The following is a 111,563-nucleotide window of genomic DNA, read 5'->3' on the forward strand; positions in this document are numbered from 1 at the left end:
AAATTCTTTATCAAGGAAAACCTCCCTTTTGTTGACCCTAAGAAAGAACAAGACTATTATAACATTAAGGAAAATAGACTAAAGATATTCGAGCGAGACAAATATTTGTGCTACAAGTGCAATAAGCAACTGACAAGATTTAATGCTACACTAGACCATATTCAACCAGTAAGTGAAGGTGGTGACAACTCGTTTGACAATCTTGTTACTTGTTGTTTTCATGATAATGCAAGCAGACGTGCGACACCAATTTCAGACTTTATTCCTGAATAATAAGAAGGGCAGCAGATAACAGCGGTTTGGCAGAAGGCGGGCTGAGGTGCTTCGTAGAACCATTCGTGTAGGATTCAAGATTTGTGCTCGGCATGAGCTTTAGTGCTAAAAATCCTGCCCTTCGCCGGGCCGTTTAACGCTACCGCACCGCCCGCCCCTTCCAGCGGTAGCCGCCGCGCCAGCCGGCCGCGCCCACGGCCAGCGCGTAGGGCGCGTACAGCAGCTGGAGCGGCAGCAGGCCCCACAGCCACCGCCGGGGCCCCAGAAACCGCAGCACCGGGGCCAGCAGCCACCAATCGGCCCCGAGCTTAAGCCCCCAGGCGGCGGCCACCCAGGGCCCCAGCGCCGGCCACCGCAGCGCCGCCAAGGCCCCGGCGGCCAGGGCTACGTTGGCCCCCAGCACCAGCGGAGCCAGGCGGCGCGAGGCGGGGCTTTGGTAGTGGCGCCACTTGCTGGCCCAGCGCACCCGCTGCCGCAGCAGGGCCCCCAGGGTAGCGGGCGCGGCGGTGCGGACCACGGCGGCGGCATCGGCCAGGAAACGCACGCTGCCGGGGTGGGCGGCGTGGAGCTGGTGCATCAGGAACTCGTCGTCGCCGCTGGCTAGGTGGGCGTGGGCAGCGTAGCCATTGATGGCGTCGAAGGCGGCGCGGCGGTAGGCCAGGTTGGCGCCGTTGCACATGGTGGGGGCCCCGCGCCCAATGCAGGCCCCACCCACGCCCACCAGGCCCGCAAATTCCAGCCCGAGCAGCCGCTGAAAAAACGTACCGGGCCCCGTGAGCAGCACCGGGCCGCTGATGAAATCGGGTTGGGGACCGGCGGCCAGCAGGCGGGCGTAGGCGGCGAGCCAGCCGGGGCCCAGGCGGCAATCGGCGTCGGTGCAGACGAGCCAGGGGGCCCCGGCCCGCGCCAGGGCGGCGGCCAGGGCGGCTTTCTTGCCGGTTTGGGCGGCCGGTAGTTCGACCAGTTGCAGGCGGAACGGCAGGCCCGCGGCCGCCGCCCGTACCAGGGCCCCGGTGCCGTCGGCGGAGTGGTCGTCGGCGATGAGCACCTCGAAGCGGGCGGCAGGCAGGGTTTGGGCGGCGAGGTCGGCCAGTAGCTGGGGCAGCGCGGCGGCCTCGTCGCGGGCGGCGATGAGGACGGAGAAGAGCAGCGGGGCGGCTGCAGGTTCGGCCGGGGCGGCAGTTGCAGAGGTGGCAGGGGCCCCAGCGGTAGTGGCGGCGCTAGCGGCGGCGTTGACGCGGTGGAGTTTCGCGGCAGCAGGGGCCCCGGCGGCGGCTTCGGCAGCGGCAGTTTCAGCTAAGGCGTTGGCAGCTTCGGTGCTTGCCTTAGCAGGAAGCCCGGCGACTATGGGGGCCCCAGCGGCAGTTTCGCCTGGAAACCCCGCAACTGCGGGGGCCCCGGCAGCAGCTTCACCTGGAAACCCAGCGGCTGCGGGCGGCCCGGCAACGGCTTCGCTGGGGCCCCCAGCGCTTGCCTTGGCGATTGTTTCGGCAGCTACTTGCGCGGCTTCGGCGGCGGCGCGGCTGCGTTGCCAACCGCCGCGCAGCCACACCATTACGCCGGCGTAGAGCGCGGGGGCAGCCAGCAGCAGGGGCCCCACCACGGCCGCCCTCACGCGCTGCGGCTGCGCCACACGCGCAGGCCCGGCACCAGCAGCAGGCCGGCGGCGCTGGGCAACGCAATGTTGATGACCCACAGGCTGAGGCTGGCCGAGAGCACGGGCAGCGCCGGCTGCCCCAGCAGACCAAACAAGTGGGTGGCCGACAGCTCGCGCACGCCCACGTCGGCCAGCGCGTTCAGCGAGGGCACCAGCGATTTCAGCAGGAACGTACCCGCCACGGCGGCCAGCCCGGGCCCCAGCCCCGCCCCCACCCCGTAGGCGCGCAGCAGCAGCAGAAACTGCGCGCAAAACACGGCGTAGCGCAGCCCCGAAATGGCCAGCACCGCGTGCAGGGCCCGGGCCGGGTAGGTGGGCATCACGGCCAGCGCCGGCCGGAACCGCCGCAGCGGCCGCCACAGGCCCAGCGCCGCCACCAGCAGCCGCGAGCGATAGAGCGGCACCAGCACCAGCCCGCAAACCGCTGCGGCCGTGGTAATTACCCCCAGCTCCGCCGCCGGGAAATCCGCCAGGTAAAATGTCAGCAAAAAATACAGCAGGCCCGCCACGCCGGCCAGCACGGTGGCCACCAGTTGGCAGTAGCGCCCCAGAAACACGGCCCCCAGGGCTCGCACGCGGCGGCTTTTCAGCTCCAGGATGCGGCCGGCGTAGTCGCCCACGCGGTTGGGGGTGGCAAAGCCCAGGGTGAGGCCCACCAGCACGCCCCGCAGGCTGCGCCCGAAGCTTACCGGCCCCAGGTGCCGGGCCAGGCGGTGCCACTTCCAGGCCTCCAGGCCCCAGTTGACGGGCACCAGGGCCAGGGCCCCCAGCACCGGCCCGCGGCCAGCGCCGCCCAGGGCCGTGGCCAGCAGGGCGCGCCAGGCGGCGGCCGTGTCGGGGGCCGCAAACACGGAATTGTACAGCAAGCCCAGCGTGAGCAGCGTCACGCCTACTTTGCCCAGCGTAATCCAGGGCCCCCACTTGGCGGGGGCGCGGGGCGGGTTTTGGGGCCCCGGGGCGGGGGCCGCGGCCGGGGCGGGTGGCGCCGGGGCAGCGGCGTAACTTTGTAATGAAGGCGTACCTGCCCACTGCTGCTCTTCGCGTCCCGCTTCCGAGCCGCTTCCCGTTTCCCGATTCCCGCTTCCCAACTGCTCCCCGCGCCCACCTTGCCCGCCTTCCTCCACCCCCGCCCCGCCCCGCCGGCCGATTTGCTGCCCAAGGTCATCATGGGCGTCGACCCGGGCACCCAGATCATGGGCTACGCCGTCATCGAGGTGCGCGGGCAGCACGTCACGGTGCTCCGGTACGACGTCATCAATATGAAAGCCCTCGGGTCGAACCATGCGGTAAAATTAAAGCGGATTTTCGACCGGATGATTGAGCTGATCGACGAGTTTCTGCCCGACGAGCTGGCCATCGAGGCGCCGTTTTTTGGGGTGAACGTGCAAAGTATGCTCAAGCTGGGCCGGGCGCAGGGCGTGGCCATCGCCGCCTGCCTCTCCCGCCAGATTCCCTACGTCGAGTACGCCCCCACCAAGGTGAAGCAGTCAGTCACCGGCTCGGGCAGCGCTACCAAGGAACACGTAGCCCACATGCTGCGCCAAACCCTGGCCCTGCCGCCCATCGCCGAGGCTCCCAAGCTGCTCGACGCGACCGACGCCCTGGCCGTAGCCCTGTGCCACCACTACCAAAAAGGTAACAACGCCACCGCCGCCGGCGGCAAAAGCTGGGGCAAGTTCCTGGCCGAAAACCCCGACCGCCTCAACGCCGCCACCACCAAAAAATCTACGCCCCGCGCCGCCAAAAAGGTGGTGTAACGCGGACTTTGTAGTTCGCGGCTCTCGCTTCGTCCTGCCGATTATCGTTGGGTGACCGTTCAGAGCCGCGGACTATAACCGAAGGTCAGCGAAGCTAAAGTTCGCGCTACGGATGCACGGTCACCGGTAGGACGAAGCGAGAGCCGCGGACTACAAAGCCCGCGCTACAAGTGCACGATTACCGGCGGGACGAAGCGAGTGGCGCAGACTCGCAGCGTCCACGCTACAAGCCGGGTAAGTTGTGCAGGGCCCCCACTAAGTAGGTTACGGCATAGCCGCCGATGTCCACCCGGTCGCCGCGCAGGCGGCACCACAGCTCGCCACCGCGGGCCGATTCCTGGCGGGCAAACAGCTCGGTTTTGCCCAGCTTGGCGGCCCAGAACGGGATGAGCGTGCTGTGGGCCGAACCGGTGACGGGGTCTTCGGGCACGCCCACTTCGGGGGCAAAAAAGCGCGACACAAAATCGACGCCGGCGGTACCGGGCGCGGTGGCCACCAAGCCGATGTAACCCAGCGCCACCAGGGCCCCGAAGTCGGGTTGCAGGGCCAGCACCTCGTCGGCGGTGGCAAACTCAACCACCAAATCGCGCGCGGCTAGTACGGCCCGCGGCACGGCCGCGCCGGGGCCCAGCGCCTGCGTAAGCACGGCCGGCACCTCGTCGGGCGCCAGCGGCCGGGGCGGGCGGCTGGGGAAATCGAGTGTGCGGCGGCCGTCGGCTTCGCGGCGCACGCGCAACGGGCCGCTCTGGCTCTGGAACACGATTTCGGACTTGGCGAAGCCGCGCTCGTTCCACAGCACGTGGGCCGTGGCCAGGGTGGCGTGCCCGCACAGGTCAATCTCGAACGTGGGCGTGAACCAGCGCAGGTGGAAATCGGCTTCCTGACCTTGCAAAGGCACGAAAAAGGCGGTTTCGGCCAGGTTGTTTTCGGCGGCAATCTGCTGCATCAGCGCGTCGGGCAGCCACGCATCAAGCGGGCACACGGCGGCGGGGTTACCGGCAAAAGCGCGGCGGGCAAAAGCATCGACCTGGTAGATGGGAATGGACATGGCAAAGGGAAAAGTGGGGCGCACACCGGGCGGCGGCACGGCGCAAAGATGCGCCCGCGCCGCGGGCTGCCGGGGCCCCGCGCCGGCCGCCGCCCCGCTACTGCGCCAGGAACCGGGTAATCCACCCGTTTATTTCCTGCTGCTGGGTGGGCGTGGCGCCGTCCCACATGTCGTTGTGGATGATAGCCGGCAGCCGCACTACGGCACTGCCAAAACGGCGCTGCTCGGCCGGCGAAGGCACTACGCCGCTATCGGCCACCTGGTCGCTCGAACGCAGCGACAGCACCCGGGGCTGGCGCGCGCGCAGAAACGGCATCCGGCGGTTGTCGAGCGACACCACGCGCCGCACCAGCGCCGGGTGCTCCTGGGCGAAGAGCATGGCCGGGTCGCCGCCGTTGGAATGGCCCACCAGCAACAGCTGGCCGAAGTCGACACGGGGGTATTTCTTCCGCAACTTCTGCCGCACAAACAGGATGTTCTGCACCCTGCGCTCCCGGTTGGGGCGGCGCACCACCTGCGGGGGCCCCACGGTGGGGATGGGCACATCGGTGGGCAACTCGTGCTGGATGCTGGCCACGAAGTAGCCGTGCGCCACCAAGCTGCGGGCGATGAACGAATACGCCGTGTTCTGCCCACCGTAGCCGTGGCTGAGGATAGCGGCCTTCAACCGCGTGTTGGGGCCCCAGCCGCCGAGGAATTACAGCGCCACCGGCACGGCCCGCTGGCGGGCACCGTCGAACAGCGCGAGGCTGTCGGTGAGCATTTCGGCCGGGGCGGCGCTGGCCGGCGCGGCGCGATGAGGGCTGGTGGCGCAGCTAGCTGTGAGCAGGGCCAGGAAAACGAGGAATTTCACGCGGCGGTGGGGCTAGCGAGCCGGCAGCTGGGCCGGGTCATGCGGATTAACCACCAGCAACCCCGCGATTCACTGGGAATCCACCGCATTTCGAGTCAGCAGTGGCAGCCCGTGTATTAAGGCCGTGGCGGCAATGATGGCATCGGGCAGCTTGATGCGGTGCTGCTGGCGCAATAGAATGGTTTGCTGGACGACGGGCTCATCGAGGGGTAAAATGATTGTCGCCGCGATGAAATCTTCCAACAATTGCAGGTCTGCCGGACTGCCAAGCCAAGAAAGCAGCTCTATCTACACTACCACAGACATGGCCATGCCGCCCTCATCGAGCGCCTGCTGAAACCAGGCGGTGCTCGCTGCAGGCAGCTTATCGTTCAGAAAGTCAATTCCCGCGTTGGTATCCGCTAAAACGTGCGTTCCCATTCTTGCCGCGCTTGTTCGGTGTGTTCCCGCAACTTACTAGCCGTGGCATCGCTCAGGCTGCCGGCCCATTTACGCTTGGCCGGTGCGGGCGCCTCGGCCGCGGGCACTACCCGCAGAATATGCAGCGCTTCCAACTGCCGCAACAGCTCGTAAGCTTGCTCGCTCAGGGGTTCGATGAGGATAGGGGGCATAGTTACACTCGTCACGAAGTAGGGTGCGGGGCTTGCCCCCGCCCGTCGTGGAACGAAAGCCGACGGAACCGTTCAAGGACGGGCGGGGGCAAGCCCCGCACCCTACTCCGTTTTCGCATTCCACTTCGTGAGCAGTATAAAAACTGATTTTCGTTGCCCTGAGATACCAGCGCAACGGCTGCGGTTCGATACACAACGCCTGAGTAGTTAACGCGGGGCTGGTTGTGAGCGTAAACTACGCGCTCCACCCAAACCCGTATCCGCCGTGCCCACCAATTACCAACCCATTGCCTGCGGCTTCTACGACATACTGAAAGCGGCAGCCACCCGCCAGCAGCCCGTGTACTTACAGTATTTCAACGACTTGCGGCAACTGTGCCAGGAGTCGGTGGCCATTAAAACGTTCGTCACCCGCGACCATGCCGAGTACGCGCAGCTGGCCTCGGGCAGCGAGGTGCGGCTCGACCACATCATCCGCATAGACGACACGGCCGCGCCGGCCTTCGCCGACTACCCCGATTTCCGCTGCGGCTGCTAGGGCCCCGGCGCGGGGGCCCTACGTCCAGTACTGGATGGGCGCGTGAGGGAAACGCCGCTGCCATTCGGCGCAGAACCAAGTCTTTAGCTCCTTCATGGTGGGCGGGTTGTACACATATTTCAGGCCCCCGAACTTGTTGCGCTTCACGGCGCGGTCGGTTTCGCTGAGGTCGAGGGTGGTGCCGGGGTACCAGCCGAGCAGCACCTCCTTGGAGCCGGGCGTGAAGCGGTGCGTGACGAACTCCACGGTGAGGTCGCAGTCGAAATCGAAGGCCGCGCGCACGCGGTCCAGCAGCTCGCCGTAGTGCCGCTGCCAGTCGGGCAGGGGCATGATGGGGGCCAGCAGCACGCCCACCGGGTAGCCGCCGCCGCCCTGCGCCACCGGCAGCGCCAGCTTGCGCAGGGCACGGATGCGGGCCTCGATGCTGGCCGTGCCGCCCTCCAGCTGCCGGGCCAGGGGCTCGGCGTTGAGGGAGGCGCGGGCGCGGGTGTGGCCGCGGTGGGGCAGGCCCAGCAGGCTTTCCACGTGGTCGTACTTGCTCACGAAGCGCAGGCGCCCCCCCTCGCGGCCGGCGAAGTAGCGCACGGTTTCGGCCAGGGCCCCGGTGAGGTGCTCGATGCCCAGCACGTCGGTGTAGCAACTGGCCTCGAAGCTCACGGGGCGGTCGGCGCGCTCATATACCTGGGTGTTGGCCAGCAGTTTGGGCAGGTTGGCGAAGGCGCGTACCACGGGCGGCCCGCTAAGGCTACCGGCCAGGTAGCAGTACTGGCAGTGGGCGGGGCAGCCTTTGGCCAGGTTGAGCTGGAAGTTGGCCGAGGGCGGGGTGGGCTGGAGGCGCAGGGCCCCGGCGGGGGCGTTCACGACGGCCAGCGTGGTTTTGGCGGTGCGGTAGGTGGCGCGCTCGTCGTCGCCCCGCAGGCCGGTGAGGCGGTTGCTTTTCAGCAGCTCAATGTCGAGGTTCAGGGCCGTGGCGCGGGCCAGGATTTGCTGGCCGTAGTCCTCCTGCAAGGCGTCGGGAGTAAAGAGCACACGCTTGGGCAGCTACAGCTTGGCGCCATGCGTGCGCGGAGCCGTAGCATCGGCGGAAACGTCGGCGAGCACCGGCGCGGCCACTGGCATCGGGGCGTTGAGAACGGGCAAAAAGAGGTCGGTCTGCATTGGTTATTAAACACTCCGGGCCGTACAATAGGTCCTTTCAGCGAACACTCTTCTTTTGTTTTATTTGTTGGATATCAGTATATTAAACAAGTATTTATCGGGAAAAAGTAAATAAATCAGGTCGTCATGCTGAGCGCAGCCGAAGCATCTCTCCCGCTGACTAAATCATGGATTACTGCCGCGGGAGAGATGCTTCGACAGGCTCAGCATGACGGCCTTTTGGTCACCGTATAATGGCTCTTAATTAATAAAATTCAGAAAAAATAGGCCGTTATGCTGAGCGTAGCGAAGCATCTTTCCCGCACCAGCAACTATGATTAGTAACACCAGAAAGATGCTTCGCTGCGCTCAGCATGACGGCCTTTGAATACCACCTTAACATTGCTTTTCCCCAAAACTCCCTTCCCCCTCCTCATGTCCCTTCCCGCCCCTGCCCCGCTCATCCTCACCCTGGCCCTCGATGCTGAATCGCAAGCGTATTTCGACGAGCTGCGCCGCCAGCACTTCCCGCCCAAAATCAACTACTTGGCCGCGCACGTTACGCTGTTCCACCACTTACCGGGGGAGGACGAGGCGCGGCTGAAAACCGAGCTGGCCGACGCTTGCCGCGCGCTGGGGGCCCTGCCGATGCAGGTGGCCAGCCTGCGCTCGTTGGGCCGCGGGGTAGCCTTCAACCTGGAAAACGCCGAACTGCGCGCCCTGCACCGCCGCCTGCAAACGGCCTGGGGCCCGCGCCTCACGCCCCAGGACCAGCAGAAGCTCCAGCCCCACATCACCGTGCAAAACAAGGTGGACCCCACCGCGGCCTGCCAGCTGCTGGCCGGCTTGCAGGCCGATTTCCAGCCCTTCGCCGCCACTGGCACCGGCCTGAAGCTGTGGGCCTACCGCGGGGGGCCCTGGGAGCTGCGGGCCGAATTCGCCTTCGCGGGCTGAGTAGCCGTGCAAAAGTGAACGAGCTCTCATTTGTTAGTCAACAACTTATAAATCAGTCAACAAATGATAACTAACGACTGACAACTTAGCGCAGCTTTCCGGTCCGTATATCGTCTGGCCGCTGCCGGTCCGCCGGCTTTTTCAGCCGGCCGGCCGATTCTCGTCAGGGAAAATAAGCGGCGGCTAGCCGACCGGGCCGTACACGAACCTGAAAACTGCGCTAATAGGCCGCTACTGGCCCTGCCAGGCGGCCAGCTCGGCTTGCTGCTCACGGCGCGCCAGGGCCTGTACAGCCGCGTCGGGCCCCCGGCCGACGATGATGAGCGTGCCGTGCTCACGGGCGTAGGGGTTAGTAACTGTACCGGCGCGGTAGTAAGTGGCGAAGTGCGACGCGAGCTCGGGGTGGAATTCGTCATCGATGATGATGGCGGCGCGATACGTTTGCGGGGCGGGCCACCAGAGCAGGAAGCTGCCGTTGGTGCTCTGGGCCGGAGGCATGGGGCGGTGGCGGTTGTAGTAGTTGATGGCGCTGGCCTGGCCGTAGTTGGCGCACTTGATGAGGGTATGGGCGCGCACCGAATCGGGCAGGGACTGGTAGGCGGCCCAGGTTTTGTCGGCCAATTCGCGCCAGCCCAGCATGTCGGCGTAGTCCTGGGGCAGGGCGTGGTCGCGGCCGTCTTCCCAGCGGTAGAAGCCCAGGCCGGCGTAGCGCGGGCGCAGGGCCAGCATCCCGGCGGGCCCCACCACGGGGTAGATGAATGGGAAAATGCGCGCCAGCAGCACCAGCGGCAGGGCCACCAGCGCCGGCCGCAGCACGGCTTTCCAGCGGGAGTTTTGCAGCCGGGCCGCCCACCACACCGCCCCGAAGCTGAACAGCACCGGGTAGTAGCCCAGGGCGTAGTAGTCTTTGCCGTGCAGGGCCGCCAGTAGGCCCACGCCCAGCACCGGTACCCAGCCCAGCGCCCGGTACTCCCGAAACGCGCGCCCCACCAGCAGGGCCCCCAGCCCCGGCACCCACACCCACACGGCTCCCAGGCACATAAGCAGCTGCATTTTCCAGAACGTACCGGCCCCGATGTGCACCAGCTGGCCATCGTGCAGCAGCTGCATGTGGTGGCGCACCGGCAAGCCGTGGGCCAGCTGCCAGGCCAGGTTGGGGCCCCAAAGCAGCAGCGCCAGCCCCAGCGCGCCCCAGAAGTGGCGGTTCCGTAGCAGCCGGCGGGCGGGCGTGAGCAGCAGGGCCCCCACCAGCGCCGCCCCGAAAAACAGCGTCGTGTACTTGTTCAGCATCCCCAGCCCCAGGCCCACGCCCAGCCCGTACAGGGCCCCGGGCCGCTCCGTGTGCAGGTAGCGCGCCAGGCAGTAAAGGCAGAACACGAACCCAAATACCTCGAACGAGTTGGGCTGAAACAGCAAATTGAGCCGGGCGAAGGCCGTGCCCAGGTAGCAGGTGCCGGCCAGGCCCCCCGCAAACCAGCCACCGCCCAGCCGCTGCGCCAGCCGCACCACCAGGTACACGGTGGCCGCGCCCCACAGAAACGGCCAGAACTTCACGGCCCAAAAATCGCCGCCCGCCGCGTTGGTCAGCCAGGCCTGGGCCGCCGTCAGGGGCGGCACTTCGAGGTAGCCCCAGGCCAGGTGCCGGCCGTGGGCCAGGTACAGGTACTCATCGCGCTGCAACTCGTACAACGGGCTGAGCAGCACGTAGCCTGAGATAAACTTGACCAGGGCAAACAGCAGGGGCAGCCAGCGCGTTTTCATGCGGGCAAGGTAGGGGCCCCACGGCTTTTGCAACGGCGTACCGAACGAGCTTTGTTGGTTTGCCCGGTCGCCGGGGTTAATGGCGGCGGGCCCGGACCTAGCGATGCACAAACTGGTGCAGCAGGTTCAGCAGCACCGGGGAGGCAGCCGGGGCGTGGCTGGCTAAGAAGCCGGCACCGGCAGGGTTAAGGTAGCCATCGATGGCCACCTCGCTGGCCGGGGAAGTGTGCAGAAAGCCCATGTGCCAGCCGGGGAAGGTGCGGGCGGTGAGTGGGCCGTCGGCCAGCACGTGCAGGCGGCGGTAGCGTAGGTCGCGGGCAATGGGGCCGTAGTAAAGCTCGTGCACCGTGGCTTCTGCGCCTTCCAGCAGCTACAAAAACAGGCCCTCGCTGTACAGCAGCAGGCCCGTTAGGCCGGTGGCTTGGTTGCGGGGCCAGGCCTACGCCAACAGCGCCCGCAGCACATCATCACTGAAGGGCTGGACGGCGGTGCTGACGTAGATTAATTGATGCAGGCACATACCAAGCGGTAGTGAGTGGCTCAGCCAATACACTAATTTATCGATTCTTTTGATGCTTTTCAACAGAAAACAGGCACTCAGTAGGTGCCAGTCAGGCCGTTATTTTTCTTTAGTTCAGCTTTTCCGGGGCCCCGGCGCTGCCGCCCACGCCAGCAGCGGCCCGGCTAAGTGCAGGAAGTCCGCGCCCACGGCGCTCTAACAGTACCACCAGGCACTGCCTACGCGTTGCGCTGCGCACCCCGTTGGCCGCTGGCCCCAGCGCTGGGGCCCCGCCGCCGATTGGAAATGGGGGTCGCTGGCGCTTTCCTCCATCCCGTAACATATTTATTCCTAGATTCTTCTTTATTTATGGAAACTGGCGCGGATTTGCGCGCCTAACGCCTTTATTTTTACCCTACTAACTTTTTATCTATCGCTGTTCAACTTCTACCCGCATGATTATTTACTGATGTTACGCACCACTTTGACGGATTGCGTAGGAAGGGCATTTGCTGAAGCAGCTGGAGTCCCTTTCTGAAGCGTAGGCGCAATCAGTGCGTAACATCAGTTATTTACGGAACCAACGGCGCGCACCTGCATACGGCACCGCTGCCCGGCATGGCCTGCCCGGCCTGCGCTACCCCCGAAGCGCTGCAACTCAGTTTATTCAGCCAATACGCCCACTCGTATTGGGTGCCGCTGTTTCCGCACAGCAAGCCCGCCGTGACGCAATGCACGCACTGCCAGCGCACGTAGGACGGACGACCTGGCCGTGCCAGCCGCCGTGCGCGGGGCCGTGCGCGGGGCCGTGCGCGGGGCCGTGCGCGGGGCCGTGAAAAGCGCCAAATCTCAACTCCGGGCTCCCATTTGGCACTGGACCGGCGTTTTCCTGCTGGTGCTGGGCGTGGCGTGGGCCAGCATAGCCTGCGCGCGCGACGACAAGAACAACGCCGCCTACCTGGCCGCACCCCGCGTCGGCGACGTTTGCACGGTGCACGAAAAAGCGGGCGACCCCAACTACTCGCTCCTCAAGGTCGTCAGCACCGGGGGCAACCTCGTGGATCTGGTGGCCAACGAGTACCAAGTCAACAACAGCCACCCGATTGACGACCTCAACGCCCCGGCCAAGTACAGCAAGGAATCGTTTTCGCTAACCCTGCTCGACCTGCGCACCATGCAGAACAAGGGCCAGATCACCGACGTGGACCGGCCGGGCCAGCAGGGCCTCTAGGGTCCCGGGGGCTCTAGAGGCCCTGCGGCAGCTGCACCCGGGCCAGGTACTCGCCCAGGCCGGCGGACTTTTGGAACACGTGGATGAAGAGTACCGCGTCGTCGCCGCGGCTGCGCCAGGTTTCGGCGTAGAAATCGCCCACCGCGAACAGCATCAGGTCGAAGCTGTCCTCCTGGCGCTCGGCCAGGCGGTGGCCATGGCGGGCCAGGTGCGCGGTCTGGCGGCGCTGGTGCAGGGCTTTGAAATCGGTGAAGGTCATGCGGGCGGGGAGAGGCAGCGGCCCGGCAAAGATCGGGCAGCGGCGCGGGTTGCCGCCGCCGGGGCTCGCGGATGGCCGGCCCGTTGCTACCTTTCGCCGCGCCGGGGCCCCTTTCGCTTGCCCGGCCCGGCCGCGCAAAGCCCTGGCGGTTTAGCACTTGTTACCCGATCCGCGTTCACTTCCCGTTCACTGCTTATTGCATTCCAGTACCCGTCACCTTGGCTCCTTCTTACACCATTCTCCACCGGCCCGACCTTCACATTTTGTTCCTGCGCTGGCTGCGCGAAACTACCCTGGCCGAAGCCCAGGCCTCTTACCGGGACCTGCTGGCCCAGGCTCAGCAGCACGGCTGCGCGCATTGGCTGCTCGACGCCCGCCGCGGCGGCCCCATCAAAGTCGTGGAAACGGCCTGGCTCGCCGACGAATTTTTCCCCGAAGCCGCGACCCGGCTGGCCCCGTGCCCGCTGCGGCTGGCCGTGTTCAGCTCGCCGGCCCGCATCGAGCAGATGCACACTGACGCCGCCGTGGTTTCGCCCGTGGCCTACGCCCTGGCCCCCGAGCGCCCCTACCAGGCCCGCGTGTTTGCCGACGAAGGCGCGGCCGTGGGCTGGCTGCTGGACCAGCCGGCCTGACCGCCTGCACAGCTTTTAGAGTCGGCGTACCCAGCGTGTATGCTGCTCACGAAGTGGAATGCGAAAATGAAGTAGGGTGCGGGGCTTGCCCCCGCCCGTCCTTGAACGGTTCCGTCGGCTTTCGTGCAACGACGGGCGGGGACAAGCCCCGCATTCCACTTCGTGAGCAGTATAAATAGCTTTATGCTGCTCACGAAGTGGAATGCGAAAACGAGGTAGGGTGCGGGGCTTGCCCCCGCCCGTCCTTGAACGGTTCAGTCGGCTTTCGTGCAACGACGGGCGGGAACAAGCCGCGCGCCCTACTTCGTGACGAGTATAAAACGGGAGGGCGCTCCGTTTGGCATTCGCATGGAAACGGAGCGCCCCTCCGTTCTATGCGCCGGCCTGACTGTACACCGCTTTGAAAATTGCGCCAGGAGCCGCTGCCTGGCCGCGCCCGCGGCCCACAAAAAAGCCCCGCGCTTTGCAACCGGTAACGATTGCAAAGCGCGGGGCCCAAAAACGAGCCGGTGGCGCAGGGGCGCCAGCGGCTCGGCTTACCAGGGGGCCTACCAGAGGCGCGTGTCGCTGATGCCGGCCGGCAGCGGCGGGTGCTCGGCCAGGCCCAGCACGCACCAGCCGGCCTCAATGCCGAAGGCGCCGCCTTGCAGCACGTGGCTGGCCCAGCGCAGGGCAATGCGCCCGCTGTGGGCCCCGGTTTCGGGGTCGAACTCGCGCAGCAGCAGGGCGTCGCCGGCCCGGAAGTTGCGGTCGTTCAGGCGCACGTCAAACGGTTTGGTACCGGCTTCGATGGCGGTGTAGCAGGAAGACCAGATGTCCAGCTCGTGGAGCTGGCAGTCGTCGGGAACCGAGACTTGGATGTGGTTCGAAGGAACAATTCTCATAACAATCACGCATTAATAGATAACAGGCGGAGCGCCTCTTTTTTCGCGCACCGCAGCCGCAATGTACCCAAAAAGCCGTGGGCACGGCACTCGTCAATACAGCCACCCCGGCCCGATTGGCCGGCAGGGAATCCCCGGGAAGTACAAAAAATGGGCCCCAAATGCGGGCTACGCCGGGGGGTTGTGCTGCACCAAATAGTCCGTTTCCACCCCCACGTCGCGCAGCGCTACCCGCGATTCCCAGATCAACAACACGCTGGCGTAGAAGAACATTCCACTACCGGCCAGGGCCAGCAGCACCAGCAGCCAGGCCGCCGTGAGGGCCAGCGCCTCGATGGCCCCGATGACCACGATGCTGCCCACAAAGATACCCAGCGCCCCGTAAAGGCTGGCCAGGGCCCGCTGCAAGGGCCGGGTGCGCCGGGCCGAAAACCCCGGCTGCTGCGTGAAGTAGCCGTGCTCGTCGGCATCGGGCGGGGCCCCGGCGGCGGCGGCGCGCAGGGGCTTCAGGGCGGCGGCCACGGCCCGCACCCGCTCCAGGCTGCGGCTCAGGCGCTGCGAGGTGGTGAGCACCAGGGCCCCGCAGGCCGATACCAGGATGGCGGGCGTGACCATCGCCGAGCGCGCCGCGAGGGCCCCGGGCACGTCGCGCAGACAAACAGTGGGGTGCGGCATGGCGCGAAGTAACGCCCCGGCCGGCCGGGGCCCCTATCTTCCGCGCCCTTTCTGCCCCTCCCCGCGCCCCCCATGCCCCTTTCCCTTTCCGAATTAAAAGACCGCGCCATCCGTTTTGCCCAGGAATGGCAGGATTCGACCGATGAGCGGGCCGATGCCCAGTCGTTCTGGATTGACTTTTTCCACGTCTTCGACGTGAAGCGCCGGCGCGTGGCCTCCTTCGAGGTGCCCATCAAGAAGGCCGACGGCAAGCAGGGCTTCATCGACCTGCTCTGGAAGGGCACCCTGCTGGTGGAGCACAAGAGCCGCGGCCGCGACCTCGACCGCGCCGGGCAGCAGGCCCGCGACTACTTCCCCGGCCTGAAGGACCACGAGCTGCCCAAGTACATCCTCGTGAGCGACTTCGCCCGCTTCCGGCTCTACGACCTCGACGAAGGCACGGAGCACGAATTTGGGCTGGCGCAGCTGCACGAGCACCTGCACTTGTTCGCCTTCCTCACCGGGTACCAGAAGCGCGAGTACCGCCCCGAGGACCCCGCCAACATCAAGGCGGCCGAGCTGATGGGGGCCCTGCACGACGCCCTGCTCGACAACGGCTACCACGGCCACAAGCTGGAGGTGCTTCAGCTACCATAGCTGGGCTTGTATCTTCGCAACAGGCCGCGTGGCCGGCTAATGCCTTTTGTAATGATTAAATCCGTTCGCCTCGTTAATTTCTTCAGTTTCGGCGATTGCACCATTGAATTGGAGCCGGACTTGAATGTGCTGGTCGGTGTTAATGGCAGTGGCAAAAGCAATTTATTACGTGCTTTTCAACTGCTAAAGGCGGGGATAAATGGCCGGCTGCAAGAGCAAGTTGCCCAGTGGGGCGGCCTAAATTCGATACACCCAAAGAATCTGGTTCGACCAATCATTCACCGCCAGATAGAAGTGGCTTTCACATTATCGGTCGATGTCATAGGGCCTTGGAAAGACGGTTACGAAGACGATATCGTTTACCGCATCGTCCTCTTAGGAAACGCTAACGATTTTACGGTGGACGAGGTAGTGGAACGGCCGGACGGACAGCGGTATTTTGATTCCCTCGGTGGCAGCATATTCGCATCGGCAATAGCAATAGTAGAACGCACTGGCATAACCCGTCGTAAACTGGGCAATGGTAAAGAGTTGCTGGTGCCGACGCTAGCTTTTGAAGAAGCGTTCGGAGAGTCATCGTTTATTCGCTTTCACTTGGGCGGCTTAGACGTTTACAAAGCATTCAACACCATTGAAGAGGCTCCTATGCGCACGGCCGTTCGGGCCACGGGCATCGACAAGCTGCTTCCTAACGGAGACAATGTATTCCAGGTACTCAACGTCACAAGCCTTAAATCGGCGCCAGATTACGACGCCATCGAAGCCGGGCTTCAGGACGTAAACGAGCAATTCCAGCGCTTTCGGATGAATGTGTATGGACAAGGCAGCGTGGAATTCTACTTGCAGGAAAAGGGATTGGATACGCCCATCCACGCCGCGCAGGTGTCGGACGGCACGCTGTGCTACCTCTGTCTGCTGGTGGCGCTGTACCAGCCAGAACGAGGCCGTGTCACCGTTTTTGACGAACCCGAACGCAACCTCCACCCGGACATGCTGGTGGAATTGGGGAAACAATTAGAGAAAGCAAGCAAAAGGAGACAAATAATTCTGACCACGCACGCCCCGGGCTTACTTAACCAATTCCCACTACGGGCGGTGCGCGTCTTTGAAAAAGACGAATACAACCAAACGCAGGTGCGGCAATTCACCGAAGCCGATTTTGCAGGATGGTACGAGGAATTTGCGCCGGGCCAAATGTGGCGCGATGGGGCCCTGGGCGGTAACCGCTATTAACCAATGGCAAAGTGCGTACTTTTTGTGGAAGGCAGCCAGAATACCAACAACGGTGACCTGCGCAACGGCTTTGGCAAACTGCTGGCGCAAGCCGGCCGCCCCATGCCGCAAATTATTATGTCAGACGACACGGCCGGGGCCGTTCGGAAGTTTCGGTTGGAGGTTAACAAGGCCAATTCCCTCTTCCAACGTGTATTGCTGCTGGTTGATTTGGATGGCCCGGAAGAAGCCCGCGAAGCGTGGCTAGCAGCGCAAGAGCTGGTACGATACCGCGAGCAGGTGTTTTTCATGGTGCAGAAAATGGAGGCTTGGTTTTTGGCGCAGCCCGGTGTGCTGCACGAGTTTTATGCCCCCAAGTTGCCCCATGCCCTACCCGGGGCACCGCCTACCCGCGTGTCGCACCCCGACCGTGAGTTGGCCCGCTGCACGCGGGACCATCCAAAAAAAGGGACGTACCACAAAACTGCGCACGGGGCCCGGCTATTGGCACTGCTGCGCCTGCCAGACTTGCAGCGTGCTTTCCCCGACGTAGCGCGCCTCGCAGCAGCCCTTTAAAGTTGGCCTTAAACGCCGAAGAACCCAGGTAGATACTGACGAACACCGCCCGTGCCTACCCCCAGGCAAACGGTCGGCGTGGAAGCCGCCGCGCAGGCGGTGCTGGGGGCCCGGGCCGCGTTCCCCGCCGAAAGCCTGGCCACCCTCTACGACCCGCTCACGATGCCCCCGGCCCTGGTGCGCGCCCACGCCGCCCTCGACCGCGCCGTGGATGCCTGCTACCGCCCCGCGGCCTTCCCCACCGAGCTGAGCCGGCTGGAGTTTTTGTTTCAGGCCTACCGGCAGCTGCAAGCGCCGCTGCTGCCCGCTGCGGGCCCCCCGGCCAAGCGCCCGCGGGGCCGGGCAGCGTAGGGCGCGGCGGCCGGGCCCCGGCGGCCGGGGCACCCCGCCCGGGGCCCCCGGCGCGCACCCAAGCGCGGGCGGGGCCCCCCGCGCCCCCCGCGGGCCCGGCCCCCGCCCCAAAAAGGCGCGTCGGCGCCGAACAATTTCCCGCCCAGCCTTGCGAAAGAAGCGGCTCAGGCAGCCCTCGGCCCGCCCGGCGGCGCGGCGCGGCGCGCAGCCGGAGCAGCGCTTCCGCAGCAGTAGGCCGGCGTAGGGGAACAGTGGCGCTGCTTCGGCAGCGCGCCGCTTCGCGCCGCCGGCCGGGCAAGGTTGAATTTTCGGATTTCCTAAACCGCTGCCGCAAGTAGCCGGGCGCCCCCGCTTCTTTTTGGCGCGGGGGCCGGGGCGGGCGGGGCCCCGGGCGCGCCGCCCCGGCCGCCGCCGCCGCCCCCCGAAATCGGGGGTTCGACCCCTGATTTCGACCCCCGAAGGATCGATTTCGGGGCCGGCCGGCCCGATTTCGGCCCGCGCTGGTTCAAAATCGGTCCAATGCGAGCCGATTGTGGGCCGCCGCTGCCCGCAATCGGCCCGCGTTGGACCGATTCGGACCCAAAAAGGCCCGATTTCGGGAAAATTTCCTCCGAAATCGGGCCTTTTTAGGTCAATTGGGGCCGGCTGGCGCGGGCTCCAAGTCAGTGCGCAGCGAGGGCGGACGGCCTGTAGAACGGCGTGGCACGCCATTGCCGGGCGAACGCCAAACGGCGCGCCACGCCGTTCTACCATACCGAGCGCACCGGCCCGGAAACCGCGCTAGGCGGTGGCGGCGGCCGGCTTGCGCCCGGCGTTGGCGCTGCCGGGGAAGCGCTGGCTCAGGTCGTCGTAGGCGGCTTGGGCCCCGGGCTGCTTGTTGCGGGCCAGGAACTTGATGTTGCCGTAGATGATGAGCGAGTTGGCGTAGGCTTCGGAGCCGGCCACCATCACGGTGCTGTCGGCGTCGAGGGCGAGCTGCTCGAACTGCTGGCGCAGGGGCGTGAGGGCCTGCACCCCGGCCACGTCCTGCTGCAATTCGGCCAGGTCCACGAAGCCGGGCACGAAGGCCGGGTTGTTGGCGGCGTAGTCGCTGGTTTTTTGCACGAAGGCCACCGTTTTGTCGGCCATGCGCAGCATGGTGCGGCGCTCGTCGGGGGTGAGGGAAACGAGGTAGGGCGCCAGGGCCGCCTTAATGGCGTCGAGGTGCTGCTGCACGGCGGCCAAAACAGCGGGTGGCAGGTCGGAATGGAAGTTATTGGGCATAAAATAGGAAAATAGGGGAAGAAAAATACGGTCGCGGCGGCGCACCCGCCGGCCGTCCGCAAGATGCACCGCCGGGCGCAAACCCGGGGCCCCAGGGGGGAACCCCAACCCCTCCTGGCGTAGTTTCGGAGCCGGCGGGGTAGGGGCGGGGCGTGCTCCCGCCCGGCCGTTCGCGCCAAGCCACCGATTCCGGGCAGCGATGGGCGGAGGCAAGCCCCGCCCCTACCTCGTGGTGCGCAGTTTCGGCGTCAGCGGGTGTAGGGGCGGGGCTTGCCCCCGCCCGCCCGTTCGCGCCATTTGCCTGGTACTTTGCGCCGTTTTTCAGTCCCGCACCCGTCCTTTCCGCGCCGCGCAACGGAGGGCGGGGGCAAGCCCCGCCCCTACGGCCGTTTATTTCTTTGCTATGACCTTGAAAAAAGAGTTCTTCCTCCTCCTACTGCTACTGCTGGCCGCGCAGCTCGCCAACGCCCAGCTGATGCAGCCCAAGATGGCCCTCACGCGGGCCGATACGCTGCGCGGCGGCCAGCCGGCGGCGCGCACCTGCTACGACATCAAATACTACCACCTCGACGTGCGCCTCGACCCGGCTAAGCAGTCGGTTAGCGGCAGCAACTTGTTTCGGTTCGCGGCTACGCGCGATTTCACGCGCCTGCAATTCGACCTGTTTGCCAACCTGGCGGTGGAGAAGGTGGTGTACCACGGCCAGCCGGTGCCGTTTACCCGCGAGGCCAACGCGGTGTTCGTCAACTTCCCGCGGGCCATCAAAAAGGGGGCCCAGGACGAGTTCGTGGTGCAGTACAGCGGCCAGCCCACCGTCGCCAAAAAGGCGCCCTGGGACGGCGGCCTGGTGTTTAGTAAGGACGCGCAGGGGGCCCCGTGGGTAGCCAGCGCCTGCCAGGGCGTGGGCGCCAGCATCTGGTGGCCCACCAAGGACCAGCAGGCCGACGAGGTGGATTCGATGCTCATCAGCATCCGCGTGCCTACGGGCTTGCAGGACGTGTCGAACGGCCGCCTGCGCCGCGTGACGGACCTGAAGGACGGCTACACGCGCTTCGACTGGGCCGTGCGCAACCCCATCAATAACTACGACGTGGCCCTGAACGTGGGTCATTTCGCGCATTTCAGCGACGTGTACCAGGGCGAGAAGGGGCCCCTGACGCTCGACTACTGGGTGCTGCCCGAGAACCTGGCCAAGGCCAAAACCCACTTCGCGGCCAACGTGAAGCCGATGCTCAAGAGCATGGAGCACTGGTTCGGGCCCTACCCGTTTTACGAGGACGGCTACAAGCTGGTGGACGCCCCGCACCTGGGCATGGAGCACCAGAGCGCCGTGGCCTACGGCAACAAGTACCTGAACGGCTACCTCGGGCGCGACCGCTCGGGTACGGGCTGGGGCGCGGGCTGGGACTTCATCATCGTGCACGAGAGCGGCCACGAGTGGTTCGGCAACAACATCACCAGCCAGGACATTGCCGACATGTGGGTGCACGAGGGCTTCACCACCTACTCGGAGGCCCTGTTTGTGGAGAGCCAGTACGGCAAGCCCGCCGGCCAGGCCTACATCCACGGGCAGCGCCTGAACATCCAGAACGACGCGCCCATCGTGGGGCCCTACGGCGTGAACAAGGAGGGCTCCAGCGACATGTACGACAAGGGCAGTAACCTGCTGAACATGGTGCGCACCGTGGTGAACGACGACGAGAAATGGCGCCAGATGCTGCGCGGCCTCGGCAAAACCTTCTACCACCAAACCGTAACCGGCGACCAGGTTATCGCCTACCTCAGCAAAGAATCGGGCCGCGACCTGTCCAAGATTTTCGCTCAGTACTTGCAGTACCGCACCCTGCCCATCCTGGAAATCCGCTTCAGCAAAACCCAGCCGCCCATGTGCCGCTGGCAGGCCAGCGTGCCGGGCTTCGACCTACCGGTGCGCGTGCGCACCAAGGGCGGCGAGTACCGCTTCCTCGCGCCCACCACCAAGTGGGGGCCCCTGGCCCTGCCCGGCGCCACCCTGGAAAACGTGGAAGTGGACACGTTCAACTACTACATCGGCGTGCTGGTGGAGTAGTGGGTTTGAGGGTGGGCGGGCGTGGGGGGTATCATTCCGACGAAGGAGGAATCTGGATAAAACCAGGCAAGGACAGTCCTCAGATTCCTCCTTCGTCGGAATAACAACCCCTACTCGGACAGGCCCTAATAAATCCCCCCTACCCCCCTACCCTCACCCAAACCGTAGCTCGTCGGCCTGGTACACGCGGGGGAGCTTGCGCTTGCGCTCCACGATTTGGTAGGTGGCCTGGTCGGTGGCCTCGTTCCAGAACACGTCGGCCACCAGGCCGAAGCGGCGGTACTGGCTGGGGGCGGGCGTTATTTCCTCCACCTCGTCGCCGAAGCTGAAGGGCGGCTTGCGCTGGATTTCCTGGAACAGCTCGGGCCGCACCAGGAACTGCTGCTCGTCGTAGCGTAGCGTGAGCCACTCGTTTTCTTCGTCTTCGCTGACCTTTTCGAAGAGCTTGCCCACCGGCTCCAGCAGCTCAAAGGCGCGGCGGTTGGCGGGGTGCACGTAGCGGAAGCCGTAGGCCGGCGTCCAGCCGTATAGACCGTGAATAAGGGGTTTGGGGCGGGCCATGACGGGTAGTTAGGAACGTAGGAAGGGCGTAATGCACAGGCAACCCGCGGGGCCCGGCGGCGGTTTGCGCACCCGCAAAGAACGGGGCGGCGGCCCGGCCCGGGGCCCCGGCCGGCTTAACCAAACCTTAATCCGGTTCGTATTGCCAGCGCCCCGCCCGCCACCGGCCGCTTTTCGGCTGCGCCGCGGGGCCCCAGGCTTCTCTGTATTATGTCCGCGAATGTTCCGCTTACCCACTCAGCTAAGCCCAGCAAAAAACCCGTTTCTACTACTTCCCAAGCGGCTGCCATGGCGCCCGCGGCCCCCAGCACGCACGGCGGCATGGGGGCCCTGCCCTACGACGGCGGCACCACGTTCCGGGTGTGGGCCCCCCACGCCGATTCGGTGGCCGTGGTGGGTACTTTTAATGATTGGAAAGGGCAGGCCAACGCCCTCCAGCGCGAAGCCAACGGCTACTGGGCCACCGACGTGGCCGGGGCCCGGCCCGGCGCCGAGTACAAGTTTGAGATTACCAACGGCGACCAGACCTTCCGCCGCAACGACCCCTACGCCCGTGAGGTGACCAACTCGGCCGGCAACTCGGTGGTGTTCGACCCAGCGTTTGACTGGGAAGACGACAATTTCCAGATGCCGGCCTGGAACGACCTCGTGATTTACGAGCTGCACGTGGGCACCTTCAACGCTCCCGACGCCGACCGGGTGGGTACGTTCATGAGCGTGGTGGACAAGCTGCCCTACCTGCGCGACCTGGGCATCAACTGCATCGAGCTGCTGCCGGCGACGGAGTTTCCGGGCGCGCGCTCGTGGGGCTACAACCCGGCCAATCCGTTTGCGCTCGAAAGCGACTACGGGGGGCCCCTGGCGTTCAAGGCGATGGTGAAGGCGGCCCACCAGCACGGCATCGCCGTGGTGCTCGACGTGGTGTACAACCACTTCGGGCCCGGCGACCTCGATTTGTGGCAGTTCGATGGCTGGAGCGAGAACGGCGGCGGCGGCATTTATTTCTACAGCGACTGGCGCGCCAAAACGCCCTGGGGCGACAACCGCCCCGACTACGGCCGGCCCGAGGTGCGCCAGTACATCCGCGACAACGCCCTGATGTGGCTGGAAGACTACCGCGTGGACGGCCTGCGGGCCGACGCCATTGCCTTCGTCCGCAACGTGGAGGGCGAGGAAAACCCCGAGACCGACCTACCCGAGGGCTGGAGCCTGATGAGCTGGATTAACGCGGAAATCCGGGCCCACATGCCCTGGAAAATCACCATTGCCGAGGACATGCGCGGCAACGACGGCATTACGGCCCCCGTGGCCAAGGGCGGCCAGGGCTTCGACTCGCAGTGGGACTCGGCCTTTGTGTACCCGATTCACGAGGCCATCACGACGCCCAACGATGCCGACCGCGACATGCACGCCGTGGCCGGTGCCATCCTCCACACCTACAACGGCGACGCCTTCCACCGCGTGATTTACACCGAAAGCCACGACGAGGTGGCCAACGGCAAGAGCCGCATCCCGGAGGAGATCATACCCGGCGCCGCCGATTCGTGGTTCCCCAAGAAGCGCGCCGTGCTGGGGGCCGCCATTGTGCTCACGGCCCCGGGCCTACCCATGTTGTTCCAGGGCCAGGAGTTTTTGGCCCACAGCTCGTTCAACGACAATGAGCCCTTGCAATGGGGCCGCGCCGAGGAATTCAAGGGCATCGTGCAACTGTACCGCGACCTGATTCGGCTGCGCCGCAACCTCGACGGCCATACCCGCGGCCTGGGCGGCCAGCACACCCGCATCTTGCACCTTAATAACGAGGACAAAGTCATCGCCTTCGCCCGCTGGGCCGACGGCGCCGGGGGCCCCGGCGACACGGTGGTGGTCATCGCCAACTTCGCCGACCGCACCCACGAGGCCTACCGCATCGGCCTGCCCGCCGGCGGCGACTGGCCGTGCCGCTTCAACTCGGACTGGCAGGGCTACGACGGCTCGTTTGGTAATTTCGGCTGCCTCAGCGCCACGGCCGAAGCCGGCAAATACGACGGCCTGGGCTGGCACGGCAGCGTGGCCCTGGCGCCCTACGGCGTGGCGGTGCTGGCCCAGTAGGGCCCCAGCGCCAACCCCTAATGGCTTAGCTTTACCCGAAACCCCGGTTTTCTGGGGTTTCGTTTTTTACCTCTGTTATGGACGAAAATCCCGCCTCCGAAGCGGTGGCACCGCTGCCCCTCACCGGCATCGCGGCCACCGTCAACGCCCCCAATTCAGAACTTAAGAACGCCGCCTTCATCGTGGCTGGTGTGGCCTCGGCGGCCTTTGGCCTGAAAGGATTTTTGCTGTCAAGCCACTTCATCGACGGCGGCGTAACCGGCATTTCCATGCTGCTAGCCACGGTGCTGCGCTTGCCGTTGTCGGTGCTGATTCTGGTGTTCAACCTGCCCTTCATCGCCTTGGGCTTGAATCAACTGGGCAAAAAATTTGCCTTGCGCAGCGCCATCGGTATCGGGGGCCTAGCCCTGGTACTGGCCCTGGTGCCGTTTCCCGACGTCACGCACGACCACCTGCTCACGGCCGTATTCGGGGGCGTGTTCATCGGGGCGGGTATTGGGCTGGCCATGCGCGGCGGGGCCGTGCTCGACGGCACCGAAATTGCCGCCCTGCTCGTGAGCCGCCACGTGAGCCTGCTCAAGGTCAGCGACTTAATTTTGATTCTCAACCTCGTCATTTTCAGCGGGGCGGTGGCCGTGCTCGGCACCGAGGCGGCACTGTACTCCATGCTCACCTACTTCGCCGCGGCGCGGGTGCTGGAGTTCGTACTCAACGGCATCGAGCAGTACACGGGCGTCACCATCGTGTCGGAGCTCAGCGACGATATCCGCAAGGCCATCACCGAGAAGCTGGGCCGCGGCGTGACCATGTACCAGGGCAAAGCCGGCTACGGCGAGCGCGGCGAAATGGGCCAGGAGCGCGATATCGTGTTCACAGTCGTTACGCGCCTGGAACTACCCGGCTTGCGCGCCCAGGTGAAGGACATCGACCCGCGCGCCTTCATCGTGCAATACCGCATCGACGACGCCCAGGGCGGCATCATCAAGCAGCGCGCCCTGCATTAAGGGTAGTTGGAGTTGGCAGGTTGGTGTGCATAGTGAGGCCGTCATGCTGAGCACAGCAAAGCATCTCTTCCGCAGCAGCAAACCAATCGGTTGGGTTAGTGGAGCAGTAGAGACGCTTCGCTGTACCCAGCATGACGGCCTCATGTTCGCTATTTGCAGAAATTACACCGGGGCTTGGTCGTACCGTTCACCTTCCGGCTGGGGCCAGCCGCCTTCGAACACAAACTCGGCCAGCGGCTTGCGCACGCGGGGGGCCAGCTCGCGGTCGCGCAGGGCGTCGGGCAGGCCGGCGGGGTCGCCGGGGTAGCCGAGGGTGAACACGGCCACCGGCGCGTAGCCCTCCGGCACGCCGAACGAAGCGCGTACTTTATCGACCGAGAAGCCCGCCATTTGGTGAATTTGCAGGCCCAGCGCGGCGCCCTGGATGGCGAGCGTGGCCACGGCCTGGCCCACGTCGTGCGTAGCCCAGGCGTTGGGGTTGCTATCGTGCGAAAAGTGCGTTTTGGCGATGCTCACCACCAGCACCGGGGCAGCTTTGGCCCAGGGTTGGTTGAACTCGGCCAGGCTGGCCAGGATTTTATCGTAGGCCTCGGCCGAACCGGCGCGGGTGCCCACCAAGAAGCGCCACGGCTGCTCGCCAAAGCACGACGAGGCCGACGAGGCGGCGGCAAAAACCTGGTGCAGCACGTCGGCCGGTACGGGCTGGTCGGCGTAGGCGCGGGGGCTGCGCCGCTGAGCCAGCACGGGCAGTATTTCGTGTTCGAGAGTGAGGACGTTGGTAATATCGGCGGCCATGAGAATAAGCTAATGCATAAAAACCCGGCGCGGACCATCCGCGCCGGGTTCCGCAACCGCGGCCGGCTGCTAATGTTGGGCCTGGCCCGCCGGGGCCCTACTTGGCTTGCAGCAGCGGTACCACGTCGGCCACCTCAAACAGGGAGTTGTACTTGAGAATATCCTTCAAAAACGCCACGTGCCCCTGCCCGATGACGAGCACAATGGCCCGGTCGTGCTGCAAGTCCACCTGCCGCAGCAAGTTAGTATAGATGCGCACGTTGCGCTTGAAGAACTCGCCCGCCAGGTCGGCCCCCGCGTAGCTGCTACCGCCCCCGATGCGGGCTACGTCGAGCAGGTAGGCGTCCATTTGGGCGCGCTCAGCGGCCTCGCTATTTTCGCGGATGAAGCGGGCCAGCAGCGTTTTGTCGGGGGCCTGCTCGATGTCGTTGGGGGTTTGGCGGGGCCCCGTGCGGGCGCTGATGAGGCGACCCAGGCTGTCCTGCGGCGGCGTGATGAAGGCGTTGTTCAGGATTTGCTCCTGGCCGTGCTGCTGGGCGTAGGCCTGGGCGGCGGGGTAGTCGAACACGCCGTCGGCGTCGGCGCAGTACACCCGGGGCCGGTTCAGCTTGTGGGCCAGGCGGTAGGCGAGCTGGTACACCTCGTTGTTGCTGGCCTTGAGCTGGCCCCGGCGGTACAGGGCGTAGGTGCTGTCCGCAAACGGCTGGTCCGGCAACTTGAACTCAATGAACACCTTATCGGCCCGCGTCTTGGCAAGTTTGCCCACCAGCTCGTCCAGTTCGCGCTGCATTTGGGGCGTGCGCACGTCGGTTTTGGTGCCCTTATGCACGTCGGTTTCGGAGCCGCCGAAGTGGAACGTGCCCACCAGGTACACCTTGATTTTGGCGGGCGCCGCCGGCTTGGGTTGGGCGGTGGCCACGGCGGCGGGCCCCAGCAGGGCGAGCGACAACAGGAAACGGGCAAATGAGCGGAAAGCAGTCATGGCAGCGCGGTGAAAGGGGGTTGGTGGACGACGATGGGACAAAGGTGGCGGGGCCCCCAGCCGGCCGAAAGTTTATTATCCCAACCCCCGCTAAAAGGCCGCCAACGCCTCCCGAGGCCCCTGCGGCCGGGTCGTCCGCTGTTTGGCGGGGTTGGGATAATATTTTTTCCGGGGGGCCACCCCGGCGGCAACTTTGTCGACCGGGGCCCCACCGGCCCTTTTCTATCCTCGTTTCCCGTTCCCTCTGCTCATGAAAATCGTTCTCACCTGGCGCACGCTACTGGCGTTTGGGCCCCTGCTATTTGTATTGGCCGAGGCCCACGAGCTGGTACATACCGGCCTGGGCCGGCTGCTGTGCGGCTGCTGGGGCCCCCGCGACTTCAACGTGTGGAGCCTGTGCAGTACCTGCGCCACCGGCCACCCCTACACCAACCTGGCCGCCACGCTGGCCGGGCCGGCGTTCATGTTTGCGGTAAGGTGAGTGGGGTACTAGCTGCTGGGCCCGCGCCAGCCCGTGGCGCGGCAGTAGCTGTGCTTCGCGCTGGTGATGGCCAACCTGCCGTTTGCGCGCATTCTGGGGGCGGTTTTCATGGGCGGCAACGACGAGGTGTATGCCCTGAGCAAGTTTTTACCCTACCACAGGGCCTGGGCCCTGGGGGGGCGCGCTGGTGCTGCTGGCCACGGTGCCGCCGCTGGTGCGGGCCTGGGCGGCGCTGGGCGGCCGTGGGTGTTTCTGGCGTTTTTCCTGCTGCCGTTTCCCTTCGCGGCGGCGATGCTGCTAGGGGCCCTAAACTCGCTGCTGGCCAGCGGCTTCCTGGCTACCGGTGGCCTGCTGGGCGCGCCCCTGCTCATCACGTGCTGGACGGCGGCCGTGGGCGCGGCGCTGGCCCTCACCTACCGGTACTTGTTCGCCCTGGGGCAGCCCATTGCCACTCCGCCCCCCCCGCCAACTACTTTTAAGCCATGAACCGCCCCCGGATTGCCCGCTACCACGCCCTAGGCTGGGGCTTGCTGATTACCCACGACGAGGTGGGCGTCCTGCTCAACCACACCACTCAGCTGCCCAAACACTTGCTGTTCACCGGCACGCTGTGGCTCACAGAGATAGTCCTGTTCTACTACTGCTTCCTACTGGTGTACCCACGCTACTGGCGGCCGGGCCGGGGCCCCCAATTGCTGCTGGGCCTGCTGGCCACGCCGCTGGTGTTCGGCGGTATGCGCTACCTGCTGGAAGAAGTGCTGGCACCAGCTGCGTTCGGCTTCCACAACTACGACCTGGGTAGCTCCTGGCGTGCTTTCGCCATCGACGATGTGTACCTGAGCCCGCCCATCGTGATATTGGCGGCCATCGCCTGGAAAATTGAGGAGGTTTTCCGGCGCGAAAAAGACCAGGCCACCCAGCTCCTGACGCAGGAAAAAACCCAGGCCGAGCTGGCCTTCCTCAAAACCCAAATCAATCCGCACTTCCTCTACAACACCCTCAACTACCTCTACGCCGAGGCCTACGCCGTATCGGAGCCGCTGGCCGGGGCGGTACTGCGCCTCTCCGACCTCATGCGCTACATGCTGCACGAGGGCCCCGACGGCCGCGTGGAGCTGCACAAGGAGGTGGCCTATTTAGAGAATTACCTGGCCCTGCACCGCCTGCGCTTCGAGGACCAGTTTTTTGTGAATTTCCGGCAGCCGGCGGCCGTGGGCGGGCAGCGGGTGGCCTCCCTCCTGCTCATCCCGTTCGTCGAAAACGCCCTCAAGCACGGCGTCCTCCACCGCCCCGACCAGCCCGTGGACATCTGCCTGGCCCTGCCCGCGCCCGGCTGCCTGTGCTTCGAAGTACGCAACCGCGTGGGGCCCCACCCGCGCGACGCCACCACCGGCATCGGCCTGGCCAACCTGCGCCGCCGCCTGGCCCTGCTCTACCCCGGCCGCCATACGCTGGAAGTCCGCGACGACGGCACCGAGCACTACACCCGCCTGGAGCTAGATTTGGGGCCGGCTCAACCCGGGCTGCCGGCTTTTTCGCCGGCTGCCCGGTAATCGCCAGGGCCCCCAGGGCCACCGCAATCCGCCACAACGATTGGCGGGCAGCCGGCGAAAAAGCCGGCAGCCCGCCCCCAACTTTCCCCCGAAAATGCTCCGCTGCATCGCCGTCGACGACGAGCCCGCCGCCACCCGGCTGCTGGCCGCCTACATCCAGAAAGTGCCGGCGCTGACGCTGGTGGGCACTACCAATAACCCGCTCGAAGCCCTGCAATGGGTGCAGGAAGGCCGGGTCGATTTGGTGTTTCTCGACATCCAGATGCCGGAGCTGACGGGCCTGCAGTTCCTGAAAGTCTGCGGGCGGCAGTGCCGGGTCGTCCTCACCACCGCCTACCCCGAGTACGCGCTGGAGGGCTACGAGCACGACGTGGTGGACTACCTGCTCAAGCCCGTGGCCTTCGACCGCTTCCTGCGCGCCGTGCAGAAAGCCCAGGCGGGGGCCCCCGCGGCGGCCGTGCCGGCCCCGGCCCCGGCCCCGCCGCCGGTGGTGGGGGCCCCGGCAGCTGATTATTTATTTGTGAAGGGCGAGAGCAAGAACAAATTCCTGCGGCTGAGCTACGCCGACATCCTGTACGTGGAGGCGCTAAAGAACTACGTATCCATCGTAGTGCCGGGCCAGCGCATCGTTACCTACCAGACGCTGAAGGACTTGGCCCAGCAGCTGCCGCAGCCGGCGTTTCTGCGGGTGCACAAGTCGTTCGTGGTGGCGCTGGACAAAATCCGGCTCGTGGACGGCCACACGGTGTACATCGGCGAGGCGGCTATTCCGCTGGGCGAGACGTACCGCGAAGGTTTATTCCAATTAATTCGGGCCCAAACCCAACCGTAAGCGCCGGCTGGGCCGTACCAAAAATAGTTGGGGCGGGCGTAGCGGCGGCGGCTGGGCCAGCTTACCTTTCGCCGCCGCTGTTTTTGCCCAATTTCACCCGCTATGCCCTACTCTTCCACTCCCCCCGCCGCCGATGCCCTGCTGCTGCCCGACTCGCTACTGATTGAAGCCGCCTGGGAAGTGTGCAACCAGGTGGGCGGCATCTACACCGTTATCCGGTCCAAGGTGCCGGCTACCATGCCCGCCTGGGGTAACCGCTACTGCCTGCTGGGCCCCTACTTCGCCCACATGGCGCAGGGCGAGTTCGAGAACTTCGACGACAACCAGCTCGACCTGATGGACGATCCCTACGCCGTGGCCGTGCGCACGCTGCGGGCCGAGGGCTACGACATTTGCTTCGGCACCTGGCTCGTGACGGGCCGCCCGCGGGTGGTGCTCATCAACCCGTTTCAGGCCTACAACCGCCTGGGCGACATCAAGCGCGATTTGTGGGAGCGCCACGGCATCCCGATGCCCGACCACGACGACCTGCTGCACCAGGTGGTGGCCTTCGGGGCCCTCTCGAAGCTGTTCATCCAAACCGTGGCCGCCCTCAAGGGCGAAAAAAGCCTGCTGGTGCACTTCCACGAGTGGATGACTGGCGTGGCCATCCCCGACCTGCGGCGCGATGGCACCCCGGCCCACCTCGTGTTCACGACGCACGCCACGCTGCTGGGCCGCTACCTGGCCATGAACGACCCCGACTTCTACGACCACCTGATGCGCGTGGACTGGCAGGCCGAGAGCCGCCACTTCAATATCGAGCCGGCCGTGACCATGGAGCGCGCCGCCGCCCACGGCAGCCACGTCTTCACCACGGTGAGCGAGCTGACGGTGCGCGAGTGCATTTACCTGCTCGACCGCATCCCCGACGCGGTGCTGCCCAACGGCCTGAACATCGAGCGCTTCGTGGCTGGGCACGAGTTCCAGAATCTGCATCAGCTCTACAAGGCAAAGATTCACGAGTTCGTGATGGCCCACTTTTTCCACTCGTATTCCTTCGAGCTGGACAAGACGCTGTACTTCTTCACCTCGGGCCGCTACGAGTACCACAACAAGGGCTTCGACCTAACGCTGGAGGCCCTGGCCCGCCTCAACTACCGCCTCCAGCAGAGCGGCATCGACGTGCAGGTGGTCATGTTTTTCATCACCAAGCGGCCCTTCACCAGCATCAACCCGCAGGTGCTGGAGCGCCGCGCCGTGCTGGAGGAAGTGCGCCAGACCTGCCGCGCCATCGAGGAGCAGGTGGGCGAACGGCTCTTCTACGCCGCCGCCGCCAGCTCCGACCAGCGCCTGCCCGAATTGGGCGACATGGTGGACGACTACTGGAAGCTGCGCTACCGCCGCACGCTGCAAAGCTGGAAATCGAACGCCCTGCCCCCCGTCATCACCCACAACCTGGTTGACGATGCCCAGGACGACATCCTCAACTTCCTGCGCCGCTCCAACCTGCTGAACCACCAGCACGACCGGGTAAAAATCGTGTACCACCCGGATTTTGTGTCCACGACCTCGCCCCTGTTTGGCATGGAGTACGGGCAGTTTGTGCGCGGCACCCACCTGGGCGTGTTCCCGAGCTACTACGAGCCCTGGGGCTACACGCCGCTGGAGTGCGTGGCCCGCGGCGTGCCCGCCGTTACGAGCGACCTCTCGGGCTTCGGCGACTACGCCCTGCAGAACGTGCCCGAACCCGAGCAAAAGGGCATTTTTGTGGTGCACCGCCAGGAGCGCACCTTCGATGAATCAGCCGAGGAGTTGACCGAGATGATGTGGCAGTTTGTGCTCCTCTCGCGCCGCGAACGCATCCAGCAGCGCAACAACGTGGAGAGCCACGCCGGGCTGTTCGACTGGAAAAACCTGCGCGTGTACTACGACCGGGCCTACGCCCTGGCCCTGGAGCGGCAATAGGGCCCCGACGAATCTATCTACGGCTCGGCATTAGCACAGCACCACCATGAATAATTTCAGGCTGGAGACGTACACGGGCACCGTGTTGGACTCGCAGAAGCACACGCAGTCGCACGTTTACAGCGAAGGTGGCGGCGGCTACGTGGGGCCCAACGGCGGGCGGGTAGAAGCAGCGACGGTAAAATCGTACAATACCACTCGCCACGACATTTTCTACCGCTTACCAGATGGCCGGGAAGAACACGTTTACTTTCCGCTCGATGGCATTGCGTTGCGAAACGGTAACGTCATCACTCTGATTGCCGCCTTTCGCGGCGATAGCACCAGCGGCCACTACGTTCGCCTGTGCAACCACGACACTGGCACGGTCTACAACGTGTTGGATGATGCGACCTGGCGAGCCATGACGGCTCCTGACTCAACGGATTTAGCCTCCCTGAAGGAGATTAAGACCGGGTATTCGTTTCTTATTCCGCTGGCGATATGGCTGGCCTTGTGCCTTATCACCATATCAGGCGGGCTTTACCTGTACAAGCAGCTACCCGGTTCGCGGGAGTTGATTACTAAAATATGCCTGTACGCCATCTTCTCTTTGCCGCTCTTTTTCATCGCAGCGCTGCTGATGGTTCACGGAAAAAGCAAGAAGCGCCAGGCGGCCAAGCAAGACATGAACAACCGATTGGCGGATGAATTGAATGGGAAAATAGCCGCAGCGGTAGCAACCGTGGGTTAATACTGCTTTAGCATAATGTCCAAACGCTTTTTTGCTCTCGCCCCACTCCTCGCGCTGGCCAGCGCCGGCCTGGCCCACGAGTTCTGGCTTCAGCCCGCCCGCTTCCGCCTCGCGCCGGGCGACACCGTGAACGTGCGACCGCTGGTGGGCGAGCACTTCCAGGGGGCCCCGTGGGGCAACCGGGCCAGCAAAATTTTGGCTTTTGCGCGCTACGGCCCCGCCCCGGCCGACTCCACCAACCTGGCGCCCGCGCCCGGTGGGGCCCCGGCCGACACGTTCCGCACCGCCGTGGCGTTTGCCCGGCCTGGCACGCACCTGGTGGTACTACGCAGCAACCTGGCCTTCATTGAGTTGCCCGCCGCGCAGTTCACCGCCTACCTGCGCGAGGAAGGCCTGGAGCTGCCCCTACGCCGCCGCCAGGAGCGCGGCCAGCAGGCCCAGCCCGGCCGCGAGGCCTACCGCCGCTGCGCCAAAGCACTGGTGCAGGTGGGGGCCCCAGCCGCCGACACCGCCTACCGCCGCGTGCTAGGCCTGCCCTTTGAGTTGGTGCCCGAGCAGAACCCGTACCGCCTGGCGCCCGGTGCAGCCCTCACCGTGCGGGTGCTGCGGGCCGGGCAGCCGGCGCGGGGGGCGCTGGTGCAGGTGTGGGAGACGCAACCGGATGGCCTGCCTACCAAGCATTTCACTACCCACGCCAACCAAAACGGCCGCTTGCTGTTACGCCTGTCTGGGCCGGGGCCCTACCTGGTGGCCGCCGTCGACGCAGCCGAGGCGCCCATGGCGCTGCGCGCGCGCGCCGACTGGCTCAGCACTTGGGCGTCGCTGGCGTTTGCCGGGCCGGTGGTCCGGTAGAGACAGCGGAACGGCGCCGGCATCGCGGTTTTCTTTCTACCTTCGTCTCCTCTAATCCTTTTTCTTCGCTCCTCCGCATGAAGTACGCCATCGATAAAAAAGAAAGCTATACCGTCATCACCATCGACGAGAAAAAGCTGGACACGACCGTTGCCCCGGACCTCAAATCGGAGTTCGTGAAGCTCAACGCGGAAGGCATTAACAACCTGATTCTCGACCTGTCCAACGTCAAATACACCGACTCGTCGGGTCTGAGCTCCATCCTCATCGCCAACCGGTTGTGCAACTCCACGGGCGGCCTGCTGGTGCTCACCGGCCTGCAAGACCACGTGCTCAAGCTCATCACCATCAGCAAGCTGGAGTCGGTGCTGCACATCCTGCCCACGGTTGAGGAAGGCATCGACCGCGTATTTCTGCACGCCATCGAGCGCGATTTGACGGACAAGGAGTAGATTTTTTTAAGCTGTTAGCGGGTACCTTGATGCGCCACTTGGCTGTTAGCGGTTAGCCTTCCTTTGGGATGCTGCGGCTGACAGCCAATTTCTTTTCGCCGAACGGCTACTACTTATGGTTTTTACTCTCAGACCAAAAAAGCTAACGGCTAACAGCTAGTAGCTAATAAGTGCCTGGCCTGAATTAATCATCCATTAATTCGGACACAATAAACTAACCATCAACAAGAAAGCTATCAGCTAAAAGCTAACGGCTCAATACTTAGCTTCCTATTTTGACCTTCGAACTGCGAATCCTGGGCTCGGCGTCGGCCGCCCCGACGCTGGGCCGCCACCCCACGGCCCAGGCCCTCACCGTGGGCGGCGCGCACTACCTCATCGATTGCGGCGAGGGCACCCAGTGGCGCCTGCTCGAATACCACAGCCGCCTGAACCAGCTGCGGGCGGTGTTCATCTCGCACCTGCACGGCGACCATTACTTTGGGCTGTTCGGGCTGCTGGGCTCGCTGCACTTGCAGGGTCGCACCCGGTCGCTGATTATCGTGGGCCCGCCCGGCCTCGACGAGGTACTGACCACCCAGATGCGGGTGTCGGGCACGAAGCTGGCCTTCGCCATGGAGTTCGTGGCCGTGGATACCGAGGCCCATGCCGTGGTGTACGAGGACGCCCACATCACGGTATCGTCGCTGCCCATGCGCCACCGCATCCCGTGCGCCGGCTACCTGTTTGCCGAGCAACCCCGCCGCCGCCGCCTGCTGAAGGAGCGCCTGCCCGCCGGCCTCAGCGCCGCCCAGCTGGCCCACCTGGCCCAGGGCCACGACCTGCCCGCCGATGCCGACCGGCCCGGCGTGCGCCACGCCGACATATCGGCCCCCGCCCCGGCGCCGCGCCGCTACGCCTTCTGCTCCGACACGCTCTACACCCCCGCCCTGGCCGACCTGGTGCGTGGGGCTAATGTGCTCTACCACGAGGCTACCTTTCTGGAAGACATGCACGTGCGCGCCGCCCAAACCCACCACAGCACCGCCCGCCAGGCCGCCCAGCTGGCCCGCGACGCGGGCGTTGGCCGCCTGCTCATCGGCCACTTTTCGAGCCGCTACAAGGCCCTGGAGCCGCTGCTACACGAGGCCCAGGCCGTGTTTCCCACCGCCGAGCTGGCCACCGAGGGATTGGTGGTGAGCGTGTAGCCGGGGCCCAGCATGTCGTCCTTCGCCCATAAAAAGCAGCAGCTGTACCTGGTGCTCAGCAGCATTTTCCTGGTGAATGCGCTGCTGGCTGAAATCATCGGCGTCAAAATCTTTTCGGTGGCTAAGCTCGCGGGCTTTTTGCCCGGCGAGCTCACGGCCGGCGTGCTCATCTGGCCGGTCGTGTTCGTCACCACCGATATCATCAACGAGTACTTTGGCAAGGAAGGCGTGTTGCGCGTGAGCTACCTCACCATGGGCCTCATCCTATTTGCCTTCGGGGTCATCTACCTCACCACCAAGCTCCCCCCGGCCGATTTCTGGCTCGATGTGAACAAGGCCGACCCCCAGGGCCGGCCCTTCGACATCGACTTTGCCTACCAGAGCATCTTCCGCCAGGGCTTGGGCATCATCACCGGCTCCATCGTGGCCTTCATCATCGGGCAGCTGCTGGACGCCAGCATTTTCCAGGCCATCCGCCGGGCCACGGGCGGGCGCCATGTATGGCTGCGGGCCACCGGCTCCACCCTCGTCTCGCAGCTCGTGGACAGCTTCGTGGTACTGTACGTGGCCTTTTATGTATTCGGCAACTGGAGCCTGGCGCAAGTCGTCAGCGTGGCTAACTTCAATTATTGGTACAAATTCGCGGCCGCCATCCTGCTCACGCCGGTCCTTTATATAGCTCATTATTTCATCGACCGCTACTTGGGCCCCGTCGATACCTTAGAATTGCAGCACGAAGCTGTGGACGACGACAGCGTGTAATTATTCCTTCCTAATTTATCATTTTATGTCCCGCTTATCCTTCAATCCCAAATACTTACCCCTCGCTGCCCTTTTCGCCAGCTCTTTTTTATTACCGGGCCACGCCCGGGCCCAGTTTGCTTTTGCGCCCGGCCACTACAAGCTGGCCAGTGGGGCCCAGGGCGACGCCGAGCTCAAGCTGGTGCTGGCCGAAGATAACAAACCCGGCGCCATGGCCGGCGTCCGCAACGGCCAGGAGCGTAGCTTCCGTCTGGCGCAGGTAGCGGCATTCAGCGTGGACGGCCATTCCTTTGCACGGCAAGACGGTTTCAAGCTGCGCGCGGGCTTCGACGCGCAGTTTGCCGGCCCGGTACTGCTGGAAACCGTGGTGGCCGACGGGCCCATCGAGCTATTCCACTACTATTACGTGGCCCCGATGGGGCCCCTGAAAGCCCACATCACGCTGGCCGTGCTACGCAAGAAGGGCACCAATAACTTCTTCATTTACAGCCCGAAGCACGCCCCCGGCCTGAATGCCCAGCAGGCCCTGAGCCCGCTCGTAGCCGGCCTGTTTCCTGCCGACCCCATTTTGCAGCGGCAGCTGGTGAGCAACCAAATTACCCGCGCACAGTTGCCCGATTTGGTGCGCGCCTACAACCAGGGCGTGCGCCTCAAACCCTGATTATCCTTTTATCCTCAATCATTATATTTCTTTACACTATGCGTTTACTATTTGTACTCGTTGGGCTTTTATTGCCGCAGGTATTGCGGGCCCAGTCTTTTAATTCTTTTGAGCCCGGTTCTTACCAATTGGTGAACAGCCCCGGAATGCGCCACCAGAGCCTACTTAAGCTGCGGGGTAACGACCAATTGTTGGCAAAAGATGACCGTGATGACAAAGTCAAGCTGACCCCCAAAGAAGTGCTTTCCTTTCAAATCGGCGAGCACAAGTATGTTACTGCGGGCGACTTCAAATTAGGTTCCGGCCCGTTTAGCAAACCGGTGGATCTGGCCTTTGTAGAGCGGCTTGACAGCGGTCAGGTTAATCTGATGGAGTACACATACATAACTTTTACTGGCGGCAGCAATGGCATGGTGGCATCGAATGAAGTTAAAGTTTACATCATAAAAGCGGCGGACTGGGCGGATGCTATTGCCCTTCCCAGTTACGCGTGGACTAACCGGGGAGAAAAGCTACGCGACGCTCTCAGACCTTACACAGTTGATCGACCCGACTTAGCCGAGCTAATAGATAATAACCAGCTCCGGGACAATAATATCCCAGCTTTTTTTCACGCTCTTAATTCTGGCCAACTGTTTCCATTGACTGAAGCAATGGAACATAAAATAAAAAAGGAGAAGGAAAGGCCCATAGAAAATCCTTTTCGCGATTAATTAATTTCCCCATGTCCCGCATCCTCACCGGCATCCAGAGCACCGGCCGTCCGCACCTGGGCAACCTGCTCGGGGCCATCCTCCCGGCCATCGAGCTGTCGAAAAACCCGGCCAACGAGTCGCTCTACTTCATCGCCGATTTGCACTCGCTCACCACCGTGCGCGACCCCGAAGTGCTGCGCCAGAACACCTACGCCGTAGCCGCCGCTTGGCTGGCCTGCGGCTTCGACACTGAGAAGAACCTGTTTTACCGGCAGTCCGACGTGCCGCAGGTGACCGAGCTAACCTGGCACCTATCGTGCTTCACGCCCTACCCGATGCTGGCCAACGCGCACAGCTTCAAGGATAAGAGCGACAAGCTCTCGGACGTGAACGCTGGCCTTTTCACCTACCCGGTGCTGATGGCGGCCGACATCCTGCTCTACGACGCCGAGATTGTACCCGTGGGCAAGGACCAGATCCAGCACCTCGAAATTGCCCGCGACATCGCCCAAGCCTTCAACTCCCGCTACGGCGACACGCTGGTGCTGCCTCAGGCCCGCGTCGACGCCGAGCTGATGACCATTCCTGGCATCGACGGCCTGAAGATGAGCAAGAGCTACGGCAACATCATCGACATCTTCTTACCCGAGAAGGAATTACAAAAAGTTATACGCAAAATCATCACCGACGGCAAGGATCTCGCCGACCCCAAAGACCCGGATACCGACGTCACGTTCAAGCTGTATTCCCTGCTGGCCTCACCGGCAGAAACCGCCGAGCTGCGCCGCCTATACCTGGCCGGCGGCTACGGTTACGGCCATGCCAAGCAGGCCCTGTTCGAGCTGATTTTGAAGCGTTTCGCCGCCGAGCGCGAGCGGTTCAATTTCTATATGAGCAACCTGCCCGAAATCGATAAACAGCTGGCCATCGGAGCCCAGCGCGCCCAGGCCTACGGCGCCGGCGTACTGGCCAAAGTGCGCCAGAAAATAGGGTACGGTTTCTGAACCGCAGATTAAGTGGACTTAACGGATAAGAACGGATTGCCAGGGTTGGCAATTTGCCAGTCTGATGCAATTCGAATGCAATCTGAATATCAACCAAAAAGGCCACTCATGAAGTAGCCTTTTTGGTTGCATACAAAGGGCTACTAGAATCCGTTCTTATCCGTTAAATCCACTGAATCTGCGGTTCAAACAGTTATCCACTTAGTCTGCGGTCCAGAAAGCCTGCTCGTGCGAGAAGCTGAAGCCGACCTTGCTGCCGCGGCTTACTTGCTGGTTCTCTAGCTTTTGCTTGACGTTAATTTTTTGAATTTCAGCGAGCGGCGGGGCGATGAGGTCGTTGTTGACGGCGGCAATCATGGCGCTTTCGGTGAACAGGCGCATGGCGTCGGTCGTCATCACGTTGTCCAACATGGCGTTGTTGGGCAGCTCCAGTTGCTGCACACCTTCGAGGAAGTAGTGGTTGTCGATGTTGATGAGCAGACGGCCGACGAGGTAGCCGGGATCGTTCAGGCGCTGGTACCTGATGCTGTCGGCCATAAAGTTGTAGGCCATGATGTGGCCGAAAAAACGCCGCCGGAAGTCGGCTTGGACGTAGGCACTGGGCATGGGGCCGTAGTCGTCGGGAAAGGTGACGATGTTGGAGTGCATAACGAAGACCAGCAAATCGCCCGAAAACCGGATATGGAACTCCATGTTGTTGATGGAGCGGTACTCCAGCACCACGCTCGCGTCGAGGGGCGGGCGCTTGCTGGCCAGCTCCGCTACCAGTTCCTGCGATACAGTGCGCAGGCAGTCAAACGCGGCCAGGGTATTGCGGTAAATAGCCTGTTTGGCCGTGGATTTTTGCTTGAGGCCGTCGAAAATTTGGTCGAGGCGGTCGGCCGGGGCCTCGGTAGGCGAGCCCGCTTCGGCGGTGGGCAGGTTGTCGGTGGCAGTAGCGCCGCTGTGCAGGGCTTCGGCCGGAGAGGCGGGGGTTTCGGCCGGAACGGCGTCAATTTTTAGGGTTTTGGTCCCCCGGGCCTTGGCCGGTCTCTTGGTGGGGGCGGGCGCGGCCACCAAATCGGTGGCGGGCCGGGCTTCGGTGGGCGCGAACAGCTCGGGCGCGGCGGTAGCTTTATTGGACTTAGCCATAGAAATAAGAATAGCGTGCCTTCGACAGCGGTGTAAAATAAGAAGTAATAACTAACAACGGCAAGAATAACGCATTCTTATTTCAATACCAAATAATTTTCACTAAATAATTAACAATAGCGATTGAAGGAGTATTTTTTACGAATACCACCGAAATAATGCAAACGGCCTGCATCATATAAAAATAGATTTCTGCCATCCGTAGCGCGCCCGCGCCCTCCTCCTACCGGCCCGCGCTGGGGCCCCGGCGCGGGCCGGTAGGAGGAGGGCGCGGGCGCGCTACAGAGTTAGCGCAACCCAGAAGTTGGTCTAAATGGCAGCTAGGCGGTAGCGCGAATTTTGTCAGGACTTACGCTCTAGAGCATCCAGTAGCCCCAGCGGGGCGGCCCGTTGATAGTAAGTAATTGGTTAACAGATTTAAAGCTCCCGGCGGGGCGACCCTGGCGTTTGGGTGGTCCCATGGGGGCTTTATCATTCACTGACAGCTGTTTACTACCGACGAATCGCCCCGCTGGGGCTAAGAAAAAAGGCTCTACGTAAGTCCTATTTGTAGTTCGCGTCGCTACCCGGTAGGATTAGGGTACCGGCGCGAGGACGCGAGCTACAGCGTTCGCGCTACAGTTACCAGCGCGAGGACGCGAACTACGAAGTGCGCGCCACTGGAAACTACCTAGAGAGCCGCGCTAGGTAGCCAGGTAGCCGTAATCACGCAGTTCGGCCCGGGGGTCGGGCCCTAATTTTTGCAAGCGGCCTTGGTGCAACAGGTACACCACGTCGCACAGCGGCAGCACTTCGGCGTGGCGGTGGTCGGTGATGAGCAGGCCCTTGCGTTGCTTGGCACGCTGCATTTCGAGGGCCAGCGTTTCGACGTGCACGGGCATGATGCCAGAAAACGGCTCGTCGAACAGGGAAAAGGCCGTGTCGGCGTGCAGCAGGAGCAGCACCTCCAGCAGGCGCACCGTGCCGCCCGATAGCTCGCCGGGGTCCTGCCGGAGCTGCGCCCGCAACTCGGGGAAGCCGGCTGTGGCTTGTTCCGCATCGACCCGCAGCAGGCGAGCCGCTTGACGCAACGACACGCCGGGCGGCAACAGCAGCGTTTGCGGCAGGTAGTTGATGAGCCCGGGCTGCGCGAAGGCGGGCACCACCCGGCGGCCGTTCACGCGAACCGACGCGTCGGGCACGGCCCGGGCCCCAAAAACTGTTTGCAGCAGCACCGATTTCCCACTGCCGTTGCGCCCCAGCAGGCCCACCACCTGGCCGGTTTGCACCCGCAGGTACACGTCGGCCAGCACCTGGCGCGCCCCAAAGGCCAACCGAATGCCGTCGGCCTCCAGCACGTGCGGACCGGCCCCAACCCACCTCATGCGAAGGCGGCCACCAGGGGCCCCGCCACGCCCAGAAACAGGAGGCCGTCGAGCACAACCAGGCCGCCCCACAAAAATCGGCGCGACACGCCCAGGTTGAAGTAAAACCAGTATTGGTCGGGCCGCAGCTGCTCGGATAGGTACCACGCCGCGGGAGCCGTGGCCAGCTTGACGAGTAATAGCTTCAACAGCAAGCCACTGGCCCAACCCTCGTGCAAGGCGGGCCACAGCACAACTAGTAAAATCAGGGCCGAAATACCGACCATGAAGGGCGCCACGCTGGGGTAAAACAACCCTACCGCCCGCAACCGGGTAGCCAATAAATTCATACCGCTAAGGTTTGGATGGCTTGCCAACGCTAGCCAGGCCTGATTATTCTACCCGCCCGGCGCGGGCAAACACCGGAAACACCACGGCCCGCGCGCCGGGGCCCCAGGCTTGCGCAAGTACCTCGGCTACTAGCGCCACGGGGTCAGTACCGTGCTGCTTTTGGTAGTTCTGCACGCTCGACCAAGTGCGCAAATAATCGAGGAACCAGGCCGCTGACCACTGCCGCTGCTCGGCGAAGTCGGCCCGCTGCACGTCGGCAAACGGGAACGGGATGCGGGCGTACTCGTCGTCGACGTGCCGGCGGTTTTCGTCCCAATAGGGCCCCAGCACCTCACGGTAGAAGTGCCACACAAGCGGGTCGATTGCGGGGCTGATGCAGCCCAGGCCGTAGCCCCATTCGGCCAGCACAGCGCCCGGCCGGGCCACGCGGCGCACCTCGCGGTGGTAGGCGGCGTGGTCGAACCAGTGCACCGCCTGGCCCACGGTGATGAGGTCGAACGCGCCATTGGGAAAGGGCGTATGTTCGGCGCGGGCCGTTTGGTAGTGGATGTTGGGCCGCGCCGGGGCCTGGGCCAGCTGGCTGTCGCTGAGGTCGGTAGCATCCACTTCGGCAAAATGCGCGGCCAGTACCACGGCCACCTGGCCGTTGCCAGTGGCGCAATCCCAGGCGCGCTGGCGGCCGGGCACCAGCGGCAATAGCCACTCGTAGAGGGCGGCGGGATAGCCGATGCGGAAGCGGGCGTAGGCCGCGGCCTGGGCGGAGAAGCGGTCGAAGGGCATTTTGGGAGCGGTAAACTATTGGGAATTTAGGGGCCCTGGGCCGCGCCGGGCCCTGAGCTTTGGGCGCAAGCGCCAGCGTGGGCCCCGGGCGTATCTTTACCGTAAATCAAGCGGTTTGCTGGCCGAAAGCACGAGGTCAGCCCAAATTTTTCATTCTAAACAGCTGTCCCGTGACGTTTCACGAATTTAACCTCCACGACGACCTCCTGGCCGGCGTGGACGCCATGAACTACCAGCAGGCCACGCCCGTGCAGGAGCAAGCCATTCCCAAAATACTGGAAGGCAAGGACTTAATTGCCTGCGCCCAGACTGGCACCGGCAAAACCGCCGCCTACCTGCTGCCGCTGCTCGACAAAATTTCGCACGCCAAGCACGGCCACACGTCTACGCTCATTTTAGTGCCCACGCGCGAGCTGGCCACCCAGATTGACGAGCAGGTGACGGGCTTCGGCTACTTCGTTGAGGCCAGCAGCATCGCCATCTACGGGGGCGGCAAAAGCGAGAACTGGGAGCAGCAGAAGCGGGCCCTGACGAGCGGCGCCGACATTATCATCGCCACGCCCGGCCGTCTCATCGCCCACCTGCAAATGGGCTACGTCAAGTTCGAACAAATCAAGTACTTGGTGCTGGACGAGGCCGATAAGATGATGGACATGGGCTTCTCGGACGACATTTTCAACATCGTGCGCCAGCTGCCCAAGCAGCGGCAGACGCTGCTGTTTTCGGCCACCATGCCCACCAAAATCCGCGACTTTTCGCAGCAGATTCTGCAAAACCCGGAGGAAATCCGGCTGGCCGTGAGCAAGCCCGCCGCCGGCATCGACCAGCAGTTTTACCTGGCTTTCGACCGCCAGAAAATCTACGTCCTCGAGCACATCATCAAAACCCAGGACGTGCAGAGCATGGTGCTCTTTACGAGCCAGAAAGCGGCCGTCGGCGGCATCGTGAAGGCCGTTAACAAGCTCGGCATCGAGGCCCGTGGCATCAGCTCCGACTGTACCCAGGAGGAGCGTGAGGAAATCATGCGGGCCTTCAAAAACAAGCAGTTCCCCATCCTGGTGGCTACCGATGTACTCAGCCGCGGCATCGACATCGACAGCCTGAGCCACGTGGTGAACTACGACATTCCGCGCGCCGCCGAGGACTACGTGCACCGCATCGGCCGCACGGCCCGCGCCGCCACCAAGGGCACGGCCATCACCTTCATTTCGGACCAAGACCAAGACCGGGTGGTGAAGATTGAGAAGCTCATCGAGCGCGAAATCCCCAAGCTGGCCATTACGGAGGGGCTGGGCCTGGGCGCCGCCCCGGAGTTTGATCCCAAGCGCTTCGCCGGCCTGGGCGGCAAAATTGGCGGCCGCCCCGCCCGCGGCGGCCACGGTGGTAGCGGTGGCGGCCGGAGCGGCGGTTTCGGCGGAGGCCCACGGGACGGCAGCGGCCCGCGCCGCGAAGGTGGGCGCGACGGCGAGCGGCCGCCCCGCCACGACGCCCCCGACCCCAAAGACCCCAAGCACTTGGAGCGCCTGGCCAACGCCAAAAATGCCCTGGCCGCCCTCGACGCCGGCATCGCCCCCGCCGTGCCTTACCAGCGCCCACCGCGCCCCGAAGGCGAGCCCCGCCCCGAGCGCCGCCCCCGGCCCGAAGGTGAAAACCGCCCCCCGCGCGAGCCCAGGGCCCCACGCCCCGAGGGCGAGCCCCGCGAGCCCCGGGCCGAAGGTGAAGCCCCTGCCAACGGCGAACCCCGCGAGCCCCGCCCCGACGGGGAGCGCCGCCGCAGCCGCGGCGGCCGCAACCGGGGCCCCAAGCCGGAAGGCAACAGCGCAGTAGACACGCCTGCCCCGCCCGCAGCCGAATGAGAATTGGTTTTATTTTTGAAAAGCCCCACTGTAGCGAACAGCTTGTCCTTACCCACACCTCAAACTGGTTGAGCTGACTGACGAGCCGGACCCCTTCGACGAGTAAGCGCAGGGTCATCAGGCCACGCCAGAGGGTTTGCCAGCCGGGCGGCCCGTCGCCTTTGCGGCCCAGGTGGCCACCCAGGCCGGCCAGGGCATAATACAAGTCGCGCACAGTCTGCACCGGCCGTCAGCTACGGTGGGTGAGCACCTGCAGAAAAGTTGCCTCCAGCCCAGCGGCCGTCGCCGCCCTAGACTGGCTCCGGTGACCAAGTAGATAATTATCCTCACGCTCTAGAGCGTGAGGATAATTATCTTTGAGTATAAATTCAAGATTTACGATGCATCGTCATGAAATCACCGACCGCCAATGGGCGGCCATCGCCCCCTTGCTGTCGGGCAAGGCCACCGATTGCGGGGTGACGGCCGAGAATAACCGCTTGTTTTTCAACGGTGTCGTTTAGATCATGCGCACGGGTTGCCCGTGGGCCGACCTGCCCGAACGCTTCGGCAAGTCCAATTCGGTCTACCGGCACTTCCGCCGACTGGCCCAAAAAGGCGTATGGGAACGCGCTTTTCTGGCCCTGCAAGCGTCTAAGCTGGGCTGGGTGATGCTCAATCCGACCGTCGTGCAGGCGCACCAGCACGCGGCGGGCCAAAAGAAAGTGACGCCGAAACCGAGTGCCTTGGGCGCAGCCGCGGCGGCATCGGCACCAAAATCCACGCCTGCACCGAGGCCCTGGGCAACGTCGTACGCTTGATTGCCACCGGCGGACAAGCCGGCGACAGCCCACAGGCGGTGCCCTTGCTGGCGGACTTAACGCCGGGCAAGGTGCTGGCCGACACGGCCTACGACAGCGACGCAACCCGCGCCTATTGCGCCGAAAAGGGCATCGAAGCCGTCATTCCCTCGCACCCTGGCCGCACCGATGCCCTGCCGATGGACGAAGAAACCTACCGCGACCGCAATAAAGTCGAACGCTTTTTTGGCCGACTCAAGCAGTACCGCCGCCAGGTCACGCGCTACGGGAAAACCGTCGTCTCTCTCCTGGCCTTGTAATATATTAAAGAAACAATATACTTTTTTATATGACTATTAAATTTCTTAATTGTCCTCACGCTCTAGGCTGGCCAGCAGCCACACAAAACGGTACTTGGCCGCCGGCCGCGCCAGGGCCCCTAAACGAAATATCGACACGATACGAAAGATGTAGGGAGGATGGCAAACTGGCCTCCTAACACCTAGCGGCGGCGGCCGTGTTCCCCGGGTCGGGCGCAAAAGGGCCCCTGAAGTCCCAAGGCAGCCGCCTGGGCCGCTGAAGAAACGGAAAGCCCCACCAGTAGCTGACTGGTGGGGCTTTTCTTGTGTTACTAGGACTGGCTATTAATGCATGGATTTAATTTAGATTCCCCTTATTTAATTTTCTTCTAATTCGTTCTGCTATTATAATTAATTCTTTAGCTAACTTACTGCTTGGCTCGTCAAAACTTACTTTTTCGAATTCTTCAATCACAGTACTTTCTTCTTTTAAACTAAATAAAATAAGCCATAAGTAAAATAGTGATATACCAGCAGGTAGAAATGGGTATTTTTCTTTTGACCAATCTTTTGCGAATGCTATAATAAGTTTCTCCTCCTTTTCTAGTGCCTCGGTTACTTCACTAATAGTAGTCATGTCTAGCTGTTCAATCCGTTTTAGATAGGTCTGAACATTGCCAGTACTACCACGAGCACCAGCGCCAGTAATAGTAATAATAGCATTATCAATTCGCTCGATAATTGGATTGACTGCAATAAGTGCTTGCAGAGAATCAAGATCAAGAGAAACATCCTCTGGATTATCTCTAATAGCTTCTGGTATCTCTGCCCTATAAGAATCTAGTTCCGTTTTGATACCATCAAATTCTTCATCTGCAAGCTCAAGTAGGCTCGCAATTCGAGCAAATCGCCTTCTTATTTGCTGAGGAACTTCTACTACACTTTTATAACCTAGGTCATGCTCTATTTCTGCCCAAGCATGCTGTAAAATGGAGCGCGTTTGGATTTCAGCTTTGAGACCTTCCAGGGGCCTATATTCGGTTAAAACGCTCCGGGATTGCCCTAATAAAATAACGTGATGAAGTGATAGGGGCGGTGGTCTAAAGTGGGGTGATATTCTATTTTTAGTTATTAGCGCGTTCTAATGGGAACTACTTGAATGGAGTCAGAAAAGCGGAAAATAGTGTGTCAAGAAGCCGAATTAAATGCTGTAATCACCCCGCTTTGGACCACCGCCGTGATAGGTAGCCAAAGCGGTCAGCTGCTAGTGAACGGCGCTTATCAATAGAATTATTATTACCAATGGCGAACTCATCTGCGATTGCTTCAGCAACCTTGTCCACATCTTCTGCAAAATAGGTGATTATTCGTAAGCCTGCTAAGTCTGTTATATCTGTAATTGATTTATAGTTACTATCAATCTTTGTTAGCTTTCCAATTAAACTTTCGCGGTCTTTAGTTCTTCCGGTGATTGAATGAATTGCTATTTTTCGTTCAGATAATATGTCTCCAAGCAATTATTTTAATTTGTTTACTAATATTCTATAGCTATTGACCTTCGTATCATATTCAGCTATTATTTCATTGACTGTGGACTGTTCAATCATGTACTGAATTATTAGATGAAATTATTGCTCTTGTATTTGTTGACTAAAGTAGTAAAAATCTCTGTAAAAATTATTTGAGCAATAGAAAGCCCCACCAGCCACTGATGGGGCTTTCTATTGCTCCAGTTTGGGGGGGGCTATTCGTCCGGCTGGCGCGGGGGCACCTAGCCGCTTCGGATACGGGCCACTACGCTGGCCACAGATTGGTTGTATTCGCCCTCGCTGGCAAACACTTCAGGGGAGGAAGCGGCTTGGTAGGGGCGTATTGGTTGTGGAACTGCCAGACACTAACGGGGCTTTTTCATTAGCGGGCAATCGAGAAAATCACATCGGCTGGGATTTGCAGCCGAGTGTAAAGCCGGCGGGCGAAATCCATGTTCAGTTCCCGTTTGCCTTGCATGAGTTCGGATAACCGGGGTTCGGAAACTTCGAGGATTTCAGCGAGGGCCCGTTGCCGGATGCGCCGCTTGAACATTTCCACTTCGAGGATGCCCCTTAGGGTTACCGGTGGTTCAGGCGCATGGCCCTGGGCCGTTTCGTAGGCTTCTACGGCATCGGCAAGCAAGGCCAGGGCTTTGTTATCCGTTGCGTCCGGGGCTTGCTCCCAGGCTATCATCTGCTCGATAGCGGCCGCGTGCTGTTCGTCGCTTGTAATCTTAAAATCGAAAGAATAGACGGGTTTCGTAGCTACAGCACCCGGCTTCGTGGCCTGCCCGGTGCGGGGTGCCTTTGGTTGGGCGACGGTTTTTTCGGTGGATTTGCTCATTTCGCGTAGGGTATTAACGGGGCCAGCGGGCAGTTGAAATTAATTCTGCGCAGCCTGGGGCTACAGGTTGATAAGTTGCTGCTTCGTCAGCTTGGAGTATTCAGCGTGGGTAAAAATATCTCGGATATAAAGCCGTCCGGTTGCGAAGAAAACCATTGCTATTAGTCGGTAATGATTCCCTTTGATGTTGAAAACGTAGCGGTCATTGCCGACATAATCGGTGGCGGGCATGTCTTCCTTTAGCTCATTCAGGCTGTTCCAATCGGCCAGTTCCACTTTCGCATACCAGGTATTTAATTCTTCTTTTGCCTGGGCGTTTGATTCACCATATTCTCGCACCTTCTTTTTAGCCGTTACTCTCATTCTTAATTAATTGCTGTGACGAGTTAATCTGGTAACCTAATTTATTCTTCGATAATGGCGAAGATACAAAAGAAGTTTCCATATATTATAATTAAATTACTAAAAACGGAATAACGGGCCCTGTATGCAGCAAGAGGGCCCCAAGGCAAGCCCCGCCAGCCACTCCCAGGGCCCCTAAGTTGCTCCAAGTTTCCGCGGGCCACCCACCCGGCCAGCGCAGGGGCCCCGGGCCGCTTGGGCTGGGGCCCCCACGCCCGGCGCCGCTGGGCCCCCACGCTGGGGGCCCTGCTTTTTGCCGCGGGGAGGAGGTTACGGCCAGCCCGTACCTTTGCCCCGTGCAACAGTTAGAACAAGACCTCAAAACCGCGCTGCAAGCCGCTGCCCGGGCCGTTTTCGGCGTCGAAATCCCCCTCGCTAGCCTCGCCTTGCAGCCCACGCGCAAGGAGTTTGCCGGCAGTTTTACCCTCGTCACGTTTCCGCTCACCAAGGCCCTGGGCCAGGGCCCCGAGCCCATCGGCCGCGCCCTGGGCGAGTGGCTGCAAGCCCACGAGCCCCGCGTGAGCGGCTTCAACGTGGTGAAGGGCTTCCTCAACCTCGAAATTGCCGACGCCGATTGGCTGGCGCTCTTTGCCCAGTTGCAAGCGCAGCCGGCCGGGGCCCCGGTCCCCACCGGGGGGCCCCAGAACGTGGTGGTTGAGTACTCGTCGCCCAATACTAATAAGCCCCTGCACTTGGGGCACTTGCGCAACAACTTCCTGGGCTACTCGGTGGCCGAAATCCTGAAAGCCACCGGCGCCACCGTCACCAAAGCCAACCTGGTGAACGACCGCGGCATCCACATCTGCAAGTCGATGATTGCCTACCAGCGCTTCGGCCACGGCGAAACGCCGGCCAGCGCCGGCCTCAAGGGCGACCACTTGACGGGCAAATACTACGTGCTGTTCGAGCGGCACTACCGCGAGGAAATCCGGCAGCTGGAAGCCGAAGGCGTGACCAACGAAGTTGCCAAAAAGCAGGCCCCGCTGATGCTCGAAGCCCAGCAGATGCTGCAAGCCTGGGAAGCCGGCGACGAGGCCGTAATGGCCCTCTGGAACCAGATGAACGGCTGGGTGTACGAGGGCTTCACCGAAACCTACAAAAACATCGGCGTCGATTTCGATAAGTTCTACTATGAGTCGGGCACCTACCTGCTGGGCAAGGAGCGGGTAGAAGAGGGCCTTTCAACAGGCGTGTTCTTCACCAAAGAAAATGGCTCAGTCTGGGTCGATTTGCAAGCCGAGGGCCTGGATGAGAAGCTGTTGCTGCGCGCCGACGGCACCAGCGTCTACATCACCCAGGACCTGGGCACGGCCGAGCTGAAGTACCAGGATTTTGGCTACGACAGCAGCATCTACGTCATCGCCGACGAGCAGAACTACCACATGCAGGTGCTGCAAGCCACGCTCGGCAAGCTGGGCAAGCCCTACGCCGCCGCCATCCACCACCTCAGCTACGGCATGGTGGACCTGCCCTCGGGCAAAATGAAATCGCGCGAGGGCACTGTGGTGGACGCCGACGAGCTGGTGCGCGACGTGGTGGCCGCCGCCAAAGCCGCCACCCTCGAAAAAGGCAAAACCGAAGGCCTGTCCGACGCCGAATTGGAGGAGCTGTACCACCTGCTCGGCCTGGGGGCCCTAAAGTATTACCTGCTGAAGGTGGACCCCAAGAAGCGCATGCTCTTCAACCCCGAAGAATCGGTGGCTCTGGAGGGGCACACGGGGCCCTTCATCCAGTATTCCTACGCCCGCATCGCCGCCATCCGCCGCAAAGCCGCCGAGCTGGGCATCGCCGAAACCGCTGATTTTGCGGCCCTGGGGGCCCTGGCCGCCACCGAGCGCGAGCTGGTGCAGGAGCTGGCCCGCTACCCCGCCGTGGTGGCCGATGCCGCCCGCACCCTGTCGCCCGCCGTAGTGGCCCAGTACGCCTACGACCTCGCCAAAGCCTACAACCGCTTCTACGCCGAAGTATCCATCTTCCAGGAAACCGACGCGCTAAAGCGTAGCCTGCGCGTGGCCCTTTCGGCCCGGGTGGGCGAGCAAATTAAGGTGGCCCTGGGCCTACTGGGCATCCAGGTGCCCGAGCGCATGTAGGCCAGCCCGGGCTGCCGGCTTTTTCGCCGGCTGCCCGGTAATCGCCAGGGCCCCCAGGCGGCCCCAGGGGCCCTGATGCAACGATTCCCAACCGATTCAATGATGTAGGGCCGCCGGCGAAAAGCCGGCAGCCCGCCGCAAACTGCTTCTTACACCGATGAAAAGCGTCGCCGTTTACTGCGGTTCCAGTGCCGGAACCAACCCTGCCTACGTGGCCCAGGCCCAGGCCCTGGGCGCCGCCCTGGTGGCACAAAACCTCACGCTGGTGTACGGCGGCGGGCGCGTGGGCCTGATGGGCACCATCGCCGATGCGGTGCTGACCGCCGGCGGTAAAGTCATCGGCGTGATTCCGGGTTTTCTGGATGATAAGGAGCTGGCCCATAAGGGCTGCACCGAGCTGCACGTGGTGAAAACCATGCACGAGCGCAAGCTGCTGATGGCCGACCGCGCCGACGCCTTCATCGCCATGCCCGGCGGCTACGGTACGCTGGAGGAGCTGTTCGAGGTCCTTACCTGGGGCCAGCTCGGCCTGCACCAGAAGGCCGTGGGCCTGCTGAACGTGGCCGGTTACTACGACCACCTGCTGCTGGCCCTCGACCGCATGCGCGACGACCAGCTGCTGCGGGCCGAAAACCGGGCGCAGTTGTTGCAAGATGCCAGCCCCACCGGCTTGCTCGCGCAGCTGGCCGCCTACTGCCCGCCGCAGGTCGAGAAATGGCTCGACCCCAGCACCACGTAGCGCCGCAAACACAGGGCCTCAAACCTTGCGGCGGCCGCGCCGGTTCAAGCGGCGAGCCCCAATTCAACTCTCTCAACACCAATTTCATGAAAAACTCCCTGTTACGCCTGCTGGGCCTGGGTACGCTGGCCGTGGCCGGCCTCTCGGCCATGAATTTCGCCACCCCGACCCAACCCAAAATGGAAATTACCGCCACCGCTACCGTGTACGATTTCACCGTCAAAACCATCGACGGCAAAGAAGTGAAGCTAAGCAAGTACAAAGGCAAGAAAATCCTCATCGTGAACACTGCCTCCAAGTGCGGCTTCACCCCGCAGTACAAGGAGCTGGAGGAGCTGTCGAAGAAGTACGGCAAGGACGTGACCGTGCTCGGCTTCCCGTCCAACAGCTTCAACCAGGAGCTGTCGTCTGATTCGGAAGTAGCCTCGTTCTGCGAGAAGAATTTCGGCGTGACGTTCCCCCTGTTCCAGACCGTAGCCGTGAAGGGCACTGACGCCACCCCGCTCTACAAGTTCCTGGCCGACAAGACCAAGAACGGCGCGGTGAGCGACGCTCCGAGCTGGAATTTCTGCAAGTACCTGGTCGATGCCCAGGGCCACGTCGTGAAATTCTACCCTTCGAGAGTAACGCCCCTGAGCCCCGAGCTAGTGGCTGACATCACGGCTAAGTAATTTTTGCCGTTGGCAAGATGTTGAAGAACGTCATGCTGAGCTTGCCGAAGCATCTCTCCCGCAGTAGTAATTAGTTACTCAGCGGGAGAGATGCTTCGATAAGCTCAGCATGACGTTCTTTTGTTTATCACTTCTAGTATCCTCGTTCAAACATATGTCCCCCTGGATTTCCGCGTTCCGCCCGCGCACCTTGCCCCTGGCCCTGGCCAGCATCCTCACCGGCGGCTTTCTGGCGAAGGCGGCCGGCCAGTTTAACGGCCCCGTGGTAGCCCTGGCGGCCCTCACCACCGTGCTCTTGCAAATCCTCAGTAACCTAGCCAACGACTACGGCGACTCGCAAAACGGGGCCGACAGCGTGCATCGCGAGGGCCCCCAGCGCGCCGTGCAGAGCGGCGCCATTACCCCCGCCCAAATGAAGCGCGGCATGTACATCTGCGGGGCCCTGGCGCTGGCCAGCGGCCTGCTGCTGCTGTGGGTGGCCTTCGGGCGAATACTGGGCGCGGCGGGCCTGGGCCTGTTTATGGGCTTCCTGGCGCTGGGCCTGGCCGCCATTTGGGCAGCGGTGAACTATACCGCGGGGGCCCGGCCCTACGGCTACGCCGGCCTGGGCGACATTTCGGTGTTCCTCTTCTTTGGCGTCGTAGGCGTGTGCGGCACCTACTTTCTGCAAGCCGGGGCCCTGCCGCTAGCCGTACTACTGCCCGCCGCCGCGCTGGGCTGCTTCGCCACGGCGGTGCTGAACGTCAACAACATCCGCGATATCAAGTCCGACGTGCTGGCCGGCAAAATTACGATTCCCGTGCGGCTAGGGCCCCGGCACGCCCGGCGCTACCACTGGCTGCTGGTGCTATTCGGGCTGGGCTGCGCCACGGTGTTCGTGGCCCTCACCTACCACTCACCCTGGCAGTGGCTGTTTGTGCTGGCCGCGCCGCTGCTACTCTTCAACGCCGTCCAGGTGTGGCAGCGCCAGGAATCCCTACAAATTGACCCGCTGCTAAAGCAAATGGCCCTGAGCACGCTCGTGTTCACGGTGCTATTTGGAATAGGCCAGGTAGTGTAAGGTAATCGGGTAGAATAACTTATATTCGTCAAAAAATCACATTATTTCAATTTTCACTCTTCGTCATGGCTTTTATTTAACGCAACTCGAAATCTTTTACGCTGCTTTTATTTTGGTATTTATTACTAAATATGTATTCCCAAAATTTGATATAAACAAAAGAAAATTTAGGAATTTATTACTAAAATTATTTAAAATTTCTCCGCTAATTATGTTATGTTGCGAAATTATCTACTTAATATTACAACCATTATTTCACTCATTTTTTTTAGTTATTATCATTTTCGTTTTAGATTATCTTGCAGATAAGAGAGTGTTAGGGAATCGCGGTAGGGAAAAAGAAAACGAGCCAGTAAGTTGCGGGCGGAGTTCCTAGGCTCCCGCCCGCCCTATGGTCGACTCGCATCAACCCCTCACTGACTCGCAATGGCAAGTTATCGCTCCGTCGTTGCCTACGCAACGAAAACGTCGTCATTGTTTACGCCAAGTAATTGATGCCGTGCGCTATGTCTGCCGCACGGGCTGCCAGTGGCGTTGCTTGCCCAGCAGCTTTCCCCCGTGGTCGGCCGTGTACTACTACTTCCGTCGCTGGCCGCTCACCGGCCGGTGGCAGGCCCTGACGGATGCTGTCAACCAAGCGGACCGGCTGGCCGCCAACCGACCCGCTACGCCCTCGCTCGTCTGCCTCGATAGCCAAAGCGTGCGCCTCGCCTCGCGCATCTTTGAGCACCGGGGCGTCGACGGGGGCAAGCACGTCAATGGCCGTAAACGTCCGATTTTGACCGACGTACAAGGCCGCATTCTGGCTTGCCGGGTCCATGCGGCCAACGGGCACGACGGGGTAGAAGCCATTGCCCTGCTGCCGGCCCGACCCAATCGGGGCCAGCGCCTGGTCACGGTGGTGACGGACAGGGGCTATCGCGGGCGCTTTGCCCGACACCTGGCCCGCCTCGGGCTCACGCACCAAATTGGCAGCCGCCCGCCCAGTGCCCGCGGCTTCGTACCCGTGGCGAAGCGTTGGGTCGTGGAGCGCGCCTTTGCCTGGCTCACCAGCTTCCGGCGGCTGGCCATCGACGACGAATACACCCCGCGCTCCCACGAAACCTGGCTACTGGTGGCCAACATGACCAGGTGTCTCAATCGTTTAGCTCCCGCTTAATTTCCTAACACCCTCTTAGAAGCTGTTTAAGTTAGTCGCGTTCAAAAAAGGCTACTGGTGTACCAATGAGATACTTCCGCAGTAAACGTTGCGGGTAACGGGCGAACTTTCTGCTAAGCAAGGGCCAGCAGTTGGGTTGAAAGGCAGGCAAAAAAAGCCTTTTATTTGAAAATTAGTTAGTTAATTCAAAAAGGCTAACTTAAACAGCTTCTTAGAGCGGTTTCCAAGTCAGCGTACAGGGCGGGCTGCCGGCTTTTTCCGGCTGTCCGCTCGCCTCTCGCGCCGGTAGTTCTACCGACGAGCGGACAGCCGGTGAAAAGCCGGCAGCCCGCACCCAACAAGCTGTACACTGACTTAGAAACCGCTCTGGTAAAAGCGGGGGCCGTAACTTCGGGTGTTATCAGGCCATTTCTTTATGCGTTTAGAATATCCGTGGTTTTTGCTGGGATTAGGATCGGTAGTAATACCCATTCTGATTCATTTGTTGCAATTGCGTCGGCCGCAACGGATATTATTTACTAATATTGGGTTCATCAGAAAGGCAGATTTAACTACAACGAGGCAGCGTAAGTTGCAACACTTGTTACTACTGCTCAGTAGAATATCATTTTTAGTATTTCTAGTAGTTGCTTTTTGCCAGCCATTTATTCCAGCCGAAAAGCACGAAGTTGGGGGAGCGACTGGTATAGTTGATGTATCAATTGATGCCTCACCCAGTATGCGTAGGAGTGCGAGTGGGGGAGAAGCGTTGTTTAATATGGCCATTAAGCAAGCGGGTGGCTTGAGTAAAGTATATCCTACTTCGCAGTTTCGATTGATAAATAGCGGAACCGTGGCTGTGTCGCAAACCTTATACAAGGTTAAGCTAGCTGCCTTACAGCCAAATAGTAAGTTAGCTTTTGTAAGGGATAAGATTAAAGGGTTAGAAAATATAGACGGAAGCAGTGACCCGTTGTACCTATTTTCCGATTTTAAAAAGTCCAGCTTCAAACCTGCTTTTTTTAAAGGGTTTGGTTCGACGCGACCGGTGGTGTTAGTGCCTGAGGAAGGGGCTAAGACCGGTAATATCTTTGTGGATAGTATCTGGTTTGAAGAAGCATTTTCACGCGAACGGACCAACTTAGGGCTGCACATTCGGTTGAAAAATGGGGGCAGCGAAGCGGTATCTGATTGCCCGGTAAAAGTATTTCTGGGTCCCCAGCAGGTAGCGGCATTTCGCGTTATGGTGAATAGTGGGCAAGCTGTGGTATTAGTGGTGCAGGTGCAACTGCCTAACCAGGACTTGGTGCGGGGGCGGGTGCTAGTGGAAGATGCTCCAGTGGTGTTTGACAATACTTACTACTTCACCGCACAAGCTGCGAAGAATATTCGCGTGCTGGAGGTGGGAGTGGTACCGATTACCCAAAGCGTGTACCAGAATGAGCCGCTGTTTGACTATACTTTTACCCGGCCGGAAAGTATTAATTACGATGTCCTGCGCAAGGCCAATTTGGTATTAATTCAGGCAATACCGGCCGTAGGCGATGAGCTGCGGGATGCTCTGCGCGCAGTGGTGGCGCGGGGTGGGAGCATAGGAATTGTGCCAGCAGGACCAGCATCCAGCCGCCCGTCGTACCAGCAATTGTTTCGGGACTTGGGCTTGGGCACGGTAGAGTGGGAATCGCCGGGGACGCCGCCGGAATTGCGAGGGGTGGCTGTGCCTAGTGCCCAAGAGCCGTTTTTCCGGGGTGTGCTGGGAGCCCCCACGCGTGCTGTGGCTATGCCCCGGGCGGCGCCGGTGTTGCGCTGGGCCCGCACGGGTGCGGATATTCTGCGGCTACGCGATGGCGAAAGTTACCTGTCTGAATTTAAGAGTGGAACTGGCACGGTGTACGTCTTTTCGGCGCCGTTGGCAGCTGCGTATTCTGACTTTACCGGGCACGCGCTTTTTGTGCCGGTGCTATATAAAATGGCCATGCGCAGCTCCCGCGATGAGCAGCAACTGGCGTACCGTTTGACGCAGGCGGCCATCAACTTAACGGTACCAGCTGTGGCTGTGGGCGTCGATCAAACGCCTTTTCGCTTGGTGCGCGACAGTGCTACGTGGCTGCCGGTGCAACGGACGCAGGGCAACGCGCTGCGGCTGGAAGTGCCGGCTAGCCTGGAGGCCCCTGGGTTTTACCAAGTGCAACGGGCGGGGCAAGTGGTGGCCACGGTGGCGTTCAACCTGAACGCAAAGGAATCGGAGCTAGCTGCTTACTCGGCCGAACAACTGCGGGCGATGGTGGGCCCCAACCAGCGCAATATTCGGGTGCTTGATGGGGGCGCGGACGAAGCCGTAGTGGCCCAGTTGCAGGCCAAGCGCGGCGGGCAGCCGCTGTGGCGGTACTTCCTCGGCTTGGCGCTGGTGTGCTTGCTGGCCGAAGCGCTGCTTATTCGGTTTGGGAAGCCGAAAATTGGGGCCCCGCGAACGGCGGTAGCGGCGTAGCCCACCGCAGCGGCGGCAAAGAACAGGCCGTGGCCGTATCTTGCCACCCTACTTTTGGTGCATTGCATGACTGATATCCTTACCGGCCCGGCGGCGCTGGCCACCGATGCTTGGAAGCCCGTGCGGCGGTTAGCCCTGCGGTTCGGCGGCGGCGTGGGCTTGGTGTGCGGCCTCTGGATTGTGGGCCTGCACCTAGCCGGCAACAACGCCTTTGGCCCCAAGCAGTTGCTGGCCGAGTTGCTGGTGCCATTTGCCGTGGTGGCGGCCCAGTGGACGCTGCGGCGGCAGCTGCGGCCGGTCAGGTCGGGGCTGGGACGGGCCCTGGGCGTGGGGGCCCTTACGACGGTGGTGGCAGCGGTACTCTGCGCGGGTAGCGTGTGGGGCCTGGGGCAAGTGGCGGGCGAACCGGCCCTGGCCCGGCACCGCGCCGAAATTGCCGAAATCATGCAAACGCAATTGCAGGACGCAACCAAAAAAAGCGTGCTGCTGCAACTCACGCCCAAGCAGCGCGCCGTTATTGCGGGCATCACGGTGAACGACCTGGCGCTGGCTAATTTTCAAACGGTGCTGCTGCTGGGCTTGGTGTTCAGCTTACCCGGAGGTATTTTCTTTCGCGACTAATCTTTCTTTCTACTCATGGAAACGACTACTACTACCCCAATAACAACTACCGCCGCTGGCTTGCGCTACGGCTTGCTCACGGGCCTGGTGAGTATCATTTTTACGTTCGTCCTATTTGCCATTGGCCAAGAGGGTAACAGTGGGCTGGCATCGATAGCATTCGCCATTTTGATTATTGGAATTGTACTGGCACACAAGGCCTTTAAGGCGACCAATGAAGGGTATATGTCCTACGGCCAGGGGCTGGGCATTGGGGTGCTGGCAGGCGGAATAAATGGCTTCCTATCGACGGTGTTTAGTTACGTTTACCGCACTTTCATCGATCCTGACATGGTTGCGCGCATGATGGATCAAATGCGGACCAAGCTCGAAGCGGCGGGGAGTATGAGCGAAGCGCAAATTGAACAGATGGTTAATGCCAGTACGAAGTACACGACGGGAGCGATTGGGCTGGCGATAGGCATCGTCAGTGGTTTTTTCATGGGCCTGGTGTTTTCGCTGGTCATTGCCGCCATTACCAAAAACGCCAGACCTGAATTTGAATAAGTCCCTTGCGCCTTTTCCGGTGGAGCTGTCCATCGTTATTCCACTGCTGAACGAGGCCGAATCGTTGCCGGAGCTCACGCGCTGGATTGCGCGGGTGCTGACGGCGCAGGGCCTGAGCTATGAAGTGTTGCTGATTGACGACGGCTCGACGGACGATTCGTGGGCGGTGATTGAAGAGCTGGCGGCCCGCGACGCTGCCCTGCGCGGCATCCGCTTCAACCGTAATTACGGCAAGTCGGCGGCCCTGAACGTGGGCTTCCAGGCGGTTCGGGGGCGGGTGGTGTGCACAATGGACGCCGATTTGCAGGACTCGCCGGAGGAGCTGCCCGAGCTGTACCGCATGATAACGGAGGACAAGTTTGACCTGGTGAGCGGCTGGAAGCAGAAGCGCTACGACCCGCTGTCGAAAACTATTCCCACCAAGCTCTTCAACGGGGCCACGCGCTGGATTTCGGGCATTCCACTGCACGATTTCAACTGCGGCCTCAAGGCCTACGACCAGCGGGTGGTGAAAAGCATTGAGGTGTACGGCGAAATGCACCGCTACATTCCCGTCATCGCCAAGTGGAATGGCTTCCGCAAGATTGGCGAGAAGGTGGTACAGCATCAGGAACGTAAGTACGGCGTGACTAAATTTGGTCTGGAGCGCTTCGTCTACGGCTTTTTGGACCTGGCCAGCATCACGTTTGTGAGCCGGTTTCGGCGGCGGCCGATGCACTTTTTTGGCACGCTGGGGGCCCTGTCGTTTTTCCTCGGCATGATGATGACGCTGTGGCTGACGGGTGAAAAAGTGTACCTGTCGCTGCACAACCTGCACGCCCGCAACGTGACCGATCAGCCACTGTTCTTCCTATCGCTCACGGCCGTTATCATCGGCGTGATGCTGTTTCTGTCGGGTTTTCTGGCTGAGATGGTGCAGCTCAACGGCTCGCAGCGCAACGATTACTTGGTGCGCGATACCATCAGGTAGGCTAGTTAACAGTGGGCAGTTATCGGTCATCAGTTGATTGTCTTGTCCGCTGGAAAACCTATTCATTGATAACTGCTCACTGACAACTGTTAACTGATTCTAAATGAAGGTGGTCATCATCGGGCCGGCTTACCCGCTGCGCGGTGGGCTGGCCACCTACAACGAGCGGCTGGCCCGGGCGTTTCGCGCGGCGGGCGACGAGGCGCGGATCGTCACGTTCTCACTGCAATACCCGGATTTCCTGTTTCCCGGCCAAACGCAGTTCAGCACCGAGCCGGGGCCCTCGGATTTGGACATTGAGGTGAACTTGAATTCGGTGAACCCGTTGTCGTGGTGGGCGGTGGGACGGCGGCTGCGTCGCGAGCGGCCCGATTTGGTGGTTTTTCGGTTCTGGCTGCCGTTTATGGGGCCCGCGTTGGGCACAGTGGCGCGGCTGGCGCGCGGCAACGGCCACACCCGCGTGGTGGCCATCACCGACAACGTGATTCCGCACGAGAAAAGGCCCGGCGATGGGCCCCTGACGCGCTACTTCCTCAGCGCCTGCGACGGCTTCGTGACTATGAGCCGCAGCGTGTTGAGCGATTTGCAGGGGCTGGGCTTCGGCCGCAAACCGGCGCAGTACCGGCCGCACCCGCTCTACGATAACTTTGGGGCCCCCAAGCCCAAGGCCGCAGCGCTGACCGCGCTGGGGCTGCCGGCCGATGCGGGATACCTATTGTTTTTTGGGTTTATCCGGGCTTATAAGGGGCTCGATGTGCTGCTCGAAGCCTGGGCCGATCCGCGCCTGGGGGCCCTGCCGGTGAAGCTGATTATTGCCGGCGAGTTCTACGAAGACGCCGCACCTTACGAGGCGCTGATTAAAAAATACGACCTGGAAAGCCGCATTGTGCGCGCCACCGATTTTATTCCCAACGAGCAAGTGGCCAACTACTTCTGCGCGGCCGATATGGTGGTGCAGCCTTACAAGCACGCCACACAAAGCGGCGTCTCGCAGGTAGCCTACCACTTCGGCCGGCCCATGCTCGTGACCGATGTAGGCGGCCTGGCCGAGCTGATCCCGGACGGCGTGGTGGGCTACGTGGTGCCGCCTACCCCCAGGGCCCTGGCCGATGCGCTGGTAGATTTTTACGCGAAAAGCCGGGAAGAAGTCTTCGCCGCCGGCGTGCGCCAGGAAGCGAAGAAGTTTTCGTGGGAGGTGATGGTGGGGGCCCTAAAAGAGGTGGCCGGGTTGTAGCGTAGACTCTGTGAGTCCGCGCGGCTGAACGGTGCAAACTGCACGTTCTAACGCGCAGACTCACAGGGTCCACGCTACGTTACAGCGGAACGCTTTCGCGTACGGCTTGGAGCACTTTGGCTGCTGGCAAATCTTCCATGCAGCTGGTGCCGAGCTTGCAGGTGCCGCGGTAGAAGCACACGCACTGGCGGTTGGGGCCTACGAGCTGGCCACGGCCGTAGAGGTCGAATTCGTGGGGGTTGAAGATGTTGTTCATCAGGATGGTGGGCTTGCGCAGGGCGATGCTAATGTGCATGCCCATCGTGACCTGCGTGACGATGCCCTGCATCTGGTGCACCAGGTTGATGAACTGGGGCAGGGGGAAGGTGCCCGGGTAGGCGGCGCCGGTGGCGGCTTGCAGCTCCAGGTTGCGCGGGTGCTCGGCCTCACCGCCCAGCAGCACGGGCGCGTAGCCAGCGGCTTGCAGGCCGTGGATGAGCTCAATCCACTTTTCGGTGCTCCAGAGGCGGGTGGTCCACCGGTCGCCGCAGCCGGTATTCAGGCCGATGCGGGGGCCCTGGGCGGCGGGCGGCAGGGCCTCCCAGTCGTAGCCGCGGTCGTCGTGGGCGTCGAACACGTACTCTTCGCCCTGGAAGTCGAAGCCGCACAGCTCGAAGATTTCCTGCACGTAGGGCTTAATGTTGGCCAGGCTGAGCTGGTCAAACACGCCAGTGAGGTACTTGTGGTCAGCTTGGGGGTTCACGGGCCAGGGCACGCCGTCGTACTCGCGCAGGGTGTAGCCGAATTTGGCCTCGGCCCGCACGTTCAGCAGCAGAGCGCAGGCTTCCTTTTCCTTGTCGAGGTTGATGGCCACGTCGAACCGCCGGGCCTGGAGCTGCAAAGCACTGGCGTAGTCAAACTTCAGAATCTCATCAACTTCGCGCTGCGGCAAAATGGCCGGCGTGAGCGTGAGCCAGGTAATGAAGCAGCCCGGGTGCTCGTGCCGCAGCCGCCGCAGCAGCGGCGTGGTCCGAATCACGTCGCCGATGGCCCCGAGCTTGATCAGGAGAATGCGCTTGCCGGCGGGCGCGTACACTGGGCACTCGGCGCAGGTGTAGCCGTGCTCTTTGTTGGGCCGGCAGGGCAGGTCGCCGCGGAAGTGGCGGCAGTCGGGGCGAACGGGAACGTTGTGGAGGAGGGAAGGCACGCGAGGGACAAAAGTGGCAAGCGGCAAAAGTAGGGCCCCGGCCAGCGTTTGCGCAGCGGCGGCGGGCGCGCGTCAGGGGCGCGGCGCCTCCGGGGCCGGGGCGGCGGGCGGGGCCGGCGCCTCTGGGGCTGGCGCTTCCGGGGCCGGGGCGGTGGAAGCTGGAGCGTCTGCGGGGGCGCTGGATAAGGGTGGGGCGTCTGCGGCGGGCGGGGCCGGGGCGGGGCAGCCCTTCAGTTCCCAGGGGCCCTTCTGCTTGGGGCACTTGTCGTATTTATCGCTTACTTGGTCGCCGTCGCGGTCTTTGCGGCGGTGGCGGTGCAGGGCCAGGGCCCAGCCAAAATAAAAGTTGGCGCCCGTGGCGGTGGTCAAGCCAAAAATACCCCCCAGGTTATCCGAACCCACGAACAGGGGCCCGAGCCGCACCATGGCCCCCACCTGGAAGTTCTGGTAGTTGTTGGCCCAAATGAGCGGCACTGCCACTTCGGCACGGCTGAATTCGAGGCGCGGCGTGAGGGCCAGGGCGCTGGGCGTGCGGCTGCCGATGGTGCGGGCCGGCAGCAGGTTTTGCGTCCACAGCACGCCCGCGTACAGGTGGTTGGCCAAGCGGTAGTCGGCCGTGAGGCGCAAGGCCGCGGGCAGGTAGCTGGTGAACTCCCGGGCCTGGCTGCGCAGGCCCACCAGGCGCTCGAGCGTGGGGCCCACCGACGACAACGGGTTGAATGTGAGCGTATCGACCCGGCCCAGCTGCACGGTGCGGGTATTGGCCAGGGCTGCCTGGTGCACGTACCGCTCGTTGGCGTACCGGAGGGCCCCCAGGTCGGTGAGGGCTACCCCCAGGCGCAGCCGGTACTTGTTCTGGGCCGGGTCGTCCTGCTCGGCGCCGTCCATGCGGTACCGGTACTGCGCGTGCTGGGGCCGCCACTCGTAGGTAAAACCCAGGTCGGCGCCGTAGCCCTGGCCCAGGCGCTGGCTGCCGTAGCGTGCGCCGAAGCCGTGGCCATCCTGGTTATACGCCTGGGGGTCGGTGTAGCCATAGCTCACGTTGGGGCTGCGCAGCTGCAGGCTGTCGCGGCCGTACACTTGGTAGCCGGTGCCCTCGTTGAGCACGTAGCCGCCGCCCAGCCCCACGAGGTACTTTAGCGTGAGGCCGCCTTTGAAAAAATGCTCCGGGTTGGGCGCGAAGGTGCGGGCGTACGTCAGGGCAAATTCGTGGTAGCTGTCGACGTGCAGGTTGAAGCGGTTGTCTTCGAGCAGCTGGTTGGCTAGGCCCAGGCGGTCGGCGTCGCCCAGGCCGTAGCGGGCCAGGCGGGCCAGGCTTTCGCTCACGTTGCTGGCCTGCACAAACGCCCGCCCGCGGTTGGTGAAAGCCAGGGCCGCCCAGGGCCCCAGGGCCACCAGCAGCGACGGCAAGTGTACCTCAGCGCTGGCGCTGCCCGCCTTGGGGGCCCCGTTCAGCCGTTCCCGCAGGTACTCTTTCTTGAACGAAAAATCCTTCTGCCAGGGCCGCTGGGGCAGGTCGAGTTGCAGGTAGTCGTTGTAAAAATTGACGTCGCCGCCCACCAGGTTCAGATAGAAAGACGTGCGCGCGTCGGCAATGGCGCTGGGGTTCACGTAGGCCGTATTGGTGCCGGCGTAGTTGCTGTGGGCCAGCCCGGTCCAGCCTTAGGCGCGGGCCACCGGGGCCCCAGCCAGCCCCAGTAGCCCGGCAGCAATCAACAAGCGGCCGGGGCCCCGGAAAAAATGAGTAGCGAAGCAAACCATGCGAATAATCGGCTAGAAGTGAGTGTTTACTTCGAGCAAAGTTCTCTTGGCGCTATACTTAATACAATACTTACATGTAGGTATATTTAAACTGTATAGCTGCAAAATGCCGCGGCGGGCGAACAGGCGCTAAGCCGTTCCGCCCGCCGGGCCCATCAAATCTGAAACAAGGTTGCCGCCGCCCCGAAGGGGTCTCGTGAGGTTACGGTGGTGGCGGTTTATTTACACTGGATGCCGCCGCGCCGCTACCGCCCCACGTAGCTCTGCGGCGTCAGGGCCCGCAGCTCGGCCTTTACGCCGTCGGCCACGTTCAATTCCTCCACGAAGCGGGCGATGGTGGTGGCCGAAATGGCTTCGCCGGTGCGCGTGAGCTGCTTGAGGGCGTTGTAGGGATCGGGGTAGCTTTCGCGGCGCAGAACGGTTTGGATACCCTCGGCCACCACGGCCCAGTTGGCTTCCAGGTCGCGGGCCAGGGCGGCTTCGTCGAGGGCCAGCTTGCCCAGGCCGCGCAGCAGCGAGTGGAGGGCGATGAGCGTATGGCCCAGCGGCACGCCCAGGTTGCGCAGCACGGTAGAATCGGTTAAATCCCGTTGCAAACGGGAAATCGGTAGCTTGGCCGCGAAGTGCTCCAGCAGCGCATTGGCCACGCCCAGGTTGCCCTCGGCGTTCTCAAAATCGATGGGGTTCACCTTGTGCGGCATCGCTGATGAGCCCACTTCGCCGGCCTTCACCGTTTGGCGGAAATAGCCCATGGCAATGTACTGCCACACGTCGCGGCACAGGTCTATTAAGATGGTATTCAGACGCTTCACACCGTCGCAGAAGGCCGCCAGGTTGTCGTAAGGCTCAATTTGGGTGGTGGGGAAGGTGCGGGTGAGGCCCAGCGTTTCCTCCACAAACTGCCGGGCGAAGCCGTGCCAATCGGTGTTCGGGTAGGCCACGAAGTGGGCGTTGAAGCCGCCCGTGGCCCCGCCGAACTTGGCTGCGTAGGGCACCTGGGCCAGCAGCGCCAGCTGGCCTTCGAGCCGGGCCACGAACACCTCCACTTCCTTGCCCAGGCGGGTGGGGGAGGCGGGCTGGCCGTGGGTGCGGGCTAGCATGGGGATGGGGCCCCAGGCAATAGCCAGTGCCGTGAGGCGGCCCGTGACGGCGGCAAACTGGGGCCCCAGCGCGTCGGCCCAGGCGTCTTTCAGGCTGAGTGGGATGGCCGTGTTATTAACGTCTTGCGAGGTGAGCCCGAAGTGAATGAATTCCAGCGCATTGCCCAGGCCGAGCTTCGTGAATTCGTCGCGCAGGAAGTACTCCACCGCCTTCACGTCGTGGTTTGTCACAGCTTCGTGGGCCTTGATGGCCTGCGCCTGGGCCTCGCCGAATTCAGTGTAGAGCCGGCGCAGAACCGGAAACGCATCGGCCGAAACGCCACTTAGCTGCGGCAGCGGCAGCTGGGCCAGGGCGATGAAGTACTCCACTTCAACCCGCACGCGGTAGCGCATCAGGGCCAGCTCGGAGAAGTAGGGGGCCAGGGCGGCCGTGGTGCGGTGGTAGCGCCCGTCGAGGGGCGAGAGGGCGGTGAGGGGCGAAAGCATGGCGCAAAAGTAGGGCCCCCGGCCGGCGGGCCCTCCGCGGCGGCGCCCGAACCCGGGCCGGGGGCCCCGCGTTCTGCCTACCTTTGGCCCCGATTACCCGAACCCATTTTTCTGCTCTGTGCGCATTTCCCCTTCCACTAAACGGATTCTCATCGGCGTGGCGGGCGCTTTCGTGGTGCTGCTGCTGCTGGCGTTCGGTATTTTCCAGTGGAAGCGCCAGCAGCTGCTGGCCTACGCCCTGCGTGAGGTGAAGGCCCGCGTGGAGCGCAAATATCCCGTGACGCTGGCCCTGGGCCCTGCCCAGTTTACCAATCTCAACACGGTCGAAATCAAGGGCATGAGCGTGGTGCCCACCGCCCGCCCCGCCGATACGCTGCTCACCGCCCGCCGCCTGCAAGCCAGCCTGAGCATACGGTCGCTGTTTGCGGGCCGGCCGGTGTTTTCGGATTTGCAAATTCAGCACGCCCGCCTTACGGCCCACAAAACGACCACCACCGACAACTTCAGCTTCCTGCTGGACAAGAAGAAACAGCCAGCCGAGCCGCCCCGCGACGCGGCCCAGGGCCGCAACTATGGCCTGCTGCTGAACCAGGTGCTCGAAGCCGGATTCGGCAACGTGCCCGGCCAGGCCAATTTTCAAGACTTTGTGGTGCGCTACGACTCGCCTCACCACCAAGCGCTGCTCACCATGCCGCGCCTGAAAATTGAGGACGGTGACATCAGCGGCCGCCTCACGGCCAGCGTCGATTCGGTGGTGAACGAGCTAGGCATCGACGGCCACATCGAGGCCGGCGACTACGCCCTCACGGCGCGCGTGTTTGGCGTGGGCGGCTCCGTGCAGCTGCCTTACGTGCCGCGCCGCTTCGGGGCCCTGGTGAGCTTCGACACGGTGCTGGTGCGCATGACGGGCAAGGATTTCACTAACGACGACACCGGCGGCAAGCTCATGGTGCGCGGCTCGCTGGCGGCCCGCAACTTCAGCCTCTACCAGCCCCGGCTGGGCTCGGAAGACATTGTGGTGCACCGCGGGCAGCTCGATTTTGTGGCCTCGCTGGGCCGCGCCACCGTGGCCCTGGAGGAAGGCTCCCGCGTGGTGCTCAACCAGTTGGTGTTTCATCCCGAAATTTCGGTGCGCCTAAAGCCGAAGCTGGTCGTGCGCCTGCGCATCGACTCCGACGCGGCCCCCACCAACGCCTTTTTCGCCTCCCTGCCCGAGGGCATGTTCGACGTGGTGGCCGGCACCCAGGGCACGGGCACGCTGGCCTACCACCTCAAGGCCGACGTAGACCTGGCCCAGGTCGACAGCCTGCACCTCAACTCGTCGCTGCAAGCCAGCAAAGATTTCCGCATCACCCACTTCGGGGCTGAAGACCTGGGCAAGCTCAACACCGACTTCGCCTACACCGCCTACAACGACAAGGGCGACTCACTGCGCACCTTCCCCGTGGGGCCCTCCAACCCCGATTTTACGCGCTACGACGACGTAGCCGACTACTTGAAATCGGCCATTATGACGGCCGAAGACCCGCGCTTCCTGACCCACCGCGGCTTTATGGAAAAGGCCTTCATCAACGCTGCTATCCAGGATATTAAGGAGAAGCGCTTTGCCCGCGGCGGCAGCACGCTCAGCATGCAGCTGGTGAAAAACGTATTCCTGAACCGCCAGAAAACCGTAGGCCGCAAGGCCGAGGAAATGCTGATCGTGTGGCTCATCGAAAATACGCGCCTCGTAAGCAAGCAGCGCATGTTCGAGGTCTACCTCAACATCATCGAGTGGGGCCCCAGCAAGTACCGCTGGCCCAGCGGCAAGCACGGCGTGTACGGCGTGAAGGAGGCCGCCCTGTTCTACTACGGCAAGCGCCCCAGCGAGCTGAACCTGCCCGAGAGCCTGTACCTAGCCAGCATCATTCCCAAACCCAAATATTACCGCTACTCCTTCAATAGCTATGGCAACCTGCGCACCAGTACGCGCTATTTCTTTAAGCTGATTGCTGACATCATGGTGAACAAGGGCTTGATTTCGGAAAACGACCGCGACAACCTGACCTACGGCGTGAACCTCAACGGCCCGGCCCGCAGCTACATCGTCACGGCCCGCGACACTACCCGCACCGTATCGCCGGCCGATAGCAGCCAGTTCGAGTCCATCAACCTGATCGACCTGCTGAATACCGCCAAGGCCGCCGATGCAACGCCCGCCGCCCCAGCCGCGCCCGGCGGCGCCGGAGCCCCCAAATAGGGCCCCGGGCTATAAATTGAAAGGGCCGCCCGGCATTAGCAGGGCGGCCCTTTTGGGTTAGTGGCAATCTAAGCACCCATGCACAAGTAATCGTGTGGGGCGAAGGCGCTAATTTTGGCGTATGCTACTCGCTTCACTTCCGCTCGCAGCTCCTGAAATCACCACCCTGGAGGCCGCTGCTGCTCAGGGCCCGCACCCGCGAATGCGGCGGCGTGCCCAAGTTATTTTGGGACACCACCGCGGGGCGACCGTTCAGCAATTGGCCACTTTGTTTGCCGTGGGCTATAATACGGTCGGTATCTGGCTGCGCCGCTGGCAGGAGCTGGGCTTGGCCGGGCTGGCCGAGGGCCAGCGGTCGGGCCGCCCGCCGAAACTCCCACCAGCAGTAAAAAAAAGTAGCGACCTGGCTGGGTACGGCCACCCAGCAATTGCGCGCGTGGCTTCCTGACATCCGCCGAGGCTGGGGCCTCAAGCTCAGCCTGAGCACGCTGCGCCGGCTGGCGCGCCGCGCCGGCTACCGCTGGAAGCGCTGCCGCAGGAGTCTGAAAGCGCAACGCGACCCGGTCTTGTTTGCCGCCGCCCAGCAGCACCTGCACACGTTGCACCAAGCCGAAGCCCGCGGCGCGGTGGCCGTGGTCTACGTCGATGAGTGCCGCTTCTCGCGCCAAGCCCCCGTGCCCTATGCCTGGCAACGGCGTGGGCAGCCCCCGGTGGGCCTGCCCGCCGTACGGGGGCGCGGGGGGCATTCGGTCCTGGGCTTCTGGCAGGCCCACGCCCCGCACCAGCCCCTGGAGGCCTACGTGCGGGAAGGCAGCCTGACGGCCGACTTATTTGTGCTGGCCGTCAACGCATTCTGCCACAGTCTAAGCGGCCCTACCGTGCTCGTACTCGACAATGCCTCCATTCACAAAGCGCACGTGGTGCGCGCTTGTGAAGCCAAGTGGGCAGCGGCCGGCCTGACACTCTTTTTCTTGCCCGCCTACAGCCCCGAACTCAACCACATCGAACTGCTCTGGCACCGCTGCAAGCACTATTGGGTTCGCCCCCAGGATTACGCCACGGAGCAAACCTTGCTACAACGCCTCGAACACGTGCTGGCAAACGTCGGTAATCACTACACGATTACTTTTGCATGAGTGCTTAAATGGGTGGTCATGCTGAGCCTGTCGAAGCATTTCTCCCGCGACAGTAATCATGCGTAGTTGAGCGGTAGAGATGCTTCAGCTGCGCTCAGCATGACCGTTCTTTTTCATCCCTTTTTTAGATAGGTTCTAAGCCGTCTTGGTCCGCCGCCAGCTGGGGGCCCACGGGCTTGGGCGCGGGGCGCAGCCAGCTGCTGATTTTCATTTGCAGCACGCCGAAAAAGGCTTCTTTCACGATGCCCTTCGACATTTTGGAGGTGCCACGGGTGCGGTCGGTGAAGATGATGGGCACCTCCTTAATCTTAAAACCGAGCTGGAAGGCGCGCCACTTCATCTCAATCTGGAAGGCGTAGCCCACGAATCGAATGCGGTCGAAATCGATGGCGCGCAGCACCCGCGCCGTGTAACACTTGAAGCCCGCCGTGGCGTCGCGGATGGGCATGCCGGTCACAAAGCGCACGTACCACGAGGCGTAGTACGACATGAGCACGCGCTCCATAGGCCAGTTTACCACGTTGACGCCCTGGATGTAGCGCGAGCCAATGGCTACGTCGTAGCCCTCCATGGCGCAGGCGTTGTAGAGGCGCACGAGGTCCTTGGGGTTGTGCGAAAAGTCGGCGTCCATCTCGAAGATATAGCCGTAGCCGCGGGCCAGGGCCCATCGAAACCCGTGAATGTAGGCCGTGCCCAGGCCCTGCTTGCCGAGGCGTTCTTCCAGAAACAGGCGGCCGGGAAACTCGGCCTGCAGGCCACGCACAATAGCTGCCGTGCCGTCGGGCGAGCCGTCGTCGATAACCAGCACGTCGAACGCTAGCGGCAAGCCCATGACCTTGCGTACGATTTGCTCGGCGTTCTCGCGCTCGTTGTAGGTAGGAATCAGGACGAGGCTGTCGTTCATGAGGGGCAAAGATAGGGGCCGGGGGGGAGCTACCGGGCCGGGGCCGGGGCCCCCGCGGCCAGCGCCTGGGCCGTGGTGCGGGCGTGGCGCACCACGTCGGGTACGCCCACGCCGGCCTGCCAGTTGGCTACGGCCACGATGCCATCGGCCCGCAGGGCTTCTACCGACGCGCGCGCCGGCCCAATGGCTGCATCGAACTGCGGAATGCTGCGCGGCCAGTAGTAGCGCCCCTGCCAGGTGGGGGCCCCGGCAATGCCGTAAAAACGAGCCAGCTCGGTGTGCACGGCGGCTTTTTGGTCGGCCTCGGGCTGCTGGGCGGCGGCCTCGTACTGGGTGCCGCCCACGAAGGTGGTGAACAGCACCTGCCCCGCCGGTACCCGGCCGGGGTAGAGGCTGCTAGTCCAGAGCGAGCCGGCCGCATAGGCGCCCTCCGCCTTGGGGTGCAGGGCCCCGAAGCCCTCCAGTGGGTGTGCCACGGCGGCCCGCTCGTAGGCCGAGTACACCACAGCCATGGGTGGGTAGTGCACCGCCGCCAGCGCCGCCGCCGCCGCCGGAAACAGCCCCGCCAGCAGCGGCGCGGCGGCGTAGGCCGGCAGCGCCAGCACGAGGTGCGTGTAGGGCCCCTGCGTGGCCCCGCCCGCCTGAAACGAATAGGCGCCATCGGGGGCCCGCGCCAGTTCCGCGATGGGGGCCCCGGGGTGGCAGTGCGTGAGACGGGCGGCCAGCGCATCGGTGAGGACCTGCACGCCGCCTTGCAGCGTGACGACGCGCCGCCGCCCCACGCCCTTGCCGGCCTTGGCCAGCCCACGCAGCACCGAGCCGTGGGCCTGCTCCAGGGCCGCCAGCTGCGGGAACGTATGGCGGAGCAGCAGCTGGGCCGGGTCGCCGGCGTAGATGCCGGCCACGAACGGGTTCACGGCGTAGTCCACGATTTCCGAACCGAAGCGCCGGGTGAAAAACGCGGCTACGGTTTCGTCGGGGTTGGGGGCCCCGGCGGGCTTGAGGAATTCGCGCAGCAGCCGCCACTTGCCCTTCAGGCTGAAAAAGCTGCTGGCGAGCAGCGCTGGTGGCGAGCCGGGCAGCTCGCGGTAGCTGCCACCGCGCAGCACGTAGCGGCGCTGGCCCACGGCTGCCGTATCTTGCACTTGGTCGGTAAGGCCCAGCTCATCAAATAGTTCGGCCAGCTCGGGGCTGAGCTGGAGCGAGTTGGGGCCCGCTTCGAGCAGGTAGCCTTCGGGCTGGTTGAGGCTGAGCAGGTTGCCGCCGGGCCGCGCGTCGGCCTCAAACAAATCGTAGGCGACGCCGGCTTGTTGCAAGTACCAGGCGCAGGTGAGGCCGGCGAGGCCGCCGCCGAGGAGGGCGATTTTCATTCGGTAAAGATCGGGCCCCGCCCGTAGCTTTGCCCCATAATGGGCCCCCACAAAGCAATTTTCCTCGACCGCGACGGCGTATTGAACAATGAAACCGGCGAGTACGTGTGGCAGGCGGAAAAATTTGTCGTCAGCCCCGGCGTACCCGGGGCCCTGGCGCGCCTCAGAGCTGCGGGCTACTACCTCATCGTCGTCACCAACCAGGCCGGCATCGCCAAGGGCCTCTACACCGGGGCCGACGTGCAGGCCCGCCATGCTCAGCTGCAAGCCGCCTGCGGCAATGCGCTGGATATGCTATATTTCAGCGATAACCATCCCAGCGTGAGCGAGTCCATCTTCCGCAAGCCCGACTCGGGGATGCTCGAAAAAGCCGTGGCCCGCTTTGCCCTCGACCCCGCCCAGTGCTGGATTGTAGGCGACCGGGTGCGCGACATACAGGCCGGGGCCCGCCTGGGCATCCGTGGCATCCTGGTGGGCCACACCGAAGTAGAGGTCCATACCCCCTACGCCGTCGATTTAGTAGCCGCTACGGACCTGATTTTGAATGTAGCGCAGACTTTGTAGTCCGCGTTACAAGTGTAGAATTAAAAAGGCCGGTTTCCCGCGTGGGGAACCGGCCTTTTTAATTCTAACCCGAAAATTATTGGCGGGCCGAGGGAGTAGCGGCGCTGGCCATCACGGGCGAAGACACGCGGTTGGCCGCTTTAGTGCTCGTGTAGGCGGGGCACTTACCGCCGCTGCACGAAGCAAGGCCCAGAGTAGCCGCGCCAGCAGCCAGGAGAATAAGCTTTTTCATAAGATAATGCTAAATGGGTGAATGCTGAATGGAGGTTGAGCCAAAGATAGTGCACCCGCCGCAACAGCCGCATTCCCACCGAACGGAAAAATGCAAATTTTCGTGCAAAGCCTTTTTACGAAGCGTAGCCCAGGATACGCATCATGCTAGCGGCCTCCTGTTTAGGCGCAAACACGGTGTCAGTGAGTACGCCGTCGGGGCCCCGGTCGAGGATGATGTGCTGGGGCGAGGGGATAAGACAGTGCTTAATGCCGCCGTAGCCGCTCAGGCTTTCCTGGTAGGCGCCGGTGTGGAAAAATCCGATGTAGAGCGGCTCCGCGTCAGCGGGCTTGCGCTCGGGCAAAAACACCTGATAGAGGTGCTGCTCGGCGTTGTAGTAGTCCTGCGAGTCGCAGGTGAGGCCCCCAAGCTGGACGCGCTCGTACGACTTCTGCCAACCGTTCAGGGCCAGCAGGATAAAGCGTTGATTCAGGGCCCAGGTATCGGGCAGGTTGGTGATGAACGAGCCGTCAATCATGTACCACAACTCCTTGTCGTTCTGAAGTTTTTCGTCCAGGATGGAGTAAATAATGGCCCCGCTCTCGCCCACCGTGAAGATGCCGAACTCGGTGAAAATACCGGGCTCGGGCACGCCTTCTTCCTTGCAGATGCGCTGGACGGTGCGCAGGATTTCGGCTATCATGTAGGGGTAGTCGTACTCGGGCTGGATGCTGGTTTGGATGGGCAGGCCCCCGCCGATGTCGATAGTGGTGAGCGTGGGGCAGATTTTGCGCAGTTCGCAATACTTATGGATAAAGCGGCTCAACTCGGACCAGTAGTAGGACGTGTCCTTGATGCCGGTGCTGATGAAATAGTGCAGCATCGTCAGCTCGAAGCGCGGATCGTCCTTAATTTTTTGCTCGTAAAGGGGTATTGCATCGGTGTAGCGAATGCCCAGGCGCGAGGTATAGAACTGGAAGCGCGGCTCCTCGTCCGAAGCCAGGCGCATACCCAGCTTGCACTTTTCGGTGACGTACTTTTGGTAATAATCTATTTCGTTGGGCGCGTCGATGATGGGTATGCAGTTCACGAAGCCCTCGTTGATGAGGGCCGTAATTTCGCGTTTGTACTCCTCCACCTTAAAGCCGTTGCAGATGATGTGGTGCTGCTTGTCGACCTTGCCCTCGGCGTGGAGGTGGCGGATGATGGTGGTGTCGAACCACGACGAGGTTTCGAGGTGAACGTCGTTTTTCAGGGCCTCCTCCAGCACGAAGCGGAAGTGCGACGACTTAGTGCAGTAGGCGTAGGAGTAGGTGCCCTGGTATCCGGTGGCAGCGATGCCGTCAGCAAACCACTTTTTGGCCCGTTGAATCTGGGAGCTGATTTTGGGCAGATAGGTGAGGCGCAGCGGCGTGCCATACTTCTCAACCAGGGCCATCAGGTCGATGCCGTGGAACTGGAGCTCGTCGTTTTGAACCGTGAAATCGGCGGTGGGAAAATCGAAGGTTTGGGAAATTAGGTCGTGGTACTTGTCCATTACAGGCGAGGGAAAAACGGCGCAGAATGCCGACCTTTGCGGCGGCGGCTTAAAACTACCGCCCGGGGACAGAAATGTTCCCCGCGCATCGGTAACGATGGACGAAGCGACTTGGCTACGGCGGGGCTTACCCCGCCGCAAGGCAGCGCCCGCAAGGGGCCCCGGGGCCCGGCGCGGACCGGTGCGGCCCTTTTGCTTCCCTAATTTTTACCCTTATGAAACGCATCAAATTACTCGAAGTCGGCTCCGAGCTGGGCGCCGGTACCCGCGGGGCCGGCATGGGCATCGACGCCCTGCGCGTGGCTTGCCTCAACAAAGGCTCCGACTACTTCCGCCGCTACAACGCCGTGGCGGTGCCCAATCTGAACCACGTGCTGTTCGAGAAAACGCCCTTCCGGTGGGCCAAGCACATCGACGCCATCTACACCGTGCAGAAGGGCATTGCCAGCGCCGTGGAGCAGACGCTGCGCTTCGGCGAGTTCCCATTGGTGCTGGCCGGCGACCACAGCAGCGCCAACGCCACCATTGCCGGCATCAAGGCCGCCTACCCGCACAAAACGCTGGGCGTCGTCTGGATTGACGCCCACGCCGACCTGCACTCGCCCTACACCACGCCCAGCGGCAACGTGCACGGCATGCCCCTGGCCGCCGCCCTGGGCCAGGACAACCGCGCCCATCAGCGCAACCAGCCCGACGCCGATACCGAGTTCTTCTGGCAGCGCCTCCAAAACCTGGCCGAGCCGGGCCCCAAGCTGTGCCCCGAGCACCTGGTGTACGTGGGTGTGCGCGACACCGAGGAGCAGGAAGACGCCCTAATAGAGGAGCTAGGCATCAAATGGATCAAGCTGCCCGAAATTAAGGAAAAGGGCTCGCGCCAATTGACGCGCGAGATTTACGAGCACCTGCGCACCTGCGACATGGTGTACATTTCCTTCGACGTGGACAGCCTCGATTCGAGCTTCAGCATCGGCACTGGCACACCCGTAGAGGACGGCTTGTACCTCTCCGAAGCCGAAAACCTGTGCCAGGACCTGCTGGAAAACGAGCGGGTTGTCTGCTTCGAAATGGTCGAAATCAACCCCACCCTCGACAACGGCAACACCATGGCCACCAACGCCTTCAATATCCTCGAAAAAGCTACCAACGCCATCGAGCGGCGGCTGAAACTGGAGGATGTAGTGAGCCGGTAATTGATAAAAAAACGGTCATCCTGAACACAGAAACGGCTATCATGAGCGCAGCGAAGGATCTGAGGACGGTAGAACGGAGCGCAGTAAATGAGTAGGGTTATTGCACCAAATGCGTAGTTGGCGAACTTTGGGCGATGGAGTACGCCGATTTTTTTGAGGAGGTCACCGATTGTCGTGAATCAGGCCGTTGCTTGCACGAGTTGAGCGACATTCTATTGCTGGTTCTCTGCGGGTTACTGGCAGATTGCGAGACATTTGAGGAGATATATGATTACGCCTGTGATCAGGAGGCGTTGCTGCGCACGTTTATGGAGTTGCCGGCAGGTATTCCCTCGCATGATACGCTCAACCGCGTTTTTCGGTACCTGGACCCCGTCGAACTCGAACGCTGCCTGACCCAGTGGGGCCAGGCGCTGGTGGCCTTGCTGGCGGGGCGGCAGTTAGTGGCCGACGGCAAGCAACTGCGCGGCACCACCGAGCGGGGGCGGCGGCAAGCCAGTATCCAATTGGTGAGCGTGTGGGCCGCCGAGCAGCGCCTGTGCCTGGCCCAGGCCCAAGTTGCGGACAAGCGCAATGCGCTCGCGGCCTTGCCCCAGGTGCTGGCCCAGGTGCTGGCCCAGGTGCTGGCCCAGGTGCTGGCCCAGGTGGACGCGGCCGGCAGCGTGGTGAGCATCGATGCGATGGGATGCCAGCGGGAGGTGGCGGCCACACTCGTGGCACGCGACGCCGATTACGTGCTGGCCCTCGAACAGAACCAAGGCACGTTGCACACGCAAGTGGCGGCACACTTCGCCCCCTTGCTGGCGCAGCCAGCTGCCCACATGCAGCGCGATAAAGGACACGGACGCGGGGAGTGGCGGCAGGTGTGGGTTAGCCAAGACCTGGGCCTGGTGGACGCCGGTGCGGGCTGGGCAGGCTTGCGCACGGTGGTCTGTGTGCGGACCACGCGCTGGCGCGACGGGCAGGCCGAACGGGCCACGCGCTATTTTCTCTCGTCGTTAGCCGGGGCGAGCGCGGCCACCCTGGCAGGCTACGTACGCCGCCACTGGAGCATTGAAAACGAGCAGCATTGGCACCTGGACATCACCTTCGCCGAAGACGCCTGCACCTGCCGCCGCGACCGCGCCCCGCGCAACCTCTCGACCATGCGCAAGCTGGCCCTGACGTTGTTACACCGATTGCCTTTGACAATGAGCCGGAAACGCAAACGCAAAAAGGCTGCGCGGGACGATAGATTCCTGCACCAATTGCTTGCCCAACTGCCAACCCAAGAATCTGCCCCCGCCAGCTAACTACCCGTTTGGTGCAATGGCCCTAGTAAATGAGAAGCTGTTTAGGAAGTTTTGAAATTCAAAATCGAACGTCATGCTGAGCTTGTCGAAGCATCTCTACTGCTGCGTAACTAATCATAACTGACGTTACGCACGGAGTTAGCCAAGTTGGTGGTACATGGCTTTCACGCCTACGGCGTATAGTTGAGCTTTGAGGCGAAAATGGCCTATTCCGCACTAGAGCTTGAGCGAGTTTGGGTAGTCCGTTTAATGTAATGCTTTCATTTTGCGATTATAATTGCAAAATGAAAGCATTACATTAAAGCTAATTCGGAAGTGTGTGTTAGGTTACTGCCCGTAGGCGAGGCGTAAATTTGGCTATGGATTACCTGAGTTTGCGCGAGCGGCCCCGCCAGTTTCTGGCCCTGACCAGCCTGCGAGCGGCGGAGTTTGACGACTTGCTGACCGACTTTGCCCCGGCCTGGGAGCGCCACCACCGCTACCACACCCTGGAAGGAACCAAACGGGCGTTCCCCGCCCACCGCGAGCGGGCCAACGCCGTGCTGGCGGGCAGCGATATAAAGCTCTTTTTTCTGCTCACCTACCTCAAAAGCAACGCCTTGCAAGAGCACCAGGCCGCCAGCTTTGGCATTTCGCAAGCGCGCGTCAGCCACTTGGCTACCGCCCTGCTGGGCGTGCTCAACCAGGTGCTGGCCCGGCGCGGGCTGCTGCCCGTGCGCGACGGCGGCGAGTTGGCTCAGCGCCTGGCTAACCACCCGGAGCCGGTCTTTGCCTACGACGGGGTCGAGCGGGGCGTACCACGTAACACGGACCGGGAGGCCCAGGCCGAGGAGTACAGCGCCAAAAAAAAGCGCACCGCGTGAAAAACATGACCTTATGCGATTCCACGCAGTACGTGCATTTTCTCTCGGCTACGGAAAGCGGGCGAGCGCACGACAAAAAACTGGCCGACGAGTACGCGCTGCACCTACCGGCGGGCTGCGTGTTACGGCAGGATTTGGGCTTGCTGGGCCACGCCCCGACCGGGGTCGTGGTGGAGATGCCCCACAAGAAGCCGCCGAAGCGGGAGTTGACGTTTGCCCAAAAGCTGTATAACCAGTTGCTGAGTCCGTTGCGCGTCGTTATCGAACACGCGCACAGCGGTATCAAGCGCCTGCACATGGTGCAGGGCACTATCCGCTTGCGCGGCGAATGGGTGCGCGATACGGTCATGGTCGTGGCCTGTGGGCTGCACAACCTGCGCGTGCGCAGCCCGCACCGCGCCTATCGCGCACCTGTCCACGCGAAACTCGCTAACTACGCCGAATAAGCTTTATTAAACGGACTACCCTAATTTTTAATTCTGTACATAAATATGGGAACCGTTCTAATGGCACTTTCTACCTCAGACCACCAAATAACAACCCCATAATTTCCCCATTAGGGGCAATATACAATGCAAAACGCCCGCCGCTGTTGAAAGCGGCAGGCGTTGGGGAATAAAATAAAGTTGGCGGCGACCGACTCTCCCACCGGTGAAGGCAGTACCATAGGCGCACCGGGGCTTAACGGCTCTGTTCGGAATGGGAAGAGGTGAACACCCGGGCTAAAGCCACCATTGCTGGCGGGGGTTGCGGCGTTCTGTTGTCCTGCTCGCGCAGGAACGCAACCCTCAATAACTCGACGTAAGGGACAAAAACGAAACGCATGGCGCGCGCCATCGAAATTATGCGAAGCCCTCGGGCCATTAGTACGGCTCGGCTGTTCCATTTCTGGTTTTTCACCTGCCGCCTATCCACGTGGTCGTCTCCCACGGCCCTTCCAATTGGGATATCTCATCTCCAGGTGAGTTTCGCACTTAGATGCTTTCAGCGCTTATCTCCTCCCAGCGTAGCTACCCGGCGCTGCACCTGGCGGTACAACCGGCGCACCAGCGGCTGGTCCATCCCGGTCCTCTCGTACTAAGGACAGGTCCTGTCAAATATCCAACGCCCACCACAGATAGGGACCGAACTGTCTCACGACGTTCTGAACCCAGCTCGCGTGCCACTTTAATCGGCGAACAGCCGAACCCTTGGGACCTTCTCCAGCCCCAGGACGTGACGAGCCGACATCGAGGTGCCAAACCTCCCCGTCGATATGAGCTCTTGGGGGAGATCAGCCTGTTATCCCCGGCGTACCTTTTATCCTTTGAGCGATGGCCCTTCCATGCGGAACCACCGGATCACTATATCCGTCTTTCGACCCTGTTCGACTTGTAGGTCTCGCAGTCAAGCCCGCTTCTGCTATTGCGCTCTGCGTCCGGTTACCAAGCGGACTGAGCGGACCTTTGAAAGCCTCCGATACTCTTTTGGAGGCGACCACCCCAGTCAAACTACCCAGCAGCCACTGTCTCCGCGTTCGCGGATTAGGCATCAGGCACGGCAAGGGCGGTATTTCAACGTTGGCTCCCCGAGACCTAGCGGCCCCGGTTCAGCGCCTCCCGCCTATGCTACACATGCCGAACCCAACACCAATGGCAACCTATAGTAAAGGTGCACGGGGTCTTTCCGTCCCGTGGCGGGTACTCGGCATCTTCACCGAGACTACAATTTCACCGAGCTCACGGCTGAGACAGCGCCCAGATCGTTACACCATTCGTGCAGGTCGGAACTTACCCGACAAGGAATTTCGCTACCTTAGGACCGTTATAGTTACGGCCGCCGTTTACCGGGGCTTCGATTCAAACCTTCGCAAGGTCGCCCCCACTAAGTTCCCCTCTTAACCTTCCGGCACCGGGCAGGTGTCAGGCCATATACGTCCGCTTGCGCGTTGGCATAGCCATGTGTTTTTGTTAAACAGTCGCCTGGGCCTTTTCACTGCGGCTTCTCTGGCTTGCACCAGAGGAAGCGACCCTTCTCCCGAAGTTACAGGTCCATTTTGCCGAGTTCCTTGGCCGTGATTCACTCGAGCGCCTCAGGATACTCTCCTTGACCACCTGTGTCGGTTTGCGGTACGGGTGATGAATCAATTAAAACGCTTAGCAGGTTTTCTTGGCAGTCGGATTAGGCACACTATCCGCGTGGCCCGAAGGCCGTGCGGTACTATCAGGTTTCGGCTAGGTGAGCGTACTTAACTACTCTCCCACTACCTACGCCCTTCAACGGGCACTTCCGTCCGCCCGCGGTGCTTTCACTTCTGCGTCACTGCATCACTTCAATTCATCAGTGCTGGACTATTAACCAGCTGGCCATCGAATACACCTCTCGGCTTTTCCTTAGGTCCCGACTAACCCAGCTCCGATTAGCGTTGAGCTGGAAACCTTGGTCTATCGGCGTGGGGGTTTCGCACCCCCATTATCGTTACTCATGCCTACATATGCGTTTCTCCACGCTCCACCGCCCCTGACGAGACGGCTTCTCCGCAAGAAGAATGCTCCCCTACCACGCAACTGTCTTGCAAGTCGCATCCAAAGCTTCGGTACCAGGTTTGATGCCCGCGTATTATCGACGCCCGATCGCTCGACCAGTGAGCTGTTACGCACTCTTTAAAGGAATGGCTGCTTCCAAGCCAACCTCCTGGCTGTCAAAGCAATCGGACCTCCTTTGTTCAACTTAACCTGGATTTAGGGACCTTAGCTGTTGGTCTGGGTTCTTTCCCTCTCGGCCGGGGACCTTAGCACCCCAGGCCTCACTGCCGGCTATACGTGCTGGCATTCGGAGTTCGTCAGGATTCGGTAGGCTCTGACACCCCCTAGTCCTATCGGTAGCTCTACCTCCAACACGCTCTACGCCGACGCTGTACCTCAATACATTTCGGGGAGTACGAGCTATTTCTCAGTTTGATTGGCCTTTCACCCCTACCCACAACTCATCCAAATCCTTTTCAACGGAAACTGGTTCGGACCTCCAGTGCGTGTTACCGCACCTTCATCCTGGTCATGGGTAGCTCACCGAGTTTCGCGTCTACCCCCCCCGACTACGCGCCCTGTTCAGACTCGCTTTCGCTGCGGCTCCGGGCCTTCAAGCCCTTAACCTTGCCGGGGAGGAGTAACTCGTAGGCTCATTATGCAAAAGGCACGCCATCAGGATACTAAATCCCTCTGACTGCTTGTAAGCACACGGTTTCAGGTTCTTTTCACTCCGGTATTCCCGGTTCTTTTCACCTTTCCCTCACGGTACTAGTTCACTATCGGTGTCTCAGGAGTATGTAGCCTTAGCGGATGGTGCCGCTCGCTTCAGACGGGGTTTCTCCGGCCCCGCCCTACTCAGGATCCCACTACCGTAAATCAGAATTGTCGCTTACCGGGCTCTCACCGTCTCTGGCACCGTTTCCCACCGGCTTCAGCTAACTCGATTTAATCAGATCTCGTGGTCCTACAACCCCACAGCGGCCGTGACCGCCGTGGTTTGGGCTCCTCCCCGTTCGCTCGCCACTACTTGGGGAATCATTATTATTTTCTTTTCCTGCAGGTACTTAGATGTTTCAGTTCCCTGCGTTTGCCACCGCGGGTCAAGCCCGTCAGTTCACGACTCTTCCAGTCGCGGGGTTGCCCCATTCGGAAATGCGCGGATCACCGGGCATGTGCCCCTCCCCACGCCTTATCGCAGCTTATCGCGTCCTTCTTCGCCTCTGAGACCCTAGGCATCCCCCGTGTGCTCTTCATTACTTCGCTTCCGCAACGTGTCTTCCTAAAAAGACCCGCCGTCCTCCAAAGAGAGACGGCGCGCTGCGCTTCGTTTTTGTTACCCCTTACGTCAAAGAACGGTTACCACTGAATCAATCAGTAATAGTGTGGGATGATTGCCTATTGCATCCATCACAGTAGTCAGGTCAATAATACATCCGATTGACGTATTGTAGTGGAGAATAACGGAGTCGAACCGTTGACCCCCTGCGTGCAAGGCAGGTGCTCTAGCCAGCTGAGCTAATCCCCCGTGTTTGATTCCAGCAGAATCCCGCCACAATCAGTGGGCCTGCCTGGACTCGAACCAGGGACCTCTACATTATCAGTGTAGCGCTCTAACCACCTGAGCTACAAGCCCGATTTTCTATTATAATGGAGGTAACAATAGAATTCGATTCAAAATTATTTGAATGAGGAAATAGACAATCAGTAGGGTGCTGGTAAAACGGCTGGGCTGGTCCCGTCGGGGACGGCGCGGCTCCAGAAAGGAGGTGATCCAGCCGCACCTTCCGGTACGGCTACCTTGTTACGACTTAGCCCTAGTTACCTGTTCTACCCTAACCGGCTTCGTTGCGGAGCACCGGCTTCAGGTCTACCAAACTTCCATGGCTTGACGGGCGGTGTGTACAAGGCCCGGGAACGTATTCACCGCGCCATTGCTGATGCGCGATTACTAGTGATTCCAGCTTCACGGAGTCGAGTTGCAGACTCCGATCCGAACTGAGAACGGCTTTTCGGGATTGGCGCACCATCGCTGGTTGGCAACCCGCTGTACCGTCCATTGTAGCACGTGTGTAGCCCTAGGCGTAAGGGCCATGATGACCTGACGTCGTCCCCGCCTTCCTCACTGCTTGCGCAGGCAGTCTGTCTAGAGTCCCCGGCTTAACCCGCTGGCAACTAAACATAGGGGTTGCGCTCGTTGCGGGACTTAACCCAACACCTCACGGCACGAGCTGACGACGGCCATGCAGCACCTTGCTTTGTGTCCCGAAGGAAAGGTTCGTCTCCGAACCGGTCACGCGCATTCTAGCCTAGGTAAGGTTCCTCGCGTATCATCGAATTAAACCACATGCTCCACCACTTGTGCGGGCCCCCGTCAATTCCTTTGAGTTTCACCCTTGCGGGCGTACTCCCCAGGTGGGATACTTAACGCTTTCGCTAAGCCACCAACCATCTATCGCTGGCAGCGAGTATCCATCGTTTACGGCGTGGACTACCAGGGTATCTAATCCTGTTCGCTCCCCACGCTTTCGTGCCTCAGCGTCAGTACCAGCCTAGTCAGCTGCCTTCGCAATCGGTGTTCTGGACGGTATCTATGCATTTCACCGCTACACCGCCCATTCCGCCAACCTCGTCTGGACTCAAGCCACGCAGTTTCCAGGGCAGTTCCGTTGTTGAGCAACGGGCTTTCACCCCAGACTTACGCGGCCGCCTACGCACCCTTTAAACCCAATAAATCCGGACAACGCTCGCACCCTCCGTATTACCGCGGCTGCTGGCACGGAGTTAGCCGGTGCTTATTCTCCCGGTACCGTCAGAGCCCCTCGCAAGGAACCGGTTCTTCCCGGAAAAAAGCCGTTTACGACCCAGAAGGCCTTCATCCGGCACGCGGCATGGCTGGGTCAGGCTCTCGCCCATTGCCCAATATTCCCTACTGCTGCCTCCCGTAGGAGTCGGGCCCGTATCTCAGTGCCCGTGTGGGGGACCAGCCTCTCAGCTCCCCTAGCCATCGTCGCCTTGGTGGGCCGTTACCCCGCCAACTAGCTAATGGCACGCAGCCCCATCCGAATCCAATAAATCTTTAACTATCAACCGATGCCGGCTCATAGTCTTATGCGGTATTAATCCGCCTTTCGGCGGGCTATCCCCCAGATTCGGGTAGGTTGGCTACGCGTTACGCACCCGTGCGCCACTATTTGTATTGCTACAAACCGTTCGACTTGCATGTATTAGGCCTGCCGCTAGCGTTCATCCTGAGCCAGGATCAAACTCTCCATTGTATAATGTCCTTCACCTACTCGTAAGTAGGCTGCTGTCTTGTGCGCGCCCCGTCCCCTTGAGGACGGAACCGCTCAACGCGTTTCTTGGCTGAGCCGCCGGGTTACCCCGGTGACTCCCTTACTATTTGTCTATTTCCGTCATTCAAAGAACGTACGCCACTTCCTGTTGAAGCAACCGTGCGGGCTGGTAAACCAACCCTTTTTTTCTCAACTCAACCCCCTTGTTTTTGATTGGGAGTGCAAAGGTAAGAAAATATTTCAATTTTCCAATTTTGGAGCAAAAAAATTAAATGTTTTTTTGCTGCTAAAACCGCTTGTCAAATGCTCCATATCGAAGCGGGGTGCAAAGATAAGACGATCTTTTTCAGGTTTGCAATGTCTTTGGAGAATAAACTTCAAGTTTTGCTAGACTACTGGATCTTCATTGAAATGGCAAACCATTGGTTTGACTTTTCATCTTTACAATTGCATATCCTACTTGCCCGTTTGGCGTTTTGGGACTGCAAAGATAGGGGTGCCTTTTTACTGTGGGAGCATTAGACGAAAGATTTATTACACATGTACTCTTAACTGATTGACTTCATGACAAAAAAAATACCGAAGCGAGGACCGTTTTTATCTGTTAGCAAGGCTAATCGTACTCATTATACTGATGTGTGTGGCGGGTTGCTTAGGAAATACTACCTACAAGATGCATACAAAATAGGGCCCCATCAGAACCAAACGAAGGTTCTGATGGGGCCCTAATGTTGCCACTACTAGATTTTGGCTACCGGAATAGGGTGCTTACTCTATCCGGCCCTACGCTGACGATACGAATGGGCACTTGTAATTCGCGCTCGAGAAAGGCTAAGTAGGCTTGTAGATTCTCGGGGAATTGGGCGGCATCCGTAATGTTCGTCAAATCGGTGTTCCAACCGGGCAGTGTGATGTACTCAGGCGTGATGGTATTCAGTTCGCCGGGATCGGGCAATTTGGGAGTGGTTTCCCCTGTAGCGGTGCGGTAGTGGGTACAAGCCTGAATCTCGATAAAACCGTCGAGCACGTCCGCCTTCATAAGGTGGAGTTCGGTGACGCCGTTTAGCATGATGGCATAGCGCAGCGCGGGTAAGTCAATCCAGCCGCAACGCCGGGGGCGGCCGGTGACGGCCCCAAACTCGCGGCCGGCCTTGCGAATCTCCTCCCCTGTGGCATCCTCTAGCTCGGTGGGAAAGGGGCCGCTACCAACGCGGGTGCAGTAAGCCTTGGTGATGCCGTATACCTTATCTATGTGACGCGGGGCAATGCCAAGGCCAGTACAGGCCCCAGCCGAAATGGTGCTGGACGAGGTAACGTAAGGATAAGTACCAAAGTCGATGTCGAGCAACGAGCCCTGGGCCCCTTCGGCAAGAATGCGCTTGCCTTGGGTGAGCAGGTCGTTGAGAAGGTATTCGGTGTCGGTGAGTTGCAGAGTGCGCAGGAACTCGACGGCGGAGAAAAACTCTTCTTCAAGTGCTTCGATTTCTAGCTCCTTATTATAAGGAGCAGCGATGCTGGCGTGGTGCGCCACGGCTTCCTTGTAACGCTCCTGGAAATCGGGCAGCAGGATGTGGCCGACGCGCAGGCCAATGCGGCCAATCTTATCGGAATACGTGGGGCCGATGCCTTTGAGGGTACTGCCGATTTTAGTATTGCCGCGCGCTTCCTCGCTGATGCGGTCGAGGGCCCGGTGCGAGGGCAGGATGAGCTGCGCCTTTTTGGATATGTAAAGATTTTTACTCCAATCAACGCCCCGGTCGGTGAGCTTTTGCAACTCTTCGCGGAATACGACGGGGTCGAGTACAACGCCGTTGCCTACCACGTTGAGGATATGGGGGTGGAAAATTCCGCTCGGCACTTGGCGTAGCACGTGCTTCGTGCCGTCGAAGGTGAGGGTATGGCCAGCGTTGGGGCCCCCTTGAAAGCGGGCAACGGCGTCGTAGCTGGGCGCGAGTACGTCCACGATTTTGCCTTTGCCTTCGTCGCCCCACTGGAGGCCTACTAATACATCTACGGGCATCTTACTTGTAATTTGGGAAGCTTGGCCAGCCGTCCTGCGCCAAAGCAGCGCGGTGCCGGCCGGCATTGAAAAAAATGAAGGCAAAAAAACAGCCGCCTAGGAGGAGGCGGCTGTGAGAAGTTGTTGGCGAGCGGCGGCTTCGGTGGGGACCACCGCGAAGATATTGTTGAGTTTGGTGAGGGCCAGCAGCTTACGCGGGTGGTCGGCGGGGTTGATGAGGACCATCTCGCCGCCGCGGGTACGGAACTTGGCGAGCAGCGACACTAGCACCCCAATGCCCATGCTGTTGACATAGCGAATTTCCGACAAATCGACGGCACAGCTAATGACGCCGGCTTCCAGGTAGTCGTTGGCTACCTGCACGAGCGCCGCGGTATCGGGGGGCCCTACCAAGTCGCCGGCGAGGCTTACGAAAAGGATACCGTCGCGCAGGGTGCTGGTGGTAATCATGCGGGCTCTTGGGATCGGGCGGCCTTGGCGCGGCAGTCGCCGCAAATGCCGTAGAGGTTCAAAGAATGGTGCAAGATATGGAAGTTCAGCAGGTCGCCCACCATCGTTTGAATGCCATGGATGCGGGGATCGCAGAATTCCACCACTTTATGGCATTCGGTGCAAATGACGTGGTCGTGCTGGCGGTAGCCATAGCTTTTCTCGTACTGGGCAAGGTTGCGGCCGAATTGGTGCTTGCTCACAAGGCCCTGCTCCACCAGCAGGTCCAGGGTATTATAAACCGTAGCGCGGCTCTACTCTACCCTACTATTTTAGTTACTTTATAATGAGTTAGTTGATTGATAATCCATCGGAACACAGCATTCATGTTGGCGGTAAATACCGGGTCGGTGCTGCGGCCGGGCCGCGTGTACTGGCGCAGGGCGTTGAGGCCGTGGCGGCCAAAACTGGCGCGTTTGTAGCCGTTGTTCTTCTGGGGGATGGGTTGCACTTTTTCGTGCAGGCGGGTGCCCACGCTCACGCAAAGCGCGTAGGCCAAACTCACCAGGCCCACGAGTTTTTTGAGTTTGTCCCGGCAACGCAGGTGCGTGGCCCGCAAGGCAAAGCCCCGCCCTTTCAGGTTCTGGAAACAAGCCTCAATCGTCCAGCGCTTGCGATAGAACTGGCCCAAAAAAGCCGGGTTGGCCGTGCCGAAGAGGAAGAGGTACTCGCCCCCGGCCAAGGCCGTGACCTGCGCCCCGCCCCAAACCCCGTCGACTTGGCACACGGGCAACTGGCGGCACTGGCCTGGCCGCAGGCCCCAGTCGGCCACGGCGTGACGACGGCCTTGGGGGTCGGTGAGCAGGTGGTGCTTGGGCAGACGCATGACGAACAATATGCCCTTGTCTTTGAGGTATTTGAACCAGGCATGGCCCACAAACTCGCGGTCGCCCACTACCAGCCCCACGCGGTCGGGGCCCAGCACCCGCAGGCAAAAATCCAGCAGCGCCGTGCGGTCGGCGGTGCCGGAGTTGCCGCTGCGGTTGTCGAGCAACTCCCAGCACAAGGGCCAGTGGCAATCGCCCCGGCCCACCGTCACGAGCAGGATGTTGACCTGGCAGCGGCCGAAGTCCCACTCCGTGCGGTCGATGCACAGGCGCAGCTTGCCCGTGCCCGGCAAGAGGCCGACGAGCAACACGGCCAAGGCGACGTAATCCAGGTCGGCTTCGCGGAAAAAGTCTTGGATGCGCGTCTCGTTCGAGGCCAGTTTCACGCCGTCGTTGAGGTGCTGCGCCACCTCGCAGAATTGCACATTTCGGCTTTTAAAGAGGCCGAGCACGAAGCGGGCCACGAACTTTTTGCGGGCCAGGTTCCGCACCAGCGGGACCGAATGTAAAAGGGTCGTAATTTTGACCACGAGGCGTTGCTTCACGGGAAGGAGCGCATTTGGTAGTTGAGGAACTCCAAAGGTCGGGCCTTCCCGTTTTTATGCCCGATTTTTAGTAGGGTAGAGTAGCGCGGCTCACTTGCAGGTTGCGGGCCTTCATGCCGGCGTACAATTCCTCCACATCGAAGTGGCCCGAGCGGGCATAAATCTCTTCGAGGATGGCGTAACGCTCGGCGGTCTTGCGCAGGCCTTTGTTTTCGAGGTGCGCCGTGAAGATTTTTTTGACCTCCTCCAACTTGTCCACATTTAACGAGGCCTGCGAGGCCACGCTGGGGGTATGTTTGGCGGCATAGCCAGTTTCGGAGGAGCCGCCTACCTCCTGCCCTGCCGTTTTGGCGGGGACCTTGGCAACTTTTGCGTTAGCAGGAGAAGACATTTTGGGAGAATTCACGGGACGGGGCGTAACAGGTAAAAGTAAAAAGCCAACCAAGCGTTAGCTTTTTACATTTCAAAGTAAAGGTCGTAATGATTGGCGCAGCCAGGGTTGAAAGCGGCCTGGCACTGGGGGCACGCGCTGCTGCAGGCGAAGTATTTCGCAATGCTCAGCGTGTGGTGGCAATGGCCGCAGAGGATGGCTTCGGTGCCACGCTCGGCCTTGCCCCAAACAATGGGGACATGGCCAACCGTTTCGTTGTGGCACTGGATGCAGGCGTAAAAAGCATCGCAGCACTTGAATTTGATGGCGATAATGTCGCGCTCAGAGTGGTAATGGGCGCATTGGGTGCGTGCATTCACGCCGACGCCGTGGCAAACGATGGCCGCTGGGGGCCCCACGAAGGTTGAATCAGGAGTCAAAGCGCTCTACTTGCAGCACGCCGCTCACCTTGTTCAGCCGCTGGATGAGCTTGGTGAGGTGGTCGGTGTCGTTGACGAATACCATAATTTGGCCTTCAAAAAACCCATCGTTCGAATCGACGGTGATGGAGCGCATGTTCACTTTCAGGCTGGTAGAAATGATGCGGGTGATGTCGTTCACGATGCCCACCCGGTCGGAGCCCTTGAGGCGGATGCCAGCCAGGAAGGCCAGCTCCGACTGCTCCGTCCACTTGGCGCGCACGATGCGGTTGCCGTAGTTCGACATCAAATCGACGGCCCGGGGGCAGCTGGTGCGGTGGATGATGAGTCCCTGTTCGGTTTCAAAGCCGAACACGTCGTCGCCGGGAATGGGGTTGCAGCAGCGGGCCAAGCTGTGGTTGAACTTGTCGGTACGCTCGCCCACCACCAGCATATCGGGCCGCACCCCCCGGATTTTTTGCACCTCCGTGTCGAAGGACTTGGGCTGGAGCGCGAGCAGGCGCGGCGTGGAAATGACCTCGGTAAAGAGCGATTCGCGGATTTCGCGGCCGTCGAGCTGGCCCACGGCCAAGCGGTAGTAAAAATCCTGGGCCGTGGGAACGTTGAAATAATTGAGTACTCGGTTAAAATTTTCCTGCGTGAAAGCCACGCCGATCAACTCCAGCCGCTTTTCGAGGATAAACTTGCCATCCTCGGCCTTGGCACGCTTATCGTCGCGCAGGAATTCCTTGATTTTGGAGCGGGCCTTGGACGTGCTGACGTACGTCAGCCACTCCTCGGTAGGGCGCTGCTTATGCGAGGTCAGGATTTCTACCTGGTCGCCGTTATGCAGCTGGTAGCTCAGGGGCTCCAGCTTCTGGTTCACTTTGGCCCCGAGGCAGTGCATCCCGATTTGGGTGTGGATGTCGAAGGCAAAGTCCAGGGCCGTGGCCTTGTCGGGCAGGATGATGAGCTTGCCCTTGGGCGTAAACACGTACACCTCCTTCATGAATAGGTTCTGACGGAACTCGTCCATAAATTCCAACGCGCTGGAGTTGTTGGTTTCCAGCGACTCACGCACCTTATTCACCCACGTTTCCAGGCTTGATTCGGCTTGGGTGGGGTCGGCAGTTTTGTACTTCCAGTGGGCGGCATAGCCTTTTTCGGCGATGTCGTCCATGCGGCGCGAACGAATTTGCACCTCCACCCACTGGCCCGAACGCGACATAACGGTGGTATGCAGACTCTCGTAACCGTTAGCCTTGGGCGTGCTCACCCAATCGCGCAGGCGGTCGGGGTTGGGCTGGTAAAAGTCCGTCACGATGCTGTACACCTGCCAGCAGGCCGCCTTTTCTTGCTCCGGCGGCACGTCCAGAATTATGCGAATGGCAAATAAATCGTACACTTCCTCAAAGGAAATGTTCTGCTTTTTTATTTTTCTAAGAATAGAATAAACGCTTTTCGGCCGGCCTTTGACTTCAAACTGAAAGCCCTGGTTTTTTAGCTCCTCGTCAATCGGGTTCACAAAATCCTTGATGAAGCGGTTGCGGGCGCTTTGGCTTTGCTTAATACGGTCCTTTATGTCGGTGTACACCTCCGTATCGGTGTACTTCAGATATAGGTCTTCCAGCTCGCTTTTAATAACGTAGAGGCCCAGGCGGTGGGCCAGCGGGGCGTAGAGGTAAAGCGTTTCGGAGGCGATTTTCAGCTGCTTGTGTCGCGGCATCGAGTCGAGCGTGCGCATGTTGTGCAGGCGGTCGGCGAGCTTGATAAGGATGACGCGTACGTCCTCGCTCAGCGTGAGCAGCATTTTGCGGAAGTTCTCGGCTTGCTCGCTGGTGCCGTAGTCGAACACGCCCGAAATCTTGGTCAGCCCGTCGATAATGCGGGCTACTTTGGGCCCGAACTCGCGCTCGACGTCGGAAATTTCCCAGGCCGTGTCTTCCACCACGTCGTGCAGCAGGGCCGACACGATGCTGGTGGTACCAAGCCCAATTTCCTCCACCGCAATTTGGGCCACAGCCAGCGGGTGCAGGATATAAGGCTCGCCCGACTTGCGGCGCATGTCTTTATGGGCCTCCAAGCTGGTATTGAAGGCCTTTTTGATGAGCTTGGCGTCGCCGCCGTGCAGGTAGGGCTTGGCGGTGCGCAGCAGGCGGCGGTACTGGCGCAGGATTTCCTGGCGCTCGGCTTCAATATCGATGACGGGGGACATAGTAGCAAAATAACAAGCGCAGGGCGAAAAAAGTGTTGGGTCCCTTGCGTGGGGCCCCGGCAGATAAGCAACTGGGTTTTGCGAACCTAACGAACAATCCGTACCTTTGCGGGCCCGAAGCAATTGGCCCCGGGATTTGCCGCGGATATGGCGAAATTGGTAGACGTGCCAGACTTAGGATCTGGTGCCGCAAGGCGTGTGGGTTCGAGTCCCTCTATCCGCACTTTTTCACAACGTTTTTCTGGCCCTCAGCTTTGCGGTTGGGGGTTTCTTTTTACAACTAACCCGATGGGTGCCCGCGCGGCGGGGGCCCTCTTTTGCCGCTAATGAACATTACGCTGGACCGCAACGACGAGCAGCTGACCGGGCTGCTGACCGTGCATCTGACCGAAGCCGACTACGCCGCCACCGTAGACGCGCAAATTAAGGACTACACCAAACGGGCCCAAGTGAAGGGCTTCCGCCCCGGCAAAGTGCCTGTGGGCATGGTGAAAAAGATGTACGGCAAAGGCATTTTAGCCGATGAAATCAACAAAACTCTGGGCAAGGCCGTCGATGGCTACGTGAAGGAGCAAAACCTGCGTCTGCTGGGCGAGGCCCTGCCGGTGGCCAGCGACGTGGACTTTGACACGGCCAAGGAGTTTACCTTCCAGTTTGAGCTGGGCCTGCTGCCCGAAGTAAATCTGCCCGCCGACGGCACCGCGGAAGTGGAGCGCTACCAAGTGAGCCTCGACGACGACACCGTGCAGCAGACCAACGAGCAAATTGCCCGCCAGTACGGCGAAACCACCAACCCCGACGCTTCCGAAGCCAACGACTACTTATTCGGCAAGTTGAAAAAGGCCGACGAGGAAGGCGAAGGCCGCATGGTGCTGCTGCCCATCAACAAGGTGAAGAACGGCGCGGAACAGTTCATCGGCGTGAAGGCCGGCGACGTGCTGACGTTCGACCTGAAAAATGCGTTCGACAACGACGCGGCGGCCATTGCTGGCTTCTCGGGCCTGAACAAGGCCGATGCCGAAGCCGCCAGCGGCGACTACGTGCTGAGCGTGGAGAAAATTAACCGCACAGCCGCCCCGGAGATGAACCAGGAGCTGTTCGACAAAGTATTCGGCCCCGAGGCCGTGTCGAGCCAGGAGGAATTTGACGCCAAGGTGCGCGAAACGATGCAGCAGAACTACGACCGCGAGAGCGATGGGGCCCTGAACAACGCCATTGTGGAGAAGCTGGTGACCGGGCTGGACATCAAGCTGCCCGCTGAGTTCTTTAAGAAGTGGCTAGTGCGCACCAACGCTGGCAAGCTCACCGCCGAGCAAGTGGAGGAGCACTACGGCGACTACGAGAAGGAGCTGAAGTGGAGCCTGATCCGCAACAAGGTGGTAGAAACCGCTGACCTGAAAGTGAGCAACGACGAAATTATCAACCGCACGCTCGACAAGATCATGGGCCAGTTCAGCATGCCCAATATGCCCAACGACATGCGCGAGTCAATGCGCGGCTACGCCGACAGCTACCTCAAGCAGGATAACGGCAAGCAGTACGTGGCCGAGTACGAGGCCATTCTGGCAGAGAAAGTGCTCGAAAACCTGCGCGGCAAAGTTGTTGTTACAGATAAGCCCGTAACGGCCGAAGAATTCCGGAACCTGAATAGCTAAGCAACGCAGGTTTTGAATCGGAAGAGCCCTTACTTTGACGGTAAGGGCTTTTTTTGTTGTTCGTTTGTTACAACACCATGACCCCGGCACCGTTTTTTGTTTTGCCACCGGGCCAGCGACTGCTTATCCCCTTATTTTTTCCTTCTAATGTTGAATAAACAAGAATTCCGCAAGTTTGCCGTGAAGCACCAGGGCCTGAGCGGCCTGGGCGTGGACCAGTACATCCAACACGTAGAAGGCCAGACCCGTGGTGGCCTGATCATGCCCACGGGCATGACCCGCTCGGTGATTGAGGAGCGCCCCACGCGCTTCGCCGAAATCGACGTGTTTTCGCGCCTCATCATGGACCGCATCGTGTTCCTCGGCACGGCCGTGGACGACTACGTGGCCAACATTCTGACGGCCCAAATGCTGTTTCTAGAGTCGGCTGATGCCAAGAAAGACATCCTGCTCTACATCAACTCGCCCGGCGGGTCGGTGTACGCTGGCTTGGGCATTTACGATACCATGCAGTACGTGAACCCCGACGTGGCCACGATTTGCACCGGCCTTGCCGCTTCGATGGGCGCCGTGCTGCTTGCCGGCGGCGCCGCCAACAAACGCTCGGCCCTGCCACACGCCCGCGTCATGATTCACCAGCCGTCGGGCGGGGCCCAGGGCCAGTCGTCGGACATTGAGATTACGGCCCGCGAAATCCTGAAGCTCAAGAAAGAGCTGTATGACATTTTGGCCCAGCACACCGGCAAAACGTACCAGGAAATCCACGACAACTCGGACCGTGACTACTGGATGCGTGCCGACGAGGCCAAAGAGTACGGCCTGATCGACGAAGTGCTGGAAAAGAAAGCCAGCTAAGCCAATACCGTTGAAAAACGGAACGGCAGCTTACCTTGACTTTACACGAGTTGAGGGCCAACGAAAAACCCCTGCTGATTCAGCAGGGGTTTTTTGTTGAGGCCCCCGGGGCCAGTAGAATGGCTGCCAATGGCCGAAGCAACTGGCGCGGCTAAGCGGGCAAGTTTGTTAAGATGAGTGGAGAGAAAGGAAATTTCCGTGATGAGCTATTGGGGCCCCAGGTGCGGCGTGGTGCTCAGTGGCTGACCACCGCCATGCGGATGGCTAAAGGCGCACGCACCGGGCCGGATGGCACCGGCTGGGGCATCGGCGTAGTGGTGAAAATCCAACCGGCCCCTGAAGCGGACGTGACAGTGGACGCCATAAAAACCAATTGCAAATGGTGGGTAGGCAGTAGCATTGTGGCGGGAAGAAAGTAGAAAGTTAGCCGAACCACGGGGCCCACAACCTCCGGGGTAGCGAGGGAACCGGGGCTGCGCGCCCGAGAAAAGTTGCACAAATATATTGGGCATCGTGTGCTTAAAATACAGGTAAAATTACCCGTTTTTACACCCTACGCCGAAGCTTTATTGGCCGTGTACCTGTTCCCGGGGCCCCATTTATTGGCGTGCTAGGGCACCAAATGGGCCTTGCTTGGCGTTGACGGCCGCAAGCCTTATACCTTTGTGTCCGTTTTGCTGGAAAAACGGGTTCCCTATTCCTCCCTACCGCACCATCTTTCTCCGTGGCCGAAATATCCTGTTCTTTTTGCAACCGCAGCAAGCGCGAAGTCGCTGTTATGATTTCAGGCATCAACGCCCACATCTGCGAAAAATGCGTGGGCCAGGCCCAGCACATCCTCGACGAGGAAGCCAAGGCCCAGGAGGCCGGCAAACAGCCCAAATTTAACTTAATCAAGCCCCGAGCCATCAAAGAACACCTTGATCAGTACGTGATTGGCCAGGACGAGGCCAAGCGTGTAATGTCGGTGGCCGTGTACAACCACTACAAGCGCCTGATGCAAAAACCGCAGGAAGACGAGGTGCAGATTGAGAAGTCCAACATCATCATGGTGGGCGAAACCGGCACCGGCAAAACCTTCCTGGCGCGCATGCTGGCCAAGATTCTGCAAGTACCCTTTTGCATTGCCGACGCCACCGTGCTGACGGAGGCCGGCTACGTGGGCGAAGACGTGGAGAGCATCCTCACCCGCTTGCTGCAAGCGGCTGATTATGACCTGGAGGCGGCTGAGCGCGGCATCGTGTACATCGACGAAATTGACAAAATTGCCCGCAAGAGTGATAACCCCAGCATCACGCGCGACGTGAGCGGCGAGGGCGTGCAGCAGGCGCTACTAAAGCTGCTCGAAGGCACGGCCATCAACGTGCCGCCGCAGGGCGGCCGCAAGCACCCCGAGCAGAAAATGATTTCAGTGAACACCGAGAACATCCTCTTCATCTGCGGCGGGGCCTTTTCGGGCATCGACCGCATCATCAAGAGCCGCTTGAATACGAAGCCGATGGGCTTCGCCAAGACGAACCTAGAGGAGCAGGTAGACACCCAGAATTTCCTGCGCTACGTGTCGGCCCAGGACATGAAATCGTTCGGCCTGATTCCCGAGCTAATTGGCCGCTTGCCAGTGCTCACCTTCCTTAACCCACTGGACAAGACCACGCTGCGCCAAATCCTGACCGAGCCCAAGAACTCGCTCGTGAAGCAGTACAAGCGGTTGTTCGGCATGGAAAAAATCGAACTCGACTTCACCGAAGAGGCCCTGGCGTACATCGTGGACAAGGCCGACGAGTACCGCCTGGGGGCCCGGGGCCTGCGCTCCATCTGCGAGAGCATCATGACTGACGCCATGTTTGAAATGCCCGACGAAGTGGGCGCCAACGAGTTGGTTATCAACCTGGGCTACGCCCGCAGCAAGTTCGAAAAGTCGCCGCTGCGGCACATGCGGGCCGCATAAGGGGGCCCAGCGGGAATTCTATACCGCGTCAAAACGAGAGAGGGAAGTTGCACAGCGTTTAATACGCTCTGTGCAACTTCCCTCCTTTCTTTTACACTACTCACGAAGTGGACTGCGAAAACGCAGTAGGGTGTGGGGCTTGCCCCCGCCCGTCGTTAAACGAAAGCTAACTAAACCGTTCAACGATGGGCGGGGGTAAGCCCCGCAACCTACTCTGTAATAAGCAATAAGCATAACGCGGTGCGAAACCTAAGCTTTCAGGTATTTCACCATCAGGACGGCGGTTTTTTTGGCGGCTTGCTGCTGGCCAAGTTTGGCGCGTAGTTCGGCATAACCGGTTTGAATTTGCGCGCGGTAGCTATCGTCGGTAAGGAGCTTTTTCAGTTCGTCGAGCAGGTTGCGGGCGGTGAAATCGTTCTGAATCAACTCCTTCACCACGGCGCGGCCGGCAATCAGGTTTACTAGCGAGATGTAGGGCACCTTGATGAGCAGCTTACCGATGGTGTAGCTCAGGGCGCTGGTACGGTAGCATACGATTTGGGGGACGCCGAACAGGGCCGTTTCGAGCGTGGCCGTGCCGCTGGTGACGAGTGCCGCCGTGGCGTGGCTTAGCAGGTCAAACGTTTGGTCGAAGAGCAGGCGGATGCCGTTACGCTCGAAATGCTGGTAGTAGGTGCGGTCGAGGTTGTCGACGCCGGCCACCACGAATTGATAATCCATGAACGGCGGCAGGATAGCAAGCATCACATGCAGCATTTCTTCGATTTCCTGCTTGCGCGAGCCCGGTAGCACGGCGATGATGGGACGGGCCTCGTCGAGCTGGTTGCGCGTGAAAAAGTCGGCTGTAGGCACGAATTCGGCCACCGCGTCGGCCGTGGGGTTGCCGGCGTAATCGACGGGGTAATCAAAGCGCTTATAAAATTCTTCCTCGAAGGGCAGGATGACAAACATTTTGTCGACGCGGGCCTTCACTTGCTCGACGCGGCCCTCGTTCCAGGCCCAAAGCTTGGGCGAGATGTAGTAGAATACCCTGATGCCCTGGGCCTTGGCAAACTTAGCCACCCGCAGGTTGAAGCCAGCGTAATCGACCAGGATGAGCACGTCGGGCTTGTAGGCCAGCAAGTCCTTCTCGCACTCCTTGAGGTAGCCGCGGAACTTAAGCACGCTGGTGGCCGCCTCCAGAAAGCCCATGATGGACAAGTCCTGGTAGTGGTGCACCAGTTCCCCCCCAACGGCCTGCATCAGGTCGCCGCCCCAGAAGCGAAATTTGGCGGCGGTGTCTTCCGTGCGCAGGGCCCGCATAAGATCGGCGGAGTGGAAATCGCCCGACCGTTCACCGGCAATGAGGTAATATTTCATTTTTAAATTAAAAATTACTCCTGCCCTGGCCATAATAAACAGAGCATTTTTAATTCATAATTTTTTATTGGCTTACCCGTAGTATTCCACGAAGTTGCGGGGCGTTTCGTAGAGCTTGATGCAGTGGAGCTGGGCGGGCGTGATGGCGGGTAGCTCGCGGGTAATAATTTCCCAGAAGGCCACGGCCAGGTTTTCGGTGCTAGCCATTTGGCCGGCCAGAAACGGCACGTCGAGGTTGAGGTTTTTGTGGTCAACCTGATCGGTGACGTGTTCCTTGATGAGGTCGGATAAGGCCTTGAGGTCGACTACAAAGCCGGTGTCCGGGTCGGGCGTGCCCTTCACCGTCACCACGAGGTCGTAGTTGTGGCCGTGCCAGTTGACGTTGGCGCAGGGCCCAAAAACCTCGCGGTTGCGCTCGTCGCTCCACTTGGGGTTGTGCAGCTTGTGGGCGGCGTTGAAATGCTCGTGGCGGCTAACGTAAATCATGAGGCGGGCGGGGGAAACGCGCCGGCCCGCCGCTTCCCGTATTTTCGGCGTAAATATACACCGCCGGCCACCGGGTGGGGCCCCGCGGGCGGGCGGGCCCTACCTTTAGGGCCCCATCTTTTCTCGCTTATGATAGTTGTCACTGGTGCGGCGGGCTTTATTGCCAGCGCCCTCGTTTCCCGCCTCAACGCGGCCAATTTTAACGACTTAGTGGTCGTGGACAACTTCTCGGTGGAGAAAAAGCTGCGCAACCTCGAAGGCAAAAAGCTGCGCGAGTACGTGGACCGCGAGGAGTTTTTCGCGTGGCTTGACGAGCACCATGCGCAGGTCGAATTCGTGTTTCACCTGGGGGCCCGCACCGACACCGCGGAAATGGACCCGGCGGTATTCGACCTGCTGAACCTGAACTACTCCAAGCAGATGTGGCTGGCCTGCTGCCAGTACCAGCTGCCGCTGGTATACGCTTCGTCGGCGGCTACCTACGGCGATGGGGCCCTGGGCTACTCCGATGCCGACGACGCGCTGCTGCCCCTCTACCGCCCGCTGAACCCGTACGGCGAATCGAAGAACGACTTCGACAACTGGGCCGTGGCGCAGGCGGAGAAGCCGTATTTCTGGGCCGGGCTGAAGTTTTTCAACGTGTATGGGCCCAACGAGTACCACAAGGGGCGCATGGCGTCGGTCGTTTTTCACGCCTTCCAGCAAATCCAGCAAAACGGCTCGATGACGCTCTTCAAATCGCACAACCCCGACTACGTGGACGGCGGCCAGATGCGCGATTTTGTGTACGTGAAGGACGTGGTGGAGGTGTGCTACTTCCTGCTGCACCACCGCAAAGATTCGGGCCTTTATAACCTGGGCAGCGGCACGGCCCGCACGTTTATGGACTTGGCCCTGAACACGTTCACGGCGCTGGGGGCCCCGGTAGACATCCGCTTCCGCGACACGCCGGAGGACATCCGCGATAAGTACCAGTACTATACCCAGGCCGACATGCGCAAGCTCCACAGCATCGGTTACCCCAACGCTTTTGCCTCGCTGGAGGAAGGCATCCGCGACTACGTGCAGCAGTACCTGCTGCCCGACCAGTACTACTAACCTACTAACCCTTAGCGTTGGGCCCCTTGTTGGCAAACCTTAGCCCTGCTTGCGCCACGCCTTCACCGCGTACGGTTATCACCATTGTGGGCGGCGGGTTCGCGGGCACGGCGCTGGCGGTGCACCTGGCGCAGCAGCCCGGCTTGCGGGCCCGCGCCGAGGTACACTTGGTGGAGCCCCGTGCCGTGCCTGGCCCCGGCCTGGCTTACGCCCCAGGCTCGCACCCGCACTTACTTAACGTGCGGCCAGGAGTCCTCAGCCTGTATCCTGCCGAGCCGGCACACTTCGCCAAGTGGCTGGCCCAGCAGCCCGAAGCGGCCAGCGGCGTGCCCGAGTTTGCCCCGCGCGCACTCTACGGCCGCTACCTGGCCCAGGCGCTGGCCACAGCCGAAGGTATCCAGGTGCACGCGGATGTAGCAGTGGCCGCACCGCTACAGCCCCACGGCCGGCGCACAGTGCAGCTGGCCAGCGGCGCGGCGATTGAAAGCGACTACGTGGTGCTGGCGCTGGGCAATTTTCCGCCCCCGCCGCCCGTGGAACCCAGCGGCGCCTACCTGACCCATCCCCACTACCACGCCAACCCATGGGGGCCCCACGCCCTGGCGGGCATTGCCCCCGCTGCCTCGGTGCTGCTGGTGGGCGCTGGCCTCACGGCCGTAGACGTATTGATGGCCCTGCACGGGCAAGGCCACCGGGGCCCGGTGGTAGCCGTGGCCCGCCACGGCCGCTGGCCCGCGGCCCACGCGCCAGTCGCGGCGCCCTACCCCAGCTACTATACCGAGCTGGCCGGGTGCCCCACGGTGGGCGGCGTCGTGGCCGTGTTTAAGCGCCACCTGCGCCGGGCCACGGCGCAGGGACAAGACTGGCGGCCGGTGCTCGACGCCCTGCGCCCCGACCTGGGCCGCATTTGGGCAGCGTGGCCGCTGGTAGAGCAGGCGCGGTTTCTGCGGCACGTGGCGGCACTGTGGGGCGTGGCCCGCCACCGCAGTCCGCCGCACAATGCCGCCACGGTGGCGGCGCTCACCGCACAAGGCCAGGTGCAACTCGTGGCGGGCCGCGTACAGGCCATTGCCCCCAGCGGACCCGGCTTGCGGGTAGCCGTGCAGCGGCGCGGCGCGGCCACTTGTGCTTACCAGGCCGACCATGTGGTGTGCTGCACCGGCCCATTGCTCGACTACCAGCGCATTGCGGCGCCGCTGGTGCAGCAGCTGCGCGCCGCCGGCCATCTAACGCCCGACCCCCTGGGGTTGGGCATCGTCACCGATGTCCACGGGGCCCTACTCGCCACCGATGGCCACCCAGTGCCCGGCTTGTTCACGCTGGGGCCCAGCCGCCGACCAAACGCATTTGAATCGACGGCGGTGCCAGAGCTGCGGCAGCAAGCCGTGGCTTTGGCCGCTGAGTTGGCGGCTCGCCTCAAGGGCTGAAAACGCAAAAGCCGCCGGCAGGTGCCGGCGGCTTTTATTTTATGTGGTTTGGGTAGTTATGCCTGCCAACGACACCTACGGCCTACGCTGCTAGGCGCTGCGCGGCGGCGGGGTACATGGGCAGCACAGGAACCTCGGCGAAGGCCGGGGCGGCCGGGCGCGGGGCCCCGTCGTCGGCGTGGCGGCGCAGGGCACGCATGAGCAGGTACTTGTATTTTTCGGCGTCAGCCAAGGCTTGCTCCAGCGCTTGCAGGGCATCGCTGTAGGCCACCACGGGTTGCAGGTCGCGGCGCGGGCGGCGGGCTTCAAATACGTGCGGGGCGAGGTATTCGGCAGGTGCTTTCATGGCGGAGACGGATGAGTTTTGGCAGGAATTTCTGGTTGTCTTATTAACCAAAAAGACCGGCTTTTCATTCCCATCCAGGGGCCCCAGAACTAAATTATACTTGCTGGATATCAGCACTATAAATACATTTTTTTGGTCCAGATGCGGCCCGCGCTTAGCTACGTTATTTGCAGCACGATTTTGCCAAACTGGTGGCCGGCTTCCATGCGGCGCAGGGCGGCTTCGGCTTCAGCCAAGGGAAATATTTCGTCCACCACGGGCACGATTTGCTTCTCCTCTACCAAGGCCAGCAGGTCTTCGAAATCCTGCGCCGAGCCCATCGACGAGCCCAGGATGCTGAGCTGTTTCCAGAACACCTTGCCCGGGGGAATTTGCGGAATGTTGCCCAGCGTGCCGCCGTAAAACACGATGCGTCCACCGGGCGCGGCGGCGTCGAGCAGGGCCTCAAAGGCCGCCCCGGCGGCGCTGTCGATGATAACGTCGAAGGAGCCCCCGGCCTGTTTCACCAAGTCCTTCACCCAGTTAGCGGCGTTATAGTTGATGCCGCCGCGCAAGCCCAGGGCCGGTAGGCGGGCCAGCTTCTCGTCGCTGCCCGAGGTACCCCACACTTCGCAGCCGCGCGCCACACAAAGCTGCGCCGCCACGATGGCCACGCCCCCGCCGATACCGGTCACGAGCACCCGCTCGCCGAGCTGGGCCTGCGCCCGGCTGAAGGCCGCCCGGTAGGCGGTGAGGCCCGCCAGCGGCAGCGCCGCGCCCTGGGCCGCGCTGAGGTGCGCGGGCAGTGGCCGCACGTACTCGGCCGCCGCCACGGTGTACTCGGCAAACGTGCCGGGGTCGGGCATGCCGCGCACCACAAAATCTTTGGCCTGGGCGCGCTGCGCGGGGCCCCAGCGCAGGCCCGGGTAAATTATCACGCGGCTGCCTACGTCTGGGGCCCCCGCAGGCACGCCGGGGCCCCAGGCGGCTACCTCGCCGGCCCCGTCGGCCCCGAGCGTGCAGGGCAGTTCAATGCCAGCATACTGGCCCTGCTGAATCCAGACATCGCGGTGGTTGAGGGCGGCGGCGTGGAGCTTGATGAGAATTTCGCCGGGGCCGGGCACGGGCGTGGGCACGTCGCGCAGCACCACGGGCTGGTGCACGGCATCGAGTTGAATGGCTTTCATGGGAGGAGAAAGAATGAGAAAGCCGTTCAGAAAATCTGGAAATTCAAGGTTGAGCGACTTCTTGAACGGCTTTGAGAAGTAGAAACCTACGCGCAAACCGCAGCACCGGCCCGCCGTGGCAAAACTAGCGCGCCGCCACCGCGCCGCGGGGGCCCTCAGTGGCCGCCGCCGCTTACCAGCCGGGCTACGAAGAAGGCCGCGGCGGCGGCCGCCGCGCCCGTGGCGGCCATTTTGAGGGCCCCCAGCACCGGGGCCTGGCCGGTGAGGCGGCTTTTGAAGTACCCAAACACCAGCAGGCACACCAGCGTGATGACGCCCGACCACAGCAGCCCGGCCTGGGGCGTAGCGGTGAGAAAATAGGCGCTGAGCGGAATCAAGCCGCCCACGGCGTAGGCCCCGGCAATGGTGACGGCGCTTTTAGGGGCCTGCTTGGGGTCGGGCTCCTCCAGGCCCAGCTCGTACTTCATCATGAACCTCACCCATTGCTGCGAATCAGCGGTTAATTCTTTGACGGCCAAGGCCTGGGTGGCGGGGCTCAGGCCCATTTCAGCCAATAGCTCCTGCACTTCGCGGCGCTCCACGTCGGGCACGGTGCGCACTTCTTCGTGCTCGCGGGCCACCTCGGCGCTGTAGTGGTCTACCTCGGTGCGGCCGGCCAGGTAGCCGCCCAGGCCCATGGCAATGGAGCCGGCCACGATTTCAGCCAGCCCGGCCGTGATGATGAGCCCCGACGACTGCACCGCCCCGCTCAGGCCGGCGGCCAGGGCAAAGGGCACCGTCAGGCCGTCGGATAGGCCAATTACAATGTCCTGCAACATGGCCGAGCTGGTCAGGTGGTGTTCGGCGTGCATAACGGGGGGCATAGGGGGTGGGCGTACGGTGAGAAATACAACTGGGCGGCGGTGTGCTCCTGAGTTGCCGGGGCCCCGGCGGGGCTTTTACGGCGCAAGCGGCGCGGGTGGTTGCCCGGGCCGCTTGCGCTGCTGTAACAGGCCGGCGGGCCAAATGGCGGATTAGAAAAAGACAAAAATAAATTACCGTACTCCAGCTACTTTTTAACGTGTGTGGCACCTTCTTTGAACCCTCCATTTTTATCCAGAAAAAATCAAGATTTGTAACTAAATAGTGCTTTATAAAAGTTTTTAAATACAAAGCATATGACTATTTTTAAAGAACGCAACAAGTAAGATTATTTCTATCTAACTCAACATTTATAATTAACTATTTACTATGTAAATTATAGTAGTTCAAGCAAATATTAAGTTTCCACGCGTCCCGCCCGGATTATAATTTCATGTTTTAAACCACTTGTTTTAGAACAATATCAACGTGGGTTAAACGCTTAGCGACTCGCCTTGGACGCTCTTTTACACCTGCGCGAGCCCGACACAGGGTTTTGTTTTAAAATAGTGCTAATCCTTGACGGGGTAGCCACAGTTGCCTTTCCACGTAAAGCGAAATTTACCCTTTCGCTCTATCCGAGTTGTATGAACGCATTTATTCCTACGCCGCGTTTTTTACCGGTTGAACAGCGCAAATTTGGAGCGGGTTGGGGGCGCGGCCGGCGGGCCCCTGGCCGCGCCGGGCTTCTTTGTTTTGGCCTGTTTTGGCTGGTGGTGGGGGCCCAGGCCCAGCCGGCTACGCCCCCGGTGGGTACGCCGGGCCTGACGGCGGATTATTACCGCGGCTACTTCTACGACGCGCTGGGCTTTTTCACGGCCAATGCCCCCGCCGTCAGCAATCGCCCGGTGGAACAGTTGAACTTTGCGGAGGCTGAAACCGACAACTTTGGCGTGGGGCCGGTGGCCACGTACCACAGCCCGGGCAACCCCGACGAGTTCAGCGGCCGCTTCCAGGGGCAGCTGTACGTGACGACGGCAGGGCCCCATACGTTTTACCTGGGCTCGGACGACGCGGCGTACCTCTTTCTCGACGATAACCCACAGCCGGTGGCTTCTAATCAGGGCGATACATTTCCGTTCCGCGAAACGCCAGGCAGTTATACCCTGGCCGCCGGCCTGCACACCCTGCGGGTACTGTACGGCGAGCACGGTGGCAGCCAGGGCCTGGTGTTACAGTACGACGGGCCGGGCATGCCGAAGCAGCTGGTGCCCAACGGCGTGCTCTACAGCCAGCCCCAGGGGCCCATCCGGCCAGTGCTCACGCAGTTTGAGGCGGTGGCCCACAACCAGCAGGTGGACTTGAGCTGGGCTACCACGGCCGAGGAGAACAGCGTGGCCTTCGTGGTACAAAAATCGACGGATGGCGTGGTGTTCACGGAGCTGCTGCGCCAGCCCGGCGCGGCACCGGGGCCCAATAGCTACGCAGCGGTGGACCCAAATCCGGCCAATGGCCGGAATTACTACCGCCTCCAGCAGCTCCGCAGCGACCGGCCGCCAGTGTATTCCCCCATTAAGGCGGTAGAAATTGTGCCCGTGCCGTACGTGGTGAGCGTGTACCCGGTGCCCAACAACGGCAATTTCTTCATTCAAGTACAGCCGGCGGCCATCCAATCGGGCACGCTGGAATTGCAGGACATCACCGGCCGCCGCATGTACCGGCAGCGCCTTGAGCTGCGCAACGGCGCGGCGCAGCAGGTGCGGCCCAACCTGGCCACGGGCATGTACATCCTGTACTTCACCACCGAGGCGGGCACGCTGGTGCAAAAAATGCTTTTGGGCGGCTAGAAAGCTGTTTTGACTAACTCCTTTTGGTAGTCCATTTAATGTAATGCTTTCATTTTGCAATTATATTCATCGCGAAGTTGAAAGAGAAAAAAGGGGATAAACTTGCATCGTGGATTTGACCTTGACTGATTCAGCGCGGGTCTTGTTGCGGCAAGCGCAAAGCACCTGCCGGGGCCAGGCGGGGTACGTGCCGGTGACGGTGTTGCTCATGCTCGACCACGGGCGCCCGGCGGCGGCCATCGCGCAGGACCTGGGCCTGGACGTGAGCAGCGTCTACCGCTACGCCCAGACGTACCGTTTGCAGGGTCTGAGGGGTTATCTGGCCGCCGAGCAACCGGGCACCGGGGCTTGCTGAGCAGCATCCAACGCGCGGGCCTGTGCCGCGAGCTGGGCCAGACGCGCTATACCGATTACCGGGCCACTGCCGCCTGGCTGGCCGTCACCTACGAGGTGCACTACTCGGTTTCGGGCCTGACGGACCTGCTCCCCCGGGTGGGCTACTCCTACAAATTGACCGCGGCCGTGCCCTGCCTGGCCGATGCGGCCAAGCAAACAGCCTTTCTGACCGACACGCTGGCCCCGCTACTGGCCCAGGCCGAGGCCGGGGAGGCGGTAGTCTATTTTGCCGATGCGGCTCATCCCACCCACAATACCCGCGCCACCCACGTGTGGACCGAAACGGGCAAAGAGCGGCCCCTGCTCACGGTCAGCGGCCGCGAGCGGGTCAACCTGAACGCCGCTCTCAACGCCCACTGCCCCACCCAGGTCCACCGCGATGAGACCGACTGCGTCAACGCTCAAAGTACTCAGCGGCGCTACGAAAAATTGCTGGCCGCCCACCCCGAAGGCCCGATTCGCGTCATCTGTAACAACGCCCGCTACTACAAAAATAAGGCGCTGAACGCCTGGCTGGACAAAAAACGCCTCGTGCAGGTCTTCCTGCCCACCTATTCACCCAATTTGAACCTGATGGAGCGCCTGTGGAAGTTTCTACGCCAGAAGATTATCAACACCGCGTTCTACCGGACCAAGGGCCAGTTCAAAACGGCTGTCCTCGATTTCTTTGACCGGCTCCCCGAGTTTGGTAAGGAACTCGCGTCCCGCATGAGCCTCAAATTTCATGTCCTCGATTCGCAAAGCAATTCGTGACGGGTATAGCAGTGGCTGGGCGGGTAATTTGCCGCAGAATGTTCAAGTCATTGCGTGCTAGACTCGTGGCCCGGTAGCCGTGTTTTTTGTGAGCAATGGGCGTGCGCCGGTCGGCGGCCTGGCCTACCCCCAAGCAAAAGGCGTAAGCGAGCGTGACCAGCGCCAGGAGCTTGCGCAGCTTGTGACGACAGCGCAAGTAGCTGTTTTCCAGTTGAAAGCCGCGCCCTTTCGGATTTTGAAAGCACTGCTCAATGGTCCAGCGCCGGGCGTAGAGTTGCCCCAGGTCGAGCAAGCCGGCGGTGCCAAAGAGAAAAAGGAAGTCGCCCCCGACCAGGGCTTTGACCCAGACCTGTCCCCAGATGCCGTCGACCTACCGCTGGACAAAGTGGCGCACCTGCCCGACGGCCAGGCCCAGGTCGGCAATGGCCTGGCGCTGGTCGTGGGCATCGGGCAGCAGGTGATACCGGGGCAGGCGCATAACAAAGTTTAGTCCGTTGTTTTGAGCTACTTAAACCAGAAATGGCCTACAAATTCGCGGTTGCCCAGCACGACGCCAATGCGCTCGCGGCCCAGTACGGCCAGGCAGACTTCGAGCACGGCGATGCGCTGGGCGGCACTGGAATTACCGCTGCGGTTGTCGGGCAACTCCCAGTAGAGCGATACCTGAAACGCACCCTGGCCCATGGTCACCAACAAAATATTCACTTGGCACTGGCCGAAATTCCATTCGGTGCGGTCCAGGCACAGGCGAAGCTTGCCCTGGATGGGTAAGAGGCTGACCAACAAATAGGCCAGCATTTAGATAGTCTAAGTCAACTTCCCGGAAGAAGTCCTGAATCCGGGTTTCATTCGAGGCCGGCTTGACCGCATCGTTCAAGTGCTGGGCAACCTCACAAAACTGCACGTTACGGCGCTTTATCAAGCTGACAACAAAGTGCGCGATGAATTTTTGCCGCGCCAGATTCCGCACCAGGGGTACGTGCTGTAAAACGGTCGTATATTTTGGCAATGAGGCCTTGCTTCACGGGGCAGAACGGTCTTTTTGGTGTAAGAACCCCAAAGGTCGGTCTGCCTCGTTTTTATGCTCCTGATTTTAGTAGGGTAGAGTAGACCGCCGCTAGTCGGTTATCGCCCAAAGCGAAGGGTGGCGCAACTGGCTAGGTGTATAGTCCCAGGGGATGGGAAAGGGGACTTTTGTCGTAGCTTTCAGGCAAATCTATGGGAAAAGTACCACACGGCTGCGCCACCACAACGCCGGCAACCCGGCGCCTTATCCAGCAAAGTACAGAAGGCGTACAAACGCTAGCCAAGCGCCTGGGCCTGACCCAGGGCACCGTGCGCAAGTGGCGGCGGCGTACCAGTACGGAAGAGGCTGTGCGCGGCCCCAAACCGGCCTCCACCGTGCTCACTCCCGTGGAAGAGGCGGCTATCGTGCTCTTCCGCCAGCACACGCTGCTGCCACTCGATGACTGCCTCTGTGCCTTGCAGGAGACGCTTCCGCACCTGAGCCGCTCGGCCCTGCACCGCTGCTTCCAACGCCACGGCATCAGCCGCTTACCCCCAGCCGACGAGCCGGCAGCCGGGGCGGGCAAGGCGCTGTTTAAGGCCTACGAGCTGGGCTACCTGCACGTGGATTTTGCCGAAGTCCAGACCGAAGAAGGCAAGCAGTATTTGTTTGTGGCCATTGATCGCACCAGCAAGCTGGCCTTCGCTGAGTTACAGCCACAGGCCACGCAGGCCATCGCCACGGACTTTTTGCGCCGGGTCTTGCCGCAGATTCCCTACAAGGTGCATAAGCTATTGACAGACAACGGTATTCAATTCTGAAACTTGCCGCATCATACGAAAGTTGGTCGCCATCCGTTCGGCCAGCTCTGCGACGAGTGGGGCATCGAGCAGCGCTTTACCAAGCCCGCTCACCCCTGGACCAATGGGCAGGTGGAGCGGATGAACCGGACGGTGAAGGAAGCCACGATTAAGCAGTTTCACTACGAGACGAGCGCGCAGTTGGCCAGTCACTTACAAGCCTTTTTGCTGGCTTACAACTACGCCAAGCGGCTCAAGCGCTTGAAGGGCCTGACCCCGCACGAATTTATCTGTGCGGAATGGCGAAAAAATCCTACTATCTTTCATCGCGACCCAACCAAAAAACCCCTTCCCCATACACCGGGACCATACAGCTAGGGGATGGCTCTCATCGTTGGGTACGGCTACTCAAGGTAGCCAGCCAGCGGCTGACGCCGACTACCCCACACTTTTTGATGCTCTCCGACTACTACCGCCCCGATGGCCTGCTGTCCCGCGAAGCCGTGGCCCATACCGACGGCACCCCCGCCGAAAACCGCTTCTACCGCTACGCCTTCTACTAGCCACCCACCCGACCCCGAAACGCGAAGGGCCTGGCTTAGAGAAGCCGGGCCCTTAGCAGTCAGTATTTTATCCGGTCTACTTCAGCACTTCGGTAAGCTTGGCTTCCAGGGCGGGGCCGCGCAGGTTTTTGGCGATGATGACGCCGTTGGGGTCGAGCAAAAACGACTGCGGAATGGCCGTAACGCCGTAGGCCGCGGCGGCTACACTCTGCCAGTAGGCCAAGTCCGACACGTGGTTGGGCCAGAGCAGGCCGTCGGCGGCAATGGCTTTGGTCCAGCGGCCCTTCTCCTGGTCCAGCGACACAGAGTAGATAGTGAAGCCTTTACCCTTGTCCTTGAACGTGTTGTAAGCCTTCACCACGTTGGGGTTTTCCTGGCGGCAGGGCCCACACCAGCTCGCCCAGAAATCGACGAGCACGTACTTGCCGCGCAGGCTGCTGAGGGCCAGCTTGGGGCCCGCGGGCGTGGGCAGGTTGATGTCGGGGGCCTTGGCGCCAGTAGCGGTGATGCGCATGGGCTCCAGCCGAGCCGTCAGCTCCTTGGTGAAGGGCGAGTTGGGGTTGGCCTTACGCTGCACGGCGGCAATGGAATCGGCAAACTGGAAGTTGTCCTCGGGGTTCAGGAAGGCCCCGGCGGCAAAGCCCGTGGCCACAGCCGTTGGGTAGCGGCGCAGCACGCCTTTCACGCGGGCGGTCGTGCGCTCCTGCACCGTGGCGGCCTCGGCCTCAATAGCTTGGGCGGCGGCGGCGTTGTTGGCCGAAGCGGCCGCCGTGTAGCGGGCTTTGAGGCCTTCCATCTGCGTTTTAGTGCCTTCCATCACCTGCGTTAATTCGCGCAGCACCTCGGCGTCGGGGTTGCCCTGCACGGTGTAGGTGGCAGGCAGGCGCTGGGCGTCGCCGGTCAGGGCCACGCGGGTTTTGTCGTCGAGCACCAGCAGCACCTGGTTGGCGTCGTTAATTTTCAGTTGGTACAGGCCCGCCGTGGGGGCCATGCCCTTGAAGGTGAACTTGCCCGCGGCGTCGGTTTTGGTCGAGGCGCGCTCCACAAACTGGTTAGATTGCAGCTCGGCCAGGTGCAGCTCGGTGCCGGCCGGGGCGTTCTTCAGCTGGCCGGTAATTTCGTAGCCCGCCGCCGCCGAGGCGGGCTGACAGGCGTTGGCCCCGCCCAGTACGGCGGCGGCCAGCAACGTGGTTTTGATCATCAGGTAACGCATGAAGGTTAGTTAGCAGTTTTCAGTTAATAATTAACTGTATGGTCCCGGGAAGTCGTGGTGTAGATTTGGATTCTGAGTTTCGTGCAAATTTATGGAACAAGTGCTTCATGGCAGCGCCCGTACGACCCCGGCCGTTCTTCAAGCCATCCAGACCAGTTCGGAAAGCCTCGCCATCCTGGCCGCCCGCTACGGCGTAGACCCCAAAACAGTCGCCAAGTGGCGCGGCCGCGCTACCACCCAGGATGCACCGATGGGACCTAAATACCCGGTTTCCAACGTCTTGACACCGTTGAAAGAGGCCGTCGCCTTCCGTCGGCACAAGCTGCTACCGCTCGATATGAGGTGGTCGGGTAATTGTGGACAGAATAGGGTCTTATCTTTCGATTGTCATGAAAGACAGCCCCCCACCTACCAAACGCCGGCGCTATGATGCCGCCTTCCGGGCCGAAGCCTTGCGCCTGGCTAGTGAAAGCCGCTCGCCCCAGGCCGCTGCGCGCGCCCTGAATAGCGACCCCAAACGAATCTATAAGTGGCAAAAGGAAGCGCTCACACCGGTGGCCGCTGCTCGTGGCGCAGAACTTGACCCCGCCGCGGCCACTGAACTGCGCCAACTGCGGGCCGCCAATCGGCGGCAGGCCCAGGAGCTGGAAATTTAAAAAAAAGCCATCGTCCTCTTCTCGCAGACACTGGACCAAGGAGTCGTTACCGCTTTATCGAGGCGCAACGGGGCCAGTACCCCGTGCGCCTGCGCTGCCAATTAGTGCAGGTACCTGCCAGCGGCTACTATGCTTGGCAACAAGCTCAGCAGCAAGCAGTCGCTAAGCCAGAGCCGGCTTGGGAGACGGCACTAGTCAAGGTGTTTGGGGTCCACAAACGCCGCTACGGCACCCGCCGGCTGCGGGTGGCCCTGCGCCAACAGGGCTATCGGGTGGGCTGCCAGCGCCTGCGCACGGCCATGCGCCGACAGGGGCTGCACGCGCTGCAACCCAAGGCCTACACCCCGCGCACCACCGACTCCACCCACGGCCTGCGCTGCGCGCCGAACCGGCTGCTTGACCAGCCCAAACCCACCCAGGCCAACCGGGTCTGGGTCAGTGACATTACCTATTTGCCCCTGGCTAACGGCGACTGGGCGTACCTGTGCGCGTACCAGGATATGGCCAGCAAGCAGGTGCTGGGCTGGCAGGTGAGTGCCTCCATGCCGGAGAAGCTCATTACCAGGGCCTTGCAGCGCGCTTTCTGGGCGCAACCCGCGACGCCCGGCCTACTCGTCCACTCCGACCGGGGGGGGCAGTACTGCGGCAACGCCTACGGGCAGTTGCGCCACGACCACCAAGCCGTGCGCTCGCAAAGCTGGCGCGGCGATTGCTACGACAATGCCCAGGCAGAAAGCTTGTGGTCGCGCCTCAAAACGGAGGTGCTCGAACTGCGCGAACGGCCCGTTTTTGCCGACCTGGCCGACGCCCAGGCCAGCGTGGCCACCTATTTTGACTACTACAATTACGAGCGTTTACACTCCAGTATCGGCTATCAACTGCCCTATCACACTCATCAACAGCTTCTTCAACTCAATGCCCTAAACTGCCCAGCGTAATCGGACCACCTCAAACCAGTCCGAAACCAGGTTGTGGGTATCGGGCCAGTAGGGGCGTAGCACGAGCTGGAGGAGGACGAGGGGCAACGCGAACACCAGCACGTTACCAGGCCGGCTCAGCCACTGGCTCAGGCGGGCGAGGATGGCCTGAGCGGCAGGCTTGCGCAGTTGGAGAAGATGGGCAGGCTGAGCAGCAAGAACGGCAGCAGGTAGGCAATGAACCAGAGGTGATTCCAGGTGAAATTACCCCTCGGCGCGGCACCATTGAAATAGTGGGGGTAGAAGTCGAGCAAGGAGGTGTAGATGGCCCCTTCCGACAGGCGTTGGTAGTAGACCTGTAGCACGACGATGACCATGCCGAAAATCAGGGGCAGCAGGCGTTGTACCCGCTTGCCGGCAAACTGGCCGGTGGTGCGCTGGCCCAGCGCATAGGTGACGCTAACCCCGGAAATTACAAACAGCAACGGCATACGCCACTGGTTAAGAAACTCCATAGGCAGCGCCAGCGCGGGGCTGCTGGTGTGGCTCATGATGTAGAATTTCCAGCCCACGAACACCATGCCGGTATAGTAGAGGATAAGCAGCGTGAAGGCCAATACCCGCCCAGTCGAGGTCGTAGCGGCGGGCGGTGGGGAGCGGGAGGACAGGGGTTGGGCTCATGGCCGATGGGGAAGTAGGTGAATCGATGCTCAAACCTACTGGTGGCCCTCCCAAACTACGGTACGCCTCGTAAACCCGGCGTAGTACCTTTTTGGCCGCTAGCCGCTTAATGGCGGAAAAGCTCGCGGTTAGTCGCTAAAAGCGTTCATACCAGCCAAACCATCGCTGAATAGTCGACTCTTTATTCGCTTGAAGATAAGTTAAGTAGGCCTGTGCCACGGGCGAGAGTTGTTTGGCTTTGTGCCAGGTGAGCATCCACGAGGTTTGTAGGGGCAACCCACGGATCGGGATAATCTGCAAATCGTTATTGAGTAATTCGTTCCGAATGCCAATCAGGGGCATAATGGAATAGCCTAAACCGGCCAATAGTGCCTGCTTGACGGCTTCGTTCGAGGTCAGTTCCAACCGCTTGCGCACCACCAATTGATGATCGGCAATAAACGTTTCCATCATCGAACGGGTCCCCGAACCTGCTTCCCGGTAAATGAGCGGGAGCGTTTCGAGCAACCGGGGGTCTTTATCCGTATGTTCAGCCTGATCTAACCTTCGACCAATCAGGTACAGTTTATTCGGCATTAGGTCCAGATAATTTAGATTGAACTGCCCGGGCAAAATGGACACCAGCGCAAAATCGACCTCATTGTTAGCCAGGCTATCCACCACTTTCTGCCGGTTGGTCACATCCATCGCCAGCTCGATGGCCTTGTGGGCTTGCATAAAACCCGACAAAAAGTAGGGCATTACGTATTTACCCGTCGAAACCACGGATAGGGTCAACTTTCCGTAAAGCAATCCCTTGTGCGCCAGCGTTCGGTCATTGATGGCGTGGGCTTCGTAGAGAATCTTCTCGGCAGCCTGGGCAATTTCCCGACCAAAATCGGTCAGGTAAAGGCGTCGACTGATTATTTCCGTCAATGGAATATCGAACTGGTCCTGAAAGTTTTTCAACTGGATAGACACCGCCGGTTGGGTTAGGTGTAAGGCTTCGGCAGCCTTGGTGACGCTCTGTAGGTGCGCTACTTTGGCGAAAACGTCAAGCTGGTGTAGCGTATAGTTCATAAAAACTAGTTATGATATGTATCAAATATATAAATAAAAATTTATAAGCGCCGCCACTCCCCTTGTTGGAGTACCCGGACTCAATCGCGGGACGTGCTAACTATATTCGGCGCAATGGCAGGGCTGGGGGCCATGCCAAATACCAATGCCAGGGCTGCGGGCACCAAGCCCGCTTTACCCCCGCCGCTGTGGCCAAAGCGGTGCAGTATGCGCAGGTTGACGAACTGCTGAGCGAGCGCAACTCGCAGCGCAGCATCGCCCGGATTAAAATTGGGCGGTGATCCAAAGCGTGGTGAGCAGGCGCTCTCGTCGCCCGCCAAAAAGGGCTTTAACTGCTTGCTGGCACATCTTTTACCGCAGGAGCCAAATAATGCCATCACCACGGTTTGGACCACCGCCTAAAATTGTAATTAACCGGTACAATACCACCTTGAATTAGACCACCGCCCTTTTTTGTATCCGGCTAATGACTAACCGAAACCGGAAAAGTGGAATTATCAACCGATCACCTCCTGCCAGCATTCGTCGCCAGTTAAGCAAAAGGCTTTGTTTTCCAGCGGATCGAGGGCGACTAGATGCACCCACTGGTTAAAAAACAGTTTCTGTAAGATGGGTTGCCGCCCAATAACCAGGTCGAGGGCTGCACGGGGAGCGACCACTACGGTTAGCAGGCGTTGCGGGGTGTGGTAAGCCTGATCGTCGGCGCTTGAAACGGACTGCACCGGCAGACCGTGCATCAAATCACTGGCGTTTCCCTGCATCACCCCCAGCTTCCCGGCCACATTGTGCGTTATCTTGCTACCACTACCGTAGGCAACGGGGTCAAGCGTGGAGAACAGGTACTGTGTATTAATCCACTGTGCCACTACCATCGGTGCCGTCAGAATCGTTTCCAGGTGGCTGTGGGTGTGGTCGGCCCGCCAGTCGTAGGAGTGTAGAAAACAGCGGCCCTCCAGGTCGAGGGCCTGCGTCAACCGGCGGGCCCCAACAATAAAGGCGGCATTGCGGGCCAATCCCCATTCCGGGCGAGCTTCGGCCCAGTCGCTGCTACGTCGCTCGGTGGCACTTACGGGATTACGTTCTTTTTCCAGTTCGCCAAAGGTCTCACAGCGGGCCGCGCTGTTGGCGGTTCTGACGCTGGCCAGGGCCCGCCGAAGCGGGTCGATGAGGGGCTGGTGAAGACTTGCCAACTGCGGGGTTTCGTACAGCACCATTTCATCGGTCGTGGTGTTGTGTTCGGCGGCCATAAACAGCGTGTCGGCCGGAATGTGGATTCCTTGCCCGGCCAGCGTTTGCCGGACAAACGGTGCATTTAGCATCAAGGCCAGTAGCTGGGCGTTGGTGCCGCCGTGGTTACCCCCGCAGGCCCCGCAATCGAGCGCAGAACGGTATGGGTTGTTTTGGGTGGTGCTGCCATGCCCGCAGAAGATGACCAATTTCCCGAAGTTGTCGGTGAGGCCCATGAGCCGCAAGGCCCCTTCGGCATACTGCGCCTGCTCGGTTGGGCTAATGCCGGTGTTACCAGGTGCCCCCGTCAAGTCAGGCTCGGTAGGCAGGCCGGGCCGGATGGCTTCGTTCAGCGCATGTCGGGTGCGGACGCTTCGCGTAGGGGTCAGCGTCCGTCCCAGCATCAGCAGACCACAGGCCGCCCCGAGCGTTTCGACCAGGGCAAAGGGCGTTACAAAGTTGTATTTGAGGGTGTTGTACATCGACTTTATCGTTTGCAATGCCCGGTTGCCCCGCCAGAAGCGGGCCAAATCGACCGGACGATTGGAAACGAGTTTCTGGTAGATGTCATGGCTTGGTTTGAGTAGTACCGGGCAACTGTCGTACACGGCTCCGTCGGCAGGCTCGTGCACCCGCACGGGCAAACCAAAAAATCCGGCAAACCCCAGCGTTTCGTAGTTACCCAAGGTCTCCAGTCGGCGACGGAATGGCTCCGACCGGACATCGATGCAGAAAGCCAATTGCGCGTCGGGCCGCGGCGGCGTGGCTACGAGCTGGTTGAGGTGCGGCAATACCTGCCCGAGCAAGGTTTGTTGATAGGTTGCCTCGTCCTGTTTTAGTTTGGCCAGGGTAGCAGCCACCCGCCCATCCGCCACGGTCAACGTGGCCAGGTGGTGGATGGCCGTGGGCCAGAGCAGGCAGGTAATCACCAGGCGCACCGCCAGAAACTCCAGCACGGTGATGGGGTTTACCGGGTTGGCAACCGGTTGTTGCCAGCAATCCCGCCAGTGAACGTAACCTGCCCAGCCGGGCAATTGGGTCAGCGCGTGGGTCAGAAACTGGTGCTGGTCGGCGGCGGGCACGGCCAATTTTTCCAGACAGCGTACTATTGCCTCTTCCGGCTCATCCGGCAGGGCCGACAGCCAGTTCTGGTGCGCTACGTTGCCTTGGTGCAGTTGATTATCAAATAGCGCTAATCGTTTCCAGGCGCCATAAAAACCCAGGCTTCGGTTGGGCATCAGCAGGGTGGCCTGCCCTTCGTCCAGAAAAGCGAGGCACCATTTGATGAGCTGCCGGTTGACGGCTTCGGCTTCGGGCCGGGTATCGCAGCCCTGAAACAGCCTGGCGGCCTGGGCAACGGCTTCGTCGAAGGGCAGGTTTTCCAATCCCTGGAGCGGGTTGCAGGCAATAAACGTTTTCAGGGGCCATACCGGCGAGAGAATCCGGGCCGCCTGCTCGACTTGTTCACGAATCAGGGTGGGGGTGCTGACCTGCGGGGGGGACTTAAACGGGGCTTCCATTCGGGGTGCGTACGGGGGAGGTATCGATGGTTAGTAGTGGTAGCTGTTTCGGGTGGGCGTGGTGGTGCGCGGATGGGGCTGGCTGCCGTTGAGCGCCCTAACATAGAGCCTTTGCCAGACACGGGATGTTTGCCCGGTAACCGGCAGTTTCAGGGGGATAGGGAGCCAGGTGAGGGAAAATACCCCAAAAACGATTAGATGCAGGGCCGTCAGCGGCTGGGGAGACCAGATAGCCAGGGGGGTGAGCAACGATTCGATCGTCCGCACGCTGAGACCATACAGCGCGCCCGCCAGTAGCGTCAACGCAATGGCGGGAATAATCCGGCTGGTCAGCGAACCCGATTGCAGGACGGTGTAGGCTGTCTGGGTAGCCGCGATGAACGCAAAACCGGTTAGTAGCAGTGTCGTATCAGCAACGGCAACAGCGAGGTGGCTCATGGTCGCAAAGCTGTAGGCACCAGCCAAGCCGCAACAGCCGGCCAGCAGCCAAACAGGCCAACCACCCGACTGGACCGGGGTCGGTTTCCGGTTTCCCTCCACCGCCGAGCCCGTATTGAGGAATAGAAACGCTTTGAACAGGCCATGCCAGCAAATGTGGGCGATGGCCGCCGGAAACAGGCCCAGGCCACACTGCATAAACATAAAACCCATCTGTCCAATCGTCGAGCAGGCCAGCATCCGTTTTATGTCGTTCTGAATCAGTTTCCAGGCCGTGCCGGTCACGGCGGTCAGGCCGCCCACGACCAGCAGCACTTGGAGCAATTCGGGCCGCGCCAGATAGAGTGGAGCAAAGCGGGCGAGCAGCAGGCCACCCCCGCTGACAAGTCCGGCGTGCATTAGGGCCGACACCGGCGTGGGTGAATTGAGGGAGCTGATGAGCCAC

Annotated in this window: 108 protein-coding genes, 3 tRNA genes, 3 rRNA genes and 6 pseudogenes (2 of these 120 only partly in view); 64 read left to right on the top strand and 56 right to left on the bottom strand. The window is 61.3% G+C overall.

Annotated features, from left to right (window positions below):
* A protein-coding gene (locus DDQ68_RS09005) for an HNH endonuclease (protein WP_109655999.1) crosses the window boundary here: on the top strand, nucleotides 1-273 show its end. It extends 438 nt beyond the left edge of the window; only the last 273 of its 711 coding nucleotides appear in the window; its start codon lies beyond the left edge, outside the window; the stop codon is at nucleotides 271-273.
* Nucleotides 274-412: 139 nt separating this feature from the next.
* On the opposite strand, the gene DDQ68_RS09010 is transcribed toward DDQ68_RS09005, so the two are convergent.
* Both DDQ68_RS09010 and DDQ68_RS09015 read right to left on the bottom strand, forming a co-directional pair.
* Nucleotides 413-1,906: a glycosyltransferase gene (locus DDQ68_RS09010; RefSeq protein ID WP_109656000.1), complete on the bottom strand. Its 1,494-nt coding sequence runs from the start codon at nucleotides 1,904-1,906 to the stop codon at nucleotides 413-415.
* Nucleotides 1,885-3,018 carry a lysylphosphatidylglycerol synthase transmembrane domain-containing protein gene (locus tag DDQ68_RS09015; protein ID WP_162549971.1) on the bottom strand — a complete coding sequence of 378 codons (1,134 nt, stop codon included), beginning with the start codon at nucleotides 3,016-3,018 and terminating at the stop codon, nucleotides 1,885-1,887. The genes DDQ68_RS09010 and DDQ68_RS09015 overlap by 22 nt, the downstream gene beginning before the upstream one ends.
* A 105-nt stretch (nucleotides 3,019-3,123) precedes the next feature.
* Between DDQ68_RS09015 and ruvC the strand changes: the two genes are divergently transcribed.
* Nucleotides 3,124-3,687 (top strand): crossover junction endodeoxyribonuclease RuvC, encoded by a 564-nt coding sequence (ruvC, locus tag DDQ68_RS09020; RefSeq protein ID WP_245897432.1) that lies wholly within the window; start codon nucleotides 3,124-3,126, stop codon nucleotides 3,685-3,687.
* Between the two features lie 223 nt (nucleotides 3,688-3,910).
* Here ruvC and DDQ68_RS09025 read toward each other — a convergent pair whose 3' ends face one another.
* The 5 genes from DDQ68_RS09025 to DDQ68_RS09040 all read right to left on the bottom strand — a co-directional run bounded on the left by DDQ68_RS09025 (nucleotide 3,911) and on the right by DDQ68_RS09040 (nucleotide 6,199).
* Nucleotides 3,911-4,735 (bottom strand): PhzF family phenazine biosynthesis protein, encoded by an 825-nt coding sequence (locus DDQ68_RS09025; RefSeq protein ID WP_109658380.1) that lies wholly within the window; start codon nucleotides 4,733-4,735, stop codon nucleotides 3,911-3,913.
* Between the two features lie 97 nt (nucleotides 4,736-4,832).
* Nucleotides 4,833-5,402 (bottom strand): alpha/beta hydrolase, encoded by a 570-nt coding sequence (locus DDQ68_RS09030; protein ID WP_109656002.1) that lies wholly within the window; start codon nucleotides 5,400-5,402, stop codon nucleotides 4,833-4,835.
* A gap of 30 nt (nucleotides 5,403-5,432) precedes the next feature.
* Nucleotides 5,433-5,588, bottom strand: a complete 156-nt coding sequence (locus DDQ68_RS22745; RefSeq protein ID WP_162549972.1) for a hypothetical protein — start codon at nucleotides 5,586-5,588, stop codon at nucleotides 5,433-5,435.
* Between the two features lie 69 nt (nucleotides 5,589-5,657).
* The gene (locus tag DDQ68_RS09035) at nucleotides 5,658-5,831 is read right to left on the bottom strand and encodes a PIN domain-containing protein (RefSeq protein ID WP_162549973.1); all 174 of its coding nucleotides are present in this window, start codon (nucleotides 5,829-5,831) and stop codon (nucleotides 5,658-5,660) included.
* Between the two features lie 158 nt (nucleotides 5,832-5,989).
* Nucleotides 5,990-6,199: a hypothetical protein gene (locus DDQ68_RS09040; RefSeq protein ID WP_109656004.1), complete on the bottom strand. Its 210-nt coding sequence runs from the start codon at nucleotides 6,197-6,199 to the stop codon at nucleotides 5,990-5,992.
* Nucleotides 6,200-6,464: 265 nt separating this feature from the next.
* Here DDQ68_RS09040 and DDQ68_RS09045 point away from each other — a divergent pair, with 265 nt between their 5' ends.
* On the top strand, nucleotides 6,465-6,737 hold the full coding sequence (locus DDQ68_RS09045) for a hypothetical protein (RefSeq protein ID WP_109656005.1): 273 nt from the start codon (nucleotides 6,465-6,467) through the stop codon (nucleotides 6,735-6,737).
* 18 nt (nucleotides 6,738-6,755) lie between these two features.
* Here DDQ68_RS09045 and DDQ68_RS09050 read toward each other — a convergent pair whose 3' ends face one another.
* Nucleotides 6,756-7,766, bottom strand: coding sequence for a spore photoproduct lyase family protein (locus DDQ68_RS09050; protein ID WP_245897389.1), 1,011 nt, complete (start codon nucleotides 7,764-7,766; stop codon nucleotides 6,756-6,758).
* 543 nt (nucleotides 7,767-8,309) lie between these two features.
* On the opposite strand from DDQ68_RS09050, the gene DDQ68_RS09055 reads away from it, so the two are divergent.
* On the top strand, nucleotides 8,310-8,828 hold the full coding sequence (locus DDQ68_RS09055; RefSeq protein ID WP_109656007.1) for a 2'-5' RNA ligase family protein: 519 nt from the start codon (nucleotides 8,310-8,312) through the stop codon (nucleotides 8,826-8,828).
* Between the two features lie 231 nt (nucleotides 8,829-9,059).
* On the opposite strand, the gene DDQ68_RS09060 is transcribed toward DDQ68_RS09055, so the two are convergent.
* Both DDQ68_RS09060 and DDQ68_RS09065 read right to left on the bottom strand, forming a co-directional pair.
* Complete coding sequence (locus tag DDQ68_RS09060) at nucleotides 9,060-10,589, bottom strand: glycosyltransferase family 39 protein (RefSeq protein ID WP_109656008.1); 1,530 nt, start codon at nucleotides 10,587-10,589, stop codon at nucleotides 9,060-9,062.
* Between the two features lie 97 nt (nucleotides 10,590-10,686).
* Nucleotides 10,687-10,935, bottom strand: coding sequence for a BLUF domain-containing protein (locus tag DDQ68_RS09065; RefSeq protein ID WP_162549974.1), 249 nt, complete (start codon nucleotides 10,933-10,935; stop codon nucleotides 10,687-10,689).
* A gap of 771 nt (nucleotides 10,936-11,706) precedes the next feature.
* On the opposite strand from DDQ68_RS09065, the gene DDQ68_RS22750 reads away from it, so the two are divergent.
* Nucleotides 11,707-11,844, top strand: coding sequence for a hypothetical protein (locus DDQ68_RS22750; protein WP_162549975.1), 138 nt, complete (start codon nucleotides 11,707-11,709; stop codon nucleotides 11,842-11,844).
* Nucleotides 11,845-11,860: 16 nt separating this feature from the next.
* Nucleotides 11,861-12,319 (top strand): hypothetical protein, encoded by a 459-nt coding sequence (locus DDQ68_RS09070; RefSeq protein ID WP_109656010.1) that lies wholly within the window; start codon nucleotides 11,861-11,863, stop codon nucleotides 12,317-12,319.
* A gap of 13 nt (nucleotides 12,320-12,332) precedes the next feature.
* Here DDQ68_RS09070 and DDQ68_RS09075 read toward each other — a convergent pair whose 3' ends face one another.
* Nucleotides 12,333-12,578 carry a hypothetical protein gene (locus DDQ68_RS09075; protein WP_109656011.1) on the bottom strand — a complete coding sequence of 82 codons (246 nt, stop codon included), beginning with the start codon at nucleotides 12,576-12,578 and terminating at the stop codon, nucleotides 12,333-12,335.
* A gap of 218 nt (nucleotides 12,579-12,796) precedes the next feature.
* Between DDQ68_RS09075 and DDQ68_RS09080 the strand changes: the two genes are divergently transcribed.
* Nucleotides 12,797-13,210: a hypothetical protein gene (locus DDQ68_RS09080; protein WP_162549976.1), complete on the top strand. Its 414-nt coding sequence runs from the start codon at nucleotides 12,797-12,799 to the stop codon at nucleotides 13,208-13,210.
* 548 nt (nucleotides 13,211-13,758) lie between these two features.
* On the opposite strand, the gene DDQ68_RS09085 is transcribed toward DDQ68_RS09080, so the two are convergent.
* Nucleotides 13,759-14,094, bottom strand: a complete 336-nt coding sequence (locus DDQ68_RS09085; RefSeq protein ID WP_109656013.1) for an ASCH/PUA domain-containing protein — start codon at nucleotides 14,092-14,094, stop codon at nucleotides 13,759-13,761.
* A 168-nt stretch (nucleotides 14,095-14,262) separates the two neighbouring features.
* Nucleotides 14,263-14,769 carry a DUF2721 domain-containing protein gene (locus DDQ68_RS09090; protein ID WP_109656014.1) on the bottom strand — a complete coding sequence of 169 codons (507 nt, stop codon included), beginning with the start codon at nucleotides 14,767-14,769 and terminating at the stop codon, nucleotides 14,263-14,265.
* 72 nt (nucleotides 14,770-14,841) lie between these two features.
* Between DDQ68_RS09090 and DDQ68_RS09095 the strand changes: the two genes are divergently transcribed.
* From DDQ68_RS09095 to DDQ68_RS09110, 4 genes are read left to right on the top strand one after another with little or no spacing between them, the layout of a single operon-like run.
* Complete coding sequence (locus DDQ68_RS09095; protein ID WP_211320256.1) at nucleotides 14,842-15,405, top strand: type IIL restriction-modification enzyme MmeI; 564 nt, start codon at nucleotides 14,842-14,844, stop codon at nucleotides 15,403-15,405.
* A gap of 51 nt (nucleotides 15,406-15,456) precedes the next feature.
* Entirely contained in the window at nucleotides 15,457-16,638 is a 1,182-nt protein-coding gene (locus DDQ68_RS09100; RefSeq protein WP_162549977.1) for an AAA family ATPase, read from the top strand.
* 3 nt (nucleotides 16,639-16,641) lie between these two features.
* Nucleotides 16,642-17,193: a DUF4276 family protein gene (locus DDQ68_RS09105; protein WP_109656016.1), complete on the top strand. Its 552-nt coding sequence runs from the start codon at nucleotides 16,642-16,644 to the stop codon at nucleotides 17,191-17,193.
* Between the two features lie 51 nt (nucleotides 17,194-17,244).
* A complete protein-coding gene (locus tag DDQ68_RS09110) occupies nucleotides 17,245-17,544 on the top strand; it encodes a type IIL restriction-modification enzyme MmeI (RefSeq protein WP_162549978.1) in 300 nt (99 codons plus the stop codon).
* Nucleotides 17,545-18,324: 780 nt separating this feature from the next.
* On the opposite strand, the gene DDQ68_RS09115 is transcribed toward DDQ68_RS09110, so the two are convergent.
* The gene (locus DDQ68_RS09115) at nucleotides 18,325-18,807 is read right to left on the bottom strand and encodes a hypothetical protein (protein ID WP_109656018.1); all 483 of its coding nucleotides are present in this window, start codon (nucleotides 18,805-18,807) and stop codon (nucleotides 18,325-18,327) included.
* A gap of 403 nt (nucleotides 18,808-19,210) precedes the next feature.
* Between DDQ68_RS09115 and DDQ68_RS09120 the strand changes: the two genes are divergently transcribed.
* The gene (locus DDQ68_RS09120) at nucleotides 19,211-20,875 is read left to right on the top strand and encodes a M1 family metallopeptidase (protein WP_109656019.1); all 1,665 of its coding nucleotides are present in this window, start codon (nucleotides 19,211-19,213) and stop codon (nucleotides 20,873-20,875) included.
* A gap of 153 nt (nucleotides 20,876-21,028) precedes the next feature.
* Here DDQ68_RS09120 and DDQ68_RS09125 read toward each other — a convergent pair whose 3' ends face one another.
* Nucleotides 21,029-21,436 (bottom strand): DUF6960 family protein, encoded by a 408-nt coding sequence (locus tag DDQ68_RS09125; protein WP_109656020.1) that lies wholly within the window; start codon nucleotides 21,434-21,436, stop codon nucleotides 21,029-21,031.
* A gap of 288 nt (nucleotides 21,437-21,724) precedes the next feature.
* Here DDQ68_RS09125 and DDQ68_RS09130 point away from each other — a divergent pair, with 288 nt between their 5' ends.
* Nucleotides 21,725-23,527 carry an alpha-amylase family glycosyl hydrolase gene (locus tag DDQ68_RS09130; RefSeq protein WP_245897390.1) on the top strand — a complete coding sequence of 601 codons (1,803 nt, stop codon included), beginning with the start codon at nucleotides 21,725-21,727 and terminating at the stop codon, nucleotides 23,525-23,527.
* A 77-nt stretch (nucleotides 23,528-23,604) separates the two neighbouring features.
* Complete coding sequence (locus DDQ68_RS09135) at nucleotides 23,605-24,531, top strand: YitT family protein (RefSeq protein WP_109656021.1); 927 nt, start codon at nucleotides 23,605-23,607, stop codon at nucleotides 24,529-24,531.
* Nucleotides 24,532-24,693: 162 nt separating this feature from the next.
* Here the strand turns inward: DDQ68_RS09135 and DDQ68_RS09140 are convergent, their stop codons facing one another.
* Both DDQ68_RS09140 and DDQ68_RS09145 read right to left on the bottom strand, forming a co-directional pair.
* Nucleotides 24,694-25,326: a nitroreductase family protein gene (locus DDQ68_RS09140; RefSeq protein WP_109656022.1), complete on the bottom strand. Its 633-nt coding sequence runs from the start codon at nucleotides 25,324-25,326 to the stop codon at nucleotides 24,694-24,696.
* Nucleotides 25,327-25,423: 97 nt separating this feature from the next.
* Nucleotides 25,424-26,308, bottom strand: coding sequence for a DUF5694 domain-containing protein (locus DDQ68_RS09145; protein WP_162549979.1), 885 nt, complete (start codon nucleotides 26,306-26,308; stop codon nucleotides 25,424-25,426).
* 250 nt (nucleotides 26,309-26,558) lie between these two features.
* Here DDQ68_RS09145 and DDQ68_RS09150 point away from each other — a divergent pair, with 250 nt between their 5' ends.
* The 13 genes from DDQ68_RS09150 to trpS all read left to right on the top strand — a co-directional run bounded on the left by DDQ68_RS09150 (nucleotide 26,559) and on the right by trpS (nucleotide 37,467).
* Nucleotides 26,559-26,789, top strand: a complete 231-nt coding sequence (locus tag DDQ68_RS09150) for a hypothetical protein (RefSeq protein WP_109656024.1) — start codon at nucleotides 26,559-26,561, stop codon at nucleotides 26,787-26,789.
* Nucleotides 26,790-26,852: 63 nt separating this feature from the next.
* Complete coding sequence (locus DDQ68_RS09155; protein ID WP_162549980.1) at nucleotides 26,853-27,275, top strand: hypothetical protein; 423 nt, start codon at nucleotides 26,853-26,855, stop codon at nucleotides 27,273-27,275.
* Nucleotides 27,272-28,342: a sensor histidine kinase gene (locus DDQ68_RS09160; protein ID WP_109656026.1), complete on the top strand. Its 1,071-nt coding sequence runs from the start codon at nucleotides 27,272-27,274 to the stop codon at nucleotides 28,340-28,342. The genes DDQ68_RS09155 and DDQ68_RS09160 overlap by 4 nt, the downstream gene beginning before the upstream one ends.
* A 94-nt stretch (nucleotides 28,343-28,436) precedes the next feature.
* Nucleotides 28,437-29,174 (top strand): LytR/AlgR family response regulator transcription factor, encoded by a 738-nt coding sequence (locus DDQ68_RS09165; RefSeq protein ID WP_109656027.1) that lies wholly within the window; start codon nucleotides 28,437-28,439, stop codon nucleotides 29,172-29,174.
* Nucleotides 29,175-29,276: 102 nt separating this feature from the next.
* Complete coding sequence (locus tag DDQ68_RS09170) at nucleotides 29,277-31,121, top strand: glycosyltransferase (protein WP_109656028.1); 1,845 nt, start codon at nucleotides 29,277-29,279, stop codon at nucleotides 31,119-31,121.
* Nucleotides 31,122-31,167: 46 nt separating this feature from the next.
* Complete coding sequence (locus DDQ68_RS09175) at nucleotides 31,168-31,854, top strand: hypothetical protein (RefSeq protein WP_109656029.1); 687 nt, start codon at nucleotides 31,168-31,170, stop codon at nucleotides 31,852-31,854.
* Between the two features lie 15 nt (nucleotides 31,855-31,869).
* Nucleotides 31,870-32,706, top strand: a complete 837-nt coding sequence (locus tag DDQ68_RS09180) for a DUF4198 domain-containing protein (protein WP_109656030.1) — start codon at nucleotides 31,870-31,872, stop codon at nucleotides 32,704-32,706.
* Nucleotides 32,707-32,783: 77 nt separating this feature from the next.
* Nucleotides 32,784-33,158, top strand: coding sequence for an STAS domain-containing protein (locus DDQ68_RS09185; protein ID WP_109656031.1), 375 nt, complete (start codon nucleotides 32,784-32,786; stop codon nucleotides 33,156-33,158).
* Between the two features lie 275 nt (nucleotides 33,159-33,433).
* A complete protein-coding gene (locus DDQ68_RS09190) occupies nucleotides 33,434-34,345 on the top strand; it encodes a ribonuclease Z (RefSeq protein WP_109656032.1) in 912 nt (303 codons plus the stop codon).
* Nucleotides 34,346-34,357: 12 nt separating this feature from the next.
* Nucleotides 34,358-35,107 (top strand): queuosine precursor transporter, encoded by a 750-nt coding sequence (locus tag DDQ68_RS09195; RefSeq protein ID WP_109656033.1) that lies wholly within the window; start codon nucleotides 34,358-34,360, stop codon nucleotides 35,105-35,107.
* Between the two features lie 25 nt (nucleotides 35,108-35,132).
* Nucleotides 35,133-35,768: a hypothetical protein gene (locus tag DDQ68_RS09200; RefSeq protein WP_109656034.1), complete on the top strand. Its 636-nt coding sequence runs from the start codon at nucleotides 35,133-35,135 to the stop codon at nucleotides 35,766-35,768.
* A 38-nt stretch (nucleotides 35,769-35,806) separates the two neighbouring features.
* Nucleotides 35,807-36,481 carry a hypothetical protein gene (locus tag DDQ68_RS09205; RefSeq protein ID WP_109656035.1) on the top strand — a complete coding sequence of 225 codons (675 nt, stop codon included), beginning with the start codon at nucleotides 35,807-35,809 and terminating at the stop codon, nucleotides 36,479-36,481.
* An 11-nt stretch (nucleotides 36,482-36,492) separates the two neighbouring features.
* Entirely contained in the window at nucleotides 36,493-37,467 is a 975-nt protein-coding gene (gene trpS, locus DDQ68_RS09210) for a tryptophan--tRNA ligase (protein ID WP_109656036.1), read from the top strand.
* 201 nt (nucleotides 37,468-37,668) lie between these two features.
* Here the strand turns inward: trpS and DDQ68_RS09215 are convergent, their stop codons facing one another.
* The 4 genes from DDQ68_RS09215 to DDQ68_RS09230 form a co-directional block, all read right to left on the bottom strand.
* Complete coding sequence (locus DDQ68_RS09215; RefSeq protein ID WP_245897391.1) at nucleotides 37,669-38,598, bottom strand: hypothetical protein; 930 nt, start codon at nucleotides 38,596-38,598, stop codon at nucleotides 37,669-37,671.
* A gap of 683 nt (nucleotides 38,599-39,281) precedes the next feature.
* Nucleotides 39,282-39,962: an ATP-binding cassette domain-containing protein gene (locus tag DDQ68_RS09220; protein ID WP_109656037.1), complete on the bottom strand. Its 681-nt coding sequence runs from the start codon at nucleotides 39,960-39,962 to the stop codon at nucleotides 39,282-39,284.
* Nucleotides 39,959-40,291 (bottom strand): hypothetical protein, encoded by a 333-nt coding sequence (locus DDQ68_RS09225; protein ID WP_162549981.1) that lies wholly within the window; start codon nucleotides 40,289-40,291, stop codon nucleotides 39,959-39,961. Before DDQ68_RS09225 ends, DDQ68_RS09220 begins: the two co-directional genes overlap by 4 nt.
* Nucleotides 40,292-40,334: 43 nt before the next feature.
* Nucleotides 40,335-41,072 (bottom strand): class I SAM-dependent methyltransferase, encoded by a 738-nt coding sequence (locus DDQ68_RS09230; protein ID WP_109656039.1) that lies wholly within the window; start codon nucleotides 41,070-41,072, stop codon nucleotides 40,335-40,337.
* Nucleotides 41,073-41,242: 170 nt separating this feature from the next.
* On the opposite strand from DDQ68_RS09230, the gene DDQ68_RS09235 reads away from it, so the two are divergent.
* Complete coding sequence (locus DDQ68_RS09235) at nucleotides 41,243-42,928, top strand: DEAD/DEAH box helicase (RefSeq protein WP_109656040.1); 1,686 nt, start codon at nucleotides 41,243-41,245, stop codon at nucleotides 42,926-42,928.
* A 133-nt stretch (nucleotides 42,929-43,061) separates the two neighbouring features.
* On the opposite strand, the pseudogene DDQ68_RS24705 reads toward DDQ68_RS09235, so the two are convergent.
* Nucleotides 43,062-43,151 (bottom strand): annotated as a pseudogene (locus DDQ68_RS24705) (hypothetical protein); the annotation flags it as partial.
* A 157-nt stretch (nucleotides 43,152-43,308) separates the two neighbouring features.
* On the opposite strand from DDQ68_RS24705, the gene DDQ68_RS24710 reads away from it, so the two are divergent.
* The 3 genes and pseudogenes from DDQ68_RS24710 to DDQ68_RS09250 all read left to right on the top strand — a co-directional run bounded on the left by DDQ68_RS24710 (nucleotide 43,309) and on the right by DDQ68_RS09250 (nucleotide 44,027).
* Complete coding sequence (locus DDQ68_RS24710; RefSeq protein WP_162549982.1) at nucleotides 43,309-43,431, top strand: transposase; 123 nt, start codon at nucleotides 43,309-43,311, stop codon at nucleotides 43,429-43,431.
* A gap of 3 nt (nucleotides 43,432-43,434) precedes the next feature.
* Nucleotides 43,435-43,491, top strand: a pseudogene (locus DDQ68_RS24715) (hypothetical protein); the annotation flags it as partial.
* Between the two features lie 80 nt (nucleotides 43,492-43,571).
* Nucleotides 43,572-44,027: an IS5 family transposase gene (locus DDQ68_RS09250; RefSeq protein WP_109656042.1), complete on the top strand. Its 456-nt coding sequence runs from the start codon at nucleotides 43,572-43,574 to the stop codon at nucleotides 44,025-44,027.
* 337 nt (nucleotides 44,028-44,364) lie between these two features.
* Here DDQ68_RS09250 and DDQ68_RS23825 read toward each other — a convergent pair whose 3' ends face one another.
* The 4 genes from DDQ68_RS23825 to DDQ68_RS09270 all read right to left on the bottom strand — a co-directional run bounded on the left by DDQ68_RS23825 (nucleotide 44,365) and on the right by DDQ68_RS09270 (nucleotide 46,742).
* Complete coding sequence (locus tag DDQ68_RS23825) at nucleotides 44,365-44,643, bottom strand: hypothetical protein (RefSeq protein WP_245897392.1); 279 nt, start codon at nucleotides 44,641-44,643, stop codon at nucleotides 44,365-44,367.
* A gap of 577 nt (nucleotides 44,644-45,220) precedes the next feature.
* Entirely contained in the window at nucleotides 45,221-45,523 is a 303-nt protein-coding gene (locus DDQ68_RS09260; protein WP_109656043.1) for a RelA/SpoT domain-containing protein, read from the bottom strand.
* A gap of 394 nt (nucleotides 45,524-45,917) precedes the next feature.
* Complete coding sequence (locus DDQ68_RS09265; RefSeq protein ID WP_109656044.1) at nucleotides 45,918-46,379, bottom strand: hypothetical protein; 462 nt, start codon at nucleotides 46,377-46,379, stop codon at nucleotides 45,918-45,920.
* A 60-nt stretch (nucleotides 46,380-46,439) separates the two neighbouring features.
* Complete coding sequence (locus tag DDQ68_RS09270; protein ID WP_109656045.1) at nucleotides 46,440-46,742, bottom strand: type II toxin-antitoxin system HigB family toxin; 303 nt, start codon at nucleotides 46,740-46,742, stop codon at nucleotides 46,440-46,442.
* 335 nt (nucleotides 46,743-47,077) lie between these two features.
* Here DDQ68_RS09270 and argS point away from each other — a divergent pair, with 335 nt between their 5' ends.
* From argS to DDQ68_RS09320, 10 genes are all read left to right on the top strand, one after another.
* A complete protein-coding gene (gene argS, locus DDQ68_RS09275) occupies nucleotides 47,078-48,871 on the top strand; it encodes an arginine--tRNA ligase (protein ID WP_109656046.1) in 1,794 nt (597 codons plus the stop codon).
* Nucleotides 48,872-49,028: 157 nt separating this feature from the next.
* The gene (locus DDQ68_RS09280; protein ID WP_109656047.1) at nucleotides 49,029-49,610 is read left to right on the top strand and encodes an LOG family protein; all 582 of its coding nucleotides are present in this window, start codon (nucleotides 49,029-49,031) and stop codon (nucleotides 49,608-49,610) included.
* Nucleotides 49,611-49,696: 86 nt separating this feature from the next.
* Entirely contained in the window at nucleotides 49,697-50,281 is a 585-nt protein-coding gene (locus DDQ68_RS09285) for a glutathione peroxidase (RefSeq protein ID WP_109656048.1), read from the top strand.
* Between the two features lie 154 nt (nucleotides 50,282-50,435).
* Nucleotides 50,436-51,341 (top strand): 1,4-dihydroxy-2-naphthoate polyprenyltransferase, encoded by a 906-nt coding sequence (locus DDQ68_RS09290; RefSeq protein WP_109656049.1) that lies wholly within the window; start codon nucleotides 50,436-50,438, stop codon nucleotides 51,339-51,341.
* Nucleotides 51,342-51,732: 391 nt separating this feature from the next.
* A complete protein-coding gene (locus tag DDQ68_RS09295) occupies nucleotides 51,733-52,500 on the top strand; it encodes an IS5 family transposase (RefSeq protein WP_109656050.1) in 768 nt (255 codons plus the stop codon).
* A 415-nt stretch (nucleotides 52,501-52,915) separates the two neighbouring features.
* Entirely contained in the window at nucleotides 52,916-54,967 is a 2,052-nt protein-coding gene (locus DDQ68_RS09300; protein WP_109656051.1) for a BatA domain-containing protein, read from the top strand.
* A 66-nt stretch (nucleotides 54,968-55,033) separates the two neighbouring features.
* Complete coding sequence (locus DDQ68_RS09305; RefSeq protein WP_109656052.1) at nucleotides 55,034-55,588, top strand: DUF4199 domain-containing protein; 555 nt, start codon at nucleotides 55,034-55,036, stop codon at nucleotides 55,586-55,588.
* A 15-nt stretch (nucleotides 55,589-55,603) separates the two neighbouring features.
* On the top strand, nucleotides 55,604-56,134 hold the full coding sequence (locus DDQ68_RS09310; protein WP_109656053.1) for a DUF4199 domain-containing protein: 531 nt from the start codon (nucleotides 55,604-55,606) through the stop codon (nucleotides 56,132-56,134).
* A complete protein-coding gene (locus DDQ68_RS09315) occupies nucleotides 56,127-57,104 on the top strand; it encodes a glycosyltransferase family 2 protein (protein WP_109656054.1) in 978 nt (325 codons plus the stop codon). The genes DDQ68_RS09310 and DDQ68_RS09315 overlap by 8 nt, the downstream gene beginning before the upstream one ends.
* A gap of 103 nt (nucleotides 57,105-57,207) precedes the next feature.
* A complete protein-coding gene (locus DDQ68_RS09320; RefSeq protein ID WP_109656055.1) occupies nucleotides 57,208-58,338 on the top strand; it encodes a glycosyltransferase in 1,131 nt (376 codons plus the stop codon).
* A gap of 79 nt (nucleotides 58,339-58,417) precedes the next feature.
* Here the strand turns inward: DDQ68_RS09320 and DDQ68_RS09325 are convergent, their stop codons facing one another.
* The 3 genes from DDQ68_RS09325 to purB form a co-directional block, all read right to left on the bottom strand.
* On the bottom strand, nucleotides 58,418-59,524 hold the full coding sequence (locus tag DDQ68_RS09325; protein ID WP_162549983.1) for a glycosyltransferase family 9 protein: 1,107 nt from the start codon (nucleotides 59,522-59,524) through the stop codon (nucleotides 58,418-58,420).
* A 72-nt stretch (nucleotides 59,525-59,596) separates the two neighbouring features.
* Nucleotides 59,597-61,135, bottom strand: coding sequence for a DUF5723 family protein (locus DDQ68_RS09330; RefSeq protein WP_109656057.1), 1,539 nt, complete (start codon nucleotides 61,133-61,135; stop codon nucleotides 59,597-59,599).
* A 395-nt stretch (nucleotides 61,136-61,530) separates the two neighbouring features.
* On the bottom strand, nucleotides 61,531-62,871 hold the full coding sequence (gene purB, locus DDQ68_RS09335; protein WP_109656058.1) for an adenylosuccinate lyase: 1,341 nt from the start codon (nucleotides 62,869-62,871) through the stop codon (nucleotides 61,531-61,533).
* Between the two features lie 118 nt (nucleotides 62,872-62,989).
* Between purB and DDQ68_RS09340 the strand changes: the two genes are divergently transcribed.
* From DDQ68_RS09340 to DDQ68_RS09350, 3 genes are all read left to right on the top strand, one after another.
* A complete protein-coding gene (locus DDQ68_RS09340) occupies nucleotides 62,990-65,110 on the top strand; it encodes a transglycosylase domain-containing protein (RefSeq protein WP_109656059.1) in 2,121 nt (706 codons plus the stop codon).
* A 202-nt stretch (nucleotides 65,111-65,312) separates the two neighbouring features.
* On the top strand, nucleotides 65,313-65,558 hold the full coding sequence (locus DDQ68_RS24720) for a helix-turn-helix domain-containing protein (protein WP_369076534.1): 246 nt from the start codon (nucleotides 65,313-65,315) through the stop codon (nucleotides 65,556-65,558).
* Nucleotides 65,539-66,246 (top strand): IS630 family transposase, encoded by a 708-nt coding sequence (locus tag DDQ68_RS09350; protein ID WP_162549719.1) that lies wholly within the window; start codon nucleotides 65,539-65,541, stop codon nucleotides 66,244-66,246. Before DDQ68_RS24720 ends, DDQ68_RS09350 begins: the two co-directional genes overlap by 20 nt.
* Nucleotides 66,247-66,370: 124 nt before the next feature.
* On the opposite strand, the gene DDQ68_RS09355 is transcribed toward DDQ68_RS09350, so the two are convergent.
* Together DDQ68_RS09355 and hemG are read right to left on the bottom strand one after the other, a co-directional pair.
* A complete protein-coding gene (locus DDQ68_RS09355; RefSeq protein WP_109656060.1) occupies nucleotides 66,371-67,150 on the bottom strand; it encodes a polyprenol monophosphomannose synthase in 780 nt (259 codons plus the stop codon).
* Between the two features lie 29 nt (nucleotides 67,151-67,179).
* Nucleotides 67,180-68,520, bottom strand: a complete 1,341-nt coding sequence (hemG, locus tag DDQ68_RS09360) for a protoporphyrinogen oxidase (protein WP_109656061.1) — start codon at nucleotides 68,518-68,520, stop codon at nucleotides 67,180-67,182.
* Nucleotides 68,521-68,559: 39 nt separating this feature from the next.
* On the opposite strand from hemG, the gene DDQ68_RS09365 reads away from it, so the two are divergent.
* Nucleotides 68,560-69,084, top strand: coding sequence for a D-glycero-alpha-D-manno-heptose-1,7-bisphosphate 7-phosphatase (locus tag DDQ68_RS09365; protein WP_109656062.1), 525 nt, complete (start codon nucleotides 68,560-68,562; stop codon nucleotides 69,082-69,084).
* 76 nt (nucleotides 69,085-69,160) lie between these two features.
* On the opposite strand, the gene DDQ68_RS22760 is transcribed toward DDQ68_RS09365, so the two are convergent.
* Nucleotides 69,161-69,316, bottom strand: coding sequence for a hypothetical protein (locus DDQ68_RS22760; protein WP_162549984.1), 156 nt, complete (start codon nucleotides 69,314-69,316; stop codon nucleotides 69,161-69,163).
* Nucleotides 69,317-69,431: 115 nt separating this feature from the next.
* A complete protein-coding gene (locus DDQ68_RS09370; protein WP_109656063.1) occupies nucleotides 69,432-70,832 on the bottom strand; it encodes a type III PLP-dependent enzyme domain-containing protein in 1,401 nt (466 codons plus the stop codon).
* Nucleotides 70,833-71,047: 215 nt separating this feature from the next.
* Here DDQ68_RS09370 and DDQ68_RS09375 point away from each other — a divergent pair, with 215 nt between their 5' ends.
* From DDQ68_RS09375 to DDQ68_RS09390, 4 genes are all read left to right on the top strand, one after another.
* Nucleotides 71,048-72,022: an arginase gene (locus DDQ68_RS09375; protein WP_109656064.1), complete on the top strand. Its 975-nt coding sequence runs from the start codon at nucleotides 71,048-71,050 to the stop codon at nucleotides 72,020-72,022.
* Between the two features lie 134 nt (nucleotides 72,023-72,156).
* Nucleotides 72,157-73,314: an ISAs1 family transposase gene (locus DDQ68_RS09380; protein ID WP_109656065.1), complete on the top strand. Its 1,158-nt coding sequence runs from the start codon at nucleotides 72,157-72,159 to the stop codon at nucleotides 73,312-73,314.
* 359 nt (nucleotides 73,315-73,673) lie between these two features.
* On the top strand, nucleotides 73,674-74,177 hold the full coding sequence (locus DDQ68_RS09385) for a transposase family protein (RefSeq protein WP_109654390.1): 504 nt from the start codon (nucleotides 73,674-73,676) through the stop codon (nucleotides 74,175-74,177).
* A gap of 5 nt (nucleotides 74,178-74,182) precedes the next feature.
* Complete coding sequence (locus DDQ68_RS09390) at nucleotides 74,183-74,623, top strand: transposase family protein (protein WP_109654769.1); 441 nt, start codon at nucleotides 74,183-74,185, stop codon at nucleotides 74,621-74,623.
* Between the two features lie 178 nt (nucleotides 74,624-74,801).
* On the opposite strand, the gene rrf is transcribed toward DDQ68_RS09390, so the two are convergent.
* From rrf to DDQ68_RS23835, 10 genes and pseudogenes are all read right to left on the bottom strand, one after another.
* Nucleotides 74,802-74,913 (bottom strand): 5S ribosomal RNA (gene rrf / locus DDQ68_RS09395).
* Nucleotides 74,914-75,020: 107 nt separating this feature from the next.
* Nucleotides 75,021-77,947 (bottom strand): 23S ribosomal RNA (locus DDQ68_RS09400).
* Between the two features lie 188 nt (nucleotides 77,948-78,135).
* Nucleotides 78,136-78,209 (bottom strand) — tRNA-Ala (locus DDQ68_RS09405).
* A gap of 34 nt (nucleotides 78,210-78,243) precedes the next feature.
* A tRNA-Ile gene (locus tag DDQ68_RS09410) sits at nucleotides 78,244-78,317 on the bottom strand.
* A gap of 126 nt (nucleotides 78,318-78,443) precedes the next feature.
* Nucleotides 78,444-79,959: ribosomal RNA gene (locus DDQ68_RS09415) — 16S ribosomal RNA — on the bottom strand.
* The 16S, 23S and 5S rRNA genes sit together here with 2 tRNA genes alongside, the layout of an rRNA operon.
* A gap of 769 nt (nucleotides 79,960-80,728) precedes the next feature.
* Nucleotides 80,729-81,997 (bottom strand): adenylosuccinate synthase, encoded by a 1,269-nt coding sequence (locus DDQ68_RS09425; RefSeq protein WP_109656067.1) that lies wholly within the window; start codon nucleotides 81,995-81,997, stop codon nucleotides 80,729-80,731.
* A 96-nt stretch (nucleotides 81,998-82,093) separates the two neighbouring features.
* Complete coding sequence (locus DDQ68_RS09430; RefSeq protein ID WP_109656068.1) at nucleotides 82,094-82,447, bottom strand: STAS domain-containing protein; 354 nt, start codon at nucleotides 82,445-82,447, stop codon at nucleotides 82,094-82,096.
* Nucleotides 82,444-82,740: pseudogene (locus DDQ68_RS09435) on the bottom strand (Fur family transcriptional regulator); the annotation flags it as partial. The pseudogene DDQ68_RS09435 and the gene DDQ68_RS09430, both read right to left, overlap by 4 nt.
* A 5-nt stretch (nucleotides 82,741-82,745) precedes the next feature.
* Complete coding sequence (locus DDQ68_RS24420; RefSeq protein WP_109656069.1) at nucleotides 82,746-83,858, bottom strand: transposase; 1,113 nt, start codon at nucleotides 83,856-83,858, stop codon at nucleotides 82,746-82,748.
* 76 nt (nucleotides 83,859-83,934) lie between these two features.
* Nucleotides 83,935-84,117, bottom strand: a pseudogene (locus tag DDQ68_RS23835) (transcriptional repressor); the annotation flags it as partial.
* A gap of 221 nt (nucleotides 84,118-84,338) precedes the next feature.
* Between DDQ68_RS23835 and DDQ68_RS25095 the strand changes: the two are divergent.
* A complete protein-coding gene (locus tag DDQ68_RS25095) occupies nucleotides 84,339-84,656 on the top strand; it encodes a hypothetical protein (protein WP_245897393.1) in 318 nt (105 codons plus the stop codon).
* A gap of 1 nt (nucleotide 84,657) precedes the next feature.
* Here DDQ68_RS25095 and DDQ68_RS09455 read toward each other — a convergent pair whose 3' ends face one another.
* Nucleotides 84,658-86,862, bottom strand: a complete 2,205-nt coding sequence (locus DDQ68_RS09455; RefSeq protein WP_109656072.1) for a RelA/SpoT family protein — start codon at nucleotides 86,860-86,862, stop codon at nucleotides 84,658-84,660.
* Nucleotides 86,863-87,003: 141 nt separating this feature from the next.
* Here DDQ68_RS09455 and DDQ68_RS09460 point away from each other — a divergent pair.
* From DDQ68_RS09460 to clpX, 4 genes are all read left to right on the top strand, one after another.
* Nucleotides 87,004-87,085, top strand: a tRNA-Leu gene (locus DDQ68_RS09460).
* A 103-nt stretch (nucleotides 87,086-87,188) separates the two neighbouring features.
* Nucleotides 87,189-88,517 (top strand): trigger factor, encoded by a 1,329-nt coding sequence (gene tig / locus DDQ68_RS09465; protein WP_109656073.1) that lies wholly within the window; start codon nucleotides 87,189-87,191, stop codon nucleotides 88,515-88,517.
* Between the two features lie 147 nt (nucleotides 88,518-88,664).
* Nucleotides 88,665-89,372 (top strand): ClpP family protease, encoded by a 708-nt coding sequence (locus DDQ68_RS09470; protein ID WP_068234850.1) that lies wholly within the window; start codon nucleotides 88,665-88,667, stop codon nucleotides 89,370-89,372.
* A gap of 724 nt (nucleotides 89,373-90,096) precedes the next feature.
* Nucleotides 90,097-91,320 carry an ATP-dependent Clp protease ATP-binding subunit ClpX gene (gene clpX, locus DDQ68_RS09480; RefSeq protein ID WP_109656075.1) on the top strand — a complete coding sequence of 408 codons (1,224 nt, stop codon included), beginning with the start codon at nucleotides 90,097-90,099 and terminating at the stop codon, nucleotides 91,318-91,320.
* Nucleotides 91,321-91,569: 249 nt separating this feature from the next.
* Here clpX and lpxB read toward each other — a convergent pair whose 3' ends face one another.
* Together lpxB and DDQ68_RS09490 are read right to left on the bottom strand one after the other, a co-directional pair.
* Nucleotides 91,570-92,679 carry a lipid-A-disaccharide synthase gene (gene lpxB / locus DDQ68_RS09485; RefSeq protein ID WP_109656076.1) on the bottom strand — a complete coding sequence of 370 codons (1,110 nt, stop codon included), beginning with the start codon at nucleotides 92,677-92,679 and terminating at the stop codon, nucleotides 91,570-91,572.
* A 72-nt stretch (nucleotides 92,680-92,751) separates the two neighbouring features.
* Complete coding sequence (locus DDQ68_RS09490; protein WP_109656077.1) at nucleotides 92,752-93,165, bottom strand: 6-pyruvoyl trahydropterin synthase family protein; 414 nt, start codon at nucleotides 93,163-93,165, stop codon at nucleotides 92,752-92,754.
* Between the two features lie 129 nt (nucleotides 93,166-93,294).
* Here DDQ68_RS09490 and rfaD point away from each other — a divergent pair, with 129 nt between their 5' ends.
* Entirely contained in the window at nucleotides 93,295-94,263 is a 969-nt protein-coding gene (rfaD, locus tag DDQ68_RS09495) for an ADP-glyceromanno-heptose 6-epimerase (protein WP_109656078.1), read from the top strand.
* Nucleotides 94,264-94,289: 26 nt separating this feature from the next.
* Nucleotides 94,290-95,690 carry an FAD/NAD(P)-binding protein gene (locus DDQ68_RS09500; RefSeq protein ID WP_162549985.1) on the top strand — a complete coding sequence of 467 codons (1,401 nt, stop codon included), beginning with the start codon at nucleotides 94,290-94,292 and terminating at the stop codon, nucleotides 95,688-95,690.
* Nucleotides 95,691-95,772: 82 nt separating this feature from the next.
* On the opposite strand, the gene DDQ68_RS09505 is transcribed toward DDQ68_RS09500, so the two are convergent.
* The 3 genes from DDQ68_RS09505 to DDQ68_RS09515 all read right to left on the bottom strand — a co-directional run bounded on the left by DDQ68_RS09505 (nucleotide 95,773) and on the right by DDQ68_RS09515 (nucleotide 98,053).
* Complete coding sequence (locus DDQ68_RS09505) at nucleotides 95,773-96,036, bottom strand: hypothetical protein (protein ID WP_109656080.1); 264 nt, start codon at nucleotides 96,034-96,036, stop codon at nucleotides 95,773-95,775.
* A gap of 158 nt (nucleotides 96,037-96,194) precedes the next feature.
* Nucleotides 96,195-97,202 carry a zinc-binding dehydrogenase gene (locus tag DDQ68_RS09510; protein WP_109658384.1) on the bottom strand — a complete coding sequence of 336 codons (1,008 nt, stop codon included), beginning with the start codon at nucleotides 97,200-97,202 and terminating at the stop codon, nucleotides 96,195-96,197.
* A gap of 155 nt (nucleotides 97,203-97,357) precedes the next feature.
* Nucleotides 97,358-98,053 (bottom strand): VIT1/CCC1 transporter family protein, encoded by a 696-nt coding sequence (locus DDQ68_RS09515; protein WP_245897394.1) that lies wholly within the window; start codon nucleotides 98,051-98,053, stop codon nucleotides 97,358-97,360.
* 636 nt (nucleotides 98,054-98,689) lie between these two features.
* Here DDQ68_RS09515 and DDQ68_RS09520 point away from each other — a divergent pair.
* The 3 genes from DDQ68_RS09520 (at nucleotide 98,690) to DDQ68_RS09530 (ending at nucleotide 101,038) form a co-directional block, all read left to right on the top strand.
* Nucleotides 98,690-99,889: a T9SS type A sorting domain-containing protein gene (locus tag DDQ68_RS09520; protein ID WP_109656082.1), complete on the top strand. Its 1,200-nt coding sequence runs from the start codon at nucleotides 98,690-98,692 to the stop codon at nucleotides 99,887-99,889.
* Between the two features lie 109 nt (nucleotides 99,890-99,998).
* Nucleotides 99,999-100,244: a helix-turn-helix domain-containing protein gene (locus tag DDQ68_RS09525; RefSeq protein ID WP_162549986.1), complete on the top strand. Its 246-nt coding sequence runs from the start codon at nucleotides 99,999-100,001 to the stop codon at nucleotides 100,242-100,244.
* Nucleotides 100,238-101,038 carry an IS630 family transposase gene (locus tag DDQ68_RS09530; protein WP_109656084.1) on the top strand — a complete coding sequence of 267 codons (801 nt, stop codon included), beginning with the start codon at nucleotides 100,238-100,240 and terminating at the stop codon, nucleotides 101,036-101,038. The genes DDQ68_RS09525 and DDQ68_RS09530 overlap by 7 nt, the downstream gene beginning before the upstream one ends.
* Here the strand turns inward: DDQ68_RS09530 and DDQ68_RS24730 are convergent.
* Complete coding sequence (locus tag DDQ68_RS24730; RefSeq protein ID WP_162549987.1) at nucleotides 101,001-101,330, bottom strand: transposase; 330 nt, start codon at nucleotides 101,328-101,330, stop codon at nucleotides 101,001-101,003. The genes DDQ68_RS09530 and DDQ68_RS24730 overlap by 38 nt on opposite strands.
* On the opposite strand from DDQ68_RS24730, the gene DDQ68_RS22765 reads away from it, so the two are divergent.
* Nucleotides 101,274-101,528, top strand: a complete 255-nt coding sequence (locus DDQ68_RS22765; protein WP_162549648.1) for a hypothetical protein — start codon at nucleotides 101,274-101,276, stop codon at nucleotides 101,526-101,528. The two genes, DDQ68_RS24730 and DDQ68_RS22765, sit on opposite strands and share 57 nt — an antisense overlap.
* A gap of 14 nt (nucleotides 101,529-101,542) precedes the next feature.
* Here the strand turns inward: DDQ68_RS22765 and DDQ68_RS09540 are convergent, their stop codons facing one another.
* The gene (locus DDQ68_RS09540) at nucleotides 101,543-101,836 is read right to left on the bottom strand and encodes a hypothetical protein (RefSeq protein WP_109656086.1); all 294 of its coding nucleotides are present in this window, start codon (nucleotides 101,834-101,836) and stop codon (nucleotides 101,543-101,545) included.
* A 420-nt stretch (nucleotides 101,837-102,256) separates the two neighbouring features.
* Here DDQ68_RS09540 and DDQ68_RS09545 point away from each other — a divergent pair.
* Nucleotides 102,257-103,222: pseudogene (locus DDQ68_RS09545) on the top strand (IS481 family transposase).
* 261 nt (nucleotides 103,223-103,483) lie between these two features.
* On the opposite strand, the gene DDQ68_RS09550 reads toward DDQ68_RS09545, so the two are convergent.
* Nucleotides 103,484-104,620, bottom strand: a complete 1,137-nt coding sequence (locus DDQ68_RS09550) for a TlpA disulfide reductase family protein (protein ID WP_109656087.1) — start codon at nucleotides 104,618-104,620, stop codon at nucleotides 103,484-103,486.
* Between the two features lie 91 nt (nucleotides 104,621-104,711).
* Here DDQ68_RS09550 and DDQ68_RS23845 point away from each other — a divergent pair.
* From DDQ68_RS23845 to DDQ68_RS09560, 3 genes and pseudogenes are all read left to right on the top strand, one after another.
* Nucleotides 104,712-104,957 (top strand): annotated as a pseudogene (locus DDQ68_RS23845) (IS481 family transposase); the annotation flags it as partial.
* Between the two features lie 52 nt (nucleotides 104,958-105,009).
* Nucleotides 105,010-105,276: a transposase gene (locus tag DDQ68_RS09555; protein WP_109656088.1), complete on the top strand. Its 267-nt coding sequence runs from the start codon at nucleotides 105,010-105,012 to the stop codon at nucleotides 105,274-105,276.
* A gap of 56 nt (nucleotides 105,277-105,332) precedes the next feature.
* Nucleotides 105,333-106,214 carry an IS3 family transposase gene (locus DDQ68_RS09560; RefSeq protein ID WP_245897434.1) on the top strand — a complete coding sequence of 294 codons (882 nt, stop codon included), beginning with the start codon at nucleotides 105,333-105,335 and terminating at the stop codon, nucleotides 106,212-106,214.
* A gap of 128 nt (nucleotides 106,215-106,342) precedes the next feature.
* On the opposite strand, the gene DDQ68_RS09565 is transcribed toward DDQ68_RS09560, so the two are convergent.
* The 4 genes from DDQ68_RS09565 to DDQ68_RS09585 all read right to left on the bottom strand — a co-directional run.
* Nucleotides 106,343-106,810, bottom strand: coding sequence for an acyltransferase family protein (locus DDQ68_RS09565; RefSeq protein WP_109656090.1), 468 nt, complete (start codon nucleotides 106,808-106,810; stop codon nucleotides 106,343-106,345).
* A gap of 199 nt (nucleotides 106,811-107,009) precedes the next feature.
* On the bottom strand, nucleotides 107,010-107,933 hold the full coding sequence (locus tag DDQ68_RS09570) for a LysR family transcriptional regulator (RefSeq protein ID WP_109656091.1): 924 nt from the start codon (nucleotides 107,931-107,933) through the stop codon (nucleotides 107,010-107,012).
* Between the two features lie 497 nt (nucleotides 107,934-108,430).
* The gene (locus tag DDQ68_RS09580; protein ID WP_109656093.1) at nucleotides 108,431-110,680 is read right to left on the bottom strand and encodes a DUF2309 domain-containing protein; all 2,250 of its coding nucleotides are present in this window, start codon (nucleotides 110,678-110,680) and stop codon (nucleotides 108,431-108,433) included.
* Between the two features lie 30 nt (nucleotides 110,681-110,710).
* A protein-coding gene (locus tag DDQ68_RS09585) for a proton-conducting transporter transmembrane domain-containing protein (protein ID WP_170121921.1) crosses the window boundary here: on the bottom strand, nucleotides 110,711-111,563 show its 3' portion. The gene runs 677 nt beyond the window's last position; only the last 853 of its 1,530 coding nucleotides appear in the window; its start codon lies beyond the right edge, outside the window — the gene reads right to left on this strand; its stop codon occupies nucleotides 110,711-110,713.

Origin of the sequence: Hymenobacter nivis (assembly GCF_003149515.1) — a bacterium.
GTDB classification, from domain to species: Bacteria; Bacteroidota; Bacteroidia; order Cytophagales; family Hymenobacteraceae; genus Hymenobacter; species Hymenobacter nivis.

Coding starts and splice junctions, on each gene's coding strand:
- ruvC (WP_245897432.1), top strand. CDS start 3,124: ATGGGCTACGCCGTCATCGAGGTGCGCGGGCAGCACGTCACGGTGCTC.
- DDQ68_RS09025 (WP_109658380.1), bottom strand. CDS start 4,735: ATGTCCATTCCCATCTACCAGGTCGATGCTTTTGCCCGCCGCGCTTTT.
- DDQ68_RS09040 (WP_109656004.1), bottom strand. CDS start 6,199: ATGCCCCCTATCCTCATCGAACCCCTGAGCGAGCAAGCTTACGAGCTG.
- DDQ68_RS09055 (WP_109656007.1), top strand. CDS start 8,310: ATGTCCCTTCCCGCCCCTGCCCCGCTCATCCTCACCCTGGCCCTCGAT.
- DDQ68_RS09060 (WP_109656008.1), bottom strand. CDS start 10,589: ATGAAAACGCGCTGGCTGCCCCTGCTGTTTGCCCTGGTCAAGTTTATC.
- DDQ68_RS22750 (WP_162549975.1), top strand. CDS start 11,707: ATGGCCTGCCCGGCCTGCGCTACCCCCGAAGCGCTGCAACTCAGTTTA.
- DDQ68_RS09075 (WP_109656011.1), bottom strand. CDS start 12,578: ATGACCTTCACCGATTTCAAAGCCCTGCACCAGCGCCGCCAGACCGCG.
- DDQ68_RS09085 (WP_109656013.1), bottom strand. CDS start 14,094: ATGAGAATTGTTCCTTCGAACCACATCCAAGTCTCGGTTCCCGACGAC.
- DDQ68_RS09090 (WP_109656014.1), bottom strand. CDS start 14,769: ATGCCGCACCCCACTGTTTGTCTGCGCGACGTGCCCGGGGCCCTCGCG.
- DDQ68_RS09095 (WP_211320256.1), top strand. CDS start 14,842: ATGCCCCTTTCCCTTTCCGAATTAAAAGACCGCGCCATCCGTTTTGCC.
- DDQ68_RS09100 (WP_162549977.1), top strand. CDS start 15,457: ATGATTAAATCCGTTCGCCTCGTTAATTTCTTCAGTTTCGGCGATTGC.
- DDQ68_RS09105 (WP_109656016.1), top strand. CDS start 16,642: ATGGCAAAGTGCGTACTTTTTGTGGAAGGCAGCCAGAATACCAACAAC.
- DDQ68_RS09115 (WP_109656018.1), bottom strand. CDS start 18,807: ATGCCCAATAACTTCCATTCCGACCTGCCACCCGCTGTTTTGGCCGCC.
- DDQ68_RS09120 (WP_109656019.1), top strand. CDS start 19,211: ATGACCTTGAAAAAAGAGTTCTTCCTCCTCCTACTGCTACTGCTGGCC.
- DDQ68_RS09125 (WP_109656020.1), bottom strand. CDS start 21,436: ATGGCCCGCCCCAAACCCCTTATTCACGGTCTATACGGCTGGACGCCG.
- DDQ68_RS09130 (WP_245897390.1), top strand. CDS start 21,725: ATGGCGCCCGCGGCCCCCAGCACGCACGGCGGCATGGGGGCCCTGCCC.
- DDQ68_RS09135 (WP_109656021.1), top strand. CDS start 23,605: ATGGACGAAAATCCCGCCTCCGAAGCGGTGGCACCGCTGCCCCTCACC.
- DDQ68_RS09140 (WP_109656022.1), bottom strand. CDS start 25,326: ATGGCCGCCGATATTACCAACGTCCTCACTCTCGAACACGAAATACTG.
- DDQ68_RS09145 (WP_162549979.1), bottom strand. CDS start 26,308: ATGACTGCTTTCCGCTCATTTGCCCGTTTCCTGTTGTCGCTCGCCCTG.
- DDQ68_RS09150 (WP_109656024.1), top strand. CDS start 26,559: ATGAAAATCGTTCTCACCTGGCGCACGCTACTGGCGTTTGGGCCCCTG.
- DDQ68_RS09160 (WP_109656026.1), top strand. CDS start 27,272: ATGAACCGCCCCCGGATTGCCCGCTACCACGCCCTAGGCTGGGGCTTG.
- DDQ68_RS09165 (WP_109656027.1), top strand. CDS start 28,437: ATGCTCCGCTGCATCGCCGTCGACGACGAGCCCGCCGCCACCCGGCTG.
- DDQ68_RS09170 (WP_109656028.1), top strand. CDS start 29,277: ATGCCCTACTCTTCCACTCCCCCCGCCGCCGATGCCCTGCTGCTGCCC.
- DDQ68_RS09175 (WP_109656029.1), top strand. CDS start 31,168: ATGAATAATTTCAGGCTGGAGACGTACACGGGCACCGTGTTGGACTCG.
- DDQ68_RS09180 (WP_109656030.1), top strand. CDS start 31,870: ATGTCCAAACGCTTTTTTGCTCTCGCCCCACTCCTCGCGCTGGCCAGC.
- DDQ68_RS09185 (WP_109656031.1), top strand. CDS start 32,784: ATGAAGTACGCCATCGATAAAAAAGAAAGCTATACCGTCATCACCATC.
- DDQ68_RS09195 (WP_109656033.1), top strand. CDS start 34,358: ATGTCGTCCTTCGCCCATAAAAAGCAGCAGCTGTACCTGGTGCTCAGC.
- DDQ68_RS09200 (WP_109656034.1), top strand. CDS start 35,133: ATGTCCCGCTTATCCTTCAATCCCAAATACTTACCCCTCGCTGCCCTT.
- DDQ68_RS09205 (WP_109656035.1), top strand. CDS start 35,807: ATGCGTTTACTATTTGTACTCGTTGGGCTTTTATTGCCGCAGGTATTG.
- trpS (WP_109656036.1), top strand. CDS start 36,493: ATGTCCCGCATCCTCACCGGCATCCAGAGCACCGGCCGTCCGCACCTG.
- DDQ68_RS09215 (WP_245897391.1), bottom strand. CDS start 38,598: ATGGCTAAGTCCAATAAAGCTACCGCCGCGCCCGAGCTGTTCGCGCCC.
- DDQ68_RS09220 (WP_109656037.1), bottom strand. CDS start 39,962: ATGAGGTGGGTTGGGGCCGGTCCGCACGTGCTGGAGGCCGACGGCATT.
- DDQ68_RS09225 (WP_162549981.1), bottom strand. CDS start 40,291: ATGAATTTATTGGCTACCCGGTTGCGGGCGGTAGGGTTGTTTTACCCC.
- DDQ68_RS09230 (WP_109656039.1), bottom strand. CDS start 41,072: ATGCCCTTCGACCGCTTCTCCGCCCAGGCCGCGGCCTACGCCCGCTTC.
- DDQ68_RS24710 (WP_162549982.1), top strand. CDS start 43,309: ATGCATCGTCATGAAATCACCGACCGCCAATGGGCGGCCATCGCCCCC.
- DDQ68_RS23825 (WP_245897392.1), bottom strand. CDS start 44,643: ATGACTACTATTAGTGAAGTAACCGAGGCACTAGAAAAGGAGGAGAAA.
- DDQ68_RS09265 (WP_109656044.1), bottom strand. CDS start 46,379: ATGAGCAAATCCACCGAAAAAACCGTCGCCCAACCAAAGGCACCCCGC.
- DDQ68_RS09270 (WP_109656045.1), bottom strand. CDS start 46,742: ATGAGAGTAACGGCTAAAAAGAAGGTGCGAGAATATGGTGAATCAAAC.
- DDQ68_RS09280 (WP_109656047.1), top strand. CDS start 49,029: ATGAAAAGCGTCGCCGTTTACTGCGGTTCCAGTGCCGGAACCAACCCT.
- DDQ68_RS09285 (WP_109656048.1), top strand. CDS start 49,697: ATGAAAAACTCCCTGTTACGCCTGCTGGGCCTGGGTACGCTGGCCGTG.
- DDQ68_RS09290 (WP_109656049.1), top strand. CDS start 50,436: ATGTCCCCCTGGATTTCCGCGTTCCGCCCGCGCACCTTGCCCCTGGCC.
- DDQ68_RS09295 (WP_109656050.1), top strand. CDS start 51,733: ATGGTCGACTCGCATCAACCCCTCACTGACTCGCAATGGCAAGTTATC.
- DDQ68_RS09300 (WP_109656051.1), top strand. CDS start 52,916: ATGCGTTTAGAATATCCGTGGTTTTTGCTGGGATTAGGATCGGTAGTA.
- DDQ68_RS09305 (WP_109656052.1), top strand. CDS start 55,034: ATGACTGATATCCTTACCGGCCCGGCGGCGCTGGCCACCGATGCTTGG.
- DDQ68_RS09310 (WP_109656053.1), top strand. CDS start 55,604: ATGGAAACGACTACTACTACCCCAATAACAACTACCGCCGCTGGCTTG.
- DDQ68_RS09320 (WP_109656055.1), top strand. CDS start 57,208: ATGAAGGTGGTCATCATCGGGCCGGCTTACCCGCTGCGCGGTGGGCTG.
- purB (WP_109656058.1), bottom strand. CDS start 62,871: ATGCTTTCGCCCCTCACCGCCCTCTCGCCCCTCGACGGGCGCTACCAC.
- DDQ68_RS24720 (WP_369076534.1), top strand. CDS start 65,313: ATGCGGCGGCGTGCCCAAGTTATTTTGGGACACCACCGCGGGGCGACC.
- DDQ68_RS09355 (WP_109656060.1), bottom strand. CDS start 67,150: ATGAACGACAGCCTCGTCCTGATTCCTACCTACAACGAGCGCGAGAAC.
- hemG (WP_109656061.1), bottom strand. CDS start 68,520: ATGAAAATCGCCCTCCTCGGCGGCGGCCTCGCCGGCCTCACCTGCGCC.
- DDQ68_RS09365 (WP_109656062.1), top strand. CDS start 68,560: ATGGGCCCCCACAAAGCAATTTTCCTCGACCGCGACGGCGTATTGAAC.
- DDQ68_RS22760 (WP_162549984.1), bottom strand. CDS start 69,316: ATGAAAAAGCTTATTCTCCTGGCTGCTGGCGCGGCTACTCTGGGCCTT.
- DDQ68_RS09370 (WP_109656063.1), bottom strand. CDS start 70,832: ATGGACAAGTACCACGACCTAATTTCCCAAACCTTCGATTTTCCCACC.
- DDQ68_RS09375 (WP_109656064.1), top strand. CDS start 71,048: ATGAAACGCATCAAATTACTCGAAGTCGGCTCCGAGCTGGGCGCCGGT.
- DDQ68_RS09380 (WP_109656065.1), top strand. CDS start 72,157: ATGGAGTACGCCGATTTTTTTGAGGAGGTCACCGATTGTCGTGAATCA.
- DDQ68_RS09385 (WP_109654390.1), top strand. CDS start 73,674: ATGGATTACCTGAGTTTGCGCGAGCGGCCCCGCCAGTTTCTGGCCCTG.
- DDQ68_RS09390 (WP_109654769.1), top strand. CDS start 74,183: ATGACCTTATGCGATTCCACGCAGTACGTGCATTTTCTCTCGGCTACG.
- DDQ68_RS09425 (WP_109656067.1), bottom strand. CDS start 81,997: ATGCCCGTAGATGTATTAGTAGGCCTCCAGTGGGGCGACGAAGGCAAA.
- DDQ68_RS09430 (WP_109656068.1), bottom strand. CDS start 82,447: ATGATTACCACCAGCACCCTGCGCGACGGTATCCTTTTCGTAAGCCTC.
- DDQ68_RS25095 (WP_245897393.1), top strand. CDS start 84,339: ATGATTGGCGCAGCCAGGGTTGAAAGCGGCCTGGCACTGGGGGCACGC.
- DDQ68_RS09455 (WP_109656072.1), bottom strand. CDS start 86,862: ATGTCCCCCGTCATCGATATTGAAGCCGAGCGCCAGGAAATCCTGCGC.
- tig (WP_109656073.1), top strand. CDS start 87,189: ATGAACATTACGCTGGACCGCAACGACGAGCAGCTGACCGGGCTGCTG.
- DDQ68_RS09470 (WP_068234850.1), top strand. CDS start 88,665: ATGTTGAATAAACAAGAATTCCGCAAGTTTGCCGTGAAGCACCAGGGC.
- lpxB (WP_109656076.1), bottom strand. CDS start 92,679: ATGAAATATTACCTCATTGCCGGTGAACGGTCGGGCGATTTCCACTCC.
- DDQ68_RS09490 (WP_109656077.1), bottom strand. CDS start 93,165: ATGATTTACGTTAGCCGCCACGAGCATTTCAACGCCGCCCACAAGCTG.
- rfaD (WP_109656078.1), top strand. CDS start 93,295: ATGATAGTTGTCACTGGTGCGGCGGGCTTTATTGCCAGCGCCCTCGTT.
- DDQ68_RS09505 (WP_109656080.1), bottom strand. CDS start 96,036: ATGAAAGCACCTGCCGAATACCTCGCCCCGCACGTATTTGAAGCCCGC.
- DDQ68_RS09510 (WP_109658384.1), bottom strand. CDS start 97,202: ATGAAAGCCATTCAACTCGATGCCGTGCACCAGCCCGTGGTGCTGCGC.
- DDQ68_RS09515 (WP_245897394.1), bottom strand. CDS start 98,053: ATGCACGCCGAACACCACCTGACCAGCTCGGCCATGTTGCAGGACATT.
- DDQ68_RS09520 (WP_109656082.1), top strand. CDS start 98,690: ATGAACGCATTTATTCCTACGCCGCGTTTTTTACCGGTTGAACAGCGC.
- DDQ68_RS09540 (WP_109656086.1), bottom strand. CDS start 101,836: ATGCTGGCCTATTTGTTGGTCAGCCTCTTACCCATCCAGGGCAAGCTT.
- DDQ68_RS09550 (WP_109656087.1), bottom strand. CDS start 104,620: ATGCGTTACCTGATGATCAAAACCACGTTGCTGGCCGCCGCCGTACTG.
- DDQ68_RS09555 (WP_109656088.1), top strand. CDS start 105,010: ATGAAAGACAGCCCCCCACCTACCAAACGCCGGCGCTATGATGCCGCC.
- DDQ68_RS09570 (WP_109656091.1), bottom strand. CDS start 107,933: ATGAACTATACGCTACACCAGCTTGACGTTTTCGCCAAAGTAGCGCAC.
- DDQ68_RS09580 (WP_109656093.1), bottom strand. CDS start 110,680: ATGGAAGCCCCGTTTAAGTCCCCCCCGCAGGTCAGCACCCCCACCCTG.